Raw genomic sequence first — 109,244 nt, forward strand, 5'->3', positions numbered from 1 at the left:
GAGGCGAGCCAGATCTTCCTGCTGGCCGGCGCGTCGGTTTTGATCCCGATCATACTGGCCTACACCGCGTACGCGTACTGGGTCTTCCGCGGCAAGGTCGACGCGCACGGATATCACTGATGGCACCCGCAGCAGCACAGCCCCTCTGGAAGCGCCTCGCGTGGTTCGCGGGGCTCTGGGCCTCCAGCATCGTCGGCCTCGGCTTCGTCGCGACGGTCCTGCGGTATTGGCTCAAGAGCTGATAGACCGGGGCGGCGCCCGCCCGATTATCGCCCGCGTCGGATCCCTGCCGTGCAGCTGCCCCCGCTCGTCCAGACCTTCGTGCTGCATTTCGGTGAGATGGGCTCGCGCTGGGGCATCAACCGGACCGTGGGGCAGATCTACGCCCTGCTGTTCGTCGCCGAGCGGCCGCTCAATGCCGACGAGATCGTCGAGCGGCTCGGCGTGTCGCGCTCCAACGTCAGCATGGGCCTGAAGGAGCTACAGGCCTGGAACCTCGTCCGGCTCCAGCACCGGCCCGGCGACCGGCGCGACTACTTCACGACGCCCGAGGACATCTGGCAGATCGTCCGCACGCTGGTCGAGGAGCGCAAGAAGCGCGAGGTCGACCCGACCTTGACCCTCCTGCGCGAGCTCCTGATGCAGGAGCCGGCGACCGAGGAGGAGCGGCACGCCCAGGCGCGCCTGCGGGAGATGCACGACCTCTTCGAGCTGTTCGCCGGCTGGTACGCGGACGTGCGCCGCCTCGACACCGAGCGCCTCGTCCAGCTCCTGACGCTCGGCTCGAAGGTCCAGAAGGTTTTGGAGATGAAGGATCGCCTGACCCGCCTGCCGGGCCGGATCGGCGGCCGGTCGGCCAAGTCGGACTGAGCCGCCTCGCGACCGATCAGGCCTCGGCGAGCGCCCCCCGATAGAGGGCGATGAGCGAGGCGCCGACATGCTCGATGTGGCGCCGCAGGCACGCGGCCGCCGCCTCGAACGCGCGGTCCTCGCACAGGGCCAGGATCTGCGCGTGCTCGCTGACCGCGCGGGTCGCGTCCTCGGAGGTCGCGATCTGCAGCCGCGTCGGCCGCTCGCAATCCTGCAGCAGCGCGGAGACGATCGCCAGCGACCGCGGCCGGCCGGCGTGCCGGATCAGGTCGAGGTGGAAGCGGCTGTTCAGGTCGCCCCACCGGAGGACCTGACCGGTCTCCAGCGCCGCGCCGTACTCCTTCGAGAGCGCGTCGAGATCGCGGATGTCGTCGGGGGTCAGGTGCGGGGCCGAGAGCAGGAGCAGTTCCGGCTCGAGCTGGACGCGCAGCTGGAAGATGTCCTCGACCTCCTGCAGCGAGAGGCCCGTCACGACCGCCCCGCGGTGCGGCACGATCCGCACGAGCTTGCTGGCTTCCAGCTGCAGCAGGGCCTCGCGCACCGGGATCCGGCTGATCCCGAACTCCTCCGCCAGGGCGTCCTGGCGGAGCTGCACTCCCGGCGGCAGTTCACCGTTCAGGATCTGCTCGCGGAGCGAGTCCGCCACGGCCGCCGCCACAGTCTTGTGCCGCAACCGGTCGGGTGCGGGGCGTCCGGGAATCAAAGGGGACATCGACGCCTCAACAGAATCGTATACATGTATACAAGGCGCCTTACTGACCGGAAAATGCGCCGCTGTCCAATGCCAGATTGTCCTGGATAAACCTGAAGTTTGCTTGGCCGAGATTCCCGGCCGAGCGGCAAGTCTCGGCCGTTCTCCGACAGATGCACCCGCAAGGAGCAGGCCGTCTTCGGAGGCACGGTGCTCGCCGGTAACGCACGTTCGCGTAGACGGCATTGATCCAGGTGAATGACGTGCCTGGATCGCGCGCGCCGGCGCGGGACTCACCGGTCCGCCGCGTGGCCTCGCGGCGGCGGCGCGGCCCAGGGCGCCTGGCCGAGGGTCTGGGCGAGATGGGCGATCAGCGCCGTCACCCGCGCCGGCCGCGGATCGCCCGGCGGCGTGACGAGGTGCAGGGCGATCGGCGGCGGCGACCAGGCCGGCAGCACCCGCTCGAGACGCCCGGCTTCGAGGTCGTCCCAGATCATGAAGTCGGGCTGCAAGGCGAGGCCGAGGCCGGCCCGCAGCGCCGGCGCCAGCGCCTCGGCGTTGTTCGCCCGGAGCTGGCCCGCCGGCACCACGACGGCCTCCGCGCCGCTCCCGTCCACGAAGCGCCAGCGGTCCGGCGTCGGCAGGTAGGCGTAGCCGAGGCAGGTGTGGTGGACGAGGTCGTCCGGGTGCTCGGGCCGGCCGTGCCGGTCGAGATAGGCGGGCGTGGCGACCAGCGAGCGGCGGATCTCGCAGAGCCGGCGCGCGCGCAGGGAGGAATCCGGCAGGGCCGCGATGCGCAGCCCGATGTCGAACCCGCCGCCGACGAGGTCGACGACCGCGTCCGACAGGTGGAGATCCACCGAGACGGCCGGGTACTCCCGGAGGAAGGCCGGCAGGATCGGGGCCACGTGCATCACCCCGAAGGTCATCGGCGCCGCGAGCCGCACCAGCCCGCGCGGCTCCGCGGCGCCCGCCGTCGCCAGCGCCTCCGCGGCCTCGCCCTCGGCGAGGATGCGCGCGGCACCGTCCTTGGCGGCCTGCCCGGCCTCGGTGAGGGCGAGCTTCCGCGACGTGCGGTTGAACAGGCGGGCGCCGATCCGCAGTTCGAGCCGGCTCACCGCCTTCGAGACCGTGGCCTTCGACAGGCCCAGTTCCGCGGCGGCGCGGCCGAAGGAGCCGGTCTCCACCACCTTGGCGAACACGGCCCAGGCCTCGAAATCGGGCAGTCTCATCGATCAGATCCGGAAACGATAGGTTTCCACCGTTTCTATTTTCGCCGCCCATGGCAAGGGGCACATTCCCGCCATCGCAACAGGCCGCCCGCCGCGGCCTTCCGTCGGGAGACATCGCCATGGTTCAGACCGGCCTCCACCACGTCACGGCCTTCTCCGGGCCGGCCCTGCGCAACCTCGACTTCCACACCCGAATCCTCGGGCTGCGTCTGGTGAAGAAGACCGTCAATTTCGACGATCCGGGCACCTACCACCTGTACTACGGCGACGCGGCCGGGCGGCCCGGCACGATCCTGACCTTCTTCCCCGTCGAGCACGCCGCGCCGGGCCGGGTCGGGATCGGCGAGACCCAGGAGACGGCCTTCCGGGTTCCCCGCGCTTCCATCGGCTGGTGGACCCACCGGCTCATCGAGAAGGGCGTCGCCCACGAGCCGCTGGTCCAGGTCTTCGGCGCGCCGACGCTGCGCTTCCGCGACCCGGACGGCATGATGCTCGCGCTGGTGGGCGTCGATGTCGGTGACGCGGAGGGCTGGGCGGCGGGCGAGGTGCCGGCCGAGCACGCGATCCGCGGCCTGCACGGCGTCACGCTCCTCCTCGACAGGGCCGAGGCGACCGCCGCGATCCTCACGGAGGTGCTCGGGCTGGAGGAGCTCGGCCGCGAGGGCAACCTGATCCGCTTCGCGGGCAGCGCCGAGCTCGGCGGTCTCGTCACCCTGCGGGCCGTCGGCGGGTTCCTGCCCGGCCGCCCGGGGGCGGGCTCGGTCCACCACATCGCGTTCCGGGCGGCGGACGACGCCGCGCAGGCCGCGATGGGCCGGGCGCTCGCGGCGCGGGGGCTCCACGTCACCGAGCAGCGCGACCGGCAGTACTTCCGCTCGATCTACTTCCGCGAGCCCGGCGGCGTGCTGTTCGAGATCGCCACCGACGAGCCCGGCTTCGCGGTCGACGAGCCGGTCGAGGCCCTCGGCCAGGCCCTCAAGCTCCCCGCCGGCCTGGAGCCGCACCGGGCCGAGATCGAGGCCGTGCTGCCCAAGGTCGCCTGATCCGCGACCTCCACGCCCGCCCCGCGCCCGCGCGGGGCGGGACCTCTCCCCGTCACCCGTGAGGCCATCATGACCCAGGACACCGCCGGCTTCATCCACCGCTTCGAGCCCGGTCCCGACACCGCCCGTCCCCTGCTGCTCCTGCACGGGACCGGTGGCGACGAGAACGACCTCCTGCCCCTCGGCCGCACGGTCGCGCCGGAGGCCGCCCTGCTGGCGCCCCGCGGCGCCGTCAGCGAGAACGGCATGCCGCGCTTCTTCCGGCGCCTGGCGGAGGGCGTCTTCGACGAGGCGGACCTGCGCCGCCGCACCGGCGACCTCGCGGCCTTCGTGGCGGCCGCCCGGACGCGGTACGGGCTCGGGGCGCCGGTGGCGCTGGGCTTCTCGAACGGCGCCAACATCGCAGCCTCGCTGCTTCTGCTCCGGCCGGAGACCCTGGCGGGCGCGGTCCTGATCCGCCCGATGGTGCCGTTCGCCGAGCCCCCGGCCGCGGATCTCGCCGGCCGGCCGGTCCTGATCCTCTCCGGGGCGATGGACCCGATCGTGCCCGCCGAGAACGCGCGGTGCCTCGCGCAGCAGCTCACCGCGGCCGGAGCCCGCGTCGAGCACCGGATCCTGCCGACGGGTCACGGCCTGTCGCAGGCCGATATCGGCCTGGCGCTGAACTGGCTTCGCGGCCTCACACTTCCCGAAGCGGCCTGATCCGGCCGCGCACGACAGGACGGAGCGTTCGACGATGCCCCCGATCTATTCTTCCAGCGCGACCGCCCTGCTGCCGGTGACCGGCCGGGTCCTGATGAGCGCGATCTTCCTCGTGAGCGGCGCCGGCAAGCTCGCGGCCCCGGCCGCGACGCTCGCCACCATCGAGGCCGCCCAACTGCCGCTGCCGCCGCTCGCCTACGCGGCGGCGACCTCCGTGGAGGTCGTCGGCGGGCTGCTGCTCGTTGCCGGCTATCGCACGCGGCTGGTCGCCCTGGCCCTCGCGCTCTTCGCGGTGGCCACCGCGGTGACCTTCCACGCGGCCCTCGGCGACCAGAACCAGATGTTCCACTTCCTGAAGAACCTCGCCATGGCCGGCGGCTTGCTTCAGGTCGCGGCCTTCGGAGCCGGCCCGCTCAGCCTCGACGCGCGGCAGGGCCGAGCCTGACCGGTCCGTCGGTCCGCGCGACCCCTCCTTCTCGCCCTCTGCCTTCTCGACCCTCGGGAGACCACGATGCCCTACTTCACCGCGCAGGACGGCACCCAGATCTACTACAAGGACTGGGGCGCCGGGCAGCCGGTGGTCTTCAGCCACGGCTGGCCGCTCAACGGCGACGCCTGGGAGGACCAGATGCTGTTCCTCGCGGAGCGCGGGTTCCGGGTCATCGCCCATGACCGGCGCGGGCACGGTCGCTCCGGGCAGCCCTGGTCGGGCAACGACATGGACACCTTCGCGGACGACCTCGCCGGGCTGATCGCCCATCTCGACCTGCGCGACGCGGTGCTGGTCGGCCACTCCACTGGCGGCGGCGAGGTCGCCCGCACCATCGGGCGGCACGGGACGGCGCGCATCGCCAAGGCGGTCCTAGTCGGGGCCGTGACGCCCCAGATGGTCCGGACCGACGCGAATCCGGGCGGCCTGCCCCGGGACGTGTTCGACGGCATCCGGGACTCGGTCCTGCGCGACCGGTCCCAGTTCTTCAAGGACCTGAGCGGCCCGTTCTACGGCGCCAACCGCCCCGGCGCCGCGGTCAGCGAAGGCCTGCGGGACACGTTCTGGATGCAGGGCATGATGGCCGGCCTGCGGAACGTGCACGCCTGCGTGGCGGCCTTCTCGGAGACCGACTTCACCGAGGACCTGAGGCGCATCGACGTGCCCACCCTCTTGGTGCACGGCGACGACGACCAGATCGTGCCGATCGACGCCGCGGCGCGCGCCGCCGTCAAGCTCGTGCCGGACGCCGTGCTGAAGGAGTATCCGGGTGCCCCGCACGGGCTGGCCGCCACCCACAAGGACCGGCTCAACGCCGACCTGCTCGCCTTCATCCAGGGTTGAGATCGCCGATCGAGGCGACCGGCGGCCTTTCCCGCGCCGGCCCGGGCTCCTAAAGCCTGCGGCGGGCCGCGCGCCGCGGCCCGTCAGACGCCAATCCCCGCACGGATCTCCGCATGCCGACCTCCGACGCACCGCTCGCCCTCGGGATCATCGGCGCCGGCATCATGGGGGAGCGCCTCCTCGGCGCGATCCACGGGGCTGCGGACTCGCCCGTGCGGGTCGCGGCGATCTGGGACCCGTCACCGGAGGCCCTGGACCGGATCGGCGCGGCCTTCCCGGCGGTGCCGCGGGTGGCCGATTCCGCCGCCGTCGTGGCGGCGAGCGACTGCGTCTACGTCGCCTCGCCGCCCGCCTCGCATCTCGGCTACGCCCGCGCCGCCCTGGCCGCCGGCCGGAGCGTCTTCTGCGAGAAGCCGCTGGCCATCGATCGCGCCGATGCCCGCGCCTTCGTGGCGGAGGCGAGGGGCGCGGGCGCGGTCAATTTCCCGTTCGCCTCGTCGCCGGGCGTGGCGACGATCGAGCGCTGGATCGCGGCCGGCGCGGTCGGCACGCCACGGGCGCTCACCGTCGCGGTGGCGTTCGCCCGCTGGCCCCGGCCCTGGCAGGCCGACGCCGCCCGCTGGCTCGACGCGCGGGGCGAGGGCGGCTTCACCCGCGAGGTGGTCTCGCACTTCCTGTTCCTGGCCCGCCGCCAGCTCGGCCCGCTCGCCGGGCTCGCCGGACGGATCGACTTCCCGGAACCGGGCCGGTCCGAGCGCGCGATCGACGTGACGCTCACGGCGGGCGGGATCCCCGTCACCCTGACAGGCCGGGTCGGGGGCGTCGCGGCCGACGACCACAACACGTGGACGCTGGAGGGCGACGCGGGCGCCGTCCGGCTGCGCGACTGGGCCATCGCCGAGCGACGGGGCGCCGACGGGCGCTTCGAGCCGGAGCCCGACGCGATCCCGAACGAGAAGCTGCGGCCGATCACGCTCCGGCGCCAGCTCGAGGGCGTCGTCCGCATGGCGCGCGGCGAGCCCCACCACCTCGCCACCTTCGCGGAGGCGCTCGACGTGCAGGAAGTCGTCGAGGCGATCCTGACCCTGTGAGGGCGGCCCGCGACGGCGTCAGGAATCCAGGAGGTCGACCAGGAACGGGATCAGCGGCGCGTCGGCGGGCGGCATCGCGAGGTCGCGCAGGGCCTTGGGGCGCACCCACTTGAGCGCCTGCCCCTCCATCGGGCGCGGCGTCCCCGTCCAGCGCCGGCAGATGTAGAGCGGCATCAGCAGGTGGAAGTCCGGGTAGGCGTGGCTCGCGAAGGTCAGCGGCGCGAGGCAGGGCTCCTCGACCCGGATGCCGAGCTCCTCCGCCAGCTCGCGGATCAGCGTCTGCTCGGGGCGCTCGCCGGGCTCGACCTTGCCGCCGGGGAACTCCCACAGGCCGGCGAGCTGCTTGCCCGCCGGGCGCTCGCTCACGAGGACGCGGCCGTCGACGTCGACGAGGGCGACGGCGACCACGAGGAGCAGGCGCAGGGGGACGCCATCGGGGGTGCTTCCGGGGGCGCTCACTGCGCCACCGCGAAGGTGGCCGAGACCTCGGAGGACATCGGGATCGTGCCCGCCTCCAGCGGCACCCGCCGTCCTTTGGCCGCCATCGGCGCCGCCCGGGCCATCTCCAGCGCCGGGCGGTACGGCGTGCCGGCCGCGGTTGTGCTCAGCGTGCAGAGCGGGCCGAGCTTGGCGCCGACCGCCTCCGCGAGGGCCTCGGCGCGGCTCCGCGCGTCCCGGGTCGCCGCCACCTGGAGGGCCGCCTCGCTCTTGTCCGGGTCGCGCAGCCCGAAGCTCACGCCGTCGATGCGGTTGGCGCCGGAGTCGAGGGCCTGCCGGAGCAGGTCGCCGAGGCGGTCCATGTCGGCGAGCCGGACGGTGACGAGGTTGCTGGCGCGGTAGCCGTCGGGCTCCTCGGTGACGGCGCCCCCCGGCCGGGCGACGGTGCGGGTCGCGGTCTGCAGGGTGACGGCGGCCGTGCCGAGATCGGCGGGCGGGACCCCGAGGGCGTGGGCCTGCGCCGAGACCCCGGCCACCGCCTTCGAGGCCGCGTCGAGGGCCGCCGCCGCACTCGCGCCGCGCGCCTCGATGCCGACCGTCACCTCGGCGAAGTCCGGCGCCCGCGTCTCCGACGCGCGCCCGACGACGCTGATGTGGCGCTTGCACGCCGCGTCGTCGGCCCGCGCCGCGGTCGCCAGGCTCAGGACGAGGAGGGCGCCGGACAGGACCGCCCTCACGAGCGGTAATCCCCGTTGATCTCGACGTAGGCCTTGGTCAGATCGCAGGTCCAGACGCGGGCCGTGCCGCCGCCCAGGCCGAGATCGACCCGGACCGTGATCTCCGGCTCGCGCATCACGGCGCTCGCCGCCGCCTCGCTGTAATCGGGGTCGCGGGCGCCCTGGACCGCCACCCGCACGTCGCCGAACCAGATCGCGAGCCGGTCGCGGTCGGCGGGCTCGCCGGCCTTGCCCACGGCCATCACCACACGGCCCCAGTTGGCGTCCTCGCCGGCCACCGCGGTCTTCACCAGCGGCGAGTTGGCGATCGACATCGCGATGCGGTGCGCGGAGGCGTCGCTCTCGGCGCCGGTGACCCGCACGGTGACGAACTTGCGCGCGCCCTCACCGTCCTTGGCGACGAGCTGGGCCAGCTCCACCAGCAGGCCGTCGAGCGCCTCCCGGAAGCCGGCGAGGCGTGCGTCGGCGGGATCGGTGACCGCCGGGTTGCCGGCTCTGGCGGTGGCGAACAGCATCAGCGTGTCGGAGGTGGAGGTGTCGCCGTCCACGGTCACGCAGTTGAAGCTCGTCTTCGTCCCGGCCGAGAGGAGCGCCTGCAGCACGTCCTGCGGCAGGGCCGCGTCGGTGAAGACGAAGGACAGCATCGTCGCCATGTCGGGGGCGATCATGCCGGCGCCCTTGGCGATGCCGTTGATCGTCACGCGCACGCCGTCGATCTCGGCCGTGCGCGTCGCGAGCTTGGGGAAGGTGTCGGTGGTCATGATCGCCCGGGCCGCCTCGGTCCAGGCGTCCGGCCCGTCCTCGGCGCGGGCCGCGCAGTCCGCCAGCACGCCCGCGAACCGCTCCGCCGGGAGCGGCTCGCCGATCACGCCGGTCGAGGCGACGTAGACCTCGCGCGCGCCGCAGCCCGCCGCCTCCGCGGCGATCTCGACGGTGCGCGCCACCGCGTCGCGCCCGAGCCGGCCCGTGAAGGCGTTGGCGTTGCCGGAATTGACCACGAGCACCCGCGCCGACCCGTCGGCCAGGGCGTCGCGGCACCAATCCACCGGCGCCGAGGGACACTTCGACCGGGTGAACACCCCCGCGGCCCGGGTCCCGGCCTCCAAAGCCACGTAGAGCACGTCGGTGCGGCCGCTGTAGCGGATCCCCGCCTGGGCGGTCGCGATTCGCACGCCCGGCAGGGGCGGCAGATCGGGCATCGCGGTGGGCGCCAGCGGGGAGACGGGAGGGGCTTTCGCGGACGACATCGGCTCGGGCTCCGGCAGCGCGCGGCTCAGGTCCCGCGGCGGCCCGGTGTTGCCCGCGCGACCCCGCCGGCGTCAACTCCGTGCCCAGCCTATGATCAGGCCGCCGGAGTGCTTCGCCTTTGTGCAACGGCGGCGCCGAATGCGGCGCGATGACGGCGCCGGGCTTGCGTGTGGATTGCATCCCAGCTTAGCATGCTGCATCGCAAAGCCAGCGCGAAGTCGAGTGCGGAATGCCCCCAGCCGACGACGAGACTGCCTCGAGCAGCCTTCCCCAGGGCAGCTGCTACCGGATCCAGGTTCTGGTCGTCGGCCGCCACAAGCGCTGGCGCGACGAGGTCTCGGCCCAGGTCCGGATGCTGGGCTACCAGGTCACCGCCTGCGACCGCGGCGTCGACGCCATGACGGTGCTGGCCCTGGGCCTGCCGGTGGACGTGCTGGTGGTCGATACCGCGCTCCAGGGCGGCCTGTGCTGCGCGCAGCTGGCCGTCGAGGCCCGGGCCCTGCGCCCGGCCCTGCGCATCATCCTCGCCAGCGACCCGGTCGACGCGATGGGGCCGGAGGCGTCGGTCCGCGTGCCCGACGCGCTGCTGGTCCCGCGCGACCAGTTCCAGAACGGGATGATCGCCACGACCATGCGCGAGGCGCTGGCGAGCCGCGCCGCCTGAACTCCGGCGCGAGGCCTGATCGACCCGGACGGCCCGCGAGCCGAGGGTCTGCGCGACCCGTCGATCGAATCGCGGCCGACGCGCTTCAGGCCGTCGCCATGTCTCCCCGAAGGTCGGGACTGTAGCGCGGGTCTTCCTGCCCGATGTCAGCAACGCGGGCCGGACCGTGCCGCAATGCAAGTGCATCGCCCGCGTGATCCAGCGCGAGCGTGTACCGCGCGAAGTCTCGACGCCGCTCGGCAGCGGACACGCGCAGGGCGAAGCTTCCGGGCGGACCGGGAGGCGCGGTCAGAACTGATCCATCGCGACGAGAACGCACCGATTGCCGTTTGCGCGCGCAGCCCGGCAGGTTTGGTCACCTCGAGCGCCCGAGATATCGAGTCTGTCTCTAAGTATTGTCGTCTATCATCTATAATACAAGTTGAACTTGATCGCGCGACACGATGTTGTCATGATCGTATCGTCTATCCTAAGGCCGAAAGTCTGGCCTCTTCTGTGGAAGATACGTCTGTGAGAACTGGGATACGCGCTCGTCTCTACGCGGGATTTGCGATGCTCGTCATGATCACGGGCATCATCGGCGCATTCGCGATCTACCAGCAGGCTGTCATCGGCGCGGACCACGCGCTTCAGGAGCGCGTGGAGCGGGGGGCGCAATCGGTCCTGATGATCGACGGTCACGCCGCACGCCTCGTCGGGACGGCCGAACGGTACCGGCTCCAGCCGGATCCCGACCTGATAGCCGCGATGGAGCAGGCCCGGCAGGCGATTGAGCAGACCTGCGACCGGTACTTCTCGCTGGCCATGACGGACGGGGGGCGGAAGCTCTACGACGACGTGCGGGAGGCCGCCCGCGCCATGAAGCCGGAGCTGGAACGCCTCGCGGCGTCGGGGGCGAGCCTGCGCGAGGCCAGGACGAAGCTCTACGAGACCGGCAACGCGCTCACCAACCTTCTCGCGAGCCTGCTCGTGGACGTGCGCGCCCGGGCCGGCGAGGCGATGCTCGCGCGTGTCGAGCACGTCGAGAACGCCGTCCTGCGGTCCCGCATCGCGTCGGCCCGCTTCGTGATCGGCCTGGACGCACAAGACCGCGACGCCTTCGAGCAGCGGGTCGAGCAGGCTCTGGCGGCCCTGGACGCGTTCAAGGATGCGCAGGGCGGCGCGGTCTTCGGGCAGCAGGCCAGGGCCGTCCGCGACGCGCTGATCGCCACCGCGGCCGGCTTCCGCACGTACGATCGGGCGGTGGCGTCGGCGAAGGCGACGTTCGAGACCGGGATCAAGCCCCACGCCGACGCGATCGACCGGCTCGGCATCGCGCTGCGCGACCGGATCGTGGCCGCCGGCGAGACGATTTCCCGGGAGACCGCCCTGGCGGCGAGGCGGGCCCGGTACATCCTGATCGGCCTGGTCGCCGCGGCCCTGCTCCTCGGAGGCGTCCTGGCCTTCGTGCTGGCCCGCAGCGTCATCCGACCGGTCGCCGGCATGACGGAGGCGATGACGCGGCTGGCCGAGGGCGATCTTCACGTCGCGGTGCCGTACCGCGCGGCGACCGACGAGATGGGCGCGATGGCCAAGGCCGTCGACGTCTTCCGCCAGAACGCGGTCGCGCGGGCGGAGCTTGAGGCGGCGCAGGCCGCCGAGCGGGAGGCCCGCCTGCGCCGGGCCGAGCGGGTCGAGCAGCGCGTCCACGCCTTCCAGGCGAAGATCGCCGCCTCACTCGACATCGTCACGGCGGCGACCAGCGAACTCGACGCGACCGCGCAGGCGATGACCCGGGTGGCCGACAACACCAACAGCCAGGCCGTGACGTCGAGTTCGGCCGCTGCCCAGACCTCGGCCAACGTCCAGACCGTCGCGGCCGCCGCCGAGGAGATGGTCTCCTCGCTCCAAGAGATCGAGCGGCAGGTCGTGCGCACGAACGCGGTGGCCGGTCACGCCGCCCACGAGGCCGAGGCGACCAACGCCGCCATGGCGAGCCTGCACGCCGCCGCCGAGCAGATCGGGGCCGCCGTGATGATGATCTCCGGCATCGCGAACCAGACCAACCTGCTCGCCCTCAACGCCACCATCGAGGCGGCGCGGGCCGGCGAGGCGGGACGCGGCTTCGCCGTCGTGGCCTCCGAAGTGAAGGAGCTCGCCGCCCAGACGGCGCGGGCGACCGAGGAGATCGGCGGCCAGATCGCCGCGATCCAGGCGGCCTCCGGGCAGGCCGCGGAGGCGATGGCGCAGATCGCCCGCACGATCGCCTCCGTGAACGAGATCAGCGGCGCCATCGCGGCGACGGTGGTGCAGCAGACGGCGGCCACCGGCGAGATCTCGCGCAATGCCGGCGAAGCGGCGCGGGGGACGGAGGGCGTCTCGGCCAACGTGGCGCGCGTGCTGGCCGCCGCCCGGGAGGCCGGGAGCGCCGCCGCGCAGGTTCAGAGCGCGGCGGCCGAACTGGCGACGCAGTCCCTGACGGTCAAGCGCGAGGTCGACAGCTTCCTCAGCGACATCCAGGCCGCGTGAGCGACCGGTCTAGATGGCGGCAGCGGGGTCGCTCTCGTCACCGTCGCCGTCGCGGCTCCGCCGGTCGCGCGGCCGCCGGTCCAGGAACGAGCGGCCGATGGCGCGCAGGGGCGCCGTCAGGCGGCGAACGTCCTCGGCCCGCTCCATGATGCGCTCGCCGTTGCGGATCTCCTTGTCGAGCCGCGCCATCGTCCGGGCGAGCGCCGGATCGTCGTCGTCCAGCCAGACCTGGGTCACGCGGGCGAAGGCGATGACCACGCCCTGCAGCTTGAGCTGCCCGAGCGACCCCTCGGTGTCGATCCCGGCCGCCGCCAGCATGTAGCGGTGCGAGTTCAGCATCACGCCGTTCAGCGCCAGCATCGAGAGCGGCTCGCCCCGGAGCGCGTAGGCGATCCGGCGCAGCGCCGGCTTGTAGGGCTCCATGGCGTCGAGGCGGCGCATCAGCACGTCGAACAGCCGCTCGCGGGTCGGCTCCTCCTCGAGACCCGTGAGATCGCCCTCCAGAACCTTGCGGTCGATGATGCGGGTCAGCCCGCCGAGGACCGCCCCCTTCGACGGGAACAGGTCGCGCAGCTCGGCGAGCGTCAGGCCCGCCTCCCGGGCGATGTCGCCGACCTCGATGTCGTTCCAGGGCTGCTCGGCGGCGAGGCGCATCAGGGCCTCGACGGCGGCCTCCCGGGGCGACAGCTTCGGCGCCCCGGCCTGCGTCCCCGAGGCGTCGGCCCCGGTCTTGTCGCTCTCCTGCGCGACGCTCGCGTGGGCAGCGCTCTCTCGGGCAGCGCCTTCCTGCGCGTCGCCCGCCTTGGCGGGGCTCGCGGCCTTGCGGGGCCGCTTCGAGGGGGCTTTGCTGTCGGTCATGGATCGGTCGCCCGGTCTGATCGGTCGTGTGGCCTCATGTAGGCGGGCGGGCCGCGAAGGGCAGGTCCGTCGCGCGGCCATGCCGCACGGGCGCCGCCCGATGTCAGTCCCCGATGCCAACGCCCGATGTCAGCCGGACAGTTCCCCCGCCCGCCGACGGGCCGCGGCCACGGCCTCGCGCATTAGCGCGCTGAGGCCGTCCTCCCGCATCAGCACGTCGAGGGCCGCCGCGGTGGTGCCGCCGGGCGACGTGACGTTGCGGCGCAACTCCGCCGCCTCGGCCGGGCTGGCATCGAGGAGCGCGCCGGCTCCCGCCACGGTCGCCCGGGCGAGGCGGCGGGCGACGTCGGGCTCCAGGCCGGCCGCGATGCCGGCCTCCGCCAGCGTTTCGGCCAGGAGGAAGACGTAGGCCGGTCCGGAGCCCGAGACCGCCGTCACGGCGTCGATCTGCGCCTCGTCGGCGAGCCACGCCACGGCGCCGTTGGCCGCGAACAGGGCCTCGGCGGCCGCCCGCTGCGCGGGGGTGACCTCCGAGCTCGCACAGGCACCGGTGGCGCCCCGGCCGATGCTCGCCGGCAGGTTGGGCATCGCCCTGACGATCGCCCGCGCCCGCGGCAGCCGGCCGCGGAGATCCGCGACGGTCTTGCCCGCCAGGATCGAGACGAGGAGCGTGTCGCGGCCGATGAGCCGATCGAGCCCGGGGGCCGCCGTGTCCAGGCCCTGCGGCTTGATCCCGAGGACCAGAACGTCGCCGGGCTCGGGATCGGACGGGTTCAGGGCGATGCCCCGCTCGGCGCAGAGATCCACGATCGGGCGCACGGGTACCGGGTCGATGATGGTGGTGCGGCGGGGATCAAGGCCCGCCTCCAGCCAGCCCGCCAGCATCGCGCCGCCCATCTTGCCCGCCCCGGCCAGGACCAGGGAGGCGGGCATCCGCGCCGTGGGGGCGCCCGGGGCGGTCACGCCTCGCCTTCGGTCTCGAACAGGACGGCGTCGAGGGCCTCGCGGGCGCTCTTGCCGGCCCAGAGGACGAACTGGAACGCCTGGAAGTATCGCTCGCAGGCGTCGACCGCCGTCTTCATCATCGTGGCGCATTGCGGGTGGGTCGGGACGGCGCCGCCGGTCAGCAGGAGCGCGTGCCGGAACATCACCACGCTGTCGGTCGTCCAGAGGTCGAAATGGCCGACCCAGAGCTGCTCGTTGATCAGCGCGATCAGGCGCATCACCTCGGTGCGCTGCCGCTCCAGCACCTTGAGGTCGAAGGCGCAGGCGACGTGCAGCGCCTCGACGTCCTCGATCCACGTGAAGGCGACGTTGTAGTCGGTCCAGCGACCGGGGCTCGTGACCGACATCTCGTCGGTCTCGGCCCGGTCGAAGATCCAGTCGCGCAGGGAGGCCAGCCGCTCGACGACGTCGAGCGGATGCTCGTTCCGGTCCGGGTCGTGGAAGTCGACGTTGAGAAGCGGCATGACGATCCAAAAGGACGACCCGGACGAGATCCGGCCCGACGTGGCGGTGACGCGAAACCGGAGCGCGAGAACACTCCGAGAATTGGAACGACCGGCAGATCTAGGCCGGCGGTGACGCGATCGACTGTCGAAGCTCTGCGGACATCGCCCCGCAGCCCCCGAATCACCCTATGCCCGACTATAGACCGGCCGTGACTCGCGACACAAAGTGCAGGTCACATTCAGTGAACAGGAAACCGGATCGTCGACGCCGCTTCCTGTGTAAAAGCCCGCGGCGTTGCCGCGGAGACTCAGACCACCTCGCTCAGGCCCGCGGCGCCCGCTCCGGCGCTCCCGGATCGCGCCTCCAGGGCCGCCACGCGGGCCGTCAGGGCCTCGTTCTGCGCCTGGAGCTGGGTCACGAGGTCGCGGAGCACGTCGAGCTCTTCGCGGGAGGCGATGTCGAGGTCGCGGACGACGCGCTCGAGCTGCGCCCGGACCACGGTCTCGGCCTCGCGGCGGACGCCCTGGGCGGCGCCGGCGGCGTCCGTCATGAGGCGGGCGAGGTCGTCGAACAGTCGATTGGAGGGGGGCATCGGGGTCTCCCGGATCGGCCGGCTGCCGCGGCGGCCGCCTGACGGCGCGATTCGAGACGACGAGATAGGAATCTTCGGAACGGGGAGCAACGCCCGGTTCCGGCCGGGCGAGCGGAGCGGGGCCGGAAGACCCCACTCCGCCGTTCAATCACATGCGGTGCATGCGGCGGTGCATGCGGTGATGCATCATCCGGCGCTCCATGCGGCGGTGCATCATGCGCCGCTCCATGCGGCGGTGCATCATGCGCCGCTCCATGGGAGTCATCCGGACATGCGTCACCGCGTCGGGCGCCGACACGGCGCCGGGCATCGCGGGCGCGGCCGAGGCCGGCTGGACGAGGGCAGCGCCGCCGAGCGAGGCCAGCACGGCGAAGGCGAAGGTCAGTTTCCTCACGAGGAGACTCCAGTTCTCTGAAGGCCGGGCTCGGCGCCCGGTTCATCCTCCCGAATGGGAGGTGCGGAGAGTCGTCTCGTGCCGGGGGACGGCACGGCGGGTCTGCGAGGACCCGCCGCCATCAACTTCCGATTTAGAGATTCGTTTCCTCGAACGCCTTCACCCACTCGGCGCAGATGCCGGAGCGGACGATGTCGTTGCGGGTGAACTCCACCACGGGGATCGGCATCATCCGGCTCTTGACCATGTGCATGACGGTGCGCAGGCCCGAGGTCTCGCGGAGGTCCGTCTGCGAGACGTCGCCGTTGATGATGACCTGGCAATCGTCGCCGATCCGGGTCAGGAACATCTTGATCTCGTTGATCGTCGTGTTCTGCGCCTCGTCGAGGATCACGAGGCAGTTCTTGAAGGTCCGGCCGCGCATCACCTCGAAGGGGACGATCTCGATGTCGCCGGTCTTCAGGGCGATCTCGAAGGCGGCGGCGCCCATGCGCTCCTTCATGGCCTCGGTGAGGGGGGCGACCCAGGGGGCGATCTTCTCTTCCAGGGTGCCGGGGAAGTAGCCCAGCGACCGGCCCGAGGGCACGTTCGGGCGGGTGATGACCACCTTGGCGATGCGGCGCTGGCGGAGCTGGTCCGCCGCGCGGGTGCCGGCGATGAAGGTCTTGCCCGTGCCGGCGGGCCCCAGGACGATGACCTGCGGCGAGCGGGCGAGGGCGTCGAGGTACTCGGCTTGGCGTTCGGTGAGCGGCTGGATGGGAGCGAGATTGCGTTCTTCGTCGAAGCGTGTGCGATGAATGCGGGACGTGCGGTCTTCAACCAGTTCAAGTCGTGCGCGGCGTCTCTTCATGGATGTACACTCCAACGGGACTTGCCAACCTGGATCTGTTTCTGAACTGCCGTTTACCTGCTTGCTCCCGGTTCTACTCGCTTGCGGAACTTAATACCGGCCCAAGGCCGAAGGTTCCGCCCCGCGCTCGTCCGCCTGTGGAGAGCGTCACGACGTTCCGTGCGCGGCCGAATACGCGATGCAACTGGCGCACCAGTGCGATTCGCGCCCGACGATTGCGCGCCGGGTGTGACTAAGGGGTGACGGTCGGTGAAGAGGCTTCGAAAAAGCCGCGCGGCTGGCGCGGATGCATCAGGTTCGGGACTGTGGTGTCGCGGTAACGCGGCATCCGGCACGGTCGCGATCCTCCCCGCCCGCGCGGGCGAAGCCGGCCGACCCTGCCGCCCTGACACGTCCGGGCTTGGTCGGCGGGACTAGCTCGATCCGGCCTGGACGAAGCTGTCGAGGACCATCTTCCGGCCGGCCTTGTCGAAGTCAACGGTCAGCTTGTTGCCGTCGACCGCCGCGACCGTTCCGGGGCCGAACTTGGTGTGGAAGACCCGCTGGCCGCCCTGGAAGGCCGAGGGCGCGCCCGTCGACTTGGCGATCAGCTCGCCCTCGATCTGGCGGGGACCGCCGGACTGGCCCCCGGACCGGCCGCCCGGGCCCGCCGAGCGGAAGCCGCCTCCGGACCCCGATCCGAACCCGGACCGGCCGCCCGGCGCGGTGTTGGCCTGCGCGCGCTGCCAGCCCGGCGTGCCGTAGCTCGATCCGAACGGCGTCGGGTTGCGGTCGAACCGCGAGGCGCCGGCGGAGAAGTGCGCCGGGGCCTCGACCACGTCGACCGCCGTCTCGGGCAACTCGTCGATGAACCGGGACGGGATGGTCGAGGACCAGAGGCCGTGGATGCGCCGGTTGACCGCAAAGGACAGCTTCGCGCGCTTGCGCGCCCGGGTCAGCCCGACATGGGCGAGGCGCCGCTCCTCCTCCAGGCCCGCCCGGCCGCTCTCGTCGAGCGCGCGCTGGTTCGGGAACAGGCCGTCCTCCCAGCCGGGGAGGAACACGGTGTCGAACTCGAGCCCCTTGGCGGCGTGGAGCGTCATCAGCGAGACCCGCTCGGCGCCCTCCGCCTCCGAGGCCTCCATCACCAGGGAGACGTGCTCCAGGAAGGCCGCGAGGTCGGGGAACTCCTCCATGGAGCGGACGAATTCCTTCAGGTTCTCCAGCCGGCCGGCGGCGTCGGCGGAGCGGTCCTTCTGCCACATCTCGGTGTAGCCGGACTCCTCCAGGATGGTCTGCGCGACCTCGCTGTGCGGCTGCGTCTCCGCGAGCCGCGCCCATCGCGAGAAACTCTCGGTCAGCGCCCGCAGGGTCGAGCGGACCCGGGGCTTCAGCTCGTCGGTCTCGCACAGGCGCGCGGCGGCGATGCGCAGAGGCAGCCGGTTGGCGCGGCCGTAGGTGTGGAGCTGCTGCAGAGTGGCGTCGCCCAGGCCGCGCTTGGGCGTGTTCACGATCCGCTCGAAGGCGAGGTCGTCGCTGACGTTCACGGTGGCGCGCAGGTAGGCCAGCGCGTCGCGGATCTCGGCGCGCTCGTAGAAGCGCGGGCCGCCGATGACCCGGTAGGGCAGCCCGAGCTGGACGAACCGGTCCTCGATCTCGCGCATCTGCGCCGAGATCCGCACCAGCACGGCGATCTCCGACAGGGGATGCTGCTTGGACTGGAGGGACTCGATCGACTCGGCGAGCATCCGCGCCTCCTCTTCCGAATCCCACGCGCCCGTCACGGTGACGCGCTCGCCCGGCTCGTCGTCGGTGCGCAGGGTCTTGCCGAGGCGGCTCTCGTTCCTGGCGATCAGCCCGGAGGCGGCGGCAAGGATGTGGCCCGTGGAGCGGTAGTTGCGCTCCAGGCGCACCACCACCGCGCCCGGGAAGTCGTGCTCGAAGCGCAGGATGTTGTCGACCTCGGCCCCGCGCCAGCCGTAGATCGACTGGTCGTCGTCGCCGACGCAGGCGATGTTCTTGCGGGATTGCGCCAGGAGGCGCAGCCACAGGTACTGAGCGACATTGGTGTCCTGGTACTCGTCGACCAGGATGTAGCGGAACCGGTCCTGGTAATTGGCCAGGACGTCGGGGTTCTCCCGCCAGAGCTTGAGGCAGAGCAGCAGGAGATCGCCGAAATCGACGGCGTTCAGCGTCGCCAGCCGGGCCTGGTAGGCGGTGTAGAGGGCGCCGCCCTTGCCGAACGCGAAGGCCGAGGCCTCGCCCGGAGGCACCTGCTCGGGGCCGAGGCCGCGGTTCTTCCAGCCGTCGATGGCGTGGGACAGGGCCCGGGCCGGCCAGCGCTTCTCGTCGACGTTCTGGTCGGCGATGACCTGCTTCATCAGCCGGAGCTGGTCGTCGGTGCCGAGGATGGTGAAGTCGGATTTCAGCCCGACCAGCTCGGCGTGGCGGCGCAGGATCTTGGTGCCGATGGCGTGGAAGGTGCCCAGCCACGGCATGCCCTCGCCGGCCGGCCCGATCAGCGCGCCGATCCGGTGCTTCATTTCCCGGGCGGCCTTGTTGGTGAAGGTCACCGCCAAGATGTCGAAGGGGCGCGCCCGGTTGGTGGCGATCAGGTGGGCGATGCGGGTGGTCAGCACCCGGGTCTTGCCGGTGCCGGCCCCGGCCAGCACCAGGACCGGGCCCTCCGTGGTCTCGACGGCGCGGCGCTGCTCGGGGTTGAGCCCCTCGAGGTAGCCGGCCGCGTCGCGCCGGAGGGCGCCCATGGCGCGGGCGGCGATGGACGTGGCGGGCGCGCCGTCCCCGGCGGGTTGCGGATGCGGGCGGTTCTGCATCCTGCTTCCCTGGACCAAATCGCGAACGGCGTCGAGGCCGTTCGCGCCGCGGCGGGGGCGCGGAGCCATTAAGCGCGGCTGTCCGCGCCGGGGTGATCCGCGTCCTTCGGGCTGGTCGCGTTCCGCGGCCGATCGCGCGATCCATAGGCCGCGGGCCCGGGATGCCCGAGGAACCTCGCGCGTGCCCCGACCGCCGCTCGGGACCGTGGCATCGCCGCTGGCGCCCCCGGCGGCTTATCGTGCTATGGCCGTGGCGACTGACTCGCGGGGGCACGCGGGGCACGGCGGCCCGGTGAGGTCGCGGCCTCGCGCAGAGATGGTGCGGAACGGGACCATTGCGTGATCTTCTGACCGCGCTGGCGTGCGCCGTCATCCTGGTTCTCGTGGCGGCGCTCGCAGTCCCGCCCTTCGTCGACTGGCAGGCCCATCGCGGGCTCGTCGAGCGGGCGCTCGCCCGGTCCCTGGGCGTTCCGGTCCGGACCGACGGCCGGATCGAGGTCCGCCTGCTGCCCTCGCCGCGGCTGCGCGTCGACCGCCTCCACCTCGGCGCCGATCCGGACCGCCCGAGCCTGGATGCTCGGTTCGTCAAGGCCGAGATCGCCCTGGCGCCGCTCCTCAAGGGCGAGTTCCGCTTCACCGAGACCCGGATCGGCCGGGCCGAGATCAAGCTCCCGGTCGCCGGCCCGGACACGCTGAAGCTGCCGCCCGATTTCGGCGGGGCCCTGCGCGACCGCGACCTCGCCATCGAGAACCTGCACATCCAGCAGTTCCTCGTCACCACGCAGGTCCCCGCCACCGGGCGGACCGACCAGCTCTACGTCCAGGACCTGCGCCTGCAGGCGCCGGCCCTGGTCGGGCCCTGGCGGATCGAGGGGACGAGCGGCGGCGTCCCGTTCCGGGCGGTCAGCGGCACGCCGGGACCGGACGGGCGCCTCGCCGCCAAGATCTCCGGCGGCGGCGACGCGACGCCGCGCTTCGAGGCGGACGCGCGGTTCGGCCTCGTCCCCGCCGAATCCGGTGGCGCCCAGGTCGAGGCCGAGGGCTCCGCCCGCCTCGTCGTCGGGCCGCCGACCCAGGCGGCCGGCGCCTACCTGCCGTTCTCGCTGGCCGGCACCTTCAAGGCCCGGGGCACGCAGGTGCGCTTCGAGGCCGTCGACCTCGCCATCGACCCCGGCGGCCGGGCCCTGCGGCTCGGCGGCACCGGACGGCTCGACCTGCGCCAGTGGCGCGCCGGCCTGACCCTGGACGCCCGCCGCCTCGACCTCGACGCCTTCCTGGCCTCGGCGGAGGGGCAGAACCTGATCGCCCGCGGCCTGCCGCGCTCGACGGGCAGCCTGCCGGCGATGCTCGACCTCGACCTCACGGTGGGCAGCGCCGTGCTGGGCGGCGAGGAATGGTCGAACCTCGCCCTCACCGGCACCCTGGAACGGGCCGGCGGCCTGCTGCTGCGCCGCTTCGCGGTGACCGGCCCGGCCGAGTCCACCGTCACGGCGAGCGGGCAGGTCGAGACGGCGCCGCTGCGCTTCTCCGGCCCGGTGGCGCTCGCCGCCCCCGACTCGGAGGCGCTCGGCCGCTACCTGCGCCGCCTCGGCGCCGAGGGGCCGCTCGTCGCGCTCCTCGACGGGCGGAAGATCGAGGCCGCCGCCGACCTGTCGGCCGCCGGGACCGGCCTATCCCTGCGCAACATGCGCCTCGGCCTCGGGCCGGCGCGGATCACCGGGAACGCCCGCTACACCGCCGCCGAGGGCGCCGAGCGCGGGCGGTTCGAGGCCCAGATCCGCGCCACCGGCCTCGACATCGCCGGCCTGCCGCCCCTCGGGACGACCCTCGGCACCCTGCGCGACACCGACCTCGCCCTGACGCTCGAGGCGAAGGACGTCCGGTTCGGCACCGCGGGCTCCGGTACCGGCACGATCGCGGCGCGGATCCAGTCGGACGGCGCCGGTCTGACGGTCGACAGCCTCGACGTCACCGACCTCGCCGGCGCCAGCGCCCGGCTGTCCGGGCAGATCGGCGCGGACGGGACCGGCCGCGTCTCCGGGCGCCTCAAGGCGCCGGCGGCGGCGCCGCTGCTTGGCCTGCTCGAGCGGGTCTGGGTGGGCGAGATCCGCCTGCTGCCCGCCTTCCTGCGGGACGCGCCCCTCGACCTCGCCGTCACCCTCGACCGGGAGGGCGGCGCGGCCGCGGCCCTGCGGACCCAGGCCCGGGGCAGCGCCGGCGGCGGCACCCTCGACCTGACGCTCGCGAGCCGTGGCACGCGGATCGAGGGCGGCACCGCCACCCTCACGGCGCCGCGGGCCGGACCGTGGTTCGGCCGCGCCGACCTCGTCGGCCTGCAGCAACCTGCCGAGCTTCGGCTGACCGCCGAGCGGCCGGACGGCCAGTCCCTTGCCCTGACGGCGAGCGGCACGGTCGCGGGCCTGCGCCTCGCCACGGGCCGTCCGATCCTGGTCGGTCCCGACTTCGTCCCCACCGGCGGCACGCTCCGCGGCGAGACGGCCGATCTGGCGCCGTTCCTGACGCTGGCCGGCGCCGCGACCCTGGCACCGGGCGCGTGGCCGGCCGACCTCACCGTCACGCTGTCGCGGCAGCAGGGCGAGGCCGCCGCCGCGCTCGCCGGCACGGTCGCGGGCGCGGGGGTGAACGGGACGCTGCTGCGGTCGGCAGGCGGTGCCCTGCACGGCCGCCTCGCCCTCGACCGGCTGTCGATCCCGCAGCTCGCGGCCGCCCTGGTGATCCCGCCGGGGGCGAACGGCGCGTTCGGCCCGCCGACCGCCCACCCGGCCCTGTCGCTCGACGCCCGCGTGGCCAGCCTGGATCTCGGCCGCGGCCTCGTCGCCACCGACGCGACCGCTGCCCTCGGCCTCGCCGACGCGGGCCTGACCCTGCGCGACCTGACCGGCAAGCTCGCCGGCGGCCGCCTCGCGGGCTCGGTGACGATCGCCCGGCTCGGGGCCGGCGCCTCGGTCTCGGGCTCGGGCAGCCTCGACGGCGCGGCGCTCCCCACCCTGGCCGGCGGCCCGTTCGGCGGCCGCCTGAGTGCCGACCTGCGCTTCGCCGCCACGGCCGAGACCCTGCCGGGCCTCGCCGACAGCCTCTCGGGCAGCGGCGCGCTCACCCTGACGGACCTGAGCCTGCCCGCGGCCGATCCCGCGGCGCTCGGCCGCGCTCTCGCCCGCGCGGCCGAGATGGACGACCCGCTCCGCGAGGGCCGGCTCCAGGCGCTCGTCACCGAGGAACTCGCCCGGGGCGGCGCGCAGGCGCGCGGATCCGCCCGGGCCGCCGCCACGATCGTGGGGGGCGTGCTGCGGGCCGGGCCGTTCGACCTCGATCTCGGGCCGGCCCGCTGGGTCGGCACCGTCGGCTACGACCTGCGCGCCGGGCGCCTCGACGCCCGCGGCACGCTCGCGGGCGGCCCGGTGCCCCGCGGCTGGAATGCCGGGCCGCCCGCGGTCCAGTTCGGCCTGACCGGGCCGCTCGGCGCGCCCGAGCGGGTGCTCGACGTCGGCACCCTGTCGAACGGCCTCGCGGCCTTCGTGCTGCAGCGCGAGCTGGAGACGATCGAGCTGACCGAGGCCGACCAGGTGGAGCGGCAGCGCCGCCGCGCCCGGATCGAGATGGATCGGGCCCGCGCGGCGGCCCTCAAGGCCGCGGCCGAGAAGGCCGCTGCGGACAGGACTGCCGCCGACAAGGCCGCCGAGGAGGCGGCGAGGCGGCCGCGCAACCCGGAGGAGGGTGCTGCCCAGCCACCGGCGCCGGCCGAGGCCCGGCCGTGAGGCCGGCCGCGTCCTGAGGGCGGGGGTGGGGCTGGCCAGCGTGACGGCCTCAGGCGCAGCACCCCTTGGAGCGCCGCGCCCGCACGGGCGGCGGCTCTACGCCTTCCCCACCGCCATGAGCGCGAAGGCGTAGATCAGCGCCACCTCCTCCAGCCGGTCGAACCGGCCGGCGGCGCCGCCGTGGCCGGCCTCCATGTTGATCCGCAGGAGCACCGGCCCGCCGCCCGTCATGGTGGCGCGCAGCCGCGCGACCCACTTGGCCGGCTCCCAGTAGGTCACCCGCGGGTCGGTCAGCCCGCCGAGCGCCAGGATCGCCGGGTAGTCCTTGGCGGCGACGTTGTCGTAGGGCGAGTAGGACAGGATCGTCCGGAAGGCGGCCTCGCTCTCGCCCGGGTTGCCCCATTCGGGCCATTCCGGCGGCGTCAGCGGCAGCTCCGCGTCGAGCATGGTGTTGAGCACGTCGACGAAGGGCACGTCGGCGACGATGCCGGCGAACAGCTCGGGCGCGAGGTTGGCCACAGCCCCCATCAGCATCCCGCCCGCCGACCCGCCATGGGCGACGATGCGTTTCTCGGACGTGTAGCGCGCGTCGATCAGGGCGCGGGCGCAGGCGATGAAGTCCGTGAAGGTGTTGGGCTTCTTCTCGCGCTTGCCGTCGAGGTACCAGCGCCAGCCCTTCTCGGTGCCGCCGCGGATATGGGCGATCGCGTAGACGAAGCCGCGGTCGACGAGGCTCAGCAGGTTCGTGCGGAACGCCGCCGGCATCAGCGTGCCGTAGGAGCCGTAGCCGTAGAGCAGTAGCGGCGCGCCGCCGTCGAGGGTGAGGTCCCGGCGGTGCAGCAGCGAGATCGGCACCTGCTCGCCGTCCGGCGCGGTGGCGAAGAGCCGCCGGGTCACGTAGGCGGCCGGGTCGTGGCCGCTCGGCACCGCCTGCCGCTTGCGCAGGAGCCGGGTGCGGGTCGCGCAGTCGTAGTCCCAGGTCTCCGACGGGGTCGTCATCGACGAGTAGACGAAGCGGATCGTGGCCGTGTCGAAGGCGAGCCCGGCCCGCAGGCCGAGGGAGTAGGCCTCCTCGGCGAAGGCGACGACGTGCTCGGTGCCGTCGGCAAGGTCGCGCACCACGATCCGCGGCTTGGCGTTCTCGATTTCCAGCCGGATCAAGTGGCCGGCCAGCAGGTGCAGGTGGCGGATCATCACCCCGGGCCGGTGCGGCACGAGGTCGGTCCAGCGGGCGCGGCCCGGATCGTCGAGGGGCGCTGTGACGATCTTGAAGTCCTCGGCGCCGTCCGCGTTGGTGCGGATGAACAGGCGGTCGCCGCGGTGCTCGACCCCGTAGATCAGCAGCGGCGTGCGCGGCTCGACGAGGCGCAACGGGGCGTCCTCCGCGTGCCGGTCGAGCAGCCGGACCTCGGAGGTCTCGTGGTCGCTCACCGTCACGTCGAGGAAGGCGCCGGACTGCGTCTTGCCGATGTGGACGAAGTAGCCGGCGTCGGCCTCCGTGTAGACGGTCTCGTCCACGCTCTGCCCCGTGCCGACGCGGTGGCGCATCACCTTGGCGGGGCGGTGGTTGGCGTCCACCGCCACGTACCAGAAGCTCGCGCCGTCCGCGGCCCAGACCGCCTCGCCGGAGGTCGCCTCGACCCGGTCGTCGAGATCGAGGCCGGTGGCGACGTCGCGCACCCGGATCGTGTAGAGTTCCGAGCCCTTGGTGTCGGCGCTCCAGGCGAGCCGGGCGTGGTCGTCGGAATGCACCGCGGCGGCGATCTCGAAGAACGGCAGGCCCTCACCCTCGCGGTCGCCGTCGATGAGGATCGTCTCGTCCGGGTCCAAGCCCGACTCGGGCACGTCGGGTGATGTGGCCGGCCGCCGGCAGATCAGCGGGTGCTGCCCGCCCTCGCGGTGGCGGGTGTAGTAGGCGAAGGGCCCGTCCGGCTCGGGGACGCCGCTCTCGTCCTCCTGGATCCGCCCGCGCATCTCGGCGACGAGCTGCCGCCGGAGCTCCGTGCTCCCGGCGAGCGCCGCCTCGGCGAAGGCGTTCTCGGCGTTCAGGTAGGCGGCGATGTCCTCCGGCAGCGCGGCCGGGTCCTTCAGGACCGTCTGCCAGTTCTCGGCCTTCAGCCACGCGTAGTCGTCGGTGATCTCCTGCCCGTGGACGCTGAAGCGTCGCGGCCGGGCCTCGGCCACCGGCGCGCCGGTCCTGTGAGCGAGCAAGCCGTGGCCGATCTCCGTCATCGTCTCTCCCGTCGGGTCCCGTCGCGCGCGGGTGTCGCGTCCGGGTGAGGGGATGTGTCCCGCCGGGCGCGCGGATGCAAGGCGTCCGGGGGCGCGGCCGGGGCGGGCGGCGCGTATCGCCGGCCGGGACGGCGCGGCCACGGGACCGGGGCCGATCCGTTGCTTTCCGGCATCGGTGGCGCGGGAAACGGTCCGGCCGACGACGCAATCCGCCGGCGCAGTCCCGCGCCGGAGCGGCGTCGGGAGCCGCGCCGGGGCGGCCCGATCGTGCGGTCTCGGCGAAGGCCCCGAACCCGCCAGGGACTTGGCGCAGCGGCCGATTTCGGCCTCAACGCGGCACCGGAACGCCGCGGGTGCGCCACAGATCCTGACAAGTCGAGCCGAGCACAGGCCCGAGAAAATCGCTCTGGGATTATCCGGCTCCGCGATCCGTCCGACATGAAGGGGGACTTGCGGATGGTGGAATGGCCGATTCGATGCATGTTTTGTGTGCGGAGTACCGGAAACATCGTGCGAAGCGGGGGACAACGAGCGTACTGGCGGGTGTTGCGGGTTTGCTGAGTCTGCCGGCGGAGGCGGCGGAACTTCCCGATCGGCGAAAATCGCAGCTCATCGAGCACGTGCGGATCTGCTCGGCCTACGGCCAGGCCTTCTTCTTCATCCCCGGCACCGATACCTGCCTGCGCCTCTCCGGCCGCGCGCGCTACGAGTACGCCTACCAGCCTTCCTACAGCCGTTCGGGGAGCGCGACCGCCACCCCGGGGGATTACAGCGGCTACCAGGGCCGGCTCCGGATCAACCTCGACGCCCGGTCCCAGACGTCCTACGGCACCCTGCGCGCCTTCCTCCGCCTCGACGCCGGGAGCCGGACCGGTTTCGCCACCATGCATGCCGGCGCGCTGAACCGGATCGGCGGCGCCTTCCCGGCCCTGGGCGTCGATCAGTTCGGGCGGGCCCAGCAGCAGTTCAACGTCGACAAGGCCTTCATCCAGTTCGCCGGCATCACCGCCGGCCGCGCCTCCTCGTTCTTCGATTTCTACGCTCACGACTTCGAGTTCATCGTCGCCTCCATCGGCTCGGACAATCCCTCGACCAACCTCGCCGCCTACACGGCGACACTGGGCAAGGGCCTGTCCGCCTCGCTGTCGATGGAGGACCCGGTATTCCGCCGCACGCCGGTCTACGCGTCCCAGAACGCCGCGGCCTCGGCGTTCCCGAATCCCGGCGCGATCCTCTCGCCCGGGAACCCCGTCGCCCCGGTCTTCGTCGGCTACGACGCCGCCGGCCGCCCGACCGGGGTGGGCTTCGTGGACACGGTCCAGCGCAGCCGCATGCCCGACATCGTCGGCGTGCTGCGCTCCGACCAGTCCTGGGGCTCCGCGCAGCTCTCGGGGGCCGTGCACGAGATCAACCACGGCCTGCTCAGCAGCGTCTCGTTCGCCGGCACCAACCTGGGGGCGCCCGTCTCGGTGGGCAACAACCGCACCCCGGGCGGCGCGGCCTCCGCCCTCGGCTGGGCCGTTCAGGGGGGCGTGAAGATCAACCTGCCAGCGATAGCGACCGGCGACACGCTTTACCTGCAGGGCGCCTACGGGGAGGGCACCGCCCTGTATACCGGCTTGCCGGCCTATAACGGCCCCTGGGCGCAATCGGCCACCGCGGTGCAGGGGGCGGCCTTCTCCCAGTTCTTCAGCGACGGCGTGATCAACCCCTTCACCCAGCGCCTGGAGCTGTCGACGAGCTACTCGTTCACGGCGGCGATGCTGCACTACTGGACGCCCGCGGTCCGCTCCGCCTTCTTCGGCTCCTACGGCGCTCTCAGCTTCGCTCGCGGCGCCCGCGCGGCGCAGGGCGCCTATTTCGGCGTGACCGGGACCGGGCCGGGCACCCCCGGCACGCGGTTCTTCGACCTGAGCCAGGTGCTGCGGGACAGCTACCGCTTCGTGGTCGGCGGCAACCTGATCTGGTCGCCGGTGAAGGAGTTCGATATCGGCGTCGAGGCGATCTACACGCGCTACGGGCCGCAGAGCGGCCGCATCCTCGACCTGGGCCGGTATCCCAACCAGAACGCGGCCTACGTCAACAACCTCGCCAACCCGGTCTCGACCGCCCGCCACGTCGACGTCATCCAGGTGCGCGCGCGCGTGCAGCGGGACTTCTGAGGGCGGCTGCGGATCCGGGGTGATCCGGGACGGCGGGCGGCGATGCCGGCTCGGCCGGGAGCCGGTTCCGGCCTGGGGCGTTGAACCGCGGGCCGTGGCATCGACCACGGTCACCGGTTCGATCCCGAGGTGCCGACATGGACGCGATCCCCGATCCGCAGCCGGATCCGCAGGACGATCACCCCGCCGCTGACCTGGAGCGGGTGAACGACATCCTCGCCGTCTGGGCGGCGCGCTCCGCCACCGAGAGCGCCGCGCTGATCGACCGGTTCGAGGCGATGGGCTACGAGGTCCGCGGCAAGTCGGAGGGCGAGATCGCCGACATCCTACACCGGCCGCCGACGCGCGCGGCCGTCGCTAGATAGCTGTGGGTTGTAGGTAAAAAAGCCTTGACCTTCTGATTTTTCCTGAGAGACTGGAAGCTTCGCACGTCCGTCGTAGCACACACGGAACAAAACATGAACATGCGAGTGAAGGGCGGCCGTTCCGCCTCCGCGGGGACGCGTCACCGCGGCGCCGCTCCGGGGGATCTCCCGGCGGAGGCGGTGCGCCTGCTGGCGCGGCTCGGGGAGCCCGGCGCCTACGCGCGGCCCGACCCCCTGGTCGAGGACGCGCTGGTCGCCCGGCGCGGCGGCGACGGGATCTCGGTGGGGAGCGGCCGCTTCGCGGCCACCTCTGGGCGCGCCCTGGCGGCGGCCGATCTGGCGACGTGGAACGCGGCCGGCACACGCCTGACGATCAGCGAGGCCGGGCGGGCGCGCCTGCGCCGGGAGGCCCGGCCGGGCGACCTCGCCTTCGCGAACCAGCACCGCGATCTCGCCGTCGTGGAGTGCGGCGCCGGGCCGACCCTGCGCAACGCCGCCGAGAACCCCCTGGCCTGGATGGTGCGCCGGCGCGACCGGGACGGCGCGCCGCTCATCGACGCGGCCGCCTTCGAGGCCGGGGAGCGGCTGCGGCGGGACATGACCACCGCCGCCCTGCTGCCGCGGATGGGCGCGGATCTCGGGGCGCCCCGGATCGACGGTGGCGGCCCGCGCGACCCGGGCTCCGCGGCCGACCACGTGATCGCGGCCCGGCAGCGGGTGCGCGGCGCCCTCGACGCGGTCGGGAGCGACCTCTCGGGCCTGCTGATCGACCTCTGCGGATTCCTCAAGGGCCTGGAGCGGATCGAGGCCGAGCGCCGCTGGCCGGCCCGCTCCGCCAAGGTCGTGGCCCGCATCGCCCTGGGGCGGCTCGCCGAGCATTATGGGCTGGAACGGGAGGCGACCGGTCCGGACCGGGCCCGCCTGCGCCTCTGGCGCGGCTGAGGCCGCTCAGGCCTCGGCGGCGAGCCGGACCGCGTCGCGGTGGATGCGCTCCGCCATTGCCCGGACGCCGTTGGAGCGCTTCGACGTGACGTGGGCGCCGAAGCGGAGCTGCCGGAACAGGTCGAGGCCGTCGGTCTCGGCGGCCTCCTGGGGCGTCTTGCCGGTGTAGAGCGCGATCATCAGCGCCACGAAGCCGCGGACGATGAACGAGTCGCTGAAGCCGTGCAGGACGAGGCGCGGCGTGCCGTCCGCCGGCTCCGCCCGCGTGTCGATCCAGACCTGGCTCTCGCAGCCGTGGACGCGGTTCGCCTCGGTCCGCTCCGATTCGGGCATCGGCGGCAGGGCGCGGCCGAGCTCGATCAGGTACTCGAGCCGCATGTCGTCGTCTTCGACGATCTCGAAATTCTCGATGATGGTGTCGATGGGAGGGAGCATGCTCGGCCGGGTCCGGAAAGGTCTGGGCCGCTATAGGCCGGCCGCGCCGTTGTGGCGACGGGGTCCGGCGCCGCGGGCGCTCATTGCGGGCCGGGGCGCGCCGCCGGCAGGGTCAGCCACAGGGGATCGCCCGGGCTGGCATCGCCCGCGACGCTGATCTCCGCCTGGGCCGCGTAGGCGGCGATGAGGCGGGGGCCGAGCTTCGGGACGTTCGGTCGGCCCGACTCGGCCGTGTCGCTCACCTTCGAGACGATCGAGAGGCGCAGCGGCGCGGCGGCCTCGATGTCGATGGCGATGGCGCAGGCGACGTGCTCGGCGGTGGCGTCCAGGCACTCGGCCACGATCTCCGCGACGATCATGCCCAGGGCGTTGGCGGTGCGCGGCTCCACGAGACCGTTCCCCGAGCCGCCGACCTGGACGCCGATCCGCCCGGCCCGCCGGAGCTGCCCGAGCCCGGAGGCGAGGCGGTGCAGGTAGTCCTTGAGGTCGATCGACGCGATGTGCGGCGCCTCGTGCAGGTGCTGCTGCACCAGCGCGATCGCCCGGACCCGCTGGCCCAGCGCCTCGAAGCTGCCGCGGCAGGGGTCGGGGGCCGCCCGCCCGTAGAGGCCGATCAGGCTGACCATCACCTGGAGGTTGTTGCGGACCCGGTGGTAGACCTCGGCCAGCAGCGCCTCCTTCTCGGCCAGCGCGTGCTCGATGTGCTCCTCCGCGTGCTTGCGGTCGGTGATGTCGAAGCAGGAGCCGAGATAGCCCTGGAACCGGCCGTCCTCCACGAGGGGGCGGGCGGTGTCGAGCAGCCAGCGGTACTCGCCGTCGTGCCGCCGGAGGCGGAACTCGACGGTGAAGGGCGCCCGCGCCTCGAACGCCTCGGCGACGATCCGGGCGTGCCGCTCGAAATCCTCGGGATGCAGCCCGCTGCGCCAGCCGAGGCCGAGCTCCGCCTCCAGGGGGCGCCCGGTGAATTCCAGCCAGCACTCGTTGTGGTGGATCGCCTGACCGGCCTCGTCCGAGCGCCACATCATCAGCGGCACCACGTCGGCGAATCGCCTGAAGCTGTTGCTGAGGGCGGCGGCTTCAGCGGTGCCCTGCGCCGGGCCCCGACCAGGATCCCCCGCGGGGCCGTTGCCCAGCGGGTCTTCCGCGCCGGACCCTGGTGGCTCACCGACCATTCTGTACCCGATTCACTCTGACGAACTGCGTGAAAGGCGACGCCTGCGTGCGGATGGCGCCGGTCAACGTGTCGACCGGACGGCCGTTCCGGTCCTGAACCGCGTTCAGATCTGCCATTCACCGGGACATTAGCGGCAATACCTTTCGAGCCCGTTCAGCATCCCGCCGACGTGCGGGGCCGCACCGGGCGCGCGGACGCGGCGGAGAGCCGGTCGGGCGACCCCGGCCGAGGTCCGGCCCGCGCGCAGCCCGTGACCCGCGCGCACAACCTGTAGCTGGCTTCTGGATAACCACAGATAGTTCGTGACGCCCCGATCTGGTTGTGTCTCTTGGCGGATGATACAACCTTGAGGGTGCCGTGCTGCCTGTCCCGACCGCGACGAACGCCGCCCGCTGGCCGGTGCTCGCCGGCCTCGTCCTCCTCGGCCTGTCGGGCGGCGCCGTCGCCCGGCCGTTCTCGGAGCCCGACGACCGGAACCTCGACCGCCACGGCCATTACCGCAGCCGGGACGGGTCCGACGTCCACCGGCCGGCCAAGAGCCTCGACGGCAGGAAGCCCGCGGGCGCCACGGCCAAGTGCCGGGACGGCACGTGGAGCTTCAGCCACACCCGTCGAGGCACCTGCTCGGGTCACGGCGGCGTGGCGCACTGGGCGGGCTGAGACCGAACGATGCCTTAAGTCCTAGATCAGGCGAGAAATAGGAATTTACGCTTGACACCGGCGCGCTGCCGGGGTATCAACCAGGCACGGTCGAGACGTGTGCGGAGAGACCCCGATGTGGCCACCCCCTCCGAGCAGGGCGGACAGCCGCGCCGAGGCCCTGACGCTCCTGCGCGAGACCGACCTGACGTGCGACGCGATCGCGGCCCGTCTCGGCGTCCACCCGAAGACCGTGCACACCTGGAACGCCCGGGCCGGCTGGCCGAGGCCGCGGCAGCACCGGCCGCGGCTCCTGACGGGGCGCTGGCCGGCGGCGCGCCGGGCCGCCCTGATCCGCCTGCTGTGCACGCCGGGCGCCGATCCCGGCGACGTCACCGAGATCCTCGGTCTCGGCCGGCTCGACCCGGCGATGATGCCCACGGCCTTCGGGGCTGACCTGCCGCCGGCGGTCACCGGGCGCGGCGACCCCGCGGCCGACCCGGCGACCCTGCGGGCGCGTCTGCGCGCCCACATCGCCCGGCAGATCGCCGCCTTCGACGCGGCTCTGAGCGGGGTGGGGGCGGGCGCGGGCGACTCCGCCCGAATCCTGCGCGACCTCGGCGGCCTCAAGCGGCTCCTCGACACGGTGGATGCGGAGGGCGCGCGCGGCGCCGCGGGGGAGGGGGGCGATGGCACCGGACGCGATACCGAACCCGGCACCGAACCCGACACCGAACCTGACCTGCCCGCCCTGCGCGCGGAGATCGCGCGACGCGTTGCTGGCTTTGTCGGCGGCCGGGCGGCTGCCTGACTTCCTCGAGACGCTGCCGCCGGACCTCCTCCGGGCGCTCGCGGGCGACTGGCTGCACCAGGCCCGGCCGGACCAGCTGCCGCCGCCCGACGCGGCGCCCTGGACCACCTGGGCGGTGATCGGCGGCCGCGGCAGCGGCAAGACCCGCACCGGGGCCGAGTGGGTCGACGCCCTCGCGCGCGGCGACCCGGCCTTCGCGGGCGCGCCGGTCGGGCGGATCGCCCTGGTGGGCGAGACCCATCTCGACGTGCGCGACGTGATGGTCGAGGGGCCCTCCGGCCTCCTCGGCCTGCCGGCGCGGGGACGGGCCCGGCCCACCTGGTCGCCGAGCCGCCGCCGGGTGGAGTGGAGCAACGGCGCCGTCGCGCTCGCCTTCTCGGCGGAGGAGCCCGACGCGCTGCGCGGCCCGCAATTCGGCGCCGCGTGGTGCGACGAGGCCGCCAAGTGGCGCCGGCCCGAGGCGGCCTTCGACATGCTGCAGTTCGGCCTGCGCCTCGGCGCCCGGCCGCGCAACCTCGTGACGACGACACCCCGGCCGGTGCCGCTGATCCGCCGCCTGCTCGCCGACCCGCGCACGGTGGTGAGCCGTGCCCGGACCCACGACAACGCCGCGCATCTCGCGCCCGACTTCCTCCAGCAGGTGGTCGGGCGCTACGCCGGCACGCGGCTCGGCCGGCAGGAACTCGACGGCGAGCTCATCGCCGACCGGGACGACGGCCTGTGGACGCGCGCGGCCCTGGAGGCCGGCCGCCTCGCCGCGGCGCCCGATCTCGGGCGGATCGTCGTGGCGGTGGATCCCCCCGCCGCCTCGGGCGCGCGCTCGGACGCCTGCGGGATCGTGGCGGCCGGGCGCGCGGGCGGGCACGCCTACGTGCTGGCCGACGCGAGCCTCGCCCGCGCCACCCCGCAGGCCTGGGCGGCCGCGGCGCTGGCGCTCTACCACCGGCTCCGGGCCGACGCCCTCGTGGTCGAGGTCAACCAGGGCGGCGAGATGGCCGCCGCCGTGCTGGGCCAGTGCGACCCCGCCGTGCCGGTGACCCGGGTCCACGCCACGCGGGGCAAGTACCTGCGCGCCGAGCCGGTCTCGCTGCTCTACGCCCGCGGGCTGGTCCACCACGTCGGCGCCTTCCTGGCGCTGGAGGATGAGCTGTGCGATTTCGGCCCGGACGGCTTGTCCGGCGGGACCTCGCCCGACCGTCTCGATGCCCTGGTCTGGGCGCTCACGCACCTGATGCTGGAGCCCCGGGCCGAGCCCCGGATCCGGCGGTTGTGACAGCGGTCGCCGGAAACAATTCGGCGCGCTTCGGGTGAAGCGCGCCGGAGTCGGTTCGTGGTCTCTGGAACGAACTGCATGCTGTATACACAATGTCGTGCGCCAAATCTGTAGCGATCAGGCCACGGCACGCGGTCCTGAGCTGGGAATCCCCACCGTAATTCTCCGTATTGCGCGGCGACGGCGGGCGGATTGAGCGGCGCATCTGTCGGGTTGATCCCCGCCGTCCTTCCCGGGCGCCGCGGCCCGGCTCCGATTCCCGAACCGTCGTCGCTGCCCGACCCCGGCACATCGGCATGCCGGGTTCCTGGGCGTGCCGGGTTCCTGGGCGTGCCGGGCTCCTGGACGCCCGAGCGGTCGCTCAATCGCCGCCGCCACCGCCATCACCACCGCCGCCGTCGCCGCAGCTGCCGCCGTCGCTGCCGTGGCAGCCGCCATCGCCGAAGATCGCGCCGCCGTCGCCGCCGGAGCCCGAATCGTAGCTGAGGGAGCCGGAGCGGCGGGGCCCCCGGGAGCGCGTCGCGGAGGGCATGAGGCAGCGGAGGAAGGGGACGAGCGCGATGACGAAGATCGCGAGTTCGAGGGCCTGCTTTCTGTCCATCGGAACCTCCATCGGTTCGTCGGTCCGGACAGTCTAGCACAGGTCGGCGCCGGGCCGGTCAGGGCGGCGTGGTCAGGCTCCGAAGGGCGGCCCGGACGTCGGCGAGTGTGCCGACCAGGGCGTAGCAGGCGAAATCGTGCGCGCCGGCGGCGGCGTTCGCCAGCCGGAAGCGGCAGCTCAGGCGGTTCGCCCCGGCCTCGGGCGCGACCGCGAAGCCGGGCCGCGGCGCGTCGGGCTCCTGCTCCGGCGGACCCGGGGCCCAGACCGCGAGGGCGTGCGAGCCCTCCGGCGTCGCCAGGATCACCGGGTCCGGCCGCTCCCCCGCTCCGGGGCCGAGGGGCGCGAGCCCGCCGGTCGACGGGTCGAAGCGCCAGGCCGCGGAGAACTCCGCCGGCACCGCGGCGGCGAGGGGTTCGAGACGCAGCGCCGCCGCGGGCTCGGTCAGGTTGAAGCTCGCCTGCACCTCCACGGCGTTGCCGAGGCCCGGCAGGCCGAGGGCGACCCGCTTGCGCAGGAGCGGGGCCGGGGGCGGGGCCGGGATCGCGGGGCTCGCGGAGGCGGTCGGGCAGTCCGCGGGCGGCTCGTCGGCCGGGTCGGCGGGGCCGTCCCAGGCCATGCGGGTCTCGGTCTCGGCCCAGCTCCGGCCGGCGCGCAGGGCGCGGAGCCGCTGGGCCGCGGGCGCGCCGGACCCGTCCTGCGGGGTGCCGGCCTCGCTCGCCCGGCGGCAGGCGGCGCCGGAGCCGATCTCCGCCCGCGCCTGCAGGGCATCGCCGGGCTCGGTGTCGGCGAGGAAGGTGACGCCGTCCCAGGTCAGCGTGTCCACCGCCCCGGCGACCCGCCGGGACAGGCGCAGGCTGATCTCGGACCGGCCGAAGGGGCGCGCCAGGATCAGGGTCCCGTCGGGCTCCGGCCACAGGGGTGCGGGTGCGGGCGCATCCGCGGCCCGGGCCGGCGCGGCCGGGGGCGCGGCCAGTGGCCCGGACAGGGGCCCGGCCAGAGGCCCGGACAGAGGCCCGGCGACGAGCGCTGGGACCAGAGCCGCGACCCGCGCCGCGACGCGGGTCCCCGCCCGGACCCGTCCCCGGACCCGTCCCCCGAACCGCGCCTGGGGCCGCGCCTGGGGCCGTGTGGGGATCCGGGGCTGCATCGCGTGACCATAGCTCAGGAACGGACCGGCATGTCGACCCTCCTCGAACGCCTGGCGCGGGTCGCGCGCCGCGCCGCCGGCGGCCCGGCCCTCGCCACCAAGGCCGCCGCGGCCCCGGCCTTCGCCCTCTACGCCGAGGGACGGGCCAGCTGGACGCCCCGCGATCCGGCGGCGCTTGCCCGGGCCGGCTACCAGGCCAACCCGGTCGTCCACCGGGCAGTGCGGCTCGTCGCCGAGAGCGCCGCCGGCCTGCCGCTGATCGCCACCGGCCCCGGCGCCGAGCGCGCGGGCGACCTGCTCGCCCTGCTGGCGCGGCCGAACCCCCGGGAGAGCGGGCCGCACCTCCTGGAAACGCTCTACGCCGACCTCCTCCTCACCGGCACGGCCTACCTGGAGGCGGTGAGCCTCGACGGGCGGGTCGCCGCGCTCCAGGTCCTGCGTCCCGGACGGATGCGGGTGCTGCCGGGCCCGGACGGCTGGCCGGCGGCCTATCTCTACACCGCGGGCGGGCGCAGCCGCCGGTTCGACCTGCCCGAGCCGGGGATCGCCGTGGCGCCGATCCTGGCGCTGACGCTGTTCCACCCGGAGGACGAGGCCGGCGGGCTCGCCCCGATCGCGGCCGCCGCCGCCGCCCTCGACATCCACAACGCCGCGAGCGCCTGGAACAAGGCGCTGCTCGATAACGCCGCCCGGCCGTCCGGCGCCCTGGTCTTCGCCGGGGCGACGTTGTCCGAGCCGCAATTCGACCGGCTGAAGGCGGAGCTGGAGGCGAACTACCAGGGTTCCGCCAATGCCGGCCGGCCGCTGCTGCTGGAGGGCGGCCTCGACTGGAAGCCGCTCGCGCTCTCGCCGCGCGACATGGATTTCGTGGCGGCCAAGGACGCGGCCGCCCGGGAGATCGCCCTGGCCTTCGGCGTGCCGCCGCTGCTGCTCGGCCTCCCCGGCGACAACACCCACGCCAACTACGCCGAGGCCAACCGCGCCCTCTACCGCCAGACCCTGATCCCCCTCGCGGCCCGCACCGCCCGGGCGCTGGCCGGCTGGCTGGAACCCGCCTTCGGGGCGATCGACCTGGAGCCCGACCTCGACCGGATCGAGGCGCTGGCCGGGGAGCGGGAATCCCTGTGGCGCCGGGTCCAGGCCGCGGACTTCCTGTCGGTGGCGGAGAAGCGGGAGGCCGTGGGCTACCCGCCCGCGATGCCGGGGGCGCCGGGCACACCCTGAGGCGCGGGGCGCGCCCTCACTGTCCCATCCGAGGATCCCCCCATGGACGGCCACTTCTCCGGCTATGCCAGCCTGTTCGGCGTGCCCGATCTCGGCCGCGACGTGGTGGTGCCGGGCGCCTTCGCGGCGAGCCTCGCCCGCCGCGGGGCCGCGGGCGTGCGGCTCCTGTTCCAGCACGATCCGGCCGAGCCGATCGGCCGCTGGCTCGCCCTGCGCGAGGACGGCCGCGGCCTGTTCGCGGAGGGCGCGCTCAACCTCGCGGTGCAGCGCGCCCGCGAGGTCGACGCCCTGATGCGCGGCGGCGGCCTCGACGGGCTCTCGATCGGTTTCCGCACGCTGCGCGCCCGGAAGGGCGCCGGCGGCGAGCGCCGGCTCCAGCAGGTCGATCTCTGGGAGATCTCGCTCGTGACCTTCCCGCTGCAGCCGGGGGCCAGGGCGAGCCCCGCGTCGATCCCGGCTCCGGACCCGGAGGCCGACGCGATCCGCGGCCTCGCCGGCCTGATCGCGCCGCCGGGCGCCCTCGGACCCGCCGCGAGACCTGCCGCTTGGCCGCTGCCGGCCGCGCGGTCCTGACTTCCACCCCCGACGAGGCCCATCATGGACGCCCAGACCCCGATCGCCGATCCCGCCCCGCTGGGCGGCCTGCCGCCGCTGGAGAACAAGGCCGCCCATTCCGACGGCGGCCCGGTCCGCTCCGCCCTGGACGAGCTCGCCGCCGCCTTCGCGGCCTTCAAGGAGACGAACGACGCGCGGATCGACCGGATCGAGGGCCGCCTCGGCGTCGACGTGCTCACCGAGGAGAAGCTCGCCCGGATCGACGCGGCCCTCGACGCCGCCCGCACCCGGCTCGACCGCATCGCCCTGGAGCGGGCCCGGCCGCCCCTCGGGCAGCCGGACGTCCGGGAGACGGGGGCCGCGCACGAGCACAAGGCCGCCTTCGACCTCTACGTCCGGGCGGGCGAGAGCGCCGGGCTCAAGCGCCTGGAGGCCAAGGCGCTCTCGGCCGGCTCCGGGCCCGACGGCGGCTACCTCGTCCCCGACACGATCGAGCGGACCGTGCTCGCGCGCCTCGGGCAGGTCTCGCCGATCCGGTCGATCGCCAGCGTGCAGCCGATCTCGGGCGCCCAGTACAAGCGCGCCGTCTCGGTGGGCGCGCCGGTCACCGGCTGGGCCGCCGAGACCGCGCCGCGCCCCGAGACCGCCGCGCCGGCCCTGTCGGAGATCGCGTTCCCCGCGATGGAGCTCTACGCGATGCCGGCCGCCACCCAGACGCTCCTCGACGATTCCGTGGTCGATCTCGACGCGTGGCTCTCGGCCGAGGTGGAGACCGCCTTCGCCGAGCAGGAGGGCGTCGCCTTCGTTTCCGGCAACGGCGCGAGCCGCCCGCGGGGCTTCCTGAGCTACGACACGGTCGCCAACGCCGCCTGGGTGCCGGGCAAGATCGGCACGGTCGCCACCGGGGCGGCGGGTGCCTTCCCGTCGGCGAGCCCGGGGGACGCGCTGTTCGACCTGATCTACGGGCTGCGGGCGGCCTACCGGCAGAATGCCGGCTTCGTCATGAACCGGCGCACCCAGAGCACGATCCGCAAGTTCAAGGATTCGGAGGGCAACTATCTCTGGCAGCCGCCCCTCGCCGCAGGCCGGTCCGCGACGCTGGTCGGCTTCCCGGTCACCGAGGCCGAGGCGATGCCGGACCTCGCCAAGGACAGCCTGTCGGTGGCCTTCGGCGACTTCCGCCGGGGCTACCTCGTGGTCGACCGGACCGGGATGCGGGTGCTGCGCGACCCGTACTCGGCCAAGCCCTACGTGCTGTTCTACACCACCAAGCGCGTCGGCGGCGGGGTGCAGGATTTCGACGCGCTCAAGCTCCTGAAGTTCTCCTGAGCGCTCGGCGGCGACCCTAGCCGGGGCAGCCCGCGCGGTCGCCGCAGCCCGCGAGCCGCCCGGCCTGCTGCTTGGCCCGCTCGAGATTGGTGCGGGCGGTGACCAGCCGCTCGCTGGCCTCCCGGCGGATCCGCACCGAGGTGCCGGGCTTCGCCTCGCGGACGTCCACGGCCTCCCAGTAGGCCATCGCGGCCTGCAGCTCGGCCTGCGCCTCCTTGAGGGTCGGAACCGGCGGCTGCGGCATCTCGGGCATCTCGGTGAGGCGGCCTTCCAGCACGGCCCGCGCCACGGCGATCTCGAACCGCCGGTCGACGCCGAACTGCGCCATCCGCTCCAGGTTCGGCTCGATCATCTCGAGGAGCGCCAGGGTCGGGACGACCAGCGCGTGCGCGTCCCCGCCCCAGCCCGGATCGCATTTCTCGCCGTTGACCGCCCAGAAGATCCCGCGCGCGGTGGCGATGCGGCCGTTCCGCACCTCGCGGACGCGCAGGAAGAAGAAGCGCTCGCCGTAGATCGGGTCGAGCGAGCGAACACAGGCCAGACTGCCGGGTCTGGCCGCCTGATAATATGTCTCAACATCGATTTCCACTGACGTCTCACAATTTCAAGGGCTGCATGACGCGGATCCGCTCGGGCGGACGCGCGGAAATCATGGAAACGCTGAAACGGTACGCGGACGACTCGGGCGTGGGACGGGATGAAACGAAGCGCTGCGCATGGGCGGCTCGCCTAGGGCCGGTCGGCCGTGCCGGTCGACCCGATGGGGTGAGAGGGGGCCGGGACCCCGGCGCCGTCTCTCGATACCGAGCAGTCCGGGTCCGGTCCCGTCGGCAGACGTCCGTCGCTGCGGGGCCCGCGCACCGCCCGGCGCGGCGCCATCCTGCAGGGCGATCGGATCCGCGTCCGAGCCGGCCCGTGAGGGCTCGACGGCCGAATACCCCTTCGTTTCCGGTAGATCAATACGATCTGTCAGGGAAGTACAGTGTTTCTGATAGAAACATGGTCTGTTAGTACGCTTTCCAGCCGAAACGCTCGTGCTGTTTCTGTTTCCGTCGGACAAACAAGATCATTTTTATGTGGCCGCGTGGCCACCGAATACATCGGCACGGGTGGCCGTTCCGATTTGGGATTGATGGCTGCGGCCATTTGCGGGAACTTATTCGAACAAGAGCTCGAAAGAACCAGAGCTCATCGGCAAGACGAATCAATTCGGCCGAAACAAATAATAGCAGCGCGGCCTGCGTGGCTGAATGCTGTCTCCAATATGGGTCTCGACGTTTTGGGGAAATCGATGAGGATCTTGAAGCACACGCTCCTCTGTTCCGCCGCGGCTCTGTCCGCGGCGAGCGCAGCGCAGGCGGCTGATCTGCCGGTCAAGAAGGCTGTCCCGATCGAGTACGTCCGCGTCTGCGGCGCGTACGGCGCCGGCTTCTTCTACATCCCCGGCACCGACACCTGCCTGCGTCTCTCCGGCCGCGCCCGGTTCGAGGGCGGCTACATGACCAGCTACTCGCGGCAGAACGGCTCGAACGTCGGTGATACGTCGGGCTACCAGGGCCGGATGCGCATCAACCTCGATGCCCGCACCCAGACCGCCTACGGCACCCTGCGCGCCTTCGTGCGCCTCGATGCCGGATCCCGCACCGGCTATTCCGGCGTCGGCCAGTCGGGCACCCAGCAGCGCATCGGCCAGGCCTTCCCGGCTCTCGGCATCGACCAGTTCGGTCGCGCCTCGCAGTTCGTGAACGTCGACAAGGCCTTCATCCAGTTCGCCGGCATGACCGCCGGTCGCGCCTCGTCGTTCTTCGACTTCTACGCCCACGACTTCGAGTTCGCCGGCGCCACGCTCGGCTCCGACATCGCCTCGACCAACCTGCTCGCCTACACGGCCACGCTCGGCAACGGCCTGTCCGCCACGATCTCGGCCGAAGACCCGGTCTTCCGCCGCAGCCCGATCTTCTCGCAGACCAACAACCCGGCCGGCGTGACGAACAACTCCAACATCGTCAATTTCGCTCAGACGAACGCTCCGGCCGAGGTGTTCATCGGCTACACCGGCGGCGTGCCGACCCGGTACAGCTTCGTCGACGTGATCCAGCGCTCGCGCATGCCCGACGTCGTCGGCGCCCTGCGCCTCGACCAGGCCTGGGGTTCGGCGCAGCTGTCGGCGGCCGTCCACGAGCTGAACGTCGGCAACGTGGCCAACGGCGCCGGCACCGGCACCGGCTCGAACATCAGCATCCCCCACACCAGCAACTCGTACGGCTGGGCGGTGCAGGGCGGCCTGAAGATCAACACGCCGTTCATCGCGCCGGGCGACGCCCTCTACCTGCAGGGCGCCTACGGCTCCGGCTCGCAGATGTACACCGGCTACTGCGCCTTCAGCGGCTGCTACTCGCAGAACCCGGCCACCATCCAGGGCCAGAAGTTCGCGCAGTACTTCAACGACGCCACGGTGAACCCTTTCACGGGCCAGATGGAGCAGTCGACCAGCTTCACCGCGACGGCCTCGTACCTCCACTACTGGACGCCGGAGTGGCGCTCGGCCTTCTTCGGGTCGTACGGTGAGATGAACTACAGCAGCGGCGCCCGTCTGGCCCAGGGCGCGGCCTTCGCGCTGTCCAACCCGGCCGGTGCCAACTCCTTCGGCGTGAACGCCGTCGGCGTGCCGGGCACCCGGTTCTACCAGCTCAGCGAGGCGCTGCGCGACACCTACCAGTTCGTGGCGGGCGGCAGCATCATCTGGTCGCCGGTCAAGGACCTCGATATCGGTGTCGAGGGCTTCTACACCCAGATCGGCGTCAAGAACGGCCGCGTGATCGACCGCGACAAGAGCCCGACGGCCTACGCGAACGTCGCCGGCATCAACAACGGCACCTTCGTGCCGCGGACCACGACGGCGGACAGCGTGTCCACCTTCCGCTTCCGCGTCCAGCGCGACTTCTGATCCCCGATCGGGACCGGTTCGCCCTCCAAAGCTTCCCGGTCCTGATGTCCCCGTGCAAAGGGACCCCACTGAGCCCGGCCTCGCGGCCGGGCATTTTCGTATCCCCGATCGCGTCGGGTCGCGCCCCGCCCGAAGGCGGGGCGCCGCGATCCTCAGCGGCCCGCGTTGCCGTCGCGCAGGGTGCCGGTCGGCTCCTGCACGTGCGCCTCGAGGAACCAGAGGTGCTTGTCGACCGCCCGCGAGATCTCGGTAAACAGGTCGGCCGTGTCGGGGTCGCCCGCCTCGTCGGTCTCGTCGATGTTCTGCCGGACCGCGTTGGCGTAGGCGGCGTAGCTGTCGATCAGCGCGGCGATGTGGTCGGCGATGGCGTAGATGCCGGTCGGGTAGGCCGGCAGCTTGGTGCGCTCGGCGACTGCCTGGGTCGAGCCGAAGGCCGTGGCGCCGAGCTGGACCGCGCGCTCGGCGACGCTGTCGTTCAGCTCGTCGAGCTGGGTGCGGAACCCGTCGAGCATCTCGTGGACGCCGATGAACTGCGGCCCCTTGAGGTTCCAGTGGGCCTGCTTGATCGCCAGCGCGAGGTCGATGCCGTCCGCGAGCCGGGCGTTGAGCGCCTCGATCGAGACCTTCTTGGCGTTCGAGTCGGTGTTGTTGCGGGTCTTGTGCGTCCGCGGGGTGTTGCTGGTGCCGGTGTCGGCCATGCTCTCGCTCCGTGAGCCGGGAAGGTTCGGATGCGAAAAGTGCCGATCGGCCCCCGGGTTCCCGCAGGCGCGAAGGATCCGGGGGCGGGCAGCGGCTTTGCCGCGGTCGGGCCGCGGTCGGGCCGCGGTCAGGCCCCTCAGCGGCGGCGGCCCGGGCGGGCCATCCAGTCGGACCGGTTGCCGCGGGGCAGGGCGTCGCCGACCTGGATGCGCGACAGTTCCGCCGTGCGCGCGGCGATCCAGCCGGCATGCTCGGCCACCGGGGTCACGGCGGTGAAGCCGCCGCAGGCGGTCCGGCGCGCGCCCTGCTGCAGGGCGCCGCTCGACCAGCTCACCACGCCGACGATCCGGTAGCCGCCGGGGCCGCCGGTCAGGATCGGGCCACCGGAATCGCCCAGGCAGGCACCGGCGCCCGAGGTCTCGGCCATGCGCCGCCGGTCGGTGACGACGGTGACCCGGTTGGCGACCTGGAGCGAGCCGATCGACACGAGGTGGGCGAGCCGCAGGATCCGCGCCGAGTTCCGCCGGTTCTCGGCCACCACGCCGAAGCCCGCGATGTCCACGGGCTGCCCGTCGGTGATCGAGCCCGCGCCCCGGGGATCGAGGGGCACGTAGTCGTCGCCGAGCGGGCGCTCGAGCTTGAGCAGCGCCAGGTCGACGCCGGGCTGGTCCTCGGGGGTCGTCCCGGGCACGAAGTCGGGGTGCATGGAGGCGGTGATTACCGCGGTCCGGTGCTGGCGGAAGTTCCGGTCGACGCTGATCACCGTGTAGCCGGCCGGCCGCATCACGCAGTGGGCCGCGCTCAGCACCAGGTCCGGGGCGATCAGGGTCCCCGAGCAGATCTCGCCCTCGGTGCTCTCGATCCGCACCACGAAGCTGCGCGCCCCGTTCGGGTCCCGCGTCGTCGTGCCGTTGATCACCGCCGCGGCGGGCGTGGGCAGCAGGCCGCCGAGGGCGCCGAGCAGCGACAGGCCCAGGAACCCGCCCCACAGGCCGCCGCGCAGGCTGCGCTCGCGGGGGCCGGCCTTCCGGATCGGGCGAGGGGACATCGGGAACTCCGGGCGCGCGCGGGCGCGGGTGGGGGACGCCGGAGGCGGCGCCGAGGGAGCCTGGGGCGAGGGGCCCCAGATCGAGTGAGCCTAGAGCAAGGCAATAGCCCGGCCAAGCTGAGGTTCCCTGCGCACGCGGCGCCGCGCCGCTACTGCGCCCAGCGCGCCGTCCGGTCCCAGCCGTCGAGCACGCGGTCGATCCAGCCCCGTTGCGGCCCCACCAGGACGCCCTGGGTGAGGCCGCCGCAGGCGCCCCCGATCCAGGCCGACAGGGCGAGCACCGCCCCGTCCGGTCCCGCGATCGGGCCGCCGGAATCGCCCTGGCAGGCGCCGCCGCCCGCGCCTTTCAGCCAGACCAGGATGCGGCTCGGCCCGTAGGGCTCGATCACCGGCAGGCCGAGGCTGCGGTAGGTGCCGGTGGAGCGCGGGTCGCCGGGCTTGGCCGCGCCGTAGCCCGACAGGGTCAGGGTCTCGCCCGCCCGCGCCGGGGCGGCGCTCAGGGTCACGGGCGCGAAGCGCGGCGGCAGCGGCGTCTCGGTGCGCAGCAGCGCGAGATCGACGGAGCGCCGCCGGGAAGCGGCCGCGCCGGCGTCGTAGCCCGGATGGACCGCCTGGGCGGTGACGTCGACGAGCACCGGCGCTCCGGCGGCGTCGCGGAAATGGACGCGGTGCTCCTTGGCGCCGGCGAGGCAGTGGCCGGCGGTCAGCACCGTGTCGGGGGCGAGCACCACGCCGGTGCAGACACCGCCCTTCGACGACAGGACCATCACGGCCCCGCCGGCCGGCGCCTCGGTGCCGCCGACCACCGCCCGCGCCGGGACGGCCGCGAGCGCCGGGATCGCCATCAGGATCGCGGTGACGGTCGCTACCCGCGCGGCGCGGGCCGCCGGGCGGCGCTTCGAGATCGGCATCGGACCACCTGCAGAGAGACGCGCGATGATCCCGTTACGCATCGCCGCCGCCGCCGTCGAGCCGGTGGGCGTGCCCGACCTGCGCGCCTACCTGCGCGTCGACTCCGACGCGGGCGCCGACGAGGACGGCCTGCTCCAGGCCCTGATCGCGGCGGCCCGCGCGAGCCTGGAGATCGAGACCCGGCGGATCCTGGTTCCGGGCCGGTACCGGATCGCCCTGACGGCCTGGCCGCCGGACGGGCAGGTGCCGCTGCCCCTGAGCCCGCTGGTCGCGATCCTCCGCGCCGGCCTCGCGGACCCGTCCGGAGGCGTCACCGACCTCGACGCCGGGCTGGTGCGCCTCGGCCCCGACCCGGACGGGGCACCGTCCCTGCAGGTGGATCCGGCCGCGCCGGATCCCGCCGGCCGCACCATCCTGATCGAGGTCGCGGCCGGGTACGGCGGCGACGGTCCGCCGCTCCCCGAGCCCCTGCGCCTCGCGATCCTGCGCCTCGCCGCCGCCCGCTACGAGCGTCGCGGCGACGAGCCCGACGCCGCCCGCACCGACGCCGCCGCGCTCGGCGCGCCGTTCCGGCGCCTGCGGCTGTGATCCTCGCACCCGGAGCTGCCCCGATGGCGACCTCGTTCCAACGCCCGCCCCTCGGCGCGCGGCGGCGCCGCTTCGTGCTCGAGCGGCCGCTGGAGGAGCCCGACGGGTTCGGAGGCGTGCTGCGCCGTTACGTGGCCGGCCCGGTCCTGTGGGGCGCGATCGCCCCGGCGGGACTCGCCGACCGAACGGCCGGCGGCCGCACCGACACGCGGCCCGCCTACCGCGTCACCCTGCGGGGCCGGGCCGCGCTCGACCCGACCATGCGGCTCGCCGCCGGGCCGCGCCGCTTCGCGATCCGCGCCGTCGCCGAGCCCGACGCGCGGGGCCGCGACCTGATCTGCCACGTCGAGGAACTGCCCGGGGAGGGCCGGTCGTGAGCGATCCCGGCCCGCTCCTGGCGCTCCGCGCCGGCCTGATCGCCCGCTTCGCCGCCGACGCCGCCCTGGCCGCGCTGCTGGGCGGCCGCGTCCGGCTCTACGACGAGCCGCCGCGGGGCACGCTCCCGGTCTACGCGCTGTTCGGCGACGCCGAGATCGCGGACGAGTCCGTCGACGGCGCCGAGCGCCACCGGCACAGCCACGCGATCGCGGTGATCGCCCAGGCGGGCTCGGTGCGCACCGCCCTCGACGCCGCTTCGCGCATGGCGGCGCTCCTCCGGGACGCCCCAACGCCCCTCGTCCTGCCGCTGGCCGGCTGCCGGCTCGTGACCCTCCGGGTGCGGGCCGTCCGCGCCCGGCGCGACGCCCGGACCGGCGAGGCCAGGGCGACCCTGACGGTCGAGGCCGTCACCGAGAACCTGTGAGGAGGGTGCCGATGGGCGCGCAGAAGGGCAAGGACCTGCTGATCCGGGCCGGCGACGGCGCGGGCGGCTTCGCGGCGGTGGCGGGCCTGCGCAGCCGCCAGATCACCCTCAACGCCGAGACCGTCGACGTCACCAACGCCGATTCCGCCGGGCGCTGGCGCGAGCTGCTCGCCGGGGCCGGGGTGCGGCGGGCCGCGATCGCCGGCTCGGGCGTGTTCCGCGACCAGGCCTCGGACGCGCGCCTGCGCCTGCTGTTCTTCGAGGGCGCGGTCGAGGTGTTCCAGATCGTGATTCCGGCCTTCGGGATCCTGGAGGGGCCGTTCCAGATCGCGAGCCTGGAGTACCGGGGCGACCATGCCGGTGAGGTCACCTTCGACATGAGCCTCGAATCCGGCGGCGCGCTCGCCTTCGCCGCGGTCTGAGCGCCGTGGCCAACCGGATCCGCGGCGAGGTGCCGCTCACCCTCGGCGGGCGGCGCTACACGCTCTGCCTCACCCTCGGCGCGCTCGCCGAGCTGGAGACCGCGCTCCAGGCCGGCGACCTCGCGGGCCTCGCCGCGCGCTTCGCCGACGGGCGCGTCTCGGCCCGCGACCTGATCGCCCTCCTGGGCGTCGCCCTGCGGGGCGGCGGCCACGACCTCGACGACGCCACGGTGGCGCGGCTGCCGCTGGCGGGCGGGCTCGACGCCGTCTCGGCCGCCCTGGGCGAGGTCCTGGCGGCGGCCTTCGGGGAAGCGCCGGGCGGGGAAGCGCCGGGCGGGGAGGCGCCGGGCGCGGAGGCGCCGGGCCCGGCAAACCCTCCCTAGGGCCGGACGCGGACAAGCCGCCGCGTCCGGCCCCGGGCCGCTTCCCCTGGGACGACGCCCTCTCCCTCGGCCTCGGCGCGCTGGGCTGGCGGCCCCGCGATTTCTGGTCGGCGACCCCGCGGGAGTTCGCGGCGGCGCTCGGCCGGCGCGCCGGCCCGGAGCCCCTGTCCCGCGCCGCCTTCGCGCGGCTCCTCGCCGCCCATCCCGACCCACCGTGAGGCACCGCCATGGCCGAGACCGACCCGCAGGGGGACCCGCTGTCCGACGACCGGATCCGGCAGCTCGAGACCCTGGACCGGCTGGCGCAGAGCTTCGGCCGCAGCCTCGACACCGCCCTGACCCGCGGGGCCGCGTCCGGCCGCAGCCTCGACGGCGTGCTCGGCACCATCGGGGCGCGCCTCGCCGGCGTGGCGGCGCGGGCGGCGGCCGGGCCGATCCAGTCGGGCCTCACGGGCCTCATCGGCGCGATGCTGGGCTCCGGCGCGGAGACGGGCTTCGCCCGCGGGGGCGTGTTCCGGGGCGGCCGCGTCCAGCCCTTCGCCGCCGGCGGCGTCGTGGCCGCGCCGACCTACTTCCCCATGGCGGGCGGCGCCGGCCTGATGGGCGAGGCCGGCCCGGAGGCGATCCTCCCCCTCGGCCGCGGGCCGGACGGTCGCCTCGGCGTGGCCGCGGGCGGCGCCGCGGCGCGGCCGGTCTCCGTGACGGTCAACATCGCGACCCCCGATCCGGGCGCCTTCCGCCGCTCGGAGGCGCAGGTGACCGCGAGCCTCGCCCGGGCGGTGGCGCGCGGCCAGCGGGCGACCTGAGGCGCGCGCGGCCACAGCTCATGCCGCCCTGCGCGCCTCCGTCTCCCGCGCCCGGCTGGTGCGGCCGTCGACGCTCACCGGCGCGACGCCCTGGATCGTCACGCGGCGGACCACGCGGGGCGCCTCGCCGTAATCGTCCACCGCCCGGTGGACCGTGGCGCGGTTGTCCCAGATCGCCACGTCGCCCGTCCGCCACGACCAGCGCACGGTGTTCTCGGGCCGGGTCGCGTGGTCGTGGAAGATCGCCAGCAGGTGCTGCGAATCCGCGGTGGTCAGGCCCAGGATCCGCTGGATGAAGTGGCCGACGATCAGCGAGCGCTCCCCGGTCTCCGGGTGGACGTGGACCAGCGGGTGCTCGGTCTCGAACACGGTCCTGGTGAACACCTCGTCGTAGCGCCGCCGCCCGGCCTCCGACACGTTCACCCGGCCGCCGACATAGTCGTAGACGTTCGAGTGCAGCGCCCAGAGCTTGTCGGCGAGGTCGCGCAGGGGCTCGGGCAGGTCCGCGTAGGCCGCCGCCGTGTTGGCCCAGAGCGTGTCGCCGCCGTGGGGCGGCAGCGTCACGGCCCGCAGGATCGAGAGCGCCGGGTAGGCCGGCACGAAGGTCACGTCGGTGTGCCAGGAACTCGCCCGCTCGCCCCGGCTGCCGTCGATGTCGAGGATTCCCGCCGTGCCGGCGAGGGAGGGCACGGTCGGATGCGGGACGAGGTCGCCGAGGCGCCGGCCGAACGCCTCCTGCCCGGCCTCGTCGAGGTCCTGGTCGCGGAAGAACACCACCTTGTGGGTGTTCAGCGCCTGCCGGATCGCCGCGACCGTCCCGTCGTCCAAGTCTCCCGAGAGGGCGACGCCGCGGATCTCCGCGCCGATGCGGCCGGCGACGCGGCGGATGTCGAGGGCGGGGGCGGATGCGTGCAGGGGCTGGGGGATGGCGCTCATCGGAAGGTTTCCCTGGCAGAACGGCGCCGCGTCGTGCGGATCGCGCGGTGAACCGAGATGTGCGGATTGAGAGGACTTCGGAGAACATCCGCTTCGGTGCGGCGATCTTCGATCAACTGCCGTCCCGTGTCGATGAACGGCGCTTTTGATTTTCCGGACCCTCCCGGAAGACTTTTTTCAGCTGCTCCGATCCGGCAGCGATACCGTTCCCCGGGCGCCGCGCGGGATCTGCGGCCCGGCCTCCGTCCTCGCGGGCGGAGCGAAGCGATCCCGGAGCGCCACGGTCACGGATGTCGCGCTGCCCTGGGTCGCGTCGCTGCGCTCGCGATGACGGTGACGCCCCGGAAGACCGGCGCGGCCCAGTCGCCACCCGAACCGGAGAGGCCCGTCATGGCCGACGACTTCCACGAGGTGCTGTTCCCACTCGACGTCTCGCTGCGCGCCGGCGGCGGCCCGCAGCGGCTCACCGAGATCGTGACCCTGGCCTCGGGCCGGGAGCACCGGAACGGCCGCTGGGCCGATTCCCGCCGCCGCTACGAGGCCGGCTTCGGGATGCGCGGCCTCGACGCCCTGCACGCCGTGCTGGCCTTCTTCGAGGAGCGGCGCGGGCGGCTCTACGGATTCCGGTTCCGCGACCGGGTCGACGACCGCTCCGGGCCGCCCGGCCGGCCGACGGGTCCCTTCGACCAGCCGCTCGGCACCGGCGACGGCGCCACCGCGTCCTTCCCGCTGGTCAAGACCTACGGGTCCGGCTTCGCGCCCTACAGGCGCCGGATCGCCAAGCCGGTGGCGGGCAGCGTCCGGGTCGCGGTGGCGGGCCGGGAGGTCGAGTCCGGCGCCTTCGCGTGCGACCCGACGACCGGCCTCGTCACCTTCGCGGCGGGCCGCGCCCCGCCGCCCGGCGCCGACGTGACGGCGGGCTTCGCCTTCGACGTGCCGGTCCGGTTCGACACCGACGCGCTGACCATCGACCTCGCCGCCTTCACGGCCGGGGAGATCCCGAAGGTGCCGCTCGTCGAGATCGTGCCCTGAGGAGGCGTGACGCCATGCGCGACATCCCGGAGGCCTTCGCGGCCCATCTCGCGGGGGGCGTGACCACCCTGTGCCGCTGCTGGTCCCTGCGGCGGCGGGACGGGCTCGCCCTCGGCTTCACCGACCACGACCGCGACCTGACCGTCGCGGGCCTCGTCCACGCCGCCCGCACCGGGCTGGAGGCGGCCGAGGCCAGCGCCGAGCTCGGCTTCGCGGTCTCGGGGGGCGACGTGGCGGGGGCGCTGAGCGGCCTCGGGCTCACCGAGGCGGACATCGCCGGCGGCCTCTACGACGGCGCCGCCGTGGAGACCTGGCTGGTCGACTGGAGCAGCCCCGAGACCCGGCTCCTCCTCGACGTCGCCACGATCGGCGAGGTGCGCCGGGACGGCGACGCCTTCGTGGCGGAGCTGCGCGGCCTCGCGCACCGGCTCGGCGCCGAGCGGGGCCGCACCTACCGGGCGACCTGCGGCGCCGATCTCGGCGATGCCCGATGCCGGGTGGACCGCGCCGCGTGGACGACGGCCGGTCGGGTGAGCGGCGTCCCGGAGCCGGCCACGCTCGCGGCGGCGCTCGCCGGGTCCTTCGCGGACGGCCTGTTCACCGGCGGGCGCCTGACCTGGACGACGGGCGCCAATGCCGGGCTCGCGGCCGACGTGCGCCTCCAACTCGGGCCCCTGATCGAGCTCTGGACGGTGCCGCCCCGGCCGGTCGCCGCCGGCGACGGGTTCAGCCTGACGGCCGGGTGCGACAAGCGCCTCACCACCTGCCGCGACCGCTTCGCCAACGCGGTCAACTTCCAGGGCTTCCCGCACATGCCCGGCAACGACGCGGTCATGCGGGCGGTCCCCGGTTCGGACCCCATCCTCGATGGCGGGAGCCTCTTCCGATGAGCGCGATGCGGCGCGAGATCGGCCGAGAGATCGGTGTCGCGGCGCTCGGCGAGGCGCGGCTCTGGCTGGGCACGCCCTACCGCCACCAGGCGTCGCTGCGCGGCGTGGGCTGCGACTGCCTGGGCCTGCTGCGCGGGGTCAGGCGCGGGCTCTACGGCGCCGAGCCGGAGGTGCCGCCGCCCTATTCCGGCACCTGGGCGGAATCGGCCGCGCCCGGGACCGACCCGCTCACCGAGGCGGCCGCCCGCCACCTCGTGCCGGTGCCCGGATCCCTGGCGGACTTGGCGCCGCGGCCGGGCGACGTCCTGCTCTTCGCCTTCCGCCGCCACCTGCCGGCCCGCCACTGCGCCATCGCCACCGGCGCCGGCGCGATGATCCACGCCCACGACGGGGCCGCCGTCACCGAGGTCGCGCTCACCGGATGGTGGCGGCGGCACGCGACGGGGGTGTTCCGGTTTCCGGCGCGCTGCGGCGCCTACGAGGAACGCGTCGATACGGTGAGCTTGACGCCGAGCACGTCCATGATCTTGCGGACCGTCTCGTAGCGGAGCTTCGAGCCCGGCGTCAGCGCCTTGTAGAGGCTCTCCCGACCGACACCCGCTTCCCGGGCGATCTGCGCCATGCCGCGTGCCTTCGCGACATCGCCCAGGGCCGCGATGAACAGCTCGGGGTCGGGGTCGTCGAGCGCCGCCGCCAGGTATTCGGCAATCGCCTCCTCACTGTCGAGGAATTCCGAGGCGTCGAACGGTGTGAAACGCATCAGGTGATTCCGTCGAGAGAGGCGGCCATGGATTTGGCCCTCTGAATGTCCCAGGTCTGGCTGGACTTATCGCCGCCGCACAGGAGCAGGTACGTTACCTCGCCGCGTCGGACATAGTACACGCGAAAGCCCGGGCCATACGGGATTCGCATCTCGAATACACCTGCCCCGAACGGTTTGGCATCCCCGAAATTGCCGAGCCCCGCGCTGCGGATACGTGCCGCGATGCGCGCCCTGGCGCGGTGATCCTTCAGGCCCGTGAGCCAAGTCCGGACGGTGTCGGACAGCAAGATCGTCGTCACCGGTCGAACGTATCCGATCGGATACGGGCCGGCAACCCGTCCACGCGATACCGCCATCAGATCCGGAGCCCCGCCATGGCGACGCTGATCCTGTCCTCGGCCGGCGCGGCGGTCGGCACCGCCCTCGGAGGCCCGATCGGCGGCCTGGTCGGGCGCGCGCTCGGCTCCGTCGCGGGCGCGGCCCTCGGCGGCGCCCTGTCGGGGTCCGGGCGGCACGCGCGCTTCGTCGAGGGGCCGCGGCTCGCCGACGTCGCCGGGCTCACCTCCACCGAGGGCGATCCGATCCCGCGGGTCTACGGGCGGGCGCGGATCGGCGGCACCCTGATTTGGGCGACCCGTCCGCTGGAGGTCGCCAACACCACCGTCGCCCGCGCGGCCGCGCCCGCCAAGGGCCTGGGCGGGCTCGCGGGCGGCCCGAGGACCGTCACCACCCGCTACAGCTACTTCGCCAACCTCGCGGTCGGCCTGTGCGAGGGCGAGATCGCCTGCGTCCGCCGGATCTGGGCGGACGGGCGGGAGATCGACCAGGCCGGCCTGACCCTGCGGGTCCATACCGGCGGCCCCGGCCAGGAGCCGGACCCGCTGATCGTCGCCAAGGAGGGCGCGGAGAACGCGCCCGCCTATCGCGGCCTCGCCTACGCGGTGTTCGAGAACCTCGCCCTGGCGGCCTTCGGCAACCGCGTCCCGCAATTCGCCTTCGAGGTGATCCGCCCGGTCAACGGCCTGTTCGACCGCGTGCGCGCCGTCGACCTGATCCCCGGCGCCAGCGAGTTCGGCCTCGATCCGGACCGCGTCACGGTCGATCTCGGGCTCGGCCGCACCGAGGCCGCCAACCGGCACCAGCTCCAGCGCGGCACCGACGTGATCGCCTCCCTCGACGCGCTCCAGGCGCTCTGCCCGAACCTGCGCCGGGTCGCCGTGGTGGCGACGTGGTTCGGCACCGACCTGCGGGCGGGCTCCTGCCGGGTCGTGCCCAAGGTCGAGGCCGCCGACAAGCGCGCCCGGCCGGAGGATTGGCGCGTCGCCGGGATCACCCGCGACCGGGCCGAGACGGTCTCGACCCTGCCGGACGGCAGCCCGGCCTACGGCGGCACGCCGGCCGACGCGGGCCTGACCCGGCTGGTCTCCGAGCTGGCGCGCCGGGGGCTGGCGGTGTCGCTCTACCCGTTCGTCATGATGGACGTGCCGGCCGGCAACGCGCTCCCCGATCCGCACGCCCCCGGCGCCGCGCAGCCCGCCTATCCCTGGCGCGGCCGCATCCCCTGCGATCCGGCCCCCGGCCGTCCGGGGAGCCCGGACGGGACCGCCGCGGCCGACGCGCAGGTCGCGGCCTTCTTCGCGGGTGGCTACCGCGACGCGGTCCTGCACTACGCCGACCTCGCGGCCGGCTGGGCGGCCTCGGGCACGCCCCTCGCGGCCTTCGTGATCGGCAGCGAGCTCGTCGGCCTGACCCGCGTGCGCGGCGCGGCCGGCTACCCGGCAGTGCGGGCCCTGCGCGACCTCGCCGCCGCGCTCCGCGACCGCCTCGGCCCGGCCGTCACCCTGGCCTACGCGGCGGACTGGACCGAGTACGGCGCCCATGTGGGCGACGGCGGCGCCACCGTCCGCTTCCCCCTCGACGACCTGTTCGCCGACCCGCATATCGGCGCCGTCGGGATCGACTGGTACCCGCCCGTCTCCGACTGGCGCGACGACCCGGACCACGCCGACCTCGCGGTGACGGGCGACATCGCCGACCGGGCCTATCTGAAGGCCCGGGGCGCGTCCGGCGAGGCCTTCGACTGGTACTACGCCGACGCGGCTGACCGCGCCGCCCAGGCCCGCCGGCCGATCACCGACGGCGCCGCCGGCAAGCCCTGGATCTACCGGGCCAAGGACCTCGTCGCGTGGTGGTCGAGCCCGCACGTGGAGCGCGACGGCGGCGTCGAGACCCGCACCACTGCCTGGGTGCCGGCCGGCAAGCCGATCTGGCTCACCGAGATCGGCGTACCGGCGGTGGACAAGGGCACCAACGGACCCAACGTCTTCCCGGACCCGAAATCGTCCGAGAGCGCCTTCCCGCCGGAATCCCGCGCCCTGCGCGACGAGCTGATCCAGCTCCGCGGGCTGGAGGCCGTGATCGCGCGGTTCGACCCGGCCGTGCCGGGCTTCCGGGAGGCCGACAACCCGGTCTCGCCGGTCTACGGCGGCCGCATGGTCGATCCCGGCGGGATCTTCGTCTGGGCCTGGGACGCGCGGCCCTTCCCGGCCTTCCCGACGGTGCGGGGCGTCTGGGCCGACGCCGCCAACTGGCGGGTCGGCCACTGGATCACCGGCCGGATCGAGGGCTGCGACCTCGACCTGCTGGTCCAGCGGATCCTCGCGGATTTCGGGTTCGACGCGCCGGTCTCCGTGGAGGCCGCCGCCTATCTCGACGGCTACGTGATCGACCGGCCGCTCACGGCGCGCGGCGCCCTGGAGACCCTGGCGGAGGTCTACGGCCTCGACGTCTCGGCGGTGGCCGGGACCCTGCGGCTGCGCGGTCCCCGGCGCGACCGGCCCGTGATCCTGGCCGAGACCGACCTCGTCCGGCTGTCGGAGGAGCGGCCGGTCCTGCACCAGGTCCGGGCCGAGGAGAGCGCCCTGCCGCGCTCCGTGGACCTCGGGATCACCGATTCCGAGAGCCCGGATTACCGGCGCGCCGCGGCCTCGGCCGTGCGGCCCGCCGGCCTGCGGCGGCGCGAGACCCGGATCGAGGCGGCGATCGTCACCCGCCGGGAGACCGCCGACGGCTTGGCCGAGGCGCTGCTCGACCGGCTGATCGCGGCCCGCGACACCGCGGTGTTCACGCTGAGCCCGCGCCGGGTCGAGCTGGAGCCCGGCGACCTCCTGGCGGTCCCGGCCGACGTGCCCGGCGGCGCGGTCCTGCGCCGGATCGACCGGATCGACGACGCGCCCACGGGCCGCCGGATCGAGGCGAGCGGGGTGCCGCCCCGGGCGGGGCCCGGGCGCGGGCTGCCCCGCGCGATGGCCCAGGCGGCGGTGGCGCCGCCCGCCTTTCCCGGCCCGCCGCTCGCCCTGGCCCTCGACCTGCCGGTCGACCGCGGCGACCCCACGGTCCTTCAGTCCTGCGCGGTGGCGGCCGAGCCCTGGCCCGGCGCGGTCGCGATCTGGCGCGCCGCTGGTGACGGGCCGCTCGCCCTGCACCGCCTCGTCGACTACCCGGCCTGCCTCGGGCGCACCCTGTCGGCGCTGCCGGCCGGCCCGCTCTGGCGCATCCAGCGGGGCGCGCATCTCGACGTCGCCCTGCGGCGCGGCGCGACGCTGGCCTCGATCGGGGCGGGCGCGATGCTGGCCGGGGGCAACCTGTTCGCCCTGCTCGGCGCGGACGGGACCGTGGAACTGCTCGGCGCCGCGTCCGCGGTCCTGACCGAGCCCGACACCTACCGGCTGTCCGGTTTCCTGCGCGGGCTCGCGGGCAGCGAGGCGGCGGCGGGGCGGGTCTGCCCGGCGGGGAGCCTGATCGTGCGCCTCGACGACGGCGCCGTGGCGCCCCTGGTCGACCGGCTGGACGAGGTCGGCCGCGCGTTCCGCTACCGGATCGGGCCGGCGGATCGCGATCCGGCCGACCCGGCCTTCGCCGAGATCACCGCCACGGCCGGCGTCGCGGCGCTGACGCCGCTGCGGCCGGTCCACCTGCGGGCGCGGCGCGCGGCGGACGGGGTGCGGCTCTTGTGGATCCGGCGGGCCCGCCGCGACGGCGACGCCTGGGAGCCGGCCGAGATCCCGCTCGACGAGCCGGAGGTCTACGCGGTGACGGTGTTCTCGGCCGCCGGCACGGCCCTGCGCACGGTCCGGGCCGAGGCCCAGCACTGCCTCTACGCGGACGAGGCGGCCGATTTCGGCGGCGCCCAGACGCATCTCGACGTCGCGGTGGCGCAGATCGGTCTCATCGCCGGCCCCGGACCCGCCCGCCGCGCCCGTATCCCCGTCCGCTCGACCTGACCGCTCGACCTGACCGCCCGGGAGCCGCCCCATGTCCGACGCCACGCCCCATCTCGGCCTGCCGCTGATCGCCGCGAGCCAGGCGCAGAAGCACGTCACCCACAACGAGGCGCTCGGCCTCCTCGACGCGCTCGTCCAGCTCGCCTGCCTGGACAAGGATCTCGCCGCACCGCCGCCGGGCCCCGCGGAGGGCGACCGCTACCTCGTGGCCGCCGCCGAGCCCGGGGGCGCCTGGGCGGGGCTCGCGGGCCAGGTGGTGCGCTACGCCGACGGGGTCTGGACCGGCGCCGCGCCGCGGGCCGGCTGGCTCGCCTGGCTGATCGACGAGGCCGACCTCTACGTCTTCGACGGCGCGGCCTGGACGAGCCTCCGCCGCGCGCTGACCGCGCTCCAGAGCGTCGGCCGCCTCGGGATCAACACGGCGGCCGACGCCACCAACCGCCTCGCGGTGAAGTCCGACTCCGCGCTCCTGACCTGGGACGACGCAACGCCGGGCACCGGCGACATGCGGGTCTTCGTCAACCGGAAATCCGCCGCCCGCGACGCCGCCCTGGTCTTCGAGACCGGCTACGCGGCGCGGGCCCTGCTGGGCACCCTCGGGAGCGACGACTTCACCCTGAAGGTCTCGCCCGACGGGGCCGCCTTCGCCACGGCGCTCACCGCCTCGGCCCGGACCGGCGGGATCGACTTCGCCTCGGCCGAGACCGCCCTCGCGGCCGCCCCCACCACCGACCTCGGTGCGGCCGGCACCCGGCGGGTGCTCGTCACCGGCGCGGCCCGGATCGCGAGCTTCGGCGCCGCGGCCGACCGGGAGCGATTCGTGCGCTTCTCGGGCGCCGCGACCCTGGTCCACGATCCCGAGGCGCTGGTGCTGCCGACCCGCGCCGATCTCGTGACGGCCGCCGACGACACCTGCATCGCCACCTCGGACGCGGCGGGCCGCTGGCGCGTGCGCCACTACCAGCGCGCCGACGGGACGCCGCTCGCGACCGGCGCGCAGGTGCTCGGCGCGAACGGGTCGATCCGGCTCCCGGGCGGCCTGATCGCGCAATGGGGGCTCGTCACCGCCGCCGAGGCGGATGTCGCGGTGGCGTTCGGCATCGCCTTCCCGGGGAGCTGCCTCGGCGTCTGGGCGCAGCCGGTCGCCGGCGCCGGCGACGCGCTCCACGCCGCGCAGGTCAGCGACGTGGCGGCCACCGGGTTCACGCTCCGCACCCGCCGCGCGACGGCGGGCGCGGTGGCGGGGGTCGGGTCGGTGCCGACCTACTGGCTGGCGCTGGGCGCGTGAGCGCCCGACCCCGCGGCCGCTCTCAGTCCGGAACGGCGTCGAGGGCCCGCAGCATCGCCGGCTCCACGGCCGCGTAGCCCGCGCCGTTGAGGTGGATGCCGTCGTCGGTGAAGTCCCGCCGGAGCGCGCCCGCCTCCGTGGCGAGCGGCGGCCCGTATTCGACGAGGCGGGCCGGGCCCGCCGCGCAGTAGGCGCGCAGCCACCCGTTCAGGGCGCGGATCCGCGCCGCCGGCCGCAGCTCGGGGCGCCAGCCCCAGAAGTCGCTCGGCATCACGGTACCGATCGTGAGCGGCAGCCCGGCCGCGAAGGCCATCCGCCCCATGGCCATGATGTTCCCGGCGATCGCCCGGTCCGGCACCGGGCCGCCGATCTCCGCGATGTCGTTGATCCCGCACATCAGGTGCACGGCCCGGGCGCCGGCCGTATCCCGCAGGAAGCGCGCGCGGATCTGCCCGCTCGTCTCGCCCGGGACGCCCCGGGCGACGAAGCCGTGGAGCGCGAAGGTCTCGGCCCGCACCGCGCCCCAGGCGGCGGTGATCGAGTCGCCGATGAACACGAGCGGCCGGTCCTGTCCGCGTCCCACGCTTCCCCCTCGGCGCCGCCCACGGCGCGGGCCGCCTTAGCCCGGCGCGCCCGGGGAGGCCAGTTTCCGGAGCACGCCCATGCCGCCATCCGACCCCGCCGCGCGGGAGCCCTTCGCCGCCGCTTGCCGCCGGCTCGGCCCGCGGCTGATGCGCGATCTCGGCCTGAGCGACGTCCAGGCCGCCGGCCTGCTCGGCAATCTCGGCCACGAGACCGGCGGGTTCCGCCACCTCCAGGAGGTCGCCCCCGCGGTGCCGGGCTCCCGCGGCGGCTGGGGGCTCGCCCAGTGGACCGGGCCCCGGCGCCTCGCCATGGAGGCGTGGTGCCGGGCGCGCGGCCGCGATCCCGCCGACCCCGAGGCGGGCTACGGCTACCTCTGCGCCGAGCTGCGCGGTCCCGAGGCGCCGGCCCTCGCGGCCCTGCGGGCCACCACCACCCTCGCTGCCGCCACCGAGGCAGTCTGGCGCCGCTACGAGCGGCCCGGCGTCGTCGCGCCCGCGCGCCGCCTCGCCTGGGCGCGCCGGGCCCTCGCCGCCCTGCGCGACGGTCCCGCCGCGATGCCGGCTCAGCCGCCGGGCCGGCCCTGACCCGTCGTCACCCGATCCCGAGCCGGCCGGGTCCGCCGCGCGCTGAGAAGGAGTCCCACGATGATGCACCCGATCCGGGCGGCCGTCGCCCTGGCCGTCACCGGCCTGCCGCTCGCCGCCCTCGCCGCGCCGGCCGGCGGTGCCGCGCCCGCCGTTACTCCCGTCGCCGGCCTGCTGCCGTGGGGCGCCTGGCTCTCCGGCCTGCTCCAGCCGGTGACGGCCGCGCTCGTGCCGCTCGCCGCCGCCGCCGTCACCGCCGGCATCGCCCGGGTCGCGCCCTGGGCCGCCTCGGTGCTCACCCGCGACCGGATCGAGGCCGCGATCCGCGCCGGGGCCGAGTTCGGCCAGAACGCCGTGGCCGGGGCCGCCCGGGGTCGGACCGTCAGCGCCGATCTCGGCGCCGCGGTGGTGGCCGCCGGCGCCCGGCACGTGCTCGCCACCGCCCCCGCGCACGTCGTGCGGAAGGCGGGCGGCCCCGAGGGCGTGGCCGCGCGGATCTTCCGGGCGCTGCCCCTCGATCCGCAGGCGAGCGCCGCCAACGTCCTCGCCCCGGCGCTCGCGCAGCTGCGCGGGGCGGACAAGCACCCGGCCTGAGGCCGGGCCTCGCCGCTTCGGCGGCGCGAGGGGCCTCGAAACAGGGATCGTCACCATGAAGCCCCTCCGCACCGAGGCACGGCAATCCGCGCGCCCCCAGGACGCCGAGGGCGCGGGGGTCGCCCTCGGCGGGCGGCCCCGGACGATCCGCTTCCCGCCCGTCTGGCACGCGTGGTTCGCCCGGCAGTCCGAGCCGCGCCTCGCCGCCCTCGACGAGCTGGTCGACGCGCATCTCGAGCGCCGCGCGCTGCGCCGCTACCTGCGCCGGCTCAAGCACGCGACGGTGCTCGCCTTCGTCGCCGCGGCGGCGGCCGCACACTGGTTCTCCGACCAGGTCGCGTGGCTCGCCGCGCATGTCCCGGCCCTGCGGGCCCTCTGGAAGCTGCTGACGGGAGGGTGAGATGCGCCTGCTCTGGGACAGGGTTCTCGACCGGGCGTGGCTCGGCTTGGCGGCCGCCGCGGCGGTGACGGTCGCCGTCCACGAGGGTGCGGCGGTCGGCCGGCTTGCCTGGACGCTGGGGTCCGGCGGCGCCGCGCAGGCCGCGCAGGCCGCGCAGGCCGCGCCGGCGGGGACCGGCCGGGCCGGGCCGCCGGCCCGCGCCGCGGCCTGCGGTCCCGCCCCGGCGCCGTCACCGTGAGACCGGCCGCGGCGCCTGTGGGAAGCGGCGCGCGGCGTGGAACCGGGCGCCGCCTCGGCCGTCATGTCCGCACGATGCCGCCCGCCACCGAATCGACCGCGAAGGGACTGTCCGGACCGCCGCCGACGACCGCCGGGGGCGACGCACGGCCACGTATTCAGGACGCATTCAGTGCCCTGGGCTCACATCGTCTGCCAATGCGCTACGCCATCGCCCTCGTCGCCATCAGCCTGACCGCCGCGGCCCTCGCCGCGGGCGGCCTCGGCTCCATGGCCGACGACGGGCCGGCCCCTCAGACGGGCGCGGTGTCGAGCCAGCCGCCGCTGCGGATCGAGAGCTGCCTGTCCCCCGCGGACCTGCGCGAGGAGGTCGGCGAGCGCCGGGTGATCCCGCCGGTCGCGGCGATCCGCGCGGCCCGGACGGTGATCCCCCGCGCCGAGATCCAGCGGGCGAGCCTCTGCCGTCACGCGGACGGCCTCGTCTACATGCTCACCGCCTTGCGCCGCGACGGGCATTTCGTGCACGTGATCGTCGACGCGCGCACCGGCACCGTGGCGGGACAGTATTGAGCGGGCGCGGGGACCGTTTCGGAGGGGAGTGAGCCGTGCGTCTGCTGGTCGTGGAGGATGACAAGGACATCAACCGGCAGGTCGTGGCCGCGCTGGAGGAGGCCGGCTACGTCGCCGACAAGGCCTATGACGGCGAGGAGGGCGGCTATCTCGGCGAGAGCGAGCCCTACGACGCCATCATCCTCGACATGGGCCTGCCCAAGGCCGACGGCGTCACCGTGCTGCAGAAGTGGCGCCGGGCGGGCGTGAAGACCCCGGTGATCATCCTCACGGCCCGGGACCGCTGGTCCGACAAGGTCGACGGCTTCGACGCCGGCGCCGACGACTACGTCACCAAGCCCTTCCACATGGAGGAGCTGATGGCCCGGGTGCGCGCCCTGCTGCGCCGCGCCGCCGGCCACGCCACCAGCCAGATCGCCTGCGGGCCGGTGACCCTCGACACCCGCTCCGGCAAGGTCTTCGTCGACGGCGCCCAGGTGAAGCTGACGAGCCACGAGTACCGGCTGCTCTCCTACCTGATGCACCATACCGGCCGGGTGGTGTCCCGCGCCGAACTCACCGAGCACCTCTACGACCAGGATTTCGACCGCGACTCGAACACGATCGAGGTGTTCGTGGGCCGCCTGCGCAAGAAGCTCGCGGTGGACCTGATCCAGACCGTGCGCGGCCTCGGCTACCTCGTGGACCCCAACCAGCCGCCGGCGCGGATGTGAGCGCGGCCGCGCGTTCCGGCACGCTGCCGGCCGTCTTCATGCGCGGCGGCACCAGCAAGGCGCTGATGCTGCACCGCCGGGACGTGCCGGGGGATCTCGCCGCCTGGGAGCCGGCCTTCCTCTCCGCCATGGACAGCCCCGACCCGTTCGGGCGGCAGCTCAACGGCATGGGCGGGGGCGTCTCGTCGGTGTCGAAGATCTGCGTGGTGGAGCGCTCCGCGCGGCCGGACGCCGACATCGACTACACCTTCGTGCAGGTCGTGGTCCGGGACGGCCGCATCGACCTCTCGGGCAATTGCGGCAACATGCTCGCCGCCGTGGGGCCGTTCGCGGTCGACGAGGGGCTCGTCGACGTCCCGGACGGCCCGGTGCGGCTGCGGATCTTCAACACCAACACGCGCAAGCTGATCGTGGCGGGCTTCGCGGCCGCGGGCGGCCGCAGCGTCTACCGCGGCGACCTCGCGATCCCCGGCGTCACCGGCACGGGGGCGCCGATCCAGCTCGACTTCCTGGATCCCGGCGGCGCCACGACCGGCCGGCTTCTCCCGACCGGCGCCGTCCGCCAGCGGCTCGACGTGCCGGGCCTCGGCGCGATCGAGGCCTCGCTGATCGACGCCGCCAACGCCTGCGTGTTCGTCCGCGCCGCCGATCTCGGCCTCGCCGGCACCGAGCTGCCCGCCGCCCTGGAGGCCGTGCCGGGCCTCCTCGACCGGCTGGCGCGGATCCGCCGGGCCGGCTCCGTGGCGATGGGCATCGCGCCCGATCTCGAGGCGGCGGCGCGCGTCGTCCACGTGCCCTTCGTCGGCCTCGTGGCGCCGCCGCAGGATTCCGGCAGCCTCTCCGGCGCCACGATCCGCGCCGCCGAGACCGACCTGACCGCCCGGGTCATCTCGAACGGCGTGCCGCACCAGGCGCTGCCGCTCACCGCCACCCTGTGCCTCGCGGTCGCCGCCCGGCTCGAAGGCAGCCTCGTCCACGAGGCCGCGCGCCCCACCGAAGCGGTCCTGCGGGTCGGCATGCCGTCGGGCATCCTCACCGCCGACGCCGCCGTGACCCGCGGGGCCGACGGCTGGCGGGCCGAGCGCGGCGCCTTCTTCCGCACGGCGCGCCCGCTGATGCGCGGCGCGGTGTTCTACGATGCGCCGCCGCCCGTCTGAGCGACCGACGCATCCATGATCGACCTCATCGGCCTCTTCTCCCTGCGCCGCCGCTCCATCGCGGTGCGGCTCGCCGTGTCGGCGTTCCTGTCGAGCTCCGCGATCCTGCTGATCGCGGCCTGGATCCTCACGACCCTCTACCGCGAGAACACCGAGCGCTCCTTCGACAGCCGCCTCCTCGTCTTCGCCAACAATCTCGCCACCGACCTTGTCTCGCCCAACGACCCCGAGAGCCGGACCTTCTCGCTCGGCGACCCGCGCTTCGACCTACCCCTGTCCGGCTGGTACTGGCAGGTCGGCAAGCCCGACGCGAAGCCGCGCGACGTGCGCACCTCCCGCTCGCTCGTCGGCGTGCCGCTCCCGCCCGCGACGGATTCGGACGGCAAGGTCGGCGTCGGGCAGATCCGCCAGGGCTACGGCAAGGGGCAGGATGGACGCCTCCTGCGCATCATGGAGCGCGACGTCGATCTCGGCGAGGAGGGCCGCTACACGGTCCGGGTCGCGGGCCCCGCCGACGAGATCGTCAACGACGTCGACCGGTTCCGGAACTCGCTGACCATCACCTTCGGCCTGCTCGGCCTGTCGCTGGCGATCACCACGCTGCTGCAGATCCGCTTCGGCCTCGCGCCCCTCAAGAAGATGCGCGCCGCGCTCGGTGCCGTCCGCCGAGGCGAGGCCGACCGCATCACCGGCACCTATCCCCGCGACATCGCGCCGCTCACCGGCGAGGTGAACCTCCTGATCGAGACCAACCGCGAGATCTTGGAGCGCGCCCGCACCCAGGTGGGCAACCTCGCCCACGCACTGAAGACGCCGCTCTCGATCATCGTCAACGAGGTCGGGGCCTCCGACGCCCCCGAGGAACTCGCGCAGAAGATCCGCGAGCAGGCCGCGGTGATGCGCGATCAGGTCAACTACCACCTCGACCGGGCCCGCGCCGCGGCGCTCGCCGGCACGCTCGGCACCTCCACGGAGGTCGAGCCGGCGCTCGCCGGCCTCGTGCGCACCTTCGGGAAGATCTACCGGGACAAGGACATCGCCTACGACGTCCACGTCCCGCCGGGCCTGCGCTTCCGCGGCGAGCGCCAGGATTTCGAGGAGATGGTCGGCAACCTCGTCGACAACGCGTCCAAGTGGGCCCACGGGCGGGTGGCGATCCGGGCCGAGGCGGTGAGCAAGGACGATTATCCCCACCTCGTCGTCGCCATCGAGGATGACGGTCCGGGCCTGCCGCCGGAGGCCCGGCAGGCCGTGCTCGGCCGGGGTCGCCGCCTCGACGAATCGAAGCCCGGCTCGGGACTCGGCCTGTCGATCGTGGCCGACCTCGCCGCCCTGTACCGGGGGCGCTTCACCCTGGAGCAGGCGGCGCTCGGCGGCCTGCGGGCGGTGCTGGAGGTGCCGGGGGACCTGCCGGTCGGCACGGCCGCTCACTGAGGCCGTCGGCCGCGCCCGGGCGCGTCGGGGTGGGAGCCGGGAGGCGGGACGCGGCCTCATGGCTTCCGCCCGGGGCCTTGTCATCGCAACAGAGTTGCGTGACACCGAGCCGCCGCCGGGAGGCGTCGTGGCATCACGCCGCCGGCTCCACAGGGCGTGGGGAGGGGCGGGCCGGTGCGGCCCGTTGGCGATAAGGTCCATGACGGCGATCTGGTTCATCCTGGCGGCCATGACCGCGGCGGCCGTGCTCGGCCTGCTCTGGCCGATGTCGCGGCGCGCCGCCGTGCCGACCGGCGAGGCCGGCGGCAGCGGGCTCGCCACCGAGACGGCGTTCTACGAGGATCAGATCGCCGAGATCGACCGCGACCTCGAGCGCGGCCTGATCGCCCCCGACGAGGCCGAGACCGCCAAGGCCGAGGCGGCGCGCCGCCTGCTCCGGTCGAGCCGCGAGGCGCAGCGCGAGGCCGAGGATGCCGGCATCGCCGAGGCCGCGCGCCCGGCCGAGCCGCGCCTGCGCCGCCGGCGCGCCGCCTCGGCCTTCGCGCTCTCCACCATCCCCCTCGTGGCGCTGATCGCCTACGGGCTCTACGGCTCGCCCGAGGTGCCGGCGCAGACCGAGGCCGACCGGCAGGCCGCCCGCGGCGGCGCCGACGAGCTGATGAAGGCCGTCGGGCAGATCGAGGCGCGCCTCGCCCGGGACCCGAACGATGCCCGCGGCTGGGCCGTGCTCGCCCCGGTCTACATGCGCACCGGCCGATTCGACGACGCCGCCCGCGCCTACGGCCACCTCGCGCGGATCAAGGGCGAGACCGCCGACCTCCTGGCCGACCAGGGTGAGGCGCTCACGGCGGCCGGCGACGGCACCGTGTCGCCCGAGGCCAAGGCGCTGTTCGAGAAGGCGCAGGCCAAGGAGCCGAACGCGCCCAAGCCGCGCTTCTACCTCGCCCGCGCGGCCGAGCAGGCCGGCGACACCGGCGAGGCGATCCGCCAGCTCACCGAGCTCGAGGCCAGCAGCCCGCCGAACGCCCCGTGGCTCGGGATCGTCAAGCAGAGCCTCGCCCGCCTCAAGGGCGAGCCGCCCCCGCCCGCGACGCCCCAGGCCGCTCCGGAGATCCCGGCCGAGCAGCAGGCGGCGATTCGCGGCATGGTCGACGGGCTCGACGCCCGCCTCAAGAGCGGCGGCGGCACCCCCGACGAGTGGCTGCGGCTCGTCCGGTCCCGGATGGTCCTCGGCGAGCGCGCGCAGGCGACCGACGCCCTGGCCCGGGCGCGCACGGCCCTCGCGGGCGACCCGCAGGGTCTCGCCCAGGTCGAGCAGGGCGCCCGCGCCGTGGGTCTCGGCGCCGAGGGCGCGGCGCCCGCGCCGGCCGAATCGGGCCGGGCGGGACCGGGCGTCCAGGCCGAGAAGGAGGCCGCGATGGCGGCCGTGCGCGCCATGCCGCAGGCGGAGCAGCAGGCGGCGATTCGCGGGATGGTCGAGGGACTCGACCGCCGCCTCGCCGCGCGGGGCGGCACGCCGGACGAGTGGATGCGGCTCGTGCGCTCCTACAGCGCGCTGGGCGAGCGCGACCAGGCGGTGAAGGCCCTCGACCGCGCCCGCATGGCGCTGGCCGCCAACAGCGAGGCGGTGGCGCGGCTCGACGGTCTCGCCCGGGAGCTGGAGCTTCCTGCCAAGCCGAACCCCTGACGCACCGAACCCCTGACGCACCGAACCCCTGGCGCGCCCGTTCCCCGGCGCCACGAAATCGCGAGCCCGCCTCCGCGGAGCGGCCCGTACGACAATCGGTCCCGACGCCCGCCCTTGACCCGCGGGCGCCTGGAGCCGACACCCTCAAGACTAGAATGAGAACGGTTCCGGTCGAGGCGGGTTTCCGCGCGCCGGACCGCGGGGTGGAAGTATCGTGACGCGTAAGAAACGCCGCCTGATCCTGATCGCCGCCTGCGGCAGCGTCCTGGCGCTCGCCGTGGGGCTGATGCTGTACGCCATGAGTGGCTCGATCGTGTTCTTCCGCTCGCCCACCGACATCGCCAAGCAGGCCATCGCCCCGGGCACGCGCCTGCGGCTCGGCGGGCTGGTGAAGGACGGCTCGCTCAGGCGCGGCCCCGACCAGACGGTCGATTTCGCCGTCACCGACACGAACGAGACCGTCGAGGTCCATTACAAGGGCCTGCTGCCGGACCTGTTCCGGGAAGGGCAGGGCGTGGTCGCCGAGGGCGTGCTGGAGCCGGGCGGGCAGTTCCGCGCCGACACGGTGCTGGCCAAGCACGACGAATCCTACATGCCCCGCGAGGTGGCCGACGCGCTGAAGGCGCAGGGGCGCTGGCAGGAGGGCGGCCCGAACAAGGGCGGCCCGGCGCCGAAGCCCGCCACCGCGGCGGCGGACAGCACCCTCGGTCCCCGCAGCGAGCGGTGAGGGAACCCGCATGATCGTCGAGACCGGCCACTTCGCCCTCGCGCTCGCGCTGGCGATCTCCCTCGTCCAGGTGGTGATGCCGATCTGGGCCGCCCGCTCGGGCGATCCGGCCCTGCGCCAGACCGCCTCGCAGGCGGCGCTCGGCGCCTTCGCCTGCGTGCTCTTCGCCTTCGCGGCCCTCACCTACGCGCACGTCACCTCGGACTTCTCGGTCCAGAACGTCGTCGAGAACTCGCACACGCAGAAGCCGCTGATCTACAAGATCTCCGGCGTCTGGGGGAACCACGAGGGCTCGATGCTCCTCTGGGTCCTGATCCTCACCCTGTTCGGCGCCTGCGTGGCGGCGGCCAAGAATTCGGTGCCGCCGCGGCTGCGGGCCAACACCCTGGCCGTGCAGGGGCTGATCACCTTCGTGTTCGTGCTGTTCATCATCACGACCTCGAACCCGTTCACCCGGGTGATCCCGGCTCCGCTCGAGGGCAACGACCTCAACCCGCTGCTGCAGGATCCGGGTCTCGCGGTCCACCCGCCGCTCCTCTACGTCGGCTATGTCGGCTTCTCGATCAGCTTCGCCTTCGCGGTGGCCGCGCTGATCGACGGGCGGATCGACGCCGTCTGGGCGCGGGCGGTGCGGCCCTGGACCCTCGCCGCGTGGTGCTTCCTGACGCTCGGGATCGCGATGGGCTCCTACTGGGCCTATTACGAGCTCGGCTGGGGCGGCTGGTGGTTCTGGGACCCAGTGGAGAACGCCTCCCTGATGCCGTGGATTGCCGGAACGGCGCTGCTGCACTCCACCGTGGTGATGGAGAAGCGCGACGCCCTGAAGGTCTGGACGGTGCTGCTCGCCATCCTGACCTTCTCGCTCTCGCTGATCGGCACCTTCCTGGTCCGCTCGGGCGTGATCACCTCGGTGCATTCCTTCGCCACCGACCCGACCCGCGGCGTCTTCATCCTGGCGATCCTGATCCTGTTCATCGGCGGCTCGCTGACGCTGTTCGCGTGGCGGGCGCCGCTGCTGCGGCAGGGGGGCTTGTTCGCGCCGATCTCCCGCGAGGGCTCGCTCGTCCTCAACAACCTGTTCCTGGTGGCGGCCTGCGCCACCGTGCTGGTCGGCACGCTATACCCGCTGGTGCTCGAGATGCTGACGGGCGAGAAGATCACGGTCGGGCCGCCCTTCTTCAATTCCACCTTCGTGCCGCTGGCGATCCCGCTGCTGCTGATCGTGCCCATGGGGCAGGCGCTGGCCTGGAAGCGCGGCGACGTGCTCGCCGCCGCCCAGCGCCTGTTCGCCGCGCTGGCGGTCGCCCTGGTGGTCGGCTTCGTGGTGCTGGCGCTGACCTGGGGCGGGCCGGTGCTGGCGCCGGTCGGGATCGGCCTCGGCGCCTACCTGCTGATCGGGTCCGCCCTGGAGATCGTCACCCGCGCCCGCGGCTACGGGGCGAGCCGCGCCCGGTCCCTCGGACAGATCGGCCGCCGCGCCCTCGGCTTGCCGCGCTCGGCCTGGGGCACCGCCATCGCCCATGCCGGGGTCGGCGTGGTGGTGCTGGGCATCGCCGCGCAGGGCTGGGCCACCGAGGGGCTGGCGACCCTCAAGCCCGGGGAGAGCCTGGCGACGGGGCCCTACGTGGCGACCCTGGACCGGGTCGCGCCGCGCAAGGGACCGAACTACGAGGAGGCCGCCGCCTACCTGACGATCCGCACCCGCGGGGGCGACGAGGTCGGGAAGGTCGAGACCGGCAAGCGCTTCTACCCGAGCCGCAAGATGGCGGTGACGGAATCGGGGCTGCTGACCAACGGTGTCAGCCAGGTCTACGCGAGCCTCGGGGAGATCGGGCAGGACGGCGGCGTCGGCCTGCGCCTCTACTACAAGCCGCTGGTCCTGCTGATCTGGCTCGGGGCGGTGGTGATGGCGCTGGGCGGCGGCCTGTCGCTCACGGACCGGCGGATGCGCGTGGGCGTCCCCGCCAAGGCGAAGGCGCGGCCGCTCCCGGTCGCGGTGCCGGCCGAGTGATGGCGCGCCGTTCGCTCCGCCCGGCGCTGGCCGCACTCGCCCTGCTGGCGTCACTGCCGGCCCTGGCGGTGCAGCCCGACGAGGTGCTGAAGGATCCCGCGCTGGAGCACCGCGCCCGGGAGATCTCGGCCGAACTGCGCTGCCTCGTCTGCCAGAACCAGTCCATCGACGATTCCGACGCGCCGCTCGCCAAGGACCTGCGCCTGATCGTCCGCGAGCGGCTGGAGAAGGGCGACAGCGACACGGCGGTGCTCGACTACGTCGTGGCCCGCTACGGCGAGTTCGTGCTGCTGCGCCCGGTCTTCGCGCTGCACACCCTGCTGCTGTGGCTGACCCCGGTGCTCGCGGTCCTGCTCGGCGGGCTCGGCATCTGGCGCCTCGCGCGCCGCCGTCCGCCCGCGCCGGCCCGGAACCTGTCGGCCGCGGAGCAGGCGGAGGTCGCGGCGCTGCTGCGACGGGAGTAGAATCGCCGCCGGAAGCGATTCGCCCGCCCCGTTCGGCACGAGTCTTGGATCGGGCCTCGCAGACCGCACGATCGGCGACGCGCCCGGGGCAGGACGATGACGGCCGCTACGCTCACCATCTCGAGCCGCAACTACTCCTCGTGGTCCCTGCGGGGCTGGCTGATCTGCCGGATGGCCGGGCTCGACTTCCGGACGGAGGTCCTGTCCGGCACCGACGCCACCACCCGGGCGGAGCTGCTGCACCTGTCGCCCTCGTTCCTGGTGCCCCGCCTGCGCCACGGCGACGTGGTCGTCTGGGACACGCTGGCGATCGCCGAGTATCTCGCCGAGACCTTCCCGGAGGCCGGCTTCCTGCCCGGCAACGTGGCGGAGCGCGCCCATTGCCGGTCGATCTCGGGGGAGATGCATTCCGGCTTCGTCAATCTGCGCTCGGCGCTGCCGATGAACCTGCGCGCCTTCCACCCCGATTTCCGCGTGTTCAACGGTGCCAAGGCCGATATCGAGCGCATCGTCACGATCTTCGACGATTGCCTGGACCGCTACGAGGGGCCGTACCTGTTCGGCGCGCGGCCGTGCCTCGCCGACGCGATGTTCGCCCCGGTCTGCACCCGCTTCCGCACCTACGACGTCGCGCTGCCGCCCCGCGCCGCCGCCTACCGCGACACGATCCTGCACTGGCCGCTGATGGTCGAGTGGGCGGAAGCCGCCGCCGATGAGCCGGACGAGATCGAGGAACTCGAGATGGAGTTCTGACGCGGCCGAGGCTGCCGTCTTGGAGCCCGCCACCGTCCTTGCGGGCGGAGCGAAGCAATCCAGTCGCGCCACGCTTGCCGAGGTCGCGCTGCCCTGGATTGCTTCGCTCCGCCCGCAAGGACGGAGGGCTCTGAGCGGACGTTCCGGACCCGACGTGGCGGAATGCAATTTCTTGCAGGGCACAAATTTATGTTGCGACGCACGCGACAAATCCTGACTGCCGATCGGATTTGAAAAATCGCGCTGCGGCAACAGGTTAACGAACTGGCTCCGCTCCTCAGGCCTGCGCGTTACAGCTCGACAAACGTCCTTTGTCGCCCGACCGGACAGCGCGATTGATGCCATTCGGCATTTCTGTTCCTCTTCGCATTAGAACAGGAACAGACTGGGCTGGAAACCATGGCGCGTCACGAGCCCTGGAGCGCGGAGCGCGCATCCGGGATCATCGCCGAGCACACCCATCTCGAGGGGGCCACGCTGCCGATCCTGCACGCGCTGCAGGAAACCTTCGGCTACGTGGATTCCGGTGCCGTGCCGCTGATCGCGGACGCGCTGAACCTGTCGCGCGCCGAAGTCCACGGCTGCATCACCTTCTACCACGACTTCCGGGCGCACCCCGCCGGCCGCCACGAGGTGAAGCTGTGCCGGGCCGAGGCCTGCCAGGCCATGGGCTCGGACAAGCTGCACCGCGAGATCCTGGGCCGCCTCGGCTGCGGCTGGCACGAGACCACCGCCGACGGCAGCGCCACGGTTGAGCCGGTCTACTGCCTCGGCCTCTGCGCCAACGGCCCCGCCGCGCTGGTGGACGGTGAGCCCGTCGCGCACCTGACCGCCGACGCCCTCGAAGCTGCCCTGACGGAGGTGCGCCAGTGAGCGTCACGCTCTACGTTCCGCGCGACGCCGTCGCCCTCGGGCTCGGCGCCAACAAGGTTGCCCGCGCCCTCTTCGCCGGCGCCGAGCGCCGCGGCCTGGACGTCACCATCGTCCGCACCGGCTCCCGCGGCCTGTTCTGGCTGGAGCCGATGGTCGAGGTCGGCACCCCCGAGGGGCGCGTCGCCTACGGGCCGGTGACGGTCGAGGACGTCGATGCCCTGCTGGATGCCGGCCTGACCACGGGCGGCGACCACGCCCTGCGCCTCGGCGATCCGGAGAAGATCCCCTACCTCGCCCGGCAGCAGCGCCTGACCTTCCACCGCTGCGGCGTGGTCGACCCAGTCTCCGTGGACGATTACCGGGCCCATGGCGGCTACCGCGGCCTCGAGGCCGCCCTGAAGCTCGATGCCGAAGGCATCGTGGCGGCGGTACGCGATTCCGGCCTGCGCGGCCGGGGCGGTGCCGGCTTCCCGGCCGGCATCAAGTGGAACACCGTGATGCTCGCCAAGGCGGACCAGAAATACGTGGTCTGCAATGCCGACGAGGGCGATTCCGGGACCTTCGCCGACCGGATGATGATGGAGGGCGACCCCTTCAACCTCATTGAGGGCATGACCATCGCGGGCGTCGCGACCGGCGCCACCCGCGGTTACATCTACCTCCGCTCCGAGTACCCGCAGGCCTTCGCCACCCTCAAGGAGGCGATCGCCAACGGCGTGACGGCCGGCGTGCTCGGCGACAACATCCTGGGCTCGGGCAAAACCTTCCACCTGGAAGTGCGCCTCGGCGCCGGCGCCTACATCTGCGGCGAGGAGACCTCGCTGCTGGAGAGCCTGGAGGGCAAGCGCGGCATCGTGCGGGCGAAGCCGCCGATCCCCGCGCTCAAGGGCTTCCTGGGCAAGCCGACGCTGGTCAACAACGTCATGACCTTCACGGCCGTGCCGTGGATCCTGGAGAACGGCGCCAGGGCCTACGCCGATTACGGCATGGGGCGGTCGCTCGGCACCCTGCCGATCCAGCTTGCCGGCAACGTCAAGCACGGCGGCCTGATCGAGATGGCCTTCGGCATCACTCTCCGGCAGGTGATCGAGGATTTCGGCGGCGGCACCCGTTCGGGCCGGCCGGTCCGGGCCGTGCAGGTCGGCGGGCCGCTCGGGGCCTACTTCCCCGACCATCTCCTCGACACGCCCCTCGACTACGAGGCGATGGCGGCCAAGAAGGGCCTCGTCGGCCACGGCGGCATCGTGGTGTTCGACGACACCGTCGACATGGCCTCCCAGGCCCGCTTCGCCTTCGAGTTCTGCGCCACAGAGTCCTGCGGCAAATGCACCCCCTGCCGCGTCGGCGCGACCCGCGGCGTCGAGACCATGGACAAGGTGATCGCCGGCATCCGGCCGGACGCGAATCTCAAGCTGGTCGAGGATCTCTGCGAGGTCATGACCGACGGATCGCTCTGCGCCATGGGCGGGCTGACGCCCATGGCGGTGATGAGCGCGATCACCCATTTCCCCGAGGATTTCAGGCGCGCCGGCGATCTGCCGGCCGCGGCCGAGTGAGGAGACGTCGATGGGCCTGATCAAGGAGATCGACTACGGCACGCCGATCCGCGTCAGCGAGCAGACGGTGACGCTGACGATCGACGGCATGTCGGTGACGGTGCCGGCCGGCACCTCGGTGATGGCGGCGGCGATGCAGGCCGGGACGCAGATCCCGAAGCTCTGCGCCACCGACTCGCTGGAGCCGTTCGGCTCCTGCCGCCTCTGTCTCGTGGAGATCGACGGCCGGCGCGGCACCCCGGCCTCCTGCACGACCCCGGCCGAGAACGGCATGGTGGTGCACACGCAGAACGAGAAGCTCGCCAAGCTCCGCAAGGGCGTGATGGAGCTCTACATCTCCGACCATCCCCTCGACTGCCTGACCTGCGCGGCGAACGGTGACTGCGAGCTGCAGACCCAGGCGGGCGTCGTCGGCCTGCGCGACGTGCGCTACGGCTACGAGGGCGACAACCACGTCCGGCCGAGCTCCGAGAAGTACCTGCCGAAGGACGAGTCGAACCCGTACTTCACCTACGACCCGTCGAAGTGCATCGTCTGCAACCGCTGCGTCCGGGCGTGCGAAGAGGTGCAGGGCACCTTCGCGCTGACCATCGCGGGCCGCGGCTTCGACAGCCGCGTGGCCGCCGGCCCGACCAATTTCTTCGAGTCCGAGTGCGTTTCCTGCGGCGCCTGCGTCCAGGCCTGCCCGACCGCGACGCTCCAGGAAAAGTCGATCCACGAGTTCGGCCAGCCCGAGCACGCGGAGGTCACGACCTGCGCGTATTGCGGCGTCGGCTGCTCGTTCAAGGCCGAGATGCAGGGCGAGCGCGTCGTCCGCATGGTTCCGTACAAGGGCGGCAAGGCCAACGAGGGCCATAGCTGCGTGAAGGGCCGCTTCGCCTACGGCTACGCCACCCACAAGGACCGCATCACCAAGCCGATGATCCGCGAGAAGATCACGGATCCGTGGCGCGAGGTGTCCTGGGAGGAGGCGATCGACCGCGCGGCCTCCGAGTTCAAGCGGATCCAGGCCAAGTACGGCAAGGATTCGGTCGGCGGCATCACCTCGTCGCGCTGCACCAACGAGGAGGCCTACCTCGTCCAGAAGCTCGTGCGCGCCGCCTTCGGCAACAACAACGTCGACACCTGCGCCCGCGTCTGCCACTCGCCGACCGGCTACGGCCTGATGTCGACGCTCGGCACCTCGGCCGGCACCCAGGACTTCAAGTCGGTCGAGAAGTCCGACGTGATCCTGGTGATCGGCGCCAACCCGACCGACGGCCACCCGGTCTTCGGCTCGCGCATGAAGAAGCGGCTGCGCGAGGGCGCCAAGCTGATCGTCGCCGATCCGCGCAAGATCGACCTCGTGAAGTCGCCCCACATCAAGGCGGACTTCCACCTGCCGCTGAAGCCCGGCTCCAACGTCGCCTTCATCAACTCGCTGGCGCACGTGATCGTCACCGAGGGGCTGATCGACGAGGCCTATGTCCGCGAGCGCTGCGACCTCGCCGAGTTCGAGTCCTGGGCCCGGTTCATCGCCGACGAGCGCCACTCCCCGGAGAACCAGCAGTCCTTCACCGGCCTCGACCCCGAGCAGGTCCGCGGGGCGGCCCGGCTCTACGCCAAGGGCGGCGCGGCCGGCATCTACTACGGGCTGGGCGTCACCGAGCACAGCCAGGGCTCGACGATGGTCATGGGCATGGCCAACATCGCCATGGCCACCGGCAACATCGGCAAGCTCGGCGCCGGCGTGAACCCGCTGCGCGGCCAGAACAACGTGCAGGGCTCCTGCGACATGGGCTCGTTCCCGCACGAGCTGACGGGCTACCGCCACGTCTCGGACGACGCCACCCGCGAGAGCTTCGAGGCCCTCTGGGGCGCCAAGCTCGACAACGCGCCGGGCCTGCGCATCACCAACATGCTGGACGAGGCCGTCGAGGGCACGTTCAAGGGCATGTACATCCAGGGTGAGGACATCGCCCAGTCGGATCCCGACACGCACCACGTGACCTCGGGCCTGATGGCGATGGAGTGCATCGTCGTCCAGGACCTGTTCCTGAACGAGACCGCCAAGTACGCCCACGTCTTCCTGCCGGGCGCCTCGTTCCTGGAGAAGGACGGGACCTTCACCAACGCCGAGCGCCGCATCTCGCGGGTCCGCAAGGTCATGGCCCCGATGGGCGGCTACGGCGACTGGGAGGGCACGGTGCTGCTCTCCAATGCCCTCGGCTACCCCATGAACTACAATCACCCGTCCGAGATCATGGACGAGATCGCCTCGCTCACCCCGAGCTTCACCGGCGTGTCCTATGCCAAGCTCGACGAGCTCGGCTCGGTGCAGTGGCCCTGCAACGAGAAGGCGCCGCTCGGCACGCCGATGATGCACGTGGACCGGTTCGTCCGCGGCAAGGGCCGGTTCATGATCACCGAGTTCGTGGCCACCGAGGAGCGGACGGGGGCGAAGTTCCCGCTGATCCTGACCACGGGCCGGATCCTGTCCCAGTACAATGTCGGCGCGCAGACCCGGCGCACCGAGAACTCGCGCTGGCACGAGGAGGACGTGCTGGAGATCCACCCGTTCGACGCGGAGCTGCGCGGCATCGTCGACGGCGACCTCGTCGCCCTGGAGAGCCGCTCCGGCGACATCGCCCTGAAGGCCAAGGTCTCCGAGCGGATGCAGCCCGGTGTGGTCTACACGACCTTCCACCACGCCAAGACCGGCGCCAACGTCATCACCACCGACTACTCGGACTGGGCGACCAACTGCCCCGAGTACAAGGTGACGGCGGTGCAGGTCCGGCGGACCAACCGGCCCTCCGACTGGCAGGCGAAGTTCTACGAGGAGGACTTCTCCCTGACCCGGATCGCCCAGACCCTCGACGCGGCAGAGTAAGAGTACCCGATGAGCGCCGTGACGCAGGCGGACAAGCTCGTCCGCATGGCCAACCAGATCGCGACCTTCTTCCGGTCCTACCCGGAGGAGGAGGCGGTGGCCGGGATCCAGAAGCACATCAAGGCGTTCTGGACGCCCAAGATGATCGCGCATCTCGAGGCCGCCTTGCCGGAGCAGGGCGACCGGGTCGACGGCTACGTGCGGCGGGCGCTGCAGGGCGAGGAACCGGCGGCCGACAGCCCGGTGCGACCCGCGACCCGGGATCCGCAACTCGCGGGCGCGGGCGCCAGCGACGCGGGCTGAGCCGCCCGAGGCCGGGCGGGACCCACAGCCCACGCCACGCCTGGCCGGCGCGCAGTCACGCGAAGCACCCCTGTCCCGACTGGGAGCGGGGGTGCCTGGCGTTCGATGCGGTTTCCGGGTCACCGACCGGTTCCGCCATCCTCGCGAGCGGAGCGAAGCAATCCAGCAGCGCCACACTCTGCACGATGGCGCGACCCTGGGTCACTTCGCTGCGCTCGTGACGACGGAGCGCGCCGTCTGAACCGGAAACTGCCTGAGTCGATGTGGAAAGGCGGTGAGCGGCGGCACCGCGGGACAGTCGGGTGCCCGGCCGTCTCCCGCCCGGCGGGCCGGCGACGCCGGCCGCCGGGCCCCGAGACGTCAGTTCTTCAGGGCGACGGTGAAGTCGGCCTCGGTCTTGCCGCGGATCTCGTCCTCGGTGACGCCGTCGGCGAGCTCGATGAGTCTCATGCCGCCGTCGCCCTTCTTGTCGATCTCGAACACGCCGAGATCGGTGATCACCAGGTCGACCACCTGCGTGCCGGTGAGCGGCAGGTCGCAGGCCTTGAGCAGCTTCGGGCTCTCGGTGCCGTCCTTGTTCTTGGCGACGTGCTCCATCACCACGACCACGCGCTTCACGCCGGCCACGAGGTCCATGGCGCCGCCCATCCCCTTCACCATCTTGCCGGGGATCATCCAGTTGGCGAGGTCGCCGTTGCCGGCCACCTGCATGGCGCCGAGGATCGACAGGTTGATGTGACCGCCGCGGATCATCCCGAAGGAATCCGCCGAGGAGAAGTAGCTCGTCGTCGGCAGAGCGGTGATCGTCTGCTTGCCGGCGTTGATCAGGTCCGGGTCCTCCTCACCCTCGTAGGGGAAGGGGCCCATGCCCAGCATGCCGTTCTCCGACTGGAGCTGCACCGACATGCCCTCGGGGATGAAGTTCGACACCAGCGTCGGGATGCCGATGCCGAGATTCACGTAGAAGCCGTCCTCCAGCTCCTTGGCGGCGCGCGCCGCCATCTGCTCGCGGGTCCAGGCCATCGTTCTCGCTCCCTTCCCGTCCGATCAGTGCGTGCCGCCGCCGGCCGCCGCGGCCGGGGTGCTGTCGCCGCGCTTGCGCGTGGTGCGCTGCTCGATGCGCTTGTCGCGCTGCCCGACGTCGATGATGCGCTTCACGAAGATGCCGGGCGTGTGGATCGTGTCCGGATCGATCTTGCCCGGCTTCACGAGGTGCTCGACCTGCGCCACGGTCATCTTGGCGGCAGTCGCCATCATCGGGTTGAAGTTGCGCGCGGTCATCCGGTAGCGCAGGTTCCCCTCGGTGTCGCCCGTGTGGGCGTGGACCAGGGCGAGGTCGGCGAACAGGCCGCGCTCCATGACGTATTGCTCGCCGTCGAACTCGCGGACTTCCTTGCCCTCGGCGACCTTGGTGCCGACGCCGGTCTTGGTGAAGAAGGCCGGGATGCCGGCGCCGCCGGCGCGGATCCGCTCGGCCAGCGTGCCCTGCGGGTTGAACTCGATCTCCAGCTCACCGCCGAGGTACTGCCGGGCGAACTCCTTGTTCTCGCCCACGTAGGACGAGATCATCTTGGCGACCTGGCGGGTGTCCAGGAGCTTGCCGAGACCCACCCCGTCGATGCCGGCATTGTTCGACACGACGGTGAGGCCCTTGACGCCGGAGAGGCGCACCGCCTCGATCAGCTCGTCGGGGATGCCGCAGAGGCCGAAGCCGCCGCACATCACCATCATGTCGTCGCGCAGGAGGCCGGCCAGGGCCGCGGCGGCATCCGTGTAGACCTTCTTCATCGAACCGTCCTTTTCCCGCCGGACCCGACCGGCCGAAACCTCGGGACGCGCGTGTCCTCGCGCCTGCTCTTCCCGATTCCGCGCGCGAAATCCAGTGGTGCACCGCACCGGCCGGCGCGGTCCCGGGCGATCCGTAACCGGCACTGCGCTGGGGAGGGCAGGGCGGCCCTGCGCGGGCGCGGCAGACAAAACCGGCCGGGGACGCTAAGTTGCCCACTCGACGTGCAGACCCTGCCGGGCCGTGGCAGCCCGAGGGGCCGGCGCGGCGCCCGGCTTCCGGCCACAGCCGCCGCCCTCTCGGAGCATGATGTCGCTGCGCCGCCCGATCTTCATCCTCGCTCTCGGGAGCCTGATCGCGGCCGGCCTCGGCCTGCGCGACTGGCCCCTGGAGGATGGCCGGGCCACGGCCTTCGCCCGCCGCGCCTTCGACGCCTACGGACTCGGGCTGACGCTGCGGGGGCCCGCGCGCCTCGCGGTGCTGCCCTGGCCGCGCCTGACCCTCGACCGCGTCCGGCTCGCTGCCGGTTCCGACGGCCCGGTCCTGGCGGATGAGGGCCGTCTGACCATTGATCTCGACCCGCTGAGCCTCCTCGGCGGCCGCGCCGCGGTGAGCGGCCTCCGCCTGGAGGGCGCTCGGCTGTCGGACGACCCCGCCGGCTGGGACGCCCCCCTCGCGCGCCTCGCCGAGCAGGCCCAATCCGGCGAGACGGCCCGGCCGCGCCGGATCGTCGTGCGCGACGCGCGCCTCGCCGCCGGCGACACGGCCCGGGACATCGACCTCGACATCGCGTGGCCGCTCTGGGGCAAGGCCGCCGAGGGCCGCGCCAGCCTCATCTGGCGCGGCGTGCCGACCCGGATCGCCCTCAGCCACCTGCGTCCGGCCGAGATGGCCCAGCGCCGCGGGAGCCCGTTCACCGCGGAGATCACGTGGCCGGACGGCCGCCTCGCGGCGGACGGAACGGTGGCGCCGCCGGCGGAGGGGGGCGCGCTGCCCGTCATGTCCGGGCAGGTCCGGTTCGAGACGCGATCCCTGCCGGAGAGCTTGGCCTGGATCGGCCGCGATATGCCGCTGGCGCCGCTCGCCGGTGCCTTCTCGGTCGACGGCCGGTTCGAGACGGGCGAGCGGTCCGTCTCGTGGCCGAGCCTGCGCATCGGCCTGGGTCAGAACGTGCTCGAGGGGGCCGGCGCCGTCGCGTTCGGGCCCGGCAAGGCGCCGCGCCTCTCGGTGCAGGCGACCCTGGCGGCCGAGACGCTCGATCTCACGCCTCTCGTCGCGGATCTGTCGCGGCTCCTCGACCCCGCGCCCGCGTCGATCGCCCTGGCGCCCTTCACGCGCGGTGACCTCGACCTGCGCCTGTCGGCGGCCGAGGGGCGCGCCGGCGCCGTCCGGGTGCAGGATCTGGCGGCGAGCGTCCTGGTGCGGGAGGCCGCCCTGGAGGTCGCGGTGAACCGGGCCCGGATCCAGGACGGCACGTTCAAGGGGCGCGTCAACCTGACGAGCGGGTCCGATCCGGCCGCGACCGAACTGCGCACGCAGGGAAGCCTCGACCGCGTCGACCTCGGCGCGCTGCTCGGCGAGATCGGCGCGGCCCGCTGGGTGGTGGGGCCCGTGCAGGGGCATTTCGCCCTCGAATCCAGGGCCCGGGACACGGTCGGATTGCTGGCGCACCTGAATGGCCGGGCCACGCTCGCCATGGACGGTGGTGCCATCGCGGGCCTCGACCTCGCCGACGTCATCCACCGCAACGGCGCGGTGGCGTCCGGCGCCCTGGCGCGCCGCAACGGCCGGACGGCCTTCGAACGGGCCGTGGTGACGCTGCGCTTCGCCGACGGCGTGGGCGAGATCGCCGAGTCGGGTCTCCTGGGGCCGAGCGTCGGGGCGACCCTGCACGGCCAAGTCTCGCTGCCGGAGCGTCGGCTCGATGCCAAGGGCGACCTCGTCCTGCGTCCGCCCGGCGATTCCTCCCGCGGGATCCTGTTCGCGGTGACCGGGCCCTGGAGCGCCCTGACGGCTCAGACGGTCGCGCACAGCGAGATCCCCGACCCGGTCGGCCGGTACGGGGGCGCGATGCTCCCCGACCCGCTCAAACTGCCGGCCACGCTCGGCCTGCCCGGCAACGCCCGCGCGTACGCGCCGTGACCGCGGCGCCATGGCGCCGGCTCCGGCCAAGCTCTAAGATCGGGCCTCGAACGCCTTCATGATCCCCATGCGCCGCCTGCTCATCGAGGAACCCGTGACCCGTGCGGGGCCGCTGGCCCGGCGGCTCGCCGTGTTCTCCGTCATCGCCACCGGGATCGCCCTGGTCCTCGTCCGGGATCCGCGCTCCGACACGGACGCCGCCCTCGTGGCGCTCGTGGCCGGGCTCGGCGTCGCGCTGCTGGCGGCCGCGGCCGCGATCTTCGCCTTCGTGCGGGTCTGGCGCGAGGGCGCCCGCGGTCTCGGGGCAGCCCTCGCCGGATTGATCCTGGCGCTGGCGGTTCTCGGCTACCCCGCCTTCCTGGGCCTGCGCGGCCTGCGTCTTCCCGCCCTCTCGGACATCACCACCGACATCGACAATCCGCCGGCCTTCTCGCGCTCGCGGGCGGCCTTCGCGGCCCGCGGCGGACGCTATCCGGCGGACCCGAGCCCGGCTGCGCGCGAGAGCCAGCGCGGCGCCTACCCGCAGATCGCGCCGCTGACACTCGATATCGGCGCCGACGAGGCCTTCGAACTCGCGCGGCAGGCCGCCCTGAAGCGGCACTGGCAGATCGTCGAGGCGATCCGGCCGGGCGGCCGGACCGGCAACGGCCGGATCGAGGCCGTGGCGCGGGGGCTGATCCTCAACCTGCCGGACGATGTCACCGTGCGCATCCGTCCCCGCGCCGACGGGGCGCGGATCGACGTGCGCTCGGCCTCGCGGCTCGGCGGCCGCGATTTCGGCAGCAATGCCGACCGGATCCGGGCCTATCTCGACGACGTCGCCAACCTCGCTCTCGCGGTGAAGTGAGCCGCCGCGCCTCTCAGGCCGGCGCGTAGGTGCCGTCGAGGCGGGGGGCGCCGTCGCAGGACGCGAGCCCACGTCCGACCAGATCCTCCAGGTGGGCGAAGACCGACAGCGCCGCCGCGCCGCGGAGCCGGGGATCGAGCCCCTGGTAGATCGCAGCGACGATGTCGGCGATCCGCCCGTCGCCGGCGGCCAGCCGCGCGCGGATCGCCGCCTCGCGCTGGCGGCGATGCCCGGCGAGCCCGCGGAGGAACCGGGCGGGCTCGCGCACCGGTCCGCCATGGCCCGGCCAGTAGACCGTCTCGTCGCGCCCGCGCAGCTTGTCGAGGGAGTCCATGTAGGCCCGCATCGCGCCGTCGGGCGGCGCCACGATCGTGGTCGACCATGCCATGACGTGGTCGCCCGAGAACAGCGCCCGCGCCTCCGGCAGCGCGAAGGCGAGATGGTTCATCGTGTGCCCGGGGGTCTCGACGGCCACGAGGGTCCAGCCCGGGCCGGACACGGCGTCGCCCTCCACCATGATCCGTTCCGGCGCGTGCGCCCGGTCGGCGCTCGCGTCGAGCATCGGGGTCTCCGCTTCCGACAGGGCCCGCGCGGCCCTGTGCGGCGCGCATCCGACGATCGGCGCGCCGGTGCGCGCGGCGAGCAGCCTTGCTCCGGGCGAGTGATCCCGATGGGTGTGGGTGACCACGATGGCCTCGACCCGCTCGGTGCCGAGATCCCGAAGCAGCGCCTCGACATGGGCCGGATCGTCCGGGCCCGGATCGATCACCGCGACGCGATCCTGGCCCACCACGTAGGTGCAGGTGCCGCTCGCCGTGAACGGGCCTCCGTTCGGCGCGACCCGCCGGCGGATCAGTGGCGCGACCCGGTCCAGCCGGCCGGCCGGAGGCATCGACGGATCGAAGGTCAGGGTGGTCTCGTCGGTGTCCGCCATCGCGATCCCGTGCGATCGATACGGCGGTTCCTTGGACGGTTCGCGGCCGCGTGGCAATCGCCCTCAAGGCCTAGGGGATGCGAGGCCGCGGTGCGAGGCATTCTGGGGTGGCGGCAGGACCTGCCCGCTGTCCTGCCGGTGATCCTGACGCAGGGGTGATGCTGTCCGGCGCCTGTGAGGGACGCGGACGGGGTCGCGTCCGCTCCGGGGTCGCGCGCGTCCCGCGATCAGTCCTGCCGGCGCGGTCCGCGTGCGCGCACGCGGACCGGTACGGGCGCCGGTGCCGGCATGAGACCGAGCGCGGCCGCGCGCAGGGCGTCGCCGGCCCTGTCGACGATCTCGGTCACCCGCGCCGCCATCGCGGCGGCCTTCGATCGAACGGCACTCTTGGCAGATTGCAGCATCGCAAATCCCGGATCGAGCCTTAAGACCTATCTTCGAACGCTAGCGCCCCTGTCTCGTTCCGTCACCCCATGTCGCGGCCGGCGCTCGCGCCCGCGGGGACTCACAGGACTTCGCGATGGGGGCGGAACCGGAGCGAAACCTTGGCGTTTTCGTGTTCAGAACGACGCGGCCCGCCCGCGTTGGTACTTTCTAAGGATACGAACCATGCTCGGTTGGGCCGTAACTTTTCTCGTCGTCGCTCTCGTGGCCGCTCTGCTTGGGTTCGGCGGCATCGCCGGCACCGCCATGGAGGCGGCCAAGCTGGTCTTCTTCGTAGCGATCGTCCTGTTCGCCATCTCGGCCGTCGTCGGCCTGATGCGGGGCCGTTCGCCGACACTTTGACCGAGGGCCGGAGCGGCCGGCCCCGTTCAGCGGGCCGGCGCACGGACCCACGGAAGAGCCGTCGCCGCAGGGCGGCGGCTTTTTCCATCGCGGCGCTGCCATCGCGCCGTTGCAGGGGTGGATTGTCCCGGTGACGGGACGAGCGGTTTCAGGCCTTGCGGTCGGCGCTGTCGAGCTTGGCGATCAGTTCGGCGAAGCGATCGGGTACGGGCTGCTGCGTGACCGTGTCGTACATCGCGCGCAGCTGCGCGGCGATGCGGTTCCGGGTCTGATCGCTGAGGCCGCCCTTGCTCCTGGAGCGGTCGGACGGGTCGGAAGCGGCCGTACCGCCGGAGCTGTTCTCGGACTCCGACAAGCGATCCGAAGCGGTCTCGACGTGCGGATCGCGCGCGCGAAGACCGGCCTCCTTTCCCTGGTCCACCATCAACACGCCCCTTGTTGCCGAAGTCGGCCCGGCCGCATTGTGCTGCGGCTCGACATACGCCATGGCTGCGCCGGCAACGCCTGCGCGCCGGCATCGGTTCCGCTGGGGGGTGGAACGGAGTGCGGGCCTCCGCGTTGGGCGGTAGGCTGCGCAGGACAGAAAGCCGGCCCCGGCAGGCCCTCGGTGACGGATCGAGGCGTTCGCGGCCGGGCAACACGGCGAGGCACAGGGGATCGAATGTCGACATCGCAACTCGTGGTACAGCACCTGCCGTACCTGCGCCGCTACGCGCGCGCGCTCACGGGTAGCCAAGTGGCGGGTGACGCGTACGTCGCCGCCACCCTGGAGACCCTCGTCAACGAGCCGGACACGCTCGGTCGCAGCACCAACATCAAGGCCGACCTGTTCCGCGTCTTCACGCGGATCTGGAACTCGCTCTCGGTCAACGGCCGCAGCGAGCAGGTCCAGCACGACCTGCCGGCGGAGGTCCGCCTCGGCCAGATCACCCCGCTGCCGCGCCAGGCCTTCCTGCTCTCCTGCCTCGAGGGCTTCTCCGAGGAGGACGCGGCGATCATTCTGGGCGTCGACGTGTCCGAGGTTCGCGACCTCGTGGACGAGGCCGGTCGGGAGCTCGCCGCCGACATGGCGACCGAGATCCTCATCATCGAGGACGAGCCCCTGATCGCGATGGATCTGGAGGCGCTGGTCGAGGGTCTCGGCCACAACGTCATCGGCGTCGCCCGCACCCGCACCGAAGCGATCAAGATCGCCGGCGAGGGCAAGCGCCCCGGCCTGATCCTGGCCGACATCCAGCTCGCCGACGGCTCCTCCGGCCTCGACGCCGTGAACGACCTCCTGAAATCCTTCGAGGTGCCGGTGATCTTCATCACCGCCTATCCCGAGCGCTTCCTCACCGGTGAGCGGCCCGAGCCAGCGTTCCTGATCGCCAAGCCGTTCCAGCCCGCCAACGTCTCGGCGGTGATCAGCCAGGCGCTGTTCTTCCAGCAGACCGCCCGTCGGCGGGAAGCCAAGACAGCCTGAGCTGACGGCCTGAGATCCGGCCTGAGGTCAGGCTTGGCGGTTCGCCCCCGGGAGTGACCCGGGGTGTCCGCGACGGAGAGTTGCGACAACGAAAAAGCCCCGGCTCACGCCGGGGCTTTTTCGTTGTTGGTCCGCGTGCCCTCGTCGGTCGCCGCGCACAAAAAAACGGGCCGGAGAGAGCTCCAGCCCGTCGCGAAGGTTCCGGCCGATGCACAAGGGGAATGCGGGGAGGACCAGGTGGCCGGGTGCTCAGAGAACGGGTGCCGGCGCGGGAGGTTCCAGAATGGGCGCTTTTTCGTGAGGCGTGCTTTTTCTGCAACGAACCGGGGCTGTGGATAGCGGGCGTGCGCCGCCGCACCAACAGCCGAGCTGCGTTCGAATACTCAGGCTTCGTAGACACGAGACAGTCTAGGAACCTGCGATTGCAGGGCGCGTTGTACGAACATCCTGTCAAGCTCTCGCAATGAGGTCGGGGCGATGCTGCGGTCTGGTTTCATCCTGGGCGTGAGTGCTCCTGCGGCTCTTCTCACCGTTCTGGTCCAGCCGGTGGTTCGCGACACGGCGGATCGGTGGACGATGCCGGTCCCGACCGCGCAGACCATTTCGGCGCCGCTGCCCGGGATGCGACCCGTGTCGCTGTCGATCAGCCCGACGCGGGTGGCGGGGGTGCAGCGCCTCGACAGCCGGAACGCCCCGGTTGCCGGCGAGGCGCAGGATCTGGAGATCAAGCCGATCCTGCGGCAGCCGCCGCGGCGCATGCGCGAGGGGTGCGAAGCGGCGCTGAGCTCCCTGGTCGGTCCCGAGGCGCGCCGCATGACCCCCGGCCGCTGCATTTCCTGATCGGCGCCGACAAGGACTGGAAATCAGAAGGCCCCGCCGTCTCGGCGGGGCCTTCTGCTGTGTGGATCGGCCCTGGATCGCGATCCGCGGCCTAAACTTGAAACGAAAACGGCGCCCGTCCCGAGGGACGCGGCGCCGCTACGCGGTACGGAACGGCAGCGGCCTCACTCGGCCCGGCCGGTCCCCGTGGACTGACCGCCCTTGCGGCCGGCGGACGAGGCGAGCTCACGGTCCTGCGAGAAGGAGCGCTTCTCGGCCGGAACGCTGCGGCCGCCCTTGCTGGCGATCTCGCGCTGCCGCTCCAGGTCCATCGAGGCAAAGCCTCGCTTCGAGGTCGAATTTCCGGACGCCATCAGTTCCTCCTCAGGCTTCGCTTCACCCCGCAACAACCTTCAGCAATAACCAAGGTTCCTGTCCCGAGACCTGCTCAAGCTTCCGACAGCTAAGCTTGGCAGCAACCCCGACTTGTGTGCCGCGTTGGTCGACATTCGACCTTGGTTGAAGTCCGGGTCGGGTCCGACAGGCCCGGAGGCCCGGCGACTCGTCCCGGGCGGACGGCGCGGCCTCACGGCACGAGAGAAGGGTTTTCGCGCATGACGAACCGCAACATGGTCAAGGATGCCGCTCCGGGGGCACAGGCCACGCAGCCCAACACGCCGCCGCTGCCGCCGATGCCGGCGCCGGAAGATTCCGCCACCCCGACCACCCGCGAGGAGCCGACGGATTCGCCGCACCTGAATGCCAGTCTCAAGCGCGACGCGCCCCCTCCCGGGGGACAGGGGCTCTCGACGAAGCGCTGAGCCGGGCGAGGGCGTTCTCAGGTCCGGCGCCGGTGCGCGAGGCGCGTCAGGCCCGCGACGAGAAGGGCGATCGCCAGGATCGTGACGATCCCGGCCACCGTCAGGATCCGCTGGATGAGGGGCGTGTAGACGCCGCGCGCGGCATCGTAGCCGTAGCAGAGCAGGGTGAGCCGGTCGGCGATGCTGCCGACCCGGCCCTCGCCGGCTTCCGTCAGGGCGAGGCGCAGGTCGCGCCCGGTCAGCGCCAGGGGCGACAGCGCACGGGCTACTCGGCCGTCGGCGGCGAGGAGAAGCGCCGCCGCGGGATGCGCGAAGCTGTCGGTCCCGGCATCGTAGACAGCTTCATAGCCCAGCGCGCCGGTGAGGCGCGCGAGCGCGGCGTCCGACACGATGAGCGCCCGGGGCCGGACGGATCCCGCCCGATCCCCGAGCGTCTCCGCCAGCATGCGCCGGGCGGCCGCGGCGTCGTCGCGGGGATCGATCCCGACCAGCACGAGTGCGTAGTCGTCGATCGGCAGGCCGGTGGCCGCCAGCGCGTCCACCGACAGAGACAGCATGGGGTCGCAGACATTCCCGCAGGTGTAATCCACCGGCAGCAGAAGGGCCGCGCGGCCGCCCAGGGCCTGCCCGAGGGTGGTCGGCCGGTCGGTGCGCGCGTCGGTGGCGGCGAGGTCGAGCGGGGCCCGGGCACCCGGGGGCGGCGCGACCGCGACGCGGGCGAGGTCGGCCTGGACGAGGCGGGCCGCTGCCGGCTCCGGTGACAGGACGAGGCACAGTGCCAGGAGGGCGCCGAGACCACACCGACAGGTTGCGTAAGGCGCGGGGCTGGACAAGTGCCTGACGAACCGCATGGATAAGCGGGCCCGTCCGGCCCCGCCGTCCTGGGCGTGAGACCCGTCGCGGAGCCCCCGAATGACCCTCGACACCGAGGTTTCCTCCCTGAAGCAGGTGCCGCTGTTCCGCGAGGTGGAACCGGCGCGCCTGAAGCTCCTGGCCTTCACCAGCGAGCGGGTGCATTTCGAGCCGGGGCAACGCTTCTTCGCCCGCGGCGACGTCGCGGATGCGGCCTACGTGATCCTCTCGGGCACGGCGGACGTCAGCATCGACGGTCCCGCCGGCCCGGTGCGGCTGGCGCTGCTCGGCCAGGACGCCCTCGTCGGTGAGATGGGCATCCTGGCCGAGCAGCCCCGCTCGGCCACCGTGACGGCGCAATCCGCGGTGACCGCCCTGCGTATCGACCGCGGGGTGTTCCTGGAACTGCTGGCCCAGTTTCCACAGATCAGCATCGCCCTGATGCGGGTGCTGGCGCTGCGGCTGGAGCAGACCAACCAGGCGCTGGCCGAGAGCCGGGGCTGATCATCCCGCGTAGGTGATGAATTCCAGGAGCGAGCCGTCGGGATCCCGGAAGTAGACGCTGATCCCCGCGCCCGCGGCGCCGTGCCGCTCCACCGGGCCGAGTTCCACCGGGACCCCGGCGGCCTCGAGATGCGCGATGGCGGTCTCGATCGCGCCCGACCAGCGGAAGCACAGGTCGCTGTTGCCCGGCTGGACGGGTTTCGCCGCGACCGGTACCGGCTCGACGCCCGGCCCGTGGCAATTGAGCTGGACGCCGCCGAACCGGTAGGCGAAGCCGGGACCGCGCTCGAGGATCTCGGCACCCACCACGTCGCGGTAGAAGGCGTTCGAGCGTGCCCAGTCGCTCACGTGGATCACGCAGTGATCGAGGTGTATCGCCGGGCTGAGCGGGACATCGGGAGCGACCGTCGCCTCGGTGGGAAGAGTTTCGGTCTCGGCCATCGTTCACCTCCGCTCCGGGCGCAGTAGAGCACCGCTGCGATTCAGAATTAGGGCACAACCGTGGCCGTGGGAGCGGCCCGCGCACGGCCGGCTGCGGCGCAAAAGCTACATCGTCACAGGCGCAGAGGCGGTAGGCATGGCGCGACGACCGTATCCCGCACGACAGGACCTATGATCGCCACGCTTCCCTCGGCCTGGAGCCGCCTGCGCCGGATCGTTCTCTCGCGAATCCTCCTCGCCGTCGTGGCGATCGCGCCCCTCGCGGCCTGCCAGACCCGTCCGGTCCAGGTCGCCCAGGACGACGAGGCGGCGTGGTACGTCGGCAGCAAGCCCGACAAGCCCTTCGATATTCCGCTGGTCGACACCCAGCGCCTCGATCCGAAGTACCGCCGCCAGCAGGTGAGCTACAACGGCCCCGAGCAGCCGGGGACGATCGTGGTCGACATCGACAAGCGTCAGCTCGTCCTGGTCCAGGCCGACGGCACGGCGATGCAGTACGGTGTCGGCGTCGGCAAGGCCGGTTTCTCCTGGAAGGGCGAGGCTCGGGTCGGGCGCAAGGGCGTCTGGCCGGACTGGAGCCCGACCGTCACGATGGTCTCGCTGCATCCTGACCTGCCGCGCACCCGCAAGGGCGGCCTCGACAATCCCCTCGGCGCGCGCGCACTCTACCTCTACCAGGGCAACCGCGACATCCTGTTCCGCATCCACGGCACCAACGAGCCCTGGAGCATCGGCGAGCAGATGTCGTCAGGCTGCGTCCGGATGCTGAACGAGGATATCGCCGACCTGTACGAGCGCGTGCCGGTGGGCACCCGCGTGCTCATCAAGCGCAACGGCAAGTACAGGACCTGATCGGGCAGGTACCGGACCTGAGCGGGCGAGGCGCGGCTTCCTGACCGGTCAGCCGGCCGGCGTCCCCGCGGCGGACGCGTCGCGGACCTCGCCGGAGACCCGCTTGGCGAGCCGGTCCAGAGCCGCTCGATCCAGATCACCCCGATCCGGGCCGCCGGGGGCCGCGGCCGGCTCGCCCGGTCGACCGTCCGGCCCCATGCCGTCGCTGGCCAGCACCGCGGCGGTGGTCAGGCCCGGACTGGTCCGGTCCGTCGGCCGCTCCGGGCCGATCGAGAGGCCGGCCCAGACGAGGAGAGCCGCGCACAGGGCCAGGCTGGCCAGCAGGGTCTTGAGAAAGGTCATGTTTCATAACGAGCGGCTCCGGGCCGTCGTTCCGTTGCCAAGCTTCGCTCCGACGGGCGGAACGCTTTGGCAACCACGTCGGTCGAAACTCGGCATCGCGCTCGCGAGGCCGATTCGGTCACCCGGCAAATTCGCCACATTGGCCGGGCACCGTCGCGGCCTCGACGCCCCCGTCACCAGCTGACTCGCCACGCGCGTGGACATTCCCGCTATGATCAGACCGATGCTCGCCCTGCTCCTCCTCTGCGGCCCCGCGGCCGCGGCCGGGACGGTCAGCGGCCCCGCGACCGTGATCGACGGTGACACGATCGAGGTGCAGGGCACGCGTATCAACCTCTACGGTATCGACGCTCCCGAGACCGCGCAGCGCTGCGAGACCGCCAATGGCCAGGAGTATCGCTGCGGCAGCAAGGCCGCACAGGCCCTGCGCGCGCGGATCGGCAGCGGCGCGGTCACGTGCGAGCGGCGGGAGGGCGGCGTGCCCGGTCGCGTCACCGGGATCTGCCACGTCCACGGCGAGGACCTGTCCGCCTGGATGGTCGGACAGGGCCTGGCGCTGGCCAACCGTCAAGTGACGGCTCCCTATATCCGCCAGGAGGGCCATGCCTGGGCGACCCGCCGCGGCATCTGGGCCGGCACCTTCGAGAAGCCGGCCGACTGGCGCCAGGACCGGCGCCGAGTCGAGGCCGCGGCCGGCACGAGCGCGGCCGACTAGCCGCTCCGGCGCCTCAGGCCGTCGCATCCTGTCCCTCGGTGAATTCCCGCCAGAGGAGGACCAGGGCGGCCATCACGGCCGGCCCGAGGAACAGGCCGAGGAGCCCGAAGGTCTCGACGCCGCCGAGGATGCCGAGGAGCACCCACAGGAAGGGCAGCTTGGTCGTGCCGCCGATCAGCGCCGGGCGGATGAAGTGGTCGGCCACGAAAGTCACGACGAGGCCCGCCGCCGCCACCACGAGAGCTGCCGTCACCGACCCGGCCGCCACCAGGAGGAGCGCCGCGATCGCGATGGCCACGGCGGCGCCGAACGGGATCATCGCCGCCACCGCCGTGAAGGCGCCGAGCAGAACCGGGTGGGGCACGCCCGCGAAGTGGTAGACGATCCCGAGCACGAAGCCCTCGCCGAGGCCGACCAGCACCAGCCCGTCGACCGTGCCGTGCACGGAGGCCACCATCTGGCGGGCGACGCGCTCGCCGCGCGGCCCGAACAGCCGGTGGCAGGCGGTGAGCGACTGGTCCCGCACCGTCCGCCAGTCGCGGAACAGGAAGAACAGCGCCACGAGGCTGAAGCCGAACAGGACGATGCGGTGCAGCACCTCGCGGCCGACATTGCGGGAGGCCCCGAGCACCGAGTGGTTCTCGAACCGGCGCAGCAGGTCGGAGCCCGCCTGCGCGTGGCCGAGATTGTCGTTCCACCACGCGGTCGCCTGCGCGGCGCCGTAGGGCAGGTGCTGCAGGAATTCCGGCGCCGGCACCCCGTTCGCCTCGGCGTTCCGAACGAACTCGGCCACGTCGTGGGCCTCGCGGGCGGCCTGGATGCCGAGGATCGCGAGCGGCGCCAGGAAGACCAGCGCCACGGCCGCGGTCATCAGCGTGGGCAGGAGGATGTTGTGCTTGCCCGGCGGGAAACGGTGCTCGAGCCGCTGGTAGACAGGCCAGAGGGCGATCGCCAGGACCACCGCCCAGGCAAGCGCCGGCAGGAACTCGTGCAGGATCCAGAGGCCGAGCGCCGTCAGGGTCAGGACCAGCAGGACCCGGGCCGCTCCCTGGGAGCGCGCGCGCTCCTGCGGCGGCAGGGGCGGCGTCTCGACGCGCGCCGGCGGGGCGGCGGGCTTGGTGATCGGTGGCATCCGTCTGGTCTCCTGAGGACGCGCCTCGTCTCGCCGTCAAGCTAGGGCCGGCGCGTCCGGAGCGTACGCGCGTCCCCGCACCCGGCGGCGCACGCCTGTGGACAGGCGCTGAAACGCCGGGGAAGCGCCGCGGTTGCCGCTTCTGACACCCTCGTGTAGAGGTCGCCGCCATTCGACCGGGCCGCGTTCCAGGCCCCGTCCACGCATCGGGCGGCCGCCCGGGCGGCGAGGGGGCTCCCGCACGACCGATCCGGAACTCGAACAGCCCGCGAGAAGACATGTCCGACGAGCCCGCCCACGGCAGCGCCACCTTCGAGCGCGTGGCCGACATCATTGCCGAGACCGCCGACATCCCGCGGGACAAGATCACGCCCGAGAGTCACGCCATCGACGACCTCGGCATCGACAGCCTCGCCTTCCTCGACATCGCCTTCGCGGTCGACAAGGCCTTCGGGATCAAGCTGCCACTCGAGCGGTGGACCCAGGAGGTCAACGAGGGCAAGGTCCCGGCCGAGGAGTACTTCGTCCTCAAGAACCTGTGCGCGCGCATCGACGGCCTCGTGGCCGAGAAGGCCGCCAAGGTCTGAACCGAGGCCGATCCGACCCGTCATGCGCCTCGAATACTTCGAGATGATCGACTCCGTGCGGCTCCTCGACAGGGCCGCCGGCCGCATCGAGGCGCTCGCCCGGGTGCCGATGGCGAGCCCGGTCTTCGAGGGCCACTTCCCCGGCCACCCCCTCGTGCCGGGTGTGCTCCTCACCGAGACGATGGCCCAGGCCTCCGGGTACCTCGTGCTCGCCCATCTCGACTTCGCCCGGATGCCGTTCCTCACCGGGGTCGACAAGGCGCGCTTCCGGTCCTTCGTCGGGCCCGGCGCGGACCTCCTCGTCACGGCCACCCTCGAGCACGACGGCTCGGGCTACGCGGTGACCAAGGCGGCGATCAGCCACGACGGCAAGGCGCTGTGCGACGCGGAACTCCGCTTCCGCACCATGCCGTTCCCGGACGGACTCGACGCGCCGATGCGCGAGCGCGCGCGGACCATCGGCCTGTTCCCCGATCCGGCTCCGGCCGAACGCGAGCCCTGAGCCAGCCATGAGCCAGCCATGAGCCGCCCCGTCGTCGTCACCGGCCTCGGCCTCGTCTCCTGCGCGGGCGAGGGCGTTGACGCCCACCTGGCCGCCCTCGCCGATGAGGCGGCCCCGCGCACCGACAGCGAGACCTTCGCGCCCTATCCGGTCCATCCGGCCCCGGCGATCGTCTGGGACGGCCAGATCCCCAAGCGCAGCGACCAGCGCCAGATGGAGGCGTGGCAGCGGCTCGGCGTCTACGCCGCCGGCCTCGCCCTCGACGCGGCGGGCGTGAAGGACGACGCCGCCTTCAAGCAGGCGCTCCACCTCGTCGTGGCCGCGGGCGGCGGCGAGCGCGACTACGCGGCGGACGGAGCGATCCTGACCGGCATGCGCGACGCCGCCGATCCGGGCGCCTACCTGAACGAGCGGCTCCAGAACGATCTCCGCCCGACCCTGTTCCTCGCCCAGCTCTCGAACCTGCTCGCCGGCAACATCGCCATCGTGCACGGGGTGACGGGCGCCTCGCGCACGTTCATGGGTGAGGAATCCGCCGGGGTCGACGCCCTGCGGATCGCCCAGGCGCGGGTGGCGTCGGGCCAGATCGACGCGATCCTGGTCGGCGGCTCCTACAGCGCCGAGCGGCCGGACGTTCTGGTGATCCACGAGATGGGCGGCTACCTCGCCCGCGACGCCTACCGCACGGTCTTCGCGCGGGGCGAGTCCGGTGGCGGGGCGGGCGGGTTCATCCTCGGAAGTTGCGCGGCCTTCCTGATGCTCGAATCCGCCGCCCACGCCGCGGCGCGCGGCGCCCGCGCCCTGGCCCGGCTGGAGCCGGTGGCGAGCGATCGGACCCGGCGCGCGCCGGGCAGTGTCGCCGGCAGCCTCGAGACGCTCTGGCGACAGGCCGGCCTCTCGGCTCCCGACACCGTCCTGTCCGGCGCTACCGGCGTGGCCCCGATCACCGCGGAGGAGCGCGGCGCGCTGGCGCGGCTCGCACCGGGCGCGCGCCTGCGCGCCCTCGGGGACGTGATCGGGCACGGGCTCGAAGTGGCGGCGCCGTTCGGGGCGGCCCTCGCCGCCGCCCTCGTCGCCGCCGGCGGTGCGCGCGAGGTCGCCGTGACGGCCGTCGGCCACCGGCGCGGCGAAGGTATCGTGCGCCTCGTCCCGGCCTGAGCGAACCCGCGTCACGGGGCCCATGTCGGCCGCGTCCGATCGTCCGGTCGGCAGCACAGCTTTCGCGCGGACGCGTCGTATTGAAATCCCTTATCCCGTTGTTCAAGCGACCGTTCCGGCGCCGCTCAACCGGAATTTCCGGAAAGAGTTTCCCGCATCGCTCCGGCGCTGGCCGAGGGAAATATTTCTCTGCGCTTGCCAAAGAACCGCCGGCGGTCTACTTCTACCCCATCGGCACGTGTCCGGATATCTTGGACCGTTACGCCTTCGCAGGGCGGTTCTGACTTTCCTATCGCTATCGGTCGATGCCGGCGCCCCCTCGTTCGGGCGGGTGCCATCTCTCACTATGCCTGCGAAGATCAAGGACTTCCATGAGCACCGGAACCGTCAAGTGGTTCAACGAGACCAAGGGCTACGGCTTCATCCAGCCGGATGACGGCGGCAAGGACGTGTTCGTCCACATCTCGGCCGTCGAGCGCGCCGGCCTGCGCGGCCTGAACGAGGGCCAGAAGGTCACGTACGAGCTGGAGACCGACCGTCGCAGCGGCAAGCAGTCCGCCGGTCAGCTCCAGACGGCCTGATCGCCGTCCTCAGCGTTTCTCCGGAAGCCGCTCCTCTGGGAGCGGCTTCTTCGTATCTGCCATCGTGTTTCTAACCCCCCTCTGCGGGTGACGGCCTTCGCCGCACCCGATCCAGGAGTGTCTGTGAGCTTTTTGAACAAGCAGGGTGTCGCCGATCGCCTCGAGACCGCCGCCAAGGCGCGCTCCGAGATGCTGGCCCGGTTCCGGGCCCGCCCGTCCGCCGACGACCCGGCCGTCCTCGCCCGCCAATCCGCCCGCCGCGCTGTGGTCGATGCCCGCGAAGTCCGCGCTGCCGAGCGCGCCGCCCAGCGTCAGGCCGAGATCGAGCGCGCCGCCGCCCTCGCCGAGGCGGAACGCCTCGCCGAGATCGAGCGCAAGCACGCCGAGCAGCTGGCCGCCCAGGAGCGCGCCAAGGCCTTGCAGGCCGAGCAGAAGGCCCAGCGCGACGCGCGCTATCTCGCCCGCAAGGCGAAGGCTCAGAAGAAGCGCTGAGGCGCGTTCCGCAGCGATGCCCGTCCAGGAGCTCGGCATGTCCCACAAGTTCAAGGTCGGCGAGCGCGTCTGCCGGTCCCGCCTGGGCATCCCGGGCGAGACGGGCGAGGCCGAGGTGTTCGAGATCCTGCGGCTGATGCCGGCGGATCAGACCGGCGAGCCGAGCTATCGGATCCGGACGAAGACCGGCGAGCGGGCGATCCGCGAGGGTGACCTCGTCGCGGCCCCGCAGGCCTGATCCGGGCGCCTCAGAGCGTCCGGAACATCACCAGCGCGTCGACCGGCCCGAGCGTCGGGTGCCGGAAGGCGCCCGGCAGCCGGCCGACCACGTCGAAGCCGAAGCTCTCCCAGAGCCGGACGGCCCGGGCGTTGGTGCTCACCACGAAGTTGAACTGCATCGCCACGAAGCCCCGCGCCCGCGCCCGGTCGAGGGCGTGCGCGCACATGGCCCGCGCGACCCCGCGGCCGAGGGCGGCCGCTCCCGTCATGAAGCCGCAATTGGCGACATGGGCGCCCCCGCCAGCCTGGTTCGCGCGCAGGTAGTACGTGCCGAGCACCGTCCCTGCCTCCTCGGCCACGAAGGTTTCGCGGTCAGGGCCGGTCCAGTACGCGAGAGCCTCGGCCTCGCCGAGGTCGCGGTCCAGCGCGTAGGTCTCACCGGCCCGGATGGTCGGCACGATGATGCCGGTGATGGCCGCGTGGTCGGCCGCCTGCGCGGCCCGGATGTGCAGACTCACCCGAATTGCTCCCGCAGGATGCGCTCGTCGAGGCTGTGGCCGGGATCGTGCAGCAGCACGAGCTCGGTGGCGCGGTCGAGGGAGGTCTCCACCGTGCAGACCCGGCGGAACTCCGTGTGGTCGGCCACCGCCGCGACCGGGCGGTGGGGGGCGTCGAGGACGTCGATCCGGATCCGGGCGTAGTCCGGCAGAAGTGCGCCGCGCCAGCGCCGGGGGCGGAAGGCCGAGATCGGTGTCAGCGCCAGAAGCTTGGCGTCGAGCGGTAGGATCGGTCCCCCGACCGACAGGTTGTAGGCCGTGGAGCCCGCCGCGGTGGCGACGAGCACGCCGTCGGCGATCAGCAGGTCGAGCCGGACATTGCCGTCGACGGCGATCTTCAGCTTGGCGGTCTGGTGGGTCTGGCGCAGCAGGTAGACCTCGTTGATCGCCCGCGCCCGGTGGGATCGGCCCTCCGTGTCGAGCACGTCCATCACGAGCGGGTGGATGACGCTGCGCTGGGCGTTCTCCAGATGCTCCAAGAGGTCGTCGTCGCGGAACTCGTTCATCAGGAAGCCGACCGTGCCGCGGTTCATCCCGTAGATCGGCTTCGGGTGGTCCATGAAGCGGTGCAGCACCTGGAGCATCAGGCCGTCACCGCCCAGGGCCACGACGACGTCGGCCTCCTCGGGCGGGACGTGGTCGTAGCGCCGCATCAGGGCGGCCGCGGCCTCGCGGGCGTAGCCGGTCGGGCTCGCCACGAAGGCGATCTTCTGGAAACGCGGCATGGATCAGGCGCAGCCGCGCAGGCGCGTCGGGATCGCCTCAGGGTTCACGTCACGGCTCCAGTCTGACGAGCGAACCGCCCGGTTGACGTCCTTGCCCGGCATGCGCCTCACTCCGCGAGCACACGCGCAATTGGAGGCATAGCATGGAGCGTCCGCTCCTCGTCTACACCACCTTTCCCGACCTCGCCTCGGCGCTGAACATCGGTGAGGCGCTGGTCCGCGAGCGACTCATCGCCTGCATCAACGTGCTGCCGGGCATGCAGTCCGTCTACAGCTGGAAGGGCGCGGTGGAGCGCGGTGCCGAGGTCGCCGCCATCCTCAAGAGCCGCGAAGGTCTGGCCGACGCGCTGGCGGTCGCGCTGAAGGCGCGCCACCCCTACGACACGCCGATCATCCTGCATCTGCCGGTCGCCGGGGCGGACGCCGACACGGCCGCCTGGATCCTGGCGGAGACGCAGCCCGGTGAGCCGTTCGAGAACGGGACCCAGGCGGACTGATCCGGCAGACTGCGCCGCGCTGCTTCCCACCCTGACCCTTCTGGCCGGTTCCGGCAGTGTGCCGGACAGGGTCCAGACGGCTGTGGACAAGCGCGCCTTGCCGTCGATGCGGGCGCCACAATGGCTCGTCGGACACTGGTGACATTGGCGTAGTCGTAGAGTCGAATTAAAAAGACATAAATATACGAATCTATGCGAAAAATATCCGATCTTGAATTATGGAACGAGAATTTATACTGAGCGATTGGAGTAGAAGATTGAATTCATCTGGTGTGCTTGGCTAGAAAACCTCCGTGCGTACACCGCACGCGATGCGACGCGGAGGAAAATCATGGGACGTTTCAGGAATGCAGGACGGTTGGGGTTGGTCCTGCTCGCCGCAGTCGCGGGCGCCGTGCATGCGCAAGCGGCCGGGGCGCCGAAGAGCGAGCCGCTGATGACCGTCGCGCCGGCGCCGTCCGGTCCCGCCGGCCTCGCATCGGCCGATCCGCCCGCCTTACGGTACGGTGTCCTCTATGCCGACGACAAGGGCCACAGCCATGTCCAGTATTGCGACCTGAAGAACTTCATCTTCAAGAGCTACGCGCCTCCGGCAGCGCCGCAATATGTCGGCTTTCCGCCGGGTGAGGTGACGTCGATCAAGTACGCGGTCCTGCCGGTCGGCTATGTCGGCACGTGGCACACGGCGCCGGGTCCCCAATGGGTGATCACCCTATCGGGCCGCTGGTCCGTGGAGGCTACGGACGGGTCGGTGCTGGAGCAGGGCCCCGGCGAGGTGGAATTCAACGCCGATATGGGATCGATGCCGCAGGGGCCTGAGGGCCATGTCGGACACCTGACCCGGCAGGTCGGCGACGTGCCGAACGTGCAGCTCATTGTCTCGCTGAAGCCGCAGGCCGGAAAGGCCCGCTCCACCGATCCGTGCCAGCCGTCCCAACCGTGAGGTCCGGGCGCGGGCTGGCATCCTCTGTTCCGCCGGTCCGCGCGCGTCAGCCGCCGCTCACCGGATAGCTGCGGCCCTTCCAGGTCGCCGCGCCGGCCCGTTCGCGGCGCAGGAGCACGTTCCACTGGATCGCCAGGGCCACCGCGACCGCCGCGGGGTGGAGCGGGATCGTCGCCCACGGGGCCCGGACCGCGACGGTGACGGCCGTCCGGGTCGCCAGGGACAGGCCGAGGGCCAGCACGGCCGGGGTCAGGGCGGAGTTCGGCAGCAGCCCGAGCAGCCCGGCCAGGACGAGGAGCGGCGGCAGGATCTGGCCGCAGCCGAGGAGGAAGGTCCAGATCGGAAGGGCGCGGGGCGTGGCCATGCCCTCGTGGGCGTTCTTGGAGAAGCCGGCCCAGGCCTGAGCGAAGCCGTCGTACATCCGGCAGGTGGCCAGCGCGGCGGCGGCCACGAGATCCGTCCGGTAGCCCGCGGCCCGGAACAAGCGGGGCAGGCGGACTCCGTCGTGCAGGGAGGTGCGGATCGCGCTGTGGCCACCGGTGGCCGCGTAGGCCCCCCGATCCATCAGGATCAGTTGACCGCAGGCCGCGCCGAGCGACGGGTCGGACAGGCGGCGCATCAGCGGCACGGGCAGGAAGCCGAGGAGCAGGAAGTCGATCATCGGCACCGTCAGCATCTCACCCACTGTGTCGGTCCGCTGCCGGGGCACGCCGCTGACGAGGGCCGCGCCGGTGCGGCGAGCCTGCGCCGCGAGGGCGGCGGCTGCCCCGGCCTCGAGGCGCACATCGGCGTCGATGAACAGCAGGTGGTCGCCGCGGGCGAGCCCGGCCATGTGGCTGCAGGCGTGGTTCTTGCCCGTCCATCCGTCGGGCAGGGCCGGCACCGGGACGAGACGCAGGCGCGGGTCGCCGACGGCGCGCACGATCTCGGCGGTCGCGTCGGTGGAATGATCGTCGCCGACGATCACCTCCACCGGGACCGCGGCGCTGGCGAGCGCCGCCCGCACGGTGGCGTCGATGTTGCCGGCCTCGTTGCGCGCCGGGATCAGGATCGAGACGAGACCGGCCCCGGCCTCCACCGCGGGCCGGCGCAGGACCGCGAGATTCACCGCCGCCAGGATGGCCGGCAGGAGGGCGGTGGCGAGGCAGAGGTACGCCAGGGCTGTGAGGATCGAGTCGGTCATCGTCTGCGCCGGCAGGGGAGCGCGCCACGATAGGGGATCGGGCGGGATCTGGCGCGCGCGGGCGGTCTCATCCGGCGCGATCCTGACCGCCCGCGGCGCGGTGCGCCGGATCGAACCGGCGGCCGGAGAGGCGGGCCGACAGGCGCCGCCACAGGTCGTAGAGGCCGCCGACGCCCTTCCGGCCGGAAACCAGCGTGCGGAAGCGTCCGGGCTCCCGGCTGATCACGTCGGCGCTCAGGCGGTCGAGGGTTCGGGTCAGTTCGGATTCCAGGCGCGCGAGGCGCTGATCGCGCGCGAGCGCGGCGAGTTCGGATCCGGCGATCCCCGGCCCGAAGGCCGCGAAGGCTCCCGCGCCGCGCTCGTCCCAGAAGGTGTACTCGACGGCGAGCGGGACGAAGAGCGCGTCGGGGGCGATCTCGGCGAGCCGCGCGACGCCGGGACGCAGGGCCAGCGGCCGCGCGCGGGCATCGGCGAAGCGGCCCTGCGCGGTGATCCAGAGCATGCCGTCGGGGGCTCCGAGGATCGACCGTGCGGCTGCCAGGAACTGTGCCGCCCCGCGCGGGCTGTCGAGGTCGACGCCGAAGGCCCCGATCCGCTCGAAGATGCGGTAGCGCGCCAGCATCGCGGCGTCGAACGGCGCGCGGCTCGCCCGCTCGGGATAGAGCCGGCCGCCCAGCACGATGATCAGCGCGGCGTCCCACCAGGCCGGATGGTTGCAGTAGACCACGATCGCGCCGGGATGGTTCGCGTCAGGCGGCGTGCTCCAGAGGGGCAGCCGCAGGGCGTCGAGGTGGCGGTGCAGGTATCGCTCGAACCACGCCACCATAAAGGCGCGGATCCGGGGCGAGACCGAGGGCAGGGGGGCGCCGTGCGCGCCTCTCGCGCCCCCCGTACCGGGGGGCGGAGATGGCGGCGTCGCGGTCACGCCGAGGCGCGCAGGGCGCCGCGCGCGTCCTGGTCATGCGCGTCGGCGGCGATCCAGCCCGACATCATCACCATCGGCATGCCGGGCCCCGGATGGGCGGCGCCGCCCGCGAGGTAGAGGCCGCGCACCTGCCGCGACCGGTTGCCGGGCTTGAACGCCCCCATCACGCGCCCGTGGGAGGCGAGGCCGTAGATCGCGCCGTTCAGGACCTTGTAGCGCTCGTGGATGTCTTGCGGCGTGAGGTGGCGCTCGACGACGATACGCTCTTCGAGATCCGGCATGCCGGCGGTGCGCTTGAGCTTGTCGAGGATCGTGCGGCGGTAGTTCTGGAACAGCGGCCCGTCCGGACGCCAGTCGTGGTGCGGCCGCAGATACGGCGTGTGCACGAGGACGTAGAGCGCCTCGCCGCCCTCGGGCGCCACGCTCGGATCGGTGGAGGAGGGAGCTGCCAGATAGGCGGTGGGGTCCGGGGCCGGCTCGCCCTTGTTGTAGATGTAGTCGAACTCCTCCTCCGGGTCGCGGGAGAAGACGAAGTCGTGGTGGTTGAGGTGCTCGTAGCGCTTGTTCAGGCCGAGATAGAGCACCACGCCCGAGCAGGCCGGTTCGGGATTCTTCTTGGCGTAGGCCTTGGCGGCCTCGCCGCCCACGAGCTCCCGGTAGGTGCGGACCGAGTCCATGTTGGAGATCACGGCGTCGTAGGGCGTGACCCCCGCGGCCGTCCGCACGCCCCGGACCGCGCCGTTGGCGGTCTCGATCCCGGTCACCTCGGTGTCGGTCTTGCACGTGGCGCCGAGTTCCTGGGCGAGCTTCGCCAGCCCCTCGGCGACGGCGCGGGTGCCGCCCATCGGGTACCAGACGCCGTCGGCCGTCTGCATGTGGGCGATGGCGCAGAGCACCGCCGGCGCGCCGTAGGGCGAGGAGCCGACATACTGCACGAAGTGGTCGAGCATCTGCGCGAGCCGCGCGTCCTTGACCTTGCCGCGGATCGTCGAGGCCACCGAGGCGTGCATGCGCAGCGACAGTACGTCGCGCAGCGTGCCCGGGTTCATGTTGGCGCGGATGTTGATCGTGTCGAACAGGTCCTCGACCGGCTTCCAGAAGAAGAATTTCTCGGACACGCCGTGAAGATGCTCGGAGATGGTGATGAACTTCTTGTAGCCCTCGCCGGTGCCGGGGGCGAAGCGCTCCATGTCGCCGGCCATCCGCTCGACGTCCTGCATCAGGTCGATATGCGTGCCGTCGTCGAAGAAGCAGCGCCACTGCGGGTCCAGGCGGCGCAGGTCCATGTAGTCGTGGACCGAGCGGCCGGACTCCGCGAAGATCCGCTCCAGCACCCGGGGCACGGTCAGGATCGTCGGCCCCATGTCGAAGCGGAAGCCGCCCTCGTGGAGCACCGCCGCCTTTCCGCCGAGCCAGCCGTTCTTGTCGTAGACCGTCACGCGGTGGCCCCGCGCGGCGGCGACGCACGCGGCGGCGAGTCCGCCGAGCCCGCTGCCGATGACGGCGACCGTGGAATCCTGGCTCATCCTGCTGGCTGGCTCCCCGGGCCGAGGAAGGCGTGGCCCGCAGAGCGAAGCTAGACCTGGGGCCGGGCGGGTCAACGCGCCACCCGGTCGCGGTCGCCTAGTGGCGGCGCTCGCCTGTGGACAGGCGCGCCAGGAAGTTTCCGATCTCCCGCCGGCGGAGCCCGGCCTCCAGCACCTCGGGCCCGACGCCGTGACGCCAGGCCAGGCGGCGCGCGGTCTCCGAGTCGTGGCCCTGGAGCGTCGCGACTTCGTCGGCATAGGCGGCCACGGCCCGCGAGTTCTCGGCGAGTCCCGCCTCGACGATGGCGGTGTCGCAGAGGCGCAGCATCGCGGCCAGCTCGTCGAGGTCGAGCTCGGGATGATACTGCGTCCCCCAGAACCAGCCGCGATCCCGGCGGATCTCGAGGGCCTGGATGCCGAGAACGCGGTTGCCGGCGAGCACGCGGGCGCCCGGGGGCGGCTCTAGGACGGCGTCAGAGTGGATCGCCGGGGCATCCCAGGTCGCCGGACGGCCGGCCAGCAGAGCGTGAGTCCGGCCTTCCTCGGTCGGGGTGATCGCCCGAGCGAACCCGTATTCCGGCCCGCGGGGATTCTCGGCGGCGCGCCCGCCCGCCACCGTGGCGGCGACCTGCACGCCCCAGCACGAGCCGAAGACCGCGCGCCCGGCCTCGAAGGCCGCGCGCATCAGGTCGAGCTGCCGGTTCACGGCCGGCGTGCCCTCCGAGACCTTGAGGGTCGAGCCGGTGAAGATCAGGCCATCGAACTCCGCGAGACCCGCCGGCAAGGCCGCGTCGGCGTCGGCGGCGTTGACGTGCCGGCAGACGGAGCCCGGCGCGAGGTCCCGCACCACCGCCGCGTAGGACTCGGCCGAGGTTCGTCCGGTGGCCGCGACGTGGCGGTCGCGGGCGGCGCGATCGTTGCCGTCGGCGATGAGCAGGCGGAGCATGCGGGATACCGGGGAGCGCGGCCGTAGCGGAGGCGCCTCTATGTCGGTGCGCACCGCGTCGCAGGAACGGCGCGGATCGTCGCGGGAGGCGGGCGCTGAAATCGGGCCCGACTCCTCCAAACGGGTGATGCGCCCCGCGAGGCCGGGTTTACCCCTGCCGTCTCGGACTCCGAGGAACGATCAGCGCGGAGGACAAGATGCCAGATCTCGCCGAGGTAGAGCTCTACTGCGCGGAAGCCCGGGATATCCTCGCTCACGCGGAGAACATCGTTGCCGACCTGGACCGGAGAGGTGCCAGCGAGGGGCACTGCCTGATGGCGAACCAGGGCCTCGCGGCGCTGCGGAACCTCGACCGCATCATCGAGCGGCACCGCAGACGGCTGGCGTTCCTGGCCCTGCCCAACGCGGTCGGCCCGTCCCCACCTCCGTCCCCTCCGCGGAAGCGGAACTGGCTGCTCTTCCTCCGGCGGCGCGGCGGGTACGCGGGCCATGGCATCGAGGCGCATTCCTAAGGCTTCCCCGGAGGATCGGGCGAGCCACGCGAGGCGCGCAGATCCCCGCCTGCCGGCGACGCGGCGGTGCGACGGCCTGTCGAGAACCCTGCTGGTCGGGGTCGTGCTGCTCGTCCTGGGGTTGGCCATCCCGGCCACCGCCCGGCGATCACCCCCGCCGTTGCACCAGGCGGCCGAGATCGAGGCCCTGGTCAACAGGGCGGCCGACATGCTGGAGGCCGAGGGCGCGCGGGCGTTCGACGCGTTCCGGCGCAAGGGGAGCACCTGGCGATATGGGGACGTCTACCTGTTCGTCGTCGACCTGCGGGGGATCGTCCTCTTCAACGCCGCCCATCCGAACCGCGAGGGCCACGACCTGCTCCACGAGCGCGACGCCGACGGGAAGCAGTTCCACCACGATTTCATCGACGCCGTCACGCGGTTCGGGTCCGGATGGGTCGACTACATGTTCCCGAAGCCCGGCCAGTCGGCGCCGAGCGTGAAATGGAGCTACGTCTGCGCGACGCGCGTGGCCGGCGTGGAGGCGCTGGTCGGTGCCGGCGTCTACGTGGAGTAGCGCCGTCCGGGTCGGGAAGGCGGGCCCTAGGCCGTCCGCCGCGCCGCCAGCGCGAGGGCGAACGCGAGACCGGCCAGGGTCAGCGCCGCCAGGACGCCCAGGGCCGGGGCCGCGGCGGAGAAGCCCTCGCCCAGGGCGCTCTGGTAGGCCTCGATCGCCCAGGCGTTCGGGGTGAGCCATCCGGCCTGCTGCAGCCAGGGCGGCATCAGGAACCGCGGGACCATCGAGCCTCCGACCGCCGAGAGCAGCAGCACCCCGAAGGTCGAGGCGAGATGCGCCTGCTGGCGCGAGGCCGCGAGCGCGCAGGCCGCGAGCGCCAGACCGGCCGCCATCGCGGAGACCAGCAGGCAGGCGGCCAGGAAGGCCGGCCAGTGCGGACCGATCTCGACGCCGTAGAGAAGCGCGGCGGCCAGGAAGATCAGTCCGGCCTGGACGAGCCCCTGCAGCGTCAGGAAGGCGAACTTACCGAGCACCACGACGGGCAATCCACCCGGCCCGGCCATCAGCCGCTCGGTGAGGCCCGTCTCGCGCTCCTCGACCAGGGACATGGCGCCCTGCATGGCGGCGAAGAGCAGGAACACCGCGGTGATCGCGCCGGCGTAGTAGCTCACCCGGGCATTGGCGGTCCCGGACGCGGTGCTGCGGCGCTCCACCAGGGAGGCGAAGCTGAACGGTTCCTTCTTGGCACGCTGCTCGGCGAAGGCCTCGTCGAGGAATCGGCGCTCGTCTGGACCGATCTTGCCCGTGCGCTCGACGTCGGCGACGACCCGCGACAGGACCACGTCGGGCAGCGCCTCGTTCAGGACCCGCTGGAGCTGGCCGAGGGCGATCGGTGTCGCCAGCGCCTTGGCGGGGTTCTCGACCAGCACCACCGGCTGGTCCGCGGAACCGGGCGCGGCCTCAGCAGGGGCGGCGATCAGGTCTCCGCGCAGGACCAGCGCTACGTCGACCTCGCCGGCCCGCACCGCCTGCGCCACGGCGTCGATGTCGGTCGCGGGCAGCCGCGTCACGCGGAGCGAGGGATCGGCCGCGAGCGCGTCGGCGAGGCGCTGTGTCGCCGCGGTGTGGACGAGGTCGGCCAAGCCGAGATGGATGCGGATCCGGTCGCCGATCGCCCCGGAGAAGATCGCCGCGAAGATCGAGAAGATCACGGTCGGCAGCACGAAAGCCATCACCAGCGCGGCCCGGTCGCGCAGGAGGGTCAGGAGCATCACCCGGAAGGCGGCAGCGATCATCCGGCGGCCCCGACCCGGAGCGGGGTGGCTTCGGGATCCGTCAGTTCCCGCGGGCGGAGGGCGTCGAGATAGAGCGTCTCCAGCCGCGGCGCCCGCACCCGGATCTCGGCCACCGGAACGTTCTGGGCGCGCAGGGCGCCGAGCAGTGCCGCGCCGTCGAGGCCGGCCCGTTCGACCGATCGCCAGACGAGGCCGCCAGCCTCGGCGGGCACGAAGCCGGCCCGGCGCAGCACGCCCTCTGCCTGTCCCGTCACCGGGCCGGTGAGGCTCAGCTCCCGCTCGGGCGCGCCCGTGCGCAACTGCGCGAGCAGGTCGGCGAGAGGGCCGGCACGCACGACCCGGCCCTGGGCCAGGAACGCGACCCGGGAGGCGAGGCGTTCCGCCTCGGCGAAATCGTGGGTGGCAATCAGGATCGCGGTGCCGGCGGCCTTCAGGCGGTCGAGCACCGCGTGGATCGCGGCCCGCGCGGCGAGGTCGACGCCGCTGGTCGGCTCGTCGAGGAGCACCAGCCGGGGCCGGTTCATCAGGCTCGCGGCGATGTTCACCCGGCGCCGGTACCCGCCCGACAGGACGCCGACCGGGCGCCGAGCCACGTCCCCGATGTCGGCCATGGCCAGGGCGGCTTCCACGGCCGCCTTCCGGTCGCGGCGGGAAACCCCCGCCAGCTGCCCGAACACGCCGAGATTTTCCGACACCGTCAGCCGCGGGTAGAGGGCGATCTCCTGCGGCACCCATCCGATGGCGCGGCGGGCCTGTCCCGCGCGGTACGGGTCCGCTCCGGCCACGCGCACCGATCCCCCACTTGGGGCGAGGCGCCCCGCCACGAGGCGCATCAGCGAGGACTTGCCGGCCCCGTTCGGTCCGAGCAGCGCCAAGGTGTCGCCAGTGCCGAGGTCGAGATCGACCTGATCCAGCACCCGTCGGCCGCGGAGGTCGAGGCCGACGCCCGCGAGCCGGACGAGGGGGGCGTCCATCGGTTCACCGACCCGGCAGGGCACGGCCGAGGCGCACCCGTACGGCGGCGCCGGGCTCCCGAAGGGCGAAGGCCGCCTCGGCGAAGTCGGGTCGCGCCCGCCGCCCGACGGCCCCCGAGAAGCCGTAGGGCTCGAGCGGCAGGCCGAGGCCGGTGCGGTCGAGGCGCCCGTTGCCGTTGGCGTCCTGGTAGGCCGCCACCGCGTAGGTTCCCGGCGGGACATCCCGGAAGGTGAACCGCGCCCGGTCGGCGGTGGCCGGCGCGTCGTCCCCCCGGAGACACGACGTCTCCGAGAGACCGCCCTGACAGAGCGCGACGCGCACCTGGCCGCCCCCGGGCTCGATGCCATCGACCTCGACCTGGACGGCGGCGGCCCATGCCGGCACGGCCGCGGCGCAGAACCAGGCCGCCACGGCAACCGTCACGCGTCCTCTCGGCCTCCGGAGAAGGCTCCGGTCGGTCGCCGCGCTCACGAGGCCTCGCTGGAGGTGGCCAGCGGGGCGGTGTCGGGGATGCCGGCCGCGGCGGCGGCGCGGGCACCGGCAAGCTCCTCGATCAGCAGCCGGGCCGAGATGCGGGCTCCCTCGTAGATCACCGGCAGGCCGGAGCCCGGATGGGTGCCGCCACCGACGATGTAGAGCCCCGGTCCGAAACGATTGTGCGGCCGGAAATACAGCATCTGCATCAGGTCGTGGGCGAGGTTGAAGGTGGCGCCTTCGTGGACGGCGAAATCCTCCTCCCACTGGGTCGGGTCGATGATCCGCTCGTAACGGATGCGGGACTCGAGATCGTCGATTCCGAGGAGCTTCAGCCGTTCCAGGATCAGGGCGCGGTAGGTCTCCCGCATCGCCGCCCAGTCGATCCCCGCCTTCAGGTTGGGCACCGGCACCAGCACGTAGAGGGCTGTGTGTCCGGGCGGCGCCATCCCGCCATCCGTGTAGCCCGCGTGCTGCACGTACAGGGACGGCTGCATCGGCAGCGTGCCCTCCGTGATCTCGCGGATGTTCTTCTCGTAGCCGTCGGCCAGGAGGATCGTATGATGCCCGAGGCTGTCGGGCATTTTCCCCTCGAGGCCGAGATACAGCATGAAGGTCGAGCAGGAGAGCCGAGCCTTCCGGATTTTGGCGTCGCGCCAGCGCGGCCGGTGCCGCTCCGGGACGAGGGCGCGCACGACCTTCGCGAAGTCACCGTTGATCAGCACCGCGTCGGCGTTGAAAGTCTCGCCGTCCGCTACCAAGCCGGTGGCGCGCTTGCCGTCGAACAGCACCTCCTCGACGTTGCTGTTGAGCCGGAGGTCCACGCCCATGCGGCCGGCCAAGCCCGCCATCGCCTCGGAGACGGCGCCGCAGCCGCCCACCGGGTGATAGACCCCGTGCTCGTATTCGAGGAACGACAGGATGGTGAACAGGCTCGGGCACCGGAACGGCGACATGCCGAGGTACTTGGTCTGAAACGAGAAGGCGAGGCGCACCCGCGGGTCGGCGAAGTGGCGCTTGAGGTCTCGGTCCACGCTCCGGCCCGGATGCAGGTAGGGCAGGGCGGCCAGCATGGCCGGGCTCGCCATGCTGCGCAGGGTGTGGAAGGCCTGTTCCAGAACCGGCTTGAAGTAGTTCAGCTTGGTCCGGTTCTCGGAGAAGAAGGCCTTGACGTTCTTGGCGTCGTCCGGCGCGAGGCGGGCGACCTCGCGCTCCAGGCGCTCGACGTCGCCGGTCGCGCGGATCGTTCCCGAGATCCCCTCCGCGCCCTCGAACACGAGGTGGTACTGCGGGTCGAGCCGCTCGAGCTTGACGTGGTCTTCCAGCCGTTCGCCGCAGCTCGCGAAAATATCCGCAAGAATCTGTGGATAGAGGAAGAACGTCGGGCCGATATCGAACCGGTAACCGCCGGGAGCCTCGACGGTCTTCGTCCGACCCCCGACCTGCGGGTCCTTCTCGAAGATGGTGACGTGGATCCCGGCCCGCGCGAGCAGTAGGGCGGCGGCCAGTCCGCCCGGTCCGGCCCCGACCACGGCCACCCGGCGTCCGGTCAGCGCCCGCAACCCATCCCCAGACTGAAGCAACGTCCCCGACTCCTCACAGAATCCCGATACCCCGTCCGGCCAAGCTAGCTTCGCATCATCGCGCGGCAATTGCAGCCGTTTGTCGCGCGCACAACGCTGTATACGATCATACGGTGGATACACATCCGCAAGGTTTCTGGACGCGAGCCGCGTCGCGGACCGCCCGTGGCCTCACCGGCGGCCTCGCCAGCGCCGGATCGCGTGTCGGGCCGTCCTCGGTGGAGCGGGCGCGTCAGCGCTGGCCCAGACGCTCGTACCAGGCGTGGGCCTGGGCGGGCGTCCGCTCGAACGTCCGGGTGCCGTGGGGCCTCCGCGTCTGGCGCCATTCCCGCGGCGTCACCCCGAATCGAGCGCGGAAGGCGCGGCTCAGGTGGGCGGGATCCTTGAAGCCGTGCTCGCTCGCCAGGCGCACGAGCGCCCGCGTCTCGAGCGGATCCTCGAGGGCGATCCGGATCGCCTCCAACCGCTTCTCCCAGACGCGGTGCATGACGCCGCCGACGTTCTGGAAGGCGCGGTACAGCACGGTCCGCGAGACGCCCACCCCGTCGGCGAGGCGGTCCGGCGATAGGTCGGGCGAGGCTAGGTGGAGATCCATCAGGTGCTCGACGAGGGCGACGAAGCCGGCATCCAATTCCGGGCCCTGCAGCACGTCCGAGGCCGCGGACGGATCGAACAGGCGGCGGACGAAACCGGTCAACTCACCCGCGATCGCCGGCTCGTCGTCGGCGGTGGCCGTCGGCAGCCGGCGGTACAGGGCGTGCAGCCGGGCGACGAGCAGACGGTTCCGCTCCCTGTCGAGGAAGATCGGGATCCGCTCGACCGCGCAGTCGGCCAGCAGGCGCCGCGGGATGGTCAGCCCGATCGCGCTGGAGCTCACCCCGCGGGCATCGAGTTCCCGGCCCATATTGGCGGCCATGATCCGATTGCGCTGCTGCACCACCGGGCTGCCCGCGACGTCCCCGGACAGGCCACCCGACACGTAGAGCATGAACGTGAAGTGATCCGGCGTCGCCGCGGCGTGGCGGCGATCGCGGACCATGTGCTGGGCCGAGAAGACCATCCGGCTGGCGAGGATATCCCCCAGAACCGTGCAGGACAGGTTCCCGCGCGGCACCGGAGCCCCTTTGATCTGCTCGATCCGAACGATGGGTGCCATCAGATCGCGCCAGGCGGCGAAGGCCTGCGCGGGTTCGAGGGGATCGGTGTTGAAGTGAAGCGTCGGGAGACTCGACATGCGATCCGGCGCGGCGTCGTGACGGTCTTGAGATCTCAGCTTGCGCACACCCGCGCGCGGCGTCGAGATGTCCATGTGTTGCAGGCGGACGATTGTGTGCCGGCCCTATTCGGCGGCGTCCGCGCGGAGAATACTGAGTTCAGGAAACGGCCGGCCCGGGCGAAGGGAGCTGTCGTCGCGGCGCGTTCACGTCCTGCCGAGGCGCCCCTGGCCGTGCGCGATGGTGTAGAGGGCGACGCCCGCCGCGGTGGCGACGTTGAGCGAGTCGAAGCCGGCGGCCATCGGGATCCGGATCGGACGCGACCGGGCCAGCGTCGCCGCATCGAGGCCGGGTCCCTCGGTGCCGAGGATCAGGAGCGCGCGCGCCGGGACGTCGAGCGTGTCCAGAGTTTCGGTCGCCCCCGGGCTGAAGGCCAGCGGCTGGAGATCGAGGGTTTCGGCGAGCCGCAGCCAGTCCTGCCCTTCCGGCAGCCGCGCGAAAGGCTGGATCAGGGCGGCCCCTGCGGAGACGCGGATGCTCTTGCGGTAGAGCGGGTCGCAGCTCGCCCCGTCGAGGAGCACGGCGTCGGCCCCGAAGGCCGCCGCGTTGCGGAAGGCGGCGCCGACATTGTCGTGATTGGTCAGGCCCGCGAGGCCGACCACGAGGGCGGGGGCGGGCGGCGGCGGTACGAGGTCGGCCGCGCCGGGCTCCGGCCCGCGCAGACCGACCGCGAGGACCCCGCGGTGGATCGGGAAGCCCGTCACGGCGCTCATCACCGCCTTCGAGGCGCCGAACACGGGCGGCGGCTCCGCGGCGGCGGCGATTTCGGCGGCGAGTCCGGGCCAGCGCTCAGGCGCGAGGAGGATCGATTCGGCGCGGAAGCGGCTGCGGCGGCTGAGGAGGAGCCGCAGGGTCACCTCGCCCTCGACGATGAAGCGCCCGGCGCGGCCCACGAGGTCACGCTCGCGCATCCGGGTATAGGGCTCGAGGCGGGGATCGTCCGGGTCGGCGAGGAGCTCCGGGACCGGAGTCACCTCAGCCCTGGGACCGGTCGGAGCGGTTCGCCAGCGGGTCGGCCTCAGCCTTGGTCGGCACCTTCACCAGGGCCTCGCCGTCGAGGACTGTCTCACCGCCCACCGAGCACTTGCAGGCGAGGCGCGCGCGCCGCCGCTCAGGCATGAGTTCGGCCACCGTCACGGTGACGTCGACGACGTCGCCGATCCGCACCGGGGCGCGGAAGTTCAGGGTCTGGGAGATGTAGACGGCGCCGGGCCCCGGCAGGCGGGTGCCGAGCACCGCCGAGATCAGCCCGGCCGTGTAGAGGCCGTGGGCGATGCGTGTGCCGAACGGCGTGCGCGCGGCGAAGTGCTCGGACAGGTGGATCGGGTTGCGGTCGCCGGTGATCTCGGCGAAGCCCACCACGTCCGAGGAGGCGATGGTCTTCGAGAGGGTCTCCGACAGGCCGACCTCGAGATCCTCGAAATAGAGCACGCGCAGTTCGGGCAGCATGACGCGGCAGACCTCCGGTTCCGGCCGGTCATTCGTCTTGTGCAGCCGGCTCCGGCAACGGCGTCGCACGATCCCGGCGGCGAATCCACCCGGACAAAGGCGTAACGGCCTCGAACTTTCTTGAGCCGGGGACAGGCTTTTCTCAACAGCGGCTCGACAGCGCCGCGCGCGTCGGCGAAGAGGCGTCCCGTGATCGCCGATGATGCGCCCCGGCCCGCGCCGCCCGCCCTCCGCCCGGTCGTCGCCCGCGTGGCGGCGCTCAACCTCGGCTATTTCGGCATCGAGATCGCGGTGGCGCTCGCCATCGGCTCGGTGGCGCTGATCGCCGACAGCCTCGATTTCCTCGAGGACGCGGCGATCAACCTGCTGATCTTCGCGGGCCTCGGCTGGAGCGCGCGCAACCGCGCCCGGCTCGGCACCGCCATGGCGGGGATCCTGCTCCTGCCGGCGCTGGCGGGGGCCTGGGCGGCCTACGGCAAGATCGCTGATTTCACCGCCCCCGCGGCACTGCCCCTGACCCTCGCGGGGCTCGGCGCGCTCGCCGTGAACCTCACCTGCGCGCTCATGCTCGCCCGGCACCGCTCCGGCTCGGGCAGCCTGACCCGGGCGGCCTACCTCTCGGCGCGCAACGACGCCGTCGCCAACCTGGCGATCATCGCCGCCGGTCTGGTGACGGCCCTCCACCCGTCCCCCTGGCCGGACCTCGTCGTGGCGGCCGGGATCGCGATCCTCAACGCCGACTCGGCCGCCGACATCCTCAAGGCAGCCGCGGCCGAGCGCAGAGCCGCGCGGTAGCGGTCCTCGGGCGGCCCCCAAACGGCGACACGGCAGCGACCATCATGCGCATCTTCCCCATCTCGGACCTGCACCTGGAGCGGCGCCGCCTCGACCGGATCGCGCCGCCCGCAGAGCCGTTCGACCTGCTCGCCTGCCCGGGCGACCTCCACGAGGGACATCCCGAGCGGGGGCTCGCGGCGCTGCTGCACCTCGCGCAGGGACGGCCGATCGTGCTGGTGCCGGGCAACCACGAGCGCTACGCGCCGACCGGGGACCGGCGGACCGCGCCGGAGCTGATCGCCGCCCTCGAGGCCGAGGTCGGCCGCCTCAACGGGCTCGGCGCGCGGATTCACCTGCTCCAGCACGCGCGGAGTTGCGTCATCGATGGTGTCCGCTTCGTCGGCACCACCCTGTGGAGCGACTGGACCCTCGCGGGGCGCTGGCTCGCACCGGACGCGCCGAACCGGCCCGACGATCCGGTGGCCTACGCGGCGTCGCGCATGACCGACCCGGTGACGGGCTCGCGGGAGTATCTCGGATCGATCCGCAAGGCCGACGGCAGCCCCTGGCAGCCGGCGGACGCGATGGCGGAACACCGGATCGAGCGGGCGGCCCTGCACGCGGCGCTCCGGACCCCGCACGACGGACCGACCGTGGTGGTGACCCATCACCCGGCGAGCCCGCTCGCGGCCGACCGCTTCCGGGACGCGCCCGGCGTCCCCTGGTGGGTGCCGGCCTTCTACGCCAGCACGGCCCTCGACGACCTCGCGGAGGCCGAGCGGCCGGAGCTTTGGATCTCCGGGCATTTCCACGCCGGCCACGACCTGCGGATCGGCCGTTGCCGCTGGATCTCGAACCCGGTGGAGGGCACGACCTACCGCGGCGACTTCGTCGTCGAAGTCGAGGAGCGGTGATTTAGTCCCCTCGCCAAGAGAACGGTCTGTCGACGCCGTGCGATCGCGCACGGCTTGGCCGTAACGGCGGGATGCTGTCGGAGTGAACGCTCGTCAAACCCTGATCGGCCCCGAATGACGGGGCTCAGGTTCGGGGTTTTCATGGCCGGATTTAGCCTGACGTCACGTTGGGTCGCGGCGGCGGCTCTTGCCGTCTCGGCCCCGATCGCCGCCGCGTCGACGGCCACGACCGCGCGGGCGGCGTCCGCGGCGCAGCCGGGACAGACGGTCGGCCTGCCGGTGGGCGACCAGCTGCCGGTCGGCCTGTATTTCGTGAACCTGTCGAGCTTCGGCGTGCGCGGCACGCTCCCGCGCGACTCGTCGACCAACGTCAACCTGCCGACCTTCGCGTGGGCGACGCCCTGGGATGTCGCGGGTGCGCGCCTGCAGTTCTTCTTCACCCAGCCGGTCGCGGCGGCGAGCAGCCAGGGGGCACCCTATCAGAGCGGCGTCGGGCAGCAGCTGCTGGCGGCCCAGCTCGCCTGGGACCTCGGCGGCGATGTCGGCTTCAGCTACCTGTTCGGCGGCTACCTGCCGATCCAGACGCGGTTCCTGACGCAGTCGGCCTCGCTGACCCACCGCTTCGCGCTGAGCTATACCGGCCAGGGCTGGAACCTCACGGCGAACCTGCTCTACGGCGTCTTCCTCGACACGCGCTCGTCCAGCGGCACCCTCTA

General features: G+C 72.9%; 118 protein-coding genes and 2 pseudogenes (2 of these 120 only partly in view). 72 read left to right on the forward strand and 48 right to left on the reverse strand.

The window, feature by feature from the left end; all coding sequences use genetic code 11:
- The 3 genes in view from cydB to BM419_RS10920 are tightly spaced (at most 49 nt apart) and all read left to right on the forward strand, a layout consistent with a single transcriptional unit that may run on beyond the window.
- A protein-coding gene (gene cydB, locus BM419_RS10910) for a cytochrome d ubiquinol oxidase subunit II (protein WP_056522934.1) crosses the window boundary here: on the forward strand, positions 1–120 show its 3' end. 888 nt of this gene lie to the left of the window's left edge; 120 of the gene's 1,008 nt are visible here — the last part of the coding sequence; its start codon lies beyond the left edge, outside the window; the stop codon is at positions 118–120.
- Positions 120–242, forward strand: coding sequence for a DUF2474 family protein (locus BM419_RS10915; protein ID WP_012321840.1), 123 nt, complete (start codon positions 120–122; stop codon positions 240–242). Before cydB ends, BM419_RS10915 begins: the two co-directional genes overlap by 1 nt.
- A gap of 49 nt (positions 243–291) precedes the next feature.
- Positions 292–870, forward strand: a complete 579-nt coding sequence (locus tag BM419_RS10920) for a GbsR/MarR family transcriptional regulator (RefSeq protein WP_020090956.1) — start codon at positions 292–294, stop codon at positions 868–870.
- Positions 871–886: 16 nt separating this feature from the next.
- On the opposite strand, the gene BM419_RS10925 is transcribed toward BM419_RS10920, so the two are convergent.
- Positions 887–1,582, reverse strand: coding sequence for a GntR family transcriptional regulator (locus tag BM419_RS10925; RefSeq protein WP_056522938.1), 696 nt, complete (start codon positions 1,580–1,582; stop codon positions 887–889).
- Positions 1,583–1,854: 272 nt separating this feature from the next.
- Entirely contained in the window at positions 1,855–2,793 is a 939-nt protein-coding gene (locus tag BM419_RS10930) for a LysR family transcriptional regulator (protein ID WP_091926437.1), read from the reverse strand.
- A 119-nt stretch (positions 2,794–2,912) separates the two neighbouring features.
- On the opposite strand from BM419_RS10930, the gene BM419_RS10935 reads away from it, so the two are divergent.
- The 5 genes from BM419_RS10935 (at position 2,913) to BM419_RS10955 (ending at position 6,962) form a co-directional block, all read left to right on the forward strand.
- Positions 2,913–3,836: a ring-cleaving dioxygenase gene (locus BM419_RS10935; protein WP_091926438.1), complete on the forward strand. Its 924-nt coding sequence runs from the start codon at positions 2,913–2,915 to the stop codon at positions 3,834–3,836.
- Positions 3,837–3,905: 69 nt separating this feature from the next.
- The gene (locus tag BM419_RS10940; protein WP_091926439.1) at positions 3,906–4,538 is read left to right on the forward strand and encodes an alpha/beta hydrolase; all 633 of its coding nucleotides are present in this window, start codon (positions 3,906–3,908) and stop codon (positions 4,536–4,538) included.
- 34 nt (positions 4,539–4,572) lie between these two features.
- Entirely contained in the window at positions 4,573–4,983 is a 411-nt protein-coding gene (locus BM419_RS10945) for a DoxX family protein (protein ID WP_091926440.1), read from the forward strand.
- A gap of 66 nt (positions 4,984–5,049) precedes the next feature.
- Positions 5,050–5,871, forward strand: a complete 822-nt coding sequence (locus tag BM419_RS10950; protein ID WP_091926441.1) for an alpha/beta fold hydrolase — start codon at positions 5,050–5,052, stop codon at positions 5,869–5,871.
- 113 nt (positions 5,872–5,984) lie between these two features.
- Positions 5,985–6,962 (forward strand): Gfo/Idh/MocA family protein, encoded by a 978-nt coding sequence (locus BM419_RS10955; RefSeq protein ID WP_091926442.1) that lies wholly within the window; start codon positions 5,985–5,987, stop codon positions 6,960–6,962.
- Between the two features lie 18 nt (positions 6,963–6,980).
- Here the strand turns inward: BM419_RS10955 and BM419_RS10960 are convergent, their stop codons facing one another.
- From BM419_RS10960 to argJ, 3 genes are read right to left on the reverse strand one after another with little or no spacing between them, the layout of a single operon-like run.
- Positions 6,981–7,421, reverse strand: a complete 441-nt coding sequence (locus BM419_RS10960; RefSeq protein ID WP_091926443.1) for a (deoxy)nucleoside triphosphate pyrophosphohydrolase — start codon at positions 7,419–7,421, stop codon at positions 6,981–6,983.
- Entirely contained in the window at positions 7,418–8,137 is a 720-nt protein-coding gene (locus BM419_RS10965) for an SIMPL domain-containing protein (protein ID WP_091926444.1), read from the reverse strand. The genes BM419_RS10960 and BM419_RS10965 overlap by 4 nt, the downstream gene beginning before the upstream one ends.
- On the reverse strand, positions 8,134–9,384 hold the full coding sequence (argJ, locus tag BM419_RS10970; RefSeq protein WP_091926445.1) for a bifunctional glutamate N-acetyltransferase/amino-acid acetyltransferase ArgJ: 1,251 nt from the start codon (positions 9,382–9,384) through the stop codon (positions 8,134–8,136). Before argJ ends, BM419_RS10965 begins: the two co-directional genes overlap by 4 nt.
- A 230-nt stretch (positions 9,385–9,614) precedes the next feature.
- Here argJ and BM419_RS10975 point away from each other — a divergent pair, with 230 nt between their 5' ends.
- Entirely contained in the window at positions 9,615–10,049 is a 435-nt protein-coding gene (locus BM419_RS10975; protein ID WP_020090945.1) for a response regulator, read from the forward strand.
- 552 nt (positions 10,050–10,601) lie between these two features.
- The gene (locus tag BM419_RS10980) at positions 10,602–12,557 is read left to right on the forward strand and encodes a methyl-accepting chemotaxis protein (RefSeq protein ID WP_348273190.1); all 1,956 of its coding nucleotides are present in this window, start codon (positions 10,602–10,604) and stop codon (positions 12,555–12,557) included.
- A gap of 9 nt (positions 12,558–12,566) precedes the next feature.
- Here the strand turns inward: BM419_RS10980 and BM419_RS10985 are convergent, their stop codons facing one another.
- From BM419_RS10985 to BM419_RS11015, 7 genes are all read right to left on the reverse strand, one after another.
- Positions 12,567–13,415: a TetR/AcrR family transcriptional regulator gene (locus BM419_RS10985; protein WP_175556297.1), complete on the reverse strand. Its 849-nt coding sequence runs from the start codon at positions 13,413–13,415 to the stop codon at positions 12,567–12,569.
- Between the two features lie 129 nt (positions 13,416–13,544).
- Complete coding sequence (gene proC / locus BM419_RS10990) at positions 13,545–14,348, reverse strand: pyrroline-5-carboxylate reductase (RefSeq protein WP_091926573.1); 804 nt, start codon at positions 14,346–14,348, stop codon at positions 13,545–13,547.
- 26 nt (positions 14,349–14,374) lie between these two features.
- Positions 14,375–14,884: a type III secretion system chaperone family protein gene (locus BM419_RS10995; protein WP_091926446.1), complete on the reverse strand. Its 510-nt coding sequence runs from the start codon at positions 14,882–14,884 to the stop codon at positions 14,375–14,377.
- Positions 14,885–15,174: 290 nt separating this feature from the next.
- Positions 15,175–15,459, reverse strand: coding sequence for an accessory factor UbiK family protein (locus BM419_RS11000; protein ID WP_020090941.1), 285 nt, complete (start codon positions 15,457–15,459; stop codon positions 15,175–15,177).
- A 148-nt stretch (positions 15,460–15,607) separates the two neighbouring features.
- Positions 15,608–15,853, reverse strand: coding sequence for a hypothetical protein (locus BM419_RS11005; RefSeq protein ID WP_020090940.1), 246 nt, complete (start codon positions 15,851–15,853; stop codon positions 15,608–15,610).
- 133 nt (positions 15,854–15,986) lie between these two features.
- The gene (locus tag BM419_RS11010; RefSeq protein WP_012321860.1) at positions 15,987–16,703 is read right to left on the reverse strand and encodes a PhoH family protein; all 717 of its coding nucleotides are present in this window, start codon (positions 16,701–16,703) and stop codon (positions 15,987–15,989) included.
- 413 nt (positions 16,704–17,116) lie between these two features.
- Complete coding sequence (locus tag BM419_RS11015) at positions 17,117–19,516, reverse strand: ATP-dependent helicase (RefSeq protein ID WP_091926447.1); 2,400 nt, start codon at positions 19,514–19,516, stop codon at positions 17,117–17,119.
- Positions 19,517–19,851: 335 nt separating this feature from the next.
- On the opposite strand from BM419_RS11015, the gene BM419_RS11020 reads away from it, so the two are divergent.
- Positions 19,852–23,292 (forward strand): AsmA family protein, encoded by a 3,441-nt coding sequence (locus tag BM419_RS11020; RefSeq protein ID WP_091926448.1) that lies wholly within the window; start codon positions 19,852–19,854, stop codon positions 23,290–23,292.
- A gap of 96 nt (positions 23,293–23,388) precedes the next feature.
- Here BM419_RS11020 and BM419_RS11025 read toward each other — a convergent pair whose 3' ends face one another.
- Positions 23,389–25,524 carry a S9 family peptidase gene (locus BM419_RS11025; protein WP_091926449.1) on the reverse strand — a complete coding sequence of 712 codons (2,136 nt, stop codon included), beginning with the start codon at positions 25,522–25,524 and terminating at the stop codon, positions 23,389–23,391.
- A 554-nt stretch (positions 25,525–26,078) separates the two neighbouring features.
- Between BM419_RS11025 and BM419_RS11030 the strand changes: the two genes are divergently transcribed.
- From BM419_RS11030 to BM419_RS11040, 3 genes are all read left to right on the forward strand, one after another.
- A complete protein-coding gene (locus BM419_RS11030) occupies positions 26,079–27,686 on the forward strand; it encodes a porin (protein WP_091926450.1) in 1,608 nt (535 codons plus the stop codon).
- A 137-nt stretch (positions 27,687–27,823) separates the two neighbouring features.
- Positions 27,824–28,051 (forward strand): hypothetical protein, encoded by a 228-nt coding sequence (locus tag BM419_RS11035; protein ID WP_091926451.1) that lies wholly within the window; start codon positions 27,824–27,826, stop codon positions 28,049–28,051.
- A 93-nt stretch (positions 28,052–28,144) separates the two neighbouring features.
- Positions 28,145–28,993, forward strand: a complete 849-nt coding sequence (locus tag BM419_RS11040) for a DUF6456 domain-containing protein (protein ID WP_175556298.1) — start codon at positions 28,145–28,147, stop codon at positions 28,991–28,993.
- A 6-nt stretch (positions 28,994–28,999) separates the two neighbouring features.
- On the opposite strand, the gene BM419_RS11045 is transcribed toward BM419_RS11040, so the two are convergent.
- Both BM419_RS11045 and BM419_RS11050 read right to left on the reverse strand, forming a co-directional pair.
- Entirely contained in the window at positions 29,000–29,428 is a 429-nt protein-coding gene (locus BM419_RS11045; RefSeq protein WP_020090933.1) for a SufE family protein, read from the reverse strand.
- A gap of 80 nt (positions 29,429–29,508) precedes the next feature.
- Positions 29,509–30,600 (reverse strand): sensor histidine kinase, encoded by a 1,092-nt coding sequence (locus BM419_RS11050; protein ID WP_175556299.1) that lies wholly within the window; start codon positions 30,598–30,600, stop codon positions 29,509–29,511.
- Positions 30,601–30,959: 359 nt separating this feature from the next.
- Here BM419_RS11050 and BM419_RS11055 point away from each other — a divergent pair, with 359 nt between their 5' ends.
- From BM419_RS11055 to BM419_RS11065, 3 genes are all read left to right on the forward strand, one after another.
- A complete protein-coding gene (locus BM419_RS11055) occupies positions 30,960–31,262 on the forward strand; it encodes a DUF3761 domain-containing protein (RefSeq protein WP_091676159.1) in 303 nt (100 codons plus the stop codon).
- Positions 31,263–31,377: 115 nt separating this feature from the next.
- Complete coding sequence (locus tag BM419_RS11060; protein ID WP_091926452.1) at positions 31,378–32,052, forward strand: helix-turn-helix domain-containing protein; 675 nt, start codon at positions 31,378–31,380, stop codon at positions 32,050–32,052.
- Complete coding sequence (locus BM419_RS11065; RefSeq protein ID WP_091926453.1) at positions 32,027–33,325, forward strand: DNA-packaging protein; 1,299 nt, start codon at positions 32,027–32,029, stop codon at positions 33,323–33,325. Before BM419_RS11060 ends, BM419_RS11065 begins: the two co-directional genes overlap by 26 nt.
- Positions 33,326–33,686: 361 nt before the next feature.
- On the opposite strand, the gene BM419_RS11070 is transcribed toward BM419_RS11065, so the two are convergent.
- Together BM419_RS11070 and BM419_RS11075 are read right to left on the reverse strand one after the other, a co-directional pair.
- Positions 33,687–33,926 carry a hypothetical protein gene (locus tag BM419_RS11070; protein WP_244540751.1) on the reverse strand — a complete coding sequence of 80 codons (240 nt, stop codon included), beginning with the start codon at positions 33,924–33,926 and terminating at the stop codon, positions 33,687–33,689.
- Positions 33,927–33,984: 58 nt separating this feature from the next.
- Complete coding sequence (locus BM419_RS11075; RefSeq protein ID WP_091926455.1) at positions 33,985–35,073, reverse strand: hypothetical protein; 1,089 nt, start codon at positions 35,071–35,073, stop codon at positions 33,985–33,987.
- A gap of 30 nt (positions 35,074–35,103) precedes the next feature.
- Between BM419_RS11075 and BM419_RS11080 the strand changes: the two genes are divergently transcribed.
- The 3 genes and pseudogenes from BM419_RS11080 (at position 35,104) to BM419_RS11090 (ending at position 38,181) form a co-directional block, all read left to right on the forward strand.
- Positions 35,104–36,297: a phage portal protein gene (locus tag BM419_RS11080; RefSeq protein ID WP_091926456.1), complete on the forward strand. Its 1,194-nt coding sequence runs from the start codon at positions 35,104–35,106 to the stop codon at positions 36,295–36,297.
- A gap of 15 nt (positions 36,298–36,312) precedes the next feature.
- Positions 36,313–36,870 (forward strand): annotated as a pseudogene (locus tag BM419_RS11085) (HK97 family phage prohead protease); the annotation flags it as partial.
- Positions 36,871–36,894: 24 nt separating this feature from the next.
- Complete coding sequence (locus BM419_RS11090) at positions 36,895–38,181, forward strand: phage major capsid protein (protein ID WP_091926458.1); 1,287 nt, start codon at positions 36,895–36,897, stop codon at positions 38,179–38,181.
- A gap of 16 nt (positions 38,182–38,197) precedes the next feature.
- On the opposite strand, the gene BM419_RS11095 is transcribed toward BM419_RS11090, so the two are convergent.
- Positions 38,198–38,770 (reverse strand): hypothetical protein, encoded by a 573-nt coding sequence (locus BM419_RS11095; RefSeq protein ID WP_091926459.1) that lies wholly within the window; start codon positions 38,768–38,770, stop codon positions 38,198–38,200.
- A gap of 702 nt (positions 38,771–39,472) precedes the next feature.
- Here BM419_RS11095 and BM419_RS11100 point away from each other — a divergent pair.
- Complete coding sequence (locus BM419_RS11100; protein WP_091926460.1) at positions 39,473–41,128, forward strand: porin; 1,656 nt, start codon at positions 39,473–39,475, stop codon at positions 41,126–41,128.
- 152 nt (positions 41,129–41,280) lie between these two features.
- Here BM419_RS11100 and dps read toward each other — a convergent pair whose 3' ends face one another.
- The 3 genes from dps to BM419_RS11115 all read right to left on the reverse strand — a co-directional run bounded on the left by dps (position 41,281) and on the right by BM419_RS11115 (position 43,786).
- The gene (gene dps, locus BM419_RS11105) at positions 41,281–41,826 is read right to left on the reverse strand and encodes a DNA starvation/stationary phase protection protein Dps (RefSeq protein WP_012321876.1); all 546 of its coding nucleotides are present in this window, start codon (positions 41,824–41,826) and stop codon (positions 41,281–41,283) included.
- Between the two features lie 137 nt (positions 41,827–41,963).
- Positions 41,964–42,875, reverse strand: a complete 912-nt coding sequence (locus BM419_RS11110; protein ID WP_091676180.1) for a S1 family peptidase — start codon at positions 42,873–42,875, stop codon at positions 41,964–41,966.
- 149 nt (positions 42,876–43,024) lie between these two features.
- Positions 43,025–43,786 (reverse strand): S1 family peptidase, encoded by a 762-nt coding sequence (locus tag BM419_RS11115; protein WP_091926461.1) that lies wholly within the window; start codon positions 43,784–43,786, stop codon positions 43,025–43,027.
- 25 nt (positions 43,787–43,811) lie between these two features.
- On the opposite strand from BM419_RS11115, the gene BM419_RS11120 reads away from it, so the two are divergent.
- The 7 genes and pseudogenes from BM419_RS11120 (at position 43,812) to BM419_RS11150 (ending at position 46,788) form a co-directional block, all read left to right on the forward strand.
- Positions 43,812–44,375, forward strand: a complete 564-nt coding sequence (locus BM419_RS11120) for a head-tail connector protein (RefSeq protein ID WP_020090920.1) — start codon at positions 43,812–43,814, stop codon at positions 44,373–44,375.
- 23 nt (positions 44,376–44,398) lie between these two features.
- Complete coding sequence (locus BM419_RS11125) at positions 44,399–44,752, forward strand: head-tail adaptor protein (RefSeq protein WP_091926462.1); 354 nt, start codon at positions 44,399–44,401, stop codon at positions 44,750–44,752.
- Positions 44,749–45,177, forward strand: a complete 429-nt coding sequence (locus BM419_RS11130; protein WP_020090918.1) for a tail completion protein gp17 — start codon at positions 44,749–44,751, stop codon at positions 45,175–45,177. The genes BM419_RS11125 and BM419_RS11130 overlap by 4 nt, the downstream gene beginning before the upstream one ends.
- An 11-nt stretch (positions 45,178–45,188) precedes the next feature.
- Positions 45,189–45,599, forward strand: a complete 411-nt coding sequence (locus tag BM419_RS11135; RefSeq protein ID WP_056527565.1) for a phage major tail protein, TP901-1 family — start codon at positions 45,189–45,191, stop codon at positions 45,597–45,599.
- A 5-nt stretch (positions 45,600–45,604) separates the two neighbouring features.
- Complete coding sequence (locus tag BM419_RS11140; RefSeq protein ID WP_091926463.1) at positions 45,605–45,982, forward strand: gene transfer agent family protein; 378 nt, start codon at positions 45,605–45,607, stop codon at positions 45,980–45,982.
- Between the two features lie 41 nt (positions 45,983–46,023).
- Positions 46,024–46,200, forward strand: a pseudogene (locus BM419_RS11145) (phage tail assembly chaperone); the annotation flags it as partial.
- Between the two features lie 9 nt (positions 46,201–46,209).
- Positions 46,210–46,788, forward strand: a complete 579-nt coding sequence (locus tag BM419_RS11150) for a phage tail tape measure protein (protein ID WP_091926464.1) — start codon at positions 46,210–46,212, stop codon at positions 46,786–46,788.
- Positions 46,789–46,806: 18 nt separating this feature from the next.
- On the opposite strand, the gene BM419_RS11155 is transcribed toward BM419_RS11150, so the two are convergent.
- Positions 46,807–47,724 (reverse strand): TauD/TfdA dioxygenase family protein, encoded by a 918-nt coding sequence (locus BM419_RS11155; RefSeq protein ID WP_091926465.1) that lies wholly within the window; start codon positions 47,722–47,724, stop codon positions 46,807–46,809.
- 390 nt (positions 47,725–48,114) lie between these two features.
- On the opposite strand from BM419_RS11155, the gene BM419_RS11160 reads away from it, so the two are divergent.
- The 3 genes from BM419_RS11160 to BM419_RS11170 are packed head-to-tail and all read left to right on the forward strand — an operon-like array spanning position 48,115 to position 50,191.
- A complete protein-coding gene (locus BM419_RS11160; protein WP_091926466.1) occupies positions 48,115–48,756 on the forward strand; it encodes a DUF2460 domain-containing protein in 642 nt (213 codons plus the stop codon).
- A gap of 14 nt (positions 48,757–48,770) precedes the next feature.
- Positions 48,771–49,646: a DUF2163 domain-containing protein gene (locus tag BM419_RS11165; RefSeq protein ID WP_091926467.1), complete on the forward strand. Its 876-nt coding sequence runs from the start codon at positions 48,771–48,773 to the stop codon at positions 49,644–49,646.
- Complete coding sequence (locus BM419_RS11170) at positions 49,643–50,191, forward strand: C40 family peptidase (RefSeq protein ID WP_091926468.1); 549 nt, start codon at positions 49,643–49,645, stop codon at positions 50,189–50,191. The genes BM419_RS11165 and BM419_RS11170 overlap by 4 nt, the downstream gene beginning before the upstream one ends.
- On the opposite strand, the gene BM419_RS11175 is transcribed toward BM419_RS11170, so the two are convergent.
- The gene (locus BM419_RS11175) at positions 50,122–50,406 is read right to left on the reverse strand and encodes an addiction module antidote protein (protein ID WP_056527585.1); all 285 of its coding nucleotides are present in this window, start codon (positions 50,404–50,406) and stop codon (positions 50,122–50,124) included. The genes BM419_RS11170 and BM419_RS11175 overlap by 70 nt on opposite strands.
- Positions 50,406–50,708 (reverse strand): type II toxin-antitoxin system RelE/ParE family toxin, encoded by a 303-nt coding sequence (locus BM419_RS11180; RefSeq protein ID WP_091926469.1) that lies wholly within the window; start codon positions 50,706–50,708, stop codon positions 50,406–50,408. Before BM419_RS11180 ends, BM419_RS11175 begins: the two co-directional genes overlap by 1 nt.
- 75 nt (positions 50,709–50,783) lie before the next feature.
- Between BM419_RS11180 and BM419_RS11185 the strand changes: the two genes are divergently transcribed.
- Together BM419_RS11185 and BM419_RS11190 are read left to right on the forward strand one after the other, a co-directional pair.
- Positions 50,784–54,692, forward strand: coding sequence for a baseplate multidomain protein megatron (locus tag BM419_RS11185; RefSeq protein ID WP_091926470.1), 3,909 nt, complete (start codon positions 50,784–50,786; stop codon positions 54,690–54,692).
- A gap of 31 nt (positions 54,693–54,723) precedes the next feature.
- Positions 54,724–55,980, forward strand: a complete 1,257-nt coding sequence (locus BM419_RS11190) for a DUF2793 domain-containing protein (protein ID WP_091926471.1) — start codon at positions 54,724–54,726, stop codon at positions 55,978–55,980.
- Between the two features lie 22 nt (positions 55,981–56,002).
- Here BM419_RS11190 and BM419_RS11195 read toward each other — a convergent pair whose 3' ends face one another.
- Positions 56,003–56,563: a GDSL-type esterase/lipase family protein gene (locus BM419_RS11195; protein ID WP_244540752.1), complete on the reverse strand. Its 561-nt coding sequence runs from the start codon at positions 56,561–56,563 to the stop codon at positions 56,003–56,005.
- Positions 56,564–56,642: 79 nt separating this feature from the next.
- Between BM419_RS11195 and BM419_RS11200 the strand changes: the two genes are divergently transcribed.
- From BM419_RS11200 to BM419_RS11280, 17 genes are all read left to right on the forward strand, one after another.
- Positions 56,643–57,149 (forward strand): phage tail tip lysozyme, encoded by a 507-nt coding sequence (locus BM419_RS11200; RefSeq protein ID WP_091926472.1) that lies wholly within the window; start codon positions 56,643–56,645, stop codon positions 57,147–57,149.
- Positions 57,150–57,209: 60 nt separating this feature from the next.
- Positions 57,210–57,743 carry a hypothetical protein gene (locus tag BM419_RS11205; protein ID WP_091926473.1) on the forward strand — a complete coding sequence of 178 codons (534 nt, stop codon included), beginning with the start codon at positions 57,210–57,212 and terminating at the stop codon, positions 57,741–57,743.
- A 55-nt stretch (positions 57,744–57,798) separates the two neighbouring features.
- Positions 57,799–58,143, forward strand: a complete 345-nt coding sequence (locus BM419_RS11210) for a hypothetical protein (protein WP_091926474.1) — start codon at positions 57,799–57,801, stop codon at positions 58,141–58,143.
- A 1-nt stretch (position 58,144) separates the two neighbouring features.
- The gene (locus tag BM419_RS11215) at positions 58,145–58,381 is read left to right on the forward strand and encodes a hypothetical protein (protein ID WP_091926475.1); all 237 of its coding nucleotides are present in this window, start codon (positions 58,145–58,147) and stop codon (positions 58,379–58,381) included.
- A 197-nt stretch (positions 58,382–58,578) separates the two neighbouring features.
- Positions 58,579–58,950, forward strand: a complete 372-nt coding sequence (locus BM419_RS11220) for a PepSY domain-containing protein (protein ID WP_020090901.1) — start codon at positions 58,579–58,581, stop codon at positions 58,948–58,950.
- Positions 58,951–58,985: 35 nt separating this feature from the next.
- Complete coding sequence (locus BM419_RS11225; protein ID WP_012321897.1) at positions 58,986–59,663, forward strand: response regulator transcription factor; 678 nt, start codon at positions 58,986–58,988, stop codon at positions 59,661–59,663.
- The gene (locus tag BM419_RS11230) at positions 59,660–60,820 is read left to right on the forward strand and encodes a 2-methylaconitate cis-trans isomerase PrpF family protein (protein WP_091926476.1); all 1,161 of its coding nucleotides are present in this window, start codon (positions 59,660–59,662) and stop codon (positions 60,818–60,820) included. Before BM419_RS11225 ends, BM419_RS11230 begins: the two co-directional genes overlap by 4 nt.
- Before the next feature lie 15 nt (positions 60,821–60,835).
- A complete protein-coding gene (locus BM419_RS11235) occupies positions 60,836–62,254 on the forward strand; it encodes an ATP-binding protein (protein ID WP_056527609.1) in 1,419 nt (472 codons plus the stop codon).
- A 199-nt stretch (positions 62,255–62,453) separates the two neighbouring features.
- A complete protein-coding gene (gene ccmI / locus BM419_RS11240) occupies positions 62,454–63,941 on the forward strand; it encodes a c-type cytochrome biogenesis protein CcmI (protein WP_091926477.1) in 1,488 nt (495 codons plus the stop codon).
- 214 nt (positions 63,942–64,155) lie between these two features.
- On the forward strand, positions 64,156–64,668 hold the full coding sequence (ccmE, locus tag BM419_RS11245) for a cytochrome c maturation protein CcmE (protein WP_020090897.1): 513 nt from the start codon (positions 64,156–64,158) through the stop codon (positions 64,666–64,668).
- 10 nt (positions 64,669–64,678) lie between these two features.
- Positions 64,679–66,679, forward strand: coding sequence for a heme lyase CcmF/NrfE family subunit (locus BM419_RS11250; RefSeq protein WP_091926478.1), 2,001 nt, complete (start codon positions 64,679–64,681; stop codon positions 66,677–66,679).
- Positions 66,679–67,143 (forward strand): cytochrome c-type biogenesis protein, encoded by a 465-nt coding sequence (locus BM419_RS11255; RefSeq protein ID WP_020090895.1) that lies wholly within the window; start codon positions 66,679–66,681, stop codon positions 67,141–67,143. The genes BM419_RS11250 and BM419_RS11255 overlap by 1 nt, the downstream gene beginning before the upstream one ends.
- Before the next feature lie 96 nt (positions 67,144–67,239).
- Positions 67,240–67,896, forward strand: a complete 657-nt coding sequence (locus BM419_RS11260) for a glutathione S-transferase family protein (RefSeq protein WP_020090894.1) — start codon at positions 67,240–67,242, stop codon at positions 67,894–67,896.
- 399 nt (positions 67,897–68,295) lie between these two features.
- Positions 68,296–68,769 (forward strand): formate dehydrogenase subunit gamma, encoded by a 474-nt coding sequence (locus tag BM419_RS11265; RefSeq protein WP_010684574.1) that lies wholly within the window; start codon positions 68,296–68,298, stop codon positions 68,767–68,769.
- Positions 68,766–70,325: a formate dehydrogenase beta subunit gene (locus BM419_RS11270; protein ID WP_091926479.1), complete on the forward strand. Its 1,560-nt coding sequence runs from the start codon at positions 68,766–68,768 to the stop codon at positions 70,323–70,325. Before BM419_RS11265 ends, BM419_RS11270 begins: the two co-directional genes overlap by 4 nt.
- Before the next feature lie 10 nt (positions 70,326–70,335).
- Complete coding sequence (fdhF, locus tag BM419_RS11275) at positions 70,336–73,197, forward strand: formate dehydrogenase subunit alpha (protein ID WP_091926480.1); 2,862 nt, start codon at positions 70,336–70,338, stop codon at positions 73,195–73,197.
- Positions 73,198–73,206: 9 nt separating this feature from the next.
- Positions 73,207–73,500, forward strand: a complete 294-nt coding sequence (locus BM419_RS11280) for a formate dehydrogenase subunit delta (RefSeq protein ID WP_020090890.1) — start codon at positions 73,207–73,209, stop codon at positions 73,498–73,500.
- A gap of 360 nt (positions 73,501–73,860) precedes the next feature.
- Here BM419_RS11280 and BM419_RS11285 read toward each other — a convergent pair whose 3' ends face one another.
- A complete protein-coding gene (locus BM419_RS11285) occupies positions 73,861–74,523 on the reverse strand; it encodes a 3-oxoacid CoA-transferase subunit B (RefSeq protein WP_091926481.1) in 663 nt (220 codons plus the stop codon).
- A 24-nt stretch (positions 74,524–74,547) separates the two neighbouring features.
- Positions 74,548–75,288, reverse strand: coding sequence for a CoA transferase subunit A (locus BM419_RS11290; protein WP_091926482.1), 741 nt, complete (start codon positions 75,286–75,288; stop codon positions 74,548–74,550).
- Positions 75,289–75,592: 304 nt separating this feature from the next.
- Between BM419_RS11290 and BM419_RS11295 the strand changes: the two genes are divergently transcribed.
- Together BM419_RS11295 and BM419_RS11300 are read left to right on the forward strand one after the other, a co-directional pair.
- The gene (locus BM419_RS11295) at positions 75,593–77,428 is read left to right on the forward strand and encodes an AsmA family protein (protein ID WP_244540753.1); all 1,836 of its coding nucleotides are present in this window, start codon (positions 75,593–75,595) and stop codon (positions 77,426–77,428) included.
- A gap of 67 nt (positions 77,429–77,495) precedes the next feature.
- Positions 77,496–78,275: a DUF1499 domain-containing protein gene (locus tag BM419_RS11300; RefSeq protein ID WP_056527687.1), complete on the forward strand. Its 780-nt coding sequence runs from the start codon at positions 77,496–77,498 to the stop codon at positions 78,273–78,275.
- 13 nt (positions 78,276–78,288) lie between these two features.
- Here the strand turns inward: BM419_RS11300 and BM419_RS11305 are convergent, their stop codons facing one another.
- Positions 78,289–79,209 (reverse strand): MBL fold metallo-hydrolase, encoded by a 921-nt coding sequence (locus BM419_RS11305; protein WP_091926483.1) that lies wholly within the window; start codon positions 79,207–79,209, stop codon positions 78,289–78,291.
- Between the two features lie 227 nt (positions 79,210–79,436).
- Positions 79,437–79,613, reverse strand: a complete 177-nt coding sequence (locus BM419_RS32355) for a hypothetical protein (protein ID WP_020090884.1) — start codon at positions 79,611–79,613, stop codon at positions 79,437–79,439.
- A 205-nt stretch (positions 79,614–79,818) separates the two neighbouring features.
- Between BM419_RS32355 and BM419_RS11310 the strand changes: the two genes are divergently transcribed.
- On the forward strand, positions 79,819–79,995 hold the full coding sequence (locus tag BM419_RS11310; RefSeq protein WP_007568853.1) for a DUF1328 domain-containing protein: 177 nt from the start codon (positions 79,819–79,821) through the stop codon (positions 79,993–79,995).
- Positions 79,996–80,143: 148 nt separating this feature from the next.
- Here BM419_RS11310 and BM419_RS11315 read toward each other — a convergent pair whose 3' ends face one another.
- The gene (locus BM419_RS11315) at positions 80,144–80,482 is read right to left on the reverse strand and encodes a NepR family anti-sigma factor (RefSeq protein WP_234081943.1); all 339 of its coding nucleotides are present in this window, start codon (positions 80,480–80,482) and stop codon (positions 80,144–80,146) included.
- Positions 80,483–80,656: 174 nt separating this feature from the next.
- On the opposite strand from BM419_RS11315, the gene BM419_RS11320 reads away from it, so the two are divergent.
- Positions 80,657–81,460, forward strand: a complete 804-nt coding sequence (locus BM419_RS11320; protein ID WP_012321915.1) for a response regulator — start codon at positions 80,657–80,659, stop codon at positions 81,458–81,460.
- A 576-nt stretch (positions 81,461–82,036) separates the two neighbouring features.
- Complete coding sequence (locus tag BM419_RS11325) at positions 82,037–82,300, forward strand: hypothetical protein (RefSeq protein ID WP_020090882.1); 264 nt, start codon at positions 82,037–82,039, stop codon at positions 82,298–82,300.
- A gap of 164 nt (positions 82,301–82,464) precedes the next feature.
- Here the strand turns inward: BM419_RS11325 and BM419_RS11330 are convergent, their stop codons facing one another.
- Positions 82,465–82,653, reverse strand: a complete 189-nt coding sequence (locus BM419_RS11330; protein WP_010683678.1) for a con-10 family general stress protein — start codon at positions 82,651–82,653, stop codon at positions 82,465–82,467.
- Between the two features lie 240 nt (positions 82,654–82,893).
- Here BM419_RS11330 and BM419_RS11335 point away from each other — a divergent pair, with 240 nt between their 5' ends.
- The gene (locus BM419_RS11335; protein WP_020090880.1) at positions 82,894–83,100 is read left to right on the forward strand and encodes a hypothetical protein; all 207 of its coding nucleotides are present in this window, start codon (positions 82,894–82,896) and stop codon (positions 83,098–83,100) included.
- Positions 83,101–83,117: 17 nt separating this feature from the next.
- Here the strand turns inward: BM419_RS11335 and BM419_RS11340 are convergent, their stop codons facing one another.
- Positions 83,118–83,933, reverse strand: coding sequence for a thioredoxin domain-containing protein (locus tag BM419_RS11340; RefSeq protein WP_244540754.1), 816 nt, complete (start codon positions 83,931–83,933; stop codon positions 83,118–83,120).
- A 79-nt stretch (positions 83,934–84,012) separates the two neighbouring features.
- On the opposite strand from BM419_RS11340, the gene BM419_RS11345 reads away from it, so the two are divergent.
- On the forward strand, positions 84,013–84,456 hold the full coding sequence (locus BM419_RS11345) for a cyclic nucleotide-binding domain-containing protein (protein ID WP_020090878.1): 444 nt from the start codon (positions 84,013–84,015) through the stop codon (positions 84,454–84,456).
- On the opposite strand, the gene BM419_RS11350 is transcribed toward BM419_RS11345, so the two are convergent.
- Positions 84,457–84,897 carry a VOC family protein gene (locus BM419_RS11350; protein ID WP_020090877.1) on the reverse strand — a complete coding sequence of 147 codons (441 nt, stop codon included), beginning with the start codon at positions 84,895–84,897 and terminating at the stop codon, positions 84,457–84,459.
- 171 nt (positions 84,898–85,068) lie between these two features.
- Between BM419_RS11350 and BM419_RS11355 the strand changes: the two genes are divergently transcribed.
- Positions 85,069–85,749 carry a L,D-transpeptidase gene (locus BM419_RS11355; RefSeq protein WP_020090876.1) on the forward strand — a complete coding sequence of 227 codons (681 nt, stop codon included), beginning with the start codon at positions 85,069–85,071 and terminating at the stop codon, positions 85,747–85,749.
- Between the two features lie 48 nt (positions 85,750–85,797).
- Here the strand turns inward: BM419_RS11355 and BM419_RS11360 are convergent, their stop codons facing one another.
- Positions 85,798–86,091: a hypothetical protein gene (locus BM419_RS11360; protein ID WP_020090875.1), complete on the reverse strand. Its 294-nt coding sequence runs from the start codon at positions 86,089–86,091 to the stop codon at positions 85,798–85,800.
- 223 nt (positions 86,092–86,314) lie between these two features.
- Between BM419_RS11360 and BM419_RS11365 the strand changes: the two genes are divergently transcribed.
- Complete coding sequence (locus BM419_RS11365) at positions 86,315–86,806, forward strand: thermonuclease family protein (protein ID WP_244540755.1); 492 nt, start codon at positions 86,315–86,317, stop codon at positions 86,804–86,806.
- Between the two features lie 13 nt (positions 86,807–86,819).
- Here the strand turns inward: BM419_RS11365 and BM419_RS11370 are convergent, their stop codons facing one another.
- Positions 86,820–87,938: an AI-2E family transporter gene (locus tag BM419_RS11370; RefSeq protein WP_020090873.1), complete on the reverse strand. Its 1,119-nt coding sequence runs from the start codon at positions 87,936–87,938 to the stop codon at positions 86,820–86,822.
- 278 nt (positions 87,939–88,216) lie between these two features.
- Here BM419_RS11370 and BM419_RS11375 point away from each other — a divergent pair, with 278 nt between their 5' ends.
- From BM419_RS11375 to BM419_RS11400, 6 genes are all read left to right on the forward strand, one after another.
- Positions 88,217–88,525: an acyl carrier protein gene (locus tag BM419_RS11375; protein ID WP_010683687.1), complete on the forward strand. Its 309-nt coding sequence runs from the start codon at positions 88,217–88,219 to the stop codon at positions 88,523–88,525.
- 22 nt (positions 88,526–88,547) lie between these two features.
- Entirely contained in the window at positions 88,548–89,027 is a 480-nt protein-coding gene (locus tag BM419_RS11380; RefSeq protein ID WP_056527639.1) for a 3-hydroxyacyl-ACP dehydratase FabZ family protein, read from the forward strand.
- 18 nt (positions 89,028–89,045) lie between these two features.
- Positions 89,046–90,185 carry a beta-ketoacyl-ACP synthase gene (locus BM419_RS11385; protein WP_091926485.1) on the forward strand — a complete coding sequence of 380 codons (1,140 nt, stop codon included), beginning with the start codon at positions 89,046–89,048 and terminating at the stop codon, positions 90,183–90,185.
- A gap of 371 nt (positions 90,186–90,556) precedes the next feature.
- Positions 90,557–90,766, forward strand: coding sequence for a cold-shock protein (locus BM419_RS11390; RefSeq protein ID WP_020090869.1), 210 nt, complete (start codon positions 90,557–90,559; stop codon positions 90,764–90,766).
- Positions 90,767–90,889: 123 nt separating this feature from the next.
- Positions 90,890–91,258, forward strand: coding sequence for a DUF6481 family protein (locus BM419_RS11395; RefSeq protein WP_026604575.1), 369 nt, complete (start codon positions 90,890–90,892; stop codon positions 91,256–91,258).
- 37 nt (positions 91,259–91,295) lie between these two features.
- A complete protein-coding gene (locus BM419_RS11400) occupies positions 91,296–91,496 on the forward strand; it encodes a hypothetical protein (protein WP_026604574.1) in 201 nt (66 codons plus the stop codon).
- Positions 91,497–91,506: 10 nt separating this feature from the next.
- Here the strand turns inward: BM419_RS11400 and BM419_RS11405 are convergent, their stop codons facing one another.
- Both BM419_RS11405 and BM419_RS11410 read right to left on the reverse strand, forming a co-directional pair.
- On the reverse strand, positions 91,507–91,995 hold the full coding sequence (locus BM419_RS11405; RefSeq protein WP_091926486.1) for a GNAT family N-acetyltransferase: 489 nt from the start codon (positions 91,993–91,995) through the stop codon (positions 91,507–91,509).
- Positions 91,992–92,759: an NAD kinase gene (locus BM419_RS11410; RefSeq protein WP_020090865.1), complete on the reverse strand. Its 768-nt coding sequence runs from the start codon at positions 92,757–92,759 to the stop codon at positions 91,992–91,994. Before BM419_RS11410 ends, BM419_RS11405 begins: the two co-directional genes overlap by 4 nt.
- A gap of 143 nt (positions 92,760–92,902) precedes the next feature.
- On the opposite strand from BM419_RS11410, the gene cutA reads away from it, so the two are divergent.
- Positions 92,903–93,256 carry a divalent-cation tolerance protein CutA gene (gene cutA, locus BM419_RS11415; RefSeq protein ID WP_091926487.1) on the forward strand — a complete coding sequence of 118 codons (354 nt, stop codon included), beginning with the start codon at positions 92,903–92,905 and terminating at the stop codon, positions 93,254–93,256.
- A gap of 331 nt (positions 93,257–93,587) precedes the next feature.
- Complete coding sequence (locus BM419_RS11420) at positions 93,588–94,199, forward strand: cupin domain-containing protein (RefSeq protein WP_091926488.1); 612 nt, start codon at positions 93,588–93,590, stop codon at positions 94,197–94,199.
- A gap of 46 nt (positions 94,200–94,245) precedes the next feature.
- Here BM419_RS11420 and BM419_RS11425 read toward each other — a convergent pair whose 3' ends face one another.
- The 4 genes from BM419_RS11425 to BM419_RS11440 all read right to left on the reverse strand — a co-directional run bounded on the left by BM419_RS11425 (position 94,246) and on the right by BM419_RS11440 (position 98,779).
- Positions 94,246–95,382 carry a glycosyltransferase family 2 protein gene (locus BM419_RS11425; RefSeq protein WP_091926489.1) on the reverse strand — a complete coding sequence of 379 codons (1,137 nt, stop codon included), beginning with the start codon at positions 95,380–95,382 and terminating at the stop codon, positions 94,246–94,248.
- A 67-nt stretch (positions 95,383–95,449) separates the two neighbouring features.
- On the reverse strand, positions 95,450–96,208 hold the full coding sequence (locus BM419_RS11430; protein WP_091926490.1) for a lysophospholipid acyltransferase family protein: 759 nt from the start codon (positions 96,206–96,208) through the stop codon (positions 95,450–95,452).
- A gap of 95 nt (positions 96,209–96,303) precedes the next feature.
- On the reverse strand, positions 96,304–97,833 hold the full coding sequence (gene crtI / locus BM419_RS11435; protein WP_020090860.1) for a phytoene desaturase family protein: 1,530 nt from the start codon (positions 97,831–97,833) through the stop codon (positions 96,304–96,306).
- A gap of 97 nt (positions 97,834–97,930) precedes the next feature.
- Entirely contained in the window at positions 97,931–98,779 is an 849-nt protein-coding gene (locus tag BM419_RS11440) for a type 1 glutamine amidotransferase (protein WP_091926491.1), read from the reverse strand.
- A 197-nt stretch (positions 98,780–98,976) separates the two neighbouring features.
- On the opposite strand from BM419_RS11440, the gene BM419_RS11445 reads away from it, so the two are divergent.
- Complete coding sequence (locus BM419_RS11445) at positions 98,977–99,291, forward strand: hypothetical protein (RefSeq protein ID WP_091926492.1); 315 nt, start codon at positions 98,977–98,979, stop codon at positions 99,289–99,291.
- Positions 99,292–99,394: 103 nt separating this feature from the next.
- Positions 99,395–99,847 carry a cache domain-containing protein gene (locus tag BM419_RS11450; protein WP_244540756.1) on the forward strand — a complete coding sequence of 151 codons (453 nt, stop codon included), beginning with the start codon at positions 99,395–99,397 and terminating at the stop codon, positions 99,845–99,847.
- Between the two features lie 26 nt (positions 99,848–99,873).
- On the opposite strand, the gene BM419_RS11455 is transcribed toward BM419_RS11450, so the two are convergent.
- From BM419_RS11455 to croR, 7 genes are all read right to left on the reverse strand, one after another.
- Positions 99,874–101,082 carry an ABC transporter permease gene (locus BM419_RS11455; RefSeq protein ID WP_091926493.1) on the reverse strand — a complete coding sequence of 403 codons (1,209 nt, stop codon included), beginning with the start codon at positions 101,080–101,082 and terminating at the stop codon, positions 99,874–99,876.
- Complete coding sequence (locus BM419_RS11460) at positions 101,079–102,056, reverse strand: ABC transporter ATP-binding protein (RefSeq protein ID WP_091926494.1); 978 nt, start codon at positions 102,054–102,056, stop codon at positions 101,079–101,081. Before BM419_RS11460 ends, BM419_RS11455 begins: the two co-directional genes overlap by 4 nt.
- Positions 102,057–102,060: 4 nt before the next feature.
- A complete protein-coding gene (locus tag BM419_RS11465) occupies positions 102,061–102,480 on the reverse strand; it encodes a DUF2141 domain-containing protein (RefSeq protein ID WP_056531417.1) in 420 nt (139 codons plus the stop codon).
- Positions 102,481–102,524: 44 nt separating this feature from the next.
- Positions 102,525–104,114, reverse strand: coding sequence for a phytoene desaturase family protein (gene crtI, locus BM419_RS11470; protein WP_091926495.1), 1,590 nt, complete (start codon positions 104,112–104,114; stop codon positions 102,525–102,527).
- A gap of 232 nt (positions 104,115–104,346) precedes the next feature.
- On the reverse strand, positions 104,347–105,348 hold the full coding sequence (locus BM419_RS11475; RefSeq protein WP_091926496.1) for a helix-turn-helix domain-containing protein: 1,002 nt from the start codon (positions 105,346–105,348) through the stop codon (positions 104,347–104,349).
- A gap of 186 nt (positions 105,349–105,534) precedes the next feature.
- On the reverse strand, positions 105,535–106,362 hold the full coding sequence (locus BM419_RS11480) for a TrmH family RNA methyltransferase (RefSeq protein WP_175556300.1): 828 nt from the start codon (positions 106,360–106,362) through the stop codon (positions 105,535–105,537).
- Between the two features lies 1 nt (position 106,363).
- Entirely contained in the window at positions 106,364–106,837 is a 474-nt protein-coding gene (gene croR / locus BM419_RS11485; RefSeq protein WP_020090850.1) for a 3-hydroxybutyryl-CoA dehydratase, read from the reverse strand.
- Between the two features lie 189 nt (positions 106,838–107,026).
- Here croR and BM419_RS11490 point away from each other — a divergent pair, with 189 nt between their 5' ends.
- From BM419_RS11490 to BM419_RS11500, 3 genes are all read left to right on the forward strand, one after another.
- Complete coding sequence (locus BM419_RS11490) at positions 107,027–107,632, forward strand: cation efflux transmembrane domain-containing protein (protein ID WP_091676268.1); 606 nt, start codon at positions 107,027–107,029, stop codon at positions 107,630–107,632.
- Positions 107,633–107,676: 44 nt separating this feature from the next.
- On the forward strand, positions 107,677–108,528 hold the full coding sequence (locus BM419_RS11495) for a metallophosphoesterase (protein WP_175556301.1): 852 nt from the start codon (positions 107,677–107,679) through the stop codon (positions 108,526–108,528).
- Positions 108,529–108,669: 141 nt separating this feature from the next.
- On the forward strand, positions 108,670–109,244 hold the 5' portion of the coding sequence (locus tag BM419_RS11500) for a transporter (RefSeq protein ID WP_091926498.1). Its footprint extends 319 nt past the window's final position; only the first 575 of its 894 coding nucleotides appear in the window; it begins with the start codon at positions 108,670–108,672; its stop codon lies off the right edge, out of view.

Origin of the sequence: Methylobacterium sp. yr668, assembly GCF_900116245.1 — a bacterium.
GTDB lineage: Bacteria > Pseudomonadota > Alphaproteobacteria > Rhizobiales > Beijerinckiaceae > Methylobacterium.

Excerpts from the sequence above, each read along its gene's own strand:
- BM419_RS10915 (WP_012321840.1), top strand. The coding sequence starts at position 120 with ATGGCACCCGCAGCAGCACAGCCCCTCTGGAAGCGCCTCGCGTGGTTC.
- BM419_RS10925 (WP_056522938.1), bottom strand. The coding sequence starts at position 1,582 with ATGTCCCCTTTGATTCCCGGACGCCCCGCACCCGACCGGTTGCGGCAC.
- BM419_RS10930 (WP_091926437.1), bottom strand. The coding sequence starts at position 2,793 with ATGAGACTGCCCGATTTCGAGGCCTGGGCCGTGTTCGCCAAGGTGGTG.
- BM419_RS10935 (WP_091926438.1), top strand. The coding sequence starts at position 2,913 with ATGGTTCAGACCGGCCTCCACCACGTCACGGCCTTCTCCGGGCCGGCC.
- BM419_RS10940 (WP_091926439.1), top strand. The coding sequence starts at position 3,906 with ATGACCCAGGACACCGCCGGCTTCATCCACCGCTTCGAGCCCGGTCCC.
- BM419_RS10945 (WP_091926440.1), top strand. The coding sequence starts at position 4,573 with ATGCCCCCGATCTATTCTTCCAGCGCGACCGCCCTGCTGCCGGTGACC.
- BM419_RS10950 (WP_091926441.1), top strand. The coding sequence starts at position 5,050 with ATGCCCTACTTCACCGCGCAGGACGGCACCCAGATCTACTACAAGGAC.
- BM419_RS10955 (WP_091926442.1), top strand. The coding sequence starts at position 5,985 with ATGCCGACCTCCGACGCACCGCTCGCCCTCGGGATCATCGGCGCCGGC.
- argJ (WP_091926445.1), bottom strand. The coding sequence starts at position 9,384 with ATGTCGTCCGCGAAAGCCCCTCCCGTCTCCCCGCTGGCGCCCACCGCG.
- BM419_RS10975 (WP_020090945.1), top strand. The coding sequence starts at position 9,615 with ATGCCCCCAGCCGACGACGAGACTGCCTCGAGCAGCCTTCCCCAGGGC.
- BM419_RS10980 (WP_348273190.1), top strand. The coding sequence starts at position 10,602 with ATGCTCGTCATGATCACGGGCATCATCGGCGCATTCGCGATCTACCAG.
- BM419_RS10985 (WP_175556297.1), bottom strand. The coding sequence starts at position 13,415 with ATGACCGACAGCAAAGCCCCCTCGAAGCGGCCCCGCAAGGCCGCGAGC.
- proC (WP_091926573.1), bottom strand. The coding sequence starts at position 14,348 with ATGCCCGCCTCCCTGGTCCTGGCCGGGGCGGGCAAGATGGGCGGCGCG.
- BM419_RS10995 (WP_091926446.1), bottom strand. The coding sequence starts at position 14,884 with ATGCCGCTTCTCAACGTCGACTTCCACGACCCGGACCGGAACGAGCAT.
- BM419_RS11000 (WP_020090941.1), bottom strand. The coding sequence starts at position 15,459 with ATGCCCCCCTCCAATCGACTGTTCGACGACCTCGCCCGCCTCATGACG.
- BM419_RS11010 (WP_012321860.1), bottom strand. The coding sequence starts at position 16,703 with ATGAAGAGACGCCGCGCACGACTTGAACTGGTTGAAGACCGCACGTCC.
- BM419_RS11015 (WP_091926447.1), bottom strand. The coding sequence starts at position 19,516 with ATGCAGAACCGCCCGCATCCGCAACCCGCCGGGGACGGCGCGCCCGCC.
- BM419_RS11025 (WP_091926449.1), bottom strand. The coding sequence starts at position 25,524 with ATGACGGAGATCGGCCACGGCTTGCTCGCTCACAGGACCGGCGCGCCG.
- BM419_RS11035 (WP_091926451.1), top strand. The coding sequence starts at position 27,824 with ATGGACGCGATCCCCGATCCGCAGCCGGATCCGCAGGACGATCACCCC.
- BM419_RS11040 (WP_175556298.1), top strand. The coding sequence starts at position 28,145 with ATGAACATGCGAGTGAAGGGCGGCCGTTCCGCCTCCGCGGGGACGCGT.
- BM419_RS11045 (WP_020090933.1), bottom strand. The coding sequence starts at position 29,428 with ATGCTCCCTCCCATCGACACCATCATCGAGAATTTCGAGATCGTCGAA.
- BM419_RS11050 (WP_175556299.1), bottom strand. The coding sequence starts at position 30,600 with ATGGTCGGTGAGCCACCAGGGTCCGGCGCGGAAGACCCGCTGGGCAAC.
- BM419_RS11060 (WP_091926452.1), top strand. The coding sequence starts at position 31,378 with ATGTGGCCACCCCCTCCGAGCAGGGCGGACAGCCGCGCCGAGGCCCTG.
- BM419_RS11070 (WP_244540751.1), bottom strand. The coding sequence starts at position 33,926 with ATGGACAGAAAGCAGGCCCTCGAACTCGCGATCTTCGTCATCGCGCTC.
- BM419_RS11075 (WP_091926455.1), bottom strand. The coding sequence starts at position 35,073 with ATGCAGCCCCGGATCCCCACACGGCCCCAGGCGCGGCCCCAGGCGCGG.
- BM419_RS11080 (WP_091926456.1), top strand. The coding sequence starts at position 35,104 with ATGTCGACCCTCCTCGAACGCCTGGCGCGGGTCGCGCGCCGCGCCGCC.
- BM419_RS11090 (WP_091926458.1), top strand. The coding sequence starts at position 36,895 with ATGGACGCCCAGACCCCGATCGCCGATCCCGCCCCGCTGGGCGGCCTG.
- BM419_RS11100 (WP_091926460.1), top strand. The coding sequence starts at position 39,473 with ATGAGGATCTTGAAGCACACGCTCCTCTGTTCCGCCGCGGCTCTGTCC.
- dps (WP_012321876.1), bottom strand. The coding sequence starts at position 41,826 with ATGGCCGACACCGGCACCAGCAACACCCCGCGGACGCACAAGACCCGC.
- BM419_RS11110 (WP_091676180.1), bottom strand. The coding sequence starts at position 42,875 with ATGTCCCCTCGCCCGATCCGGAAGGCCGGCCCCCGCGAGCGCAGCCTG.
- BM419_RS11115 (WP_091926461.1), bottom strand. The coding sequence starts at position 43,786 with ATGCCGATCTCGAAGCGCCGCCCGGCGGCCCGCGCCGCGCGGGTAGCG.
- BM419_RS11120 (WP_020090920.1), top strand. The coding sequence starts at position 43,812 with ATGATCCCGTTACGCATCGCCGCCGCCGCCGTCGAGCCGGTGGGCGTG.
- BM419_RS11125 (WP_091926462.1), top strand. The coding sequence starts at position 44,399 with ATGGCGACCTCGTTCCAACGCCCGCCCCTCGGCGCGCGGCGGCGCCGC.
- BM419_RS11135 (WP_056527565.1), top strand. The coding sequence starts at position 45,189 with ATGGGCGCGCAGAAGGGCAAGGACCTGCTGATCCGGGCCGGCGACGGC.
- BM419_RS11150 (WP_091926464.1), top strand. The coding sequence starts at position 46,210 with ATGGCCGAGACCGACCCGCAGGGGGACCCGCTGTCCGACGACCGGATC.
- BM419_RS11155 (WP_091926465.1), bottom strand. The coding sequence starts at position 47,724 with ATGAGCGCCATCCCCCAGCCCCTGCACGCATCCGCCCCCGCCCTCGAC.
- BM419_RS11160 (WP_091926466.1), top strand. The coding sequence starts at position 48,115 with ATGGCCGACGACTTCCACGAGGTGCTGTTCCCACTCGACGTCTCGCTG.
- BM419_RS11165 (WP_091926467.1), top strand. The coding sequence starts at position 48,771 with ATGCGCGACATCCCGGAGGCCTTCGCGGCCCATCTCGCGGGGGGCGTG.
- BM419_RS11170 (WP_091926468.1), top strand. The coding sequence starts at position 49,643 with ATGAGCGCGATGCGGCGCGAGATCGGCCGAGAGATCGGTGTCGCGGCG.
- BM419_RS11175 (WP_056527585.1), bottom strand. The coding sequence starts at position 50,406 with ATGCGTTTCACACCGTTCGACGCCTCGGAATTCCTCGACAGTGAGGAG.
- BM419_RS11185 (WP_091926470.1), top strand. The coding sequence starts at position 50,784 with ATGGCGACGCTGATCCTGTCCTCGGCCGGCGCGGCGGTCGGCACCGCC.
- BM419_RS11190 (WP_091926471.1), top strand. The coding sequence starts at position 54,724 with ATGTCCGACGCCACGCCCCATCTCGGCCTGCCGCTGATCGCCGCGAGC.
- BM419_RS11200 (WP_091926472.1), top strand. The coding sequence starts at position 56,643 with ATGCCGCCATCCGACCCCGCCGCGCGGGAGCCCTTCGCCGCCGCTTGC.
- BM419_RS11205 (WP_091926473.1), top strand. The coding sequence starts at position 57,210 with ATGATGCACCCGATCCGGGCGGCCGTCGCCCTGGCCGTCACCGGCCTG.
- BM419_RS11210 (WP_091926474.1), top strand. The coding sequence starts at position 57,799 with ATGAAGCCCCTCCGCACCGAGGCACGGCAATCCGCGCGCCCCCAGGAC.
- BM419_RS11215 (WP_091926475.1), top strand. The coding sequence starts at position 58,145 with ATGCGCCTGCTCTGGGACAGGGTTCTCGACCGGGCGTGGCTCGGCTTG.
- BM419_RS11220 (WP_020090901.1), top strand. The coding sequence starts at position 58,579 with ATGCGCTACGCCATCGCCCTCGTCGCCATCAGCCTGACCGCCGCGGCC.
- BM419_RS11235 (WP_056527609.1), top strand. The coding sequence starts at position 60,836 with ATGATCGACCTCATCGGCCTCTTCTCCCTGCGCCGCCGCTCCATCGCG.
- ccmI (WP_091926477.1), top strand. The coding sequence starts at position 62,454 with ATGACGGCGATCTGGTTCATCCTGGCGGCCATGACCGCGGCGGCCGTG.
- BM419_RS11250 (WP_091926478.1), top strand. The coding sequence starts at position 64,679 with ATGATCGTCGAGACCGGCCACTTCGCCCTCGCGCTCGCGCTGGCGATC.
- BM419_RS11255 (WP_020090895.1), top strand. The coding sequence starts at position 66,679 with ATGGCGCGCCGTTCGCTCCGCCCGGCGCTGGCCGCACTCGCCCTGCTG.
- BM419_RS11260 (WP_020090894.1), top strand. The coding sequence starts at position 67,240 with ATGACGGCCGCTACGCTCACCATCTCGAGCCGCAACTACTCCTCGTGG.
- BM419_RS11265 (WP_010684574.1), top strand. The coding sequence starts at position 68,296 with ATGGCGCGTCACGAGCCCTGGAGCGCGGAGCGCGCATCCGGGATCATC.
- fdhF (WP_091926480.1), top strand. The coding sequence starts at position 70,336 with ATGGGCCTGATCAAGGAGATCGACTACGGCACGCCGATCCGCGTCAGC.
- BM419_RS11280 (WP_020090890.1), top strand. The coding sequence starts at position 73,207 with ATGAGCGCCGTGACGCAGGCGGACAAGCTCGTCCGCATGGCCAACCAG.
- BM419_RS11285 (WP_091926481.1), bottom strand. The coding sequence starts at position 74,523 with ATGGCCTGGACCCGCGAGCAGATGGCGGCGCGCGCCGCCAAGGAGCTG.
- BM419_RS11290 (WP_091926482.1), bottom strand. The coding sequence starts at position 75,288 with ATGAAGAAGGTCTACACGGATGCCGCCGCGGCCCTGGCCGGCCTCCTG.
- BM419_RS11295 (WP_244540753.1), top strand. The coding sequence starts at position 75,593 with ATGATGTCGCTGCGCCGCCCGATCTTCATCCTCGCTCTCGGGAGCCTG.
- BM419_RS11300 (WP_056527687.1), top strand. The coding sequence starts at position 77,496 with ATGCGCCGCCTGCTCATCGAGGAACCCGTGACCCGTGCGGGGCCGCTG.
- BM419_RS11305 (WP_091926483.1), bottom strand. The coding sequence starts at position 79,209 with ATGGCGGACACCGACGAGACCACCCTGACCTTCGATCCGTCGATGCCT.
- BM419_RS32355 (WP_020090884.1), bottom strand. The coding sequence starts at position 79,613 with ATGCTGCAATCTGCCAAGAGTGCCGTTCGATCGAAGGCCGCCGCGATG.
- BM419_RS11310 (WP_007568853.1), top strand. The coding sequence starts at position 79,819 with ATGCTCGGTTGGGCCGTAACTTTTCTCGTCGTCGCTCTCGTGGCCGCT.
- BM419_RS11315 (WP_234081943.1), bottom strand. The coding sequence starts at position 80,482 with ATGGCGTATGTCGAGCCGCAGCACAATGCGGCCGGGCCGACTTCGGCA.
- BM419_RS11320 (WP_012321915.1), top strand. The coding sequence starts at position 80,657 with ATGTCGACATCGCAACTCGTGGTACAGCACCTGCCGTACCTGCGCCGC.
- BM419_RS11325 (WP_020090882.1), top strand. The coding sequence starts at position 82,037 with ATGCCGGTCCCGACCGCGCAGACCATTTCGGCGCCGCTGCCCGGGATG.
- BM419_RS11330 (WP_010683678.1), bottom strand. The coding sequence starts at position 82,653 with ATGGCGTCCGGAAATTCGACCTCGAAGCGAGGCTTTGCCTCGATGGAC.
- BM419_RS11335 (WP_020090880.1), top strand. The coding sequence starts at position 82,894 with ATGACGAACCGCAACATGGTCAAGGATGCCGCTCCGGGGGCACAGGCC.
- BM419_RS11345 (WP_020090878.1), top strand. The coding sequence starts at position 84,013 with ATGACCCTCGACACCGAGGTTTCCTCCCTGAAGCAGGTGCCGCTGTTC.
- BM419_RS11350 (WP_020090877.1), bottom strand. The coding sequence starts at position 84,897 with ATGGCCGAGACCGAAACTCTTCCCACCGAGGCGACGGTCGCTCCCGAT.
- BM419_RS11355 (WP_020090876.1), top strand. The coding sequence starts at position 85,069 with ATGATCGCCACGCTTCCCTCGGCCTGGAGCCGCCTGCGCCGGATCGTT.
- BM419_RS11360 (WP_020090875.1), bottom strand. The coding sequence starts at position 86,091 with ATGACCTTTCTCAAGACCCTGCTGGCCAGCCTGGCCCTGTGCGCGGCT.
- BM419_RS11365 (WP_244540755.1), top strand. The coding sequence starts at position 86,315 with ATGCTCGCCCTGCTCCTCCTCTGCGGCCCCGCGGCCGCGGCCGGGACG.
- BM419_RS11370 (WP_020090873.1), bottom strand. The coding sequence starts at position 87,938 with ATGCCACCGATCACCAAGCCCGCCGCCCCGCCGGCGCGCGTCGAGACG.
- BM419_RS11375 (WP_010683687.1), top strand. The coding sequence starts at position 88,217 with ATGTCCGACGAGCCCGCCCACGGCAGCGCCACCTTCGAGCGCGTGGCC.
- BM419_RS11380 (WP_056527639.1), top strand. The coding sequence starts at position 88,548 with ATGCGCCTCGAATACTTCGAGATGATCGACTCCGTGCGGCTCCTCGAC.
- BM419_RS11385 (WP_091926485.1), top strand. The coding sequence starts at position 89,046 with ATGAGCCGCCCCGTCGTCGTCACCGGCCTCGGCCTCGTCTCCTGCGCG.
- BM419_RS11390 (WP_020090869.1), top strand. The coding sequence starts at position 90,557 with ATGAGCACCGGAACCGTCAAGTGGTTCAACGAGACCAAGGGCTACGGC.
- BM419_RS11400 (WP_026604574.1), top strand. The coding sequence starts at position 91,296 with ATGTCCCACAAGTTCAAGGTCGGCGAGCGCGTCTGCCGGTCCCGCCTG.
- BM419_RS11410 (WP_020090865.1), bottom strand. The coding sequence starts at position 92,759 with ATGCCGCGTTTCCAGAAGATCGCCTTCGTGGCGAGCCCGACCGGCTAC.
- cutA (WP_091926487.1), top strand. The coding sequence starts at position 92,903 with ATGGAGCGTCCGCTCCTCGTCTACACCACCTTTCCCGACCTCGCCTCG.
- BM419_RS11420 (WP_091926488.1), top strand. The coding sequence starts at position 93,588 with ATGGGACGTTTCAGGAATGCAGGACGGTTGGGGTTGGTCCTGCTCGCC.
- BM419_RS11425 (WP_091926489.1), bottom strand. The coding sequence starts at position 95,382 with ATGACCGACTCGATCCTCACAGCCCTGGCGTACCTCTGCCTCGCCACC.
- BM419_RS11430 (WP_091926490.1), bottom strand. The coding sequence starts at position 96,208 with ATGGTGGCGTGGTTCGAGCGATACCTGCACCGCCACCTCGACGCCCTG.
- crtI (WP_020090860.1), bottom strand. The coding sequence starts at position 97,833 with ATGAGCCAGGATTCCACGGTCGCCGTCATCGGCAGCGGGCTCGGCGGA.
- BM419_RS11440 (WP_091926491.1), bottom strand. The coding sequence starts at position 98,779 with ATGCTCCGCCTGCTCATCGCCGACGGCAACGATCGCGCCGCCCGCGAC.
- BM419_RS11445 (WP_091926492.1), top strand. The coding sequence starts at position 98,977 with ATGCCAGATCTCGCCGAGGTAGAGCTCTACTGCGCGGAAGCCCGGGAT.
- BM419_RS11455 (WP_091926493.1), bottom strand. The coding sequence starts at position 101,082 with ATGATCGCTGCCGCCTTCCGGGTGATGCTCCTGACCCTCCTGCGCGAC.
- BM419_RS11460 (WP_091926494.1), bottom strand. The coding sequence starts at position 102,056 with ATGGACGCCCCCCTCGTCCGGCTCGCGGGCGTCGGCCTCGACCTCCGC.
- BM419_RS11475 (WP_091926496.1), bottom strand. The coding sequence starts at position 105,348 with ATGTCGAGTCTCCCGACGCTTCACTTCAACACCGATCCCCTCGAACCC.
- croR (WP_020090850.1), bottom strand. The coding sequence starts at position 106,837 with ATGCTGCCCGAACTGCGCGTGCTCTATTTCGAGGATCTCGAGGTCGGC.
- BM419_RS11495 (WP_175556301.1), top strand. The coding sequence starts at position 107,677 with ATGCGCATCTTCCCCATCTCGGACCTGCACCTGGAGCGGCGCCGCCTC.